This is a genomic window from Streptosporangium sp. NPDC048886 (assembly GCF_055586905.1).
The window spans coordinates 1-115,343 of record NZ_JBVJHH010000004.1 but is presented as its reverse complement, the minus strand read 5'-3'; the positions used below and the strand labels follow the sequence as shown (position 1 = coordinate 115,343).

General features: G+C 69.3%; 94 protein-coding genes and 2 pseudogenes (1 of these 96 running past the window's edge). 52 read left to right on the top strand and 44 right to left on the bottom strand.

Going from position 1 to position 115,343, the window contains the following annotated elements:
* Positions 1-861: the 3' portion of an LCP family protein gene (locus ACZ6R6_RS06260; protein ID WP_470090638.1), read on the top strand. The gene continues 141 nt to the left of window position 1, outside the view; 861 of the gene's 1,002 nt are visible here — the last part of the coding sequence; its start codon lies off the left edge, out of view; it ends in the stop codon at positions 859-861.
* A gap of 145 nt (positions 862-1,006) precedes the next feature.
* Here ACZ6R6_RS06260 and ACZ6R6_RS06255 read toward each other — a convergent pair whose 3' ends face one another.
* From ACZ6R6_RS06255 to ACZ6R6_RS06180, 16 genes are all read right to left on the bottom strand, one after another.
* The gene (locus ACZ6R6_RS06255; protein WP_470090636.1) at positions 1,007-1,897 is read right to left on the bottom strand and encodes a hypothetical protein; all 891 of its coding nucleotides are present in this window, start codon (positions 1,895-1,897) and stop codon (positions 1,007-1,009) included.
* Positions 1,898-1,901: 4 nt separating this feature from the next.
* On the bottom strand, positions 1,902-3,266 hold the full coding sequence (locus ACZ6R6_RS06250) for an MCE family protein (protein WP_470090634.1): 1,365 nt from the start codon (positions 3,264-3,266) through the stop codon (positions 1,902-1,904).
* Entirely contained in the window at positions 3,263-4,282 is a 1,020-nt protein-coding gene (locus ACZ6R6_RS06245; RefSeq protein ID WP_470090632.1) for an MCE family protein, read from the bottom strand. Before ACZ6R6_RS06245 ends, ACZ6R6_RS06250 begins: the two co-directional genes overlap by 4 nt.
* Before the next feature lie 70 nt (positions 4,283-4,352).
* Positions 4,353-5,435, bottom strand: a complete 1,083-nt coding sequence (locus ACZ6R6_RS06240; RefSeq protein WP_470090631.1) for an MCE family protein — start codon at positions 5,433-5,435, stop codon at positions 4,353-4,355.
* 62 nt (positions 5,436-5,497) lie between these two features.
* On the bottom strand, positions 5,498-6,523 hold the full coding sequence (locus ACZ6R6_RS06235; RefSeq protein WP_470090630.1) for an MlaD family protein: 1,026 nt from the start codon (positions 6,521-6,523) through the stop codon (positions 5,498-5,500).
* Positions 6,523-7,590 carry an MCE family protein gene (locus ACZ6R6_RS06230; protein ID WP_470090628.1) on the bottom strand — a complete coding sequence of 356 codons (1,068 nt, stop codon included), beginning with the start codon at positions 7,588-7,590 and terminating at the stop codon, positions 6,523-6,525. Before ACZ6R6_RS06230 ends, ACZ6R6_RS06235 begins: the two co-directional genes overlap by 1 nt.
* The gene (locus ACZ6R6_RS06225; RefSeq protein WP_470090627.1) at positions 7,587-8,603 is read right to left on the bottom strand and encodes an MlaD family protein; all 1,017 of its coding nucleotides are present in this window, start codon (positions 8,601-8,603) and stop codon (positions 7,587-7,589) included. Before ACZ6R6_RS06225 ends, ACZ6R6_RS06230 begins: the two co-directional genes overlap by 4 nt.
* Positions 8,604-8,609: 6 nt before the next feature.
* A complete protein-coding gene (locus tag ACZ6R6_RS06220; RefSeq protein WP_470090626.1) occupies positions 8,610-9,476 on the bottom strand; it encodes an ABC transporter permease in 867 nt (288 codons plus the stop codon).
* Positions 9,476-10,285, bottom strand: coding sequence for an MlaE family ABC transporter permease (locus tag ACZ6R6_RS06215; protein ID WP_470090624.1), 810 nt, complete (start codon positions 10,283-10,285; stop codon positions 9,476-9,478). The genes ACZ6R6_RS06220 and ACZ6R6_RS06215 overlap by 1 nt, the downstream gene beginning before the upstream one ends.
* Positions 10,286-10,521: 236 nt before the next feature.
* Complete coding sequence (locus tag ACZ6R6_RS06210) at positions 10,522-11,940, bottom strand: aminopeptidase P family protein (protein ID WP_470090622.1); 1,419 nt, start codon at positions 11,938-11,940, stop codon at positions 10,522-10,524.
* Positions 11,941-12,046: 106 nt separating this feature from the next.
* The gene (locus ACZ6R6_RS06205) at positions 12,047-13,336 is read right to left on the bottom strand and encodes an ABC transporter substrate-binding protein (protein WP_470090621.1); all 1,290 of its coding nucleotides are present in this window, start codon (positions 13,334-13,336) and stop codon (positions 12,047-12,049) included.
* A gap of 1 nt (position 13,337) precedes the next feature.
* Positions 13,338-14,462: a branched-chain amino acid ABC transporter permease gene (locus tag ACZ6R6_RS06200; RefSeq protein WP_470090619.1), complete on the bottom strand. Its 1,125-nt coding sequence runs from the start codon at positions 14,460-14,462 to the stop codon at positions 13,338-13,340.
* Complete coding sequence (locus ACZ6R6_RS06195; RefSeq protein WP_470090617.1) at positions 14,455-15,345, bottom strand: branched-chain amino acid ABC transporter permease; 891 nt, start codon at positions 15,343-15,345, stop codon at positions 14,455-14,457. The genes ACZ6R6_RS06200 and ACZ6R6_RS06195 overlap by 8 nt, the downstream gene beginning before the upstream one ends.
* Positions 15,342-16,166 (bottom strand): ABC transporter ATP-binding protein, encoded by an 825-nt coding sequence (locus tag ACZ6R6_RS06190; protein ID WP_470090616.1) that lies wholly within the window; start codon positions 16,164-16,166, stop codon positions 15,342-15,344. Before ACZ6R6_RS06190 ends, ACZ6R6_RS06195 begins: the two co-directional genes overlap by 4 nt.
* The gene (locus tag ACZ6R6_RS06185; protein WP_470090614.1) at positions 16,163-16,363 is read right to left on the bottom strand and encodes a hypothetical protein; all 201 of its coding nucleotides are present in this window, start codon (positions 16,361-16,363) and stop codon (positions 16,163-16,165) included. The genes ACZ6R6_RS06190 and ACZ6R6_RS06185 overlap by 4 nt, the downstream gene beginning before the upstream one ends.
* Entirely contained in the window at positions 16,360-17,145 is a 786-nt protein-coding gene (locus tag ACZ6R6_RS06180; protein ID WP_470090877.1) for an ABC transporter ATP-binding protein, read from the bottom strand. The genes ACZ6R6_RS06185 and ACZ6R6_RS06180 overlap by 4 nt, the downstream gene beginning before the upstream one ends.
* 372 nt (positions 17,146-17,517) lie before the next feature.
* Here ACZ6R6_RS06180 and ACZ6R6_RS06175 point away from each other — a divergent pair, with 372 nt between their 5' ends.
* Positions 17,518-18,717 (top strand): PucR family transcriptional regulator, encoded by a 1,200-nt coding sequence (locus ACZ6R6_RS06175; RefSeq protein ID WP_470090612.1) that lies wholly within the window; start codon positions 17,518-17,520, stop codon positions 18,715-18,717.
* A 94-nt stretch (positions 18,718-18,811) separates the two neighbouring features.
* Positions 18,812-19,240: a CBS domain-containing protein gene (locus ACZ6R6_RS06170; RefSeq protein ID WP_470090610.1), complete on the top strand. Its 429-nt coding sequence runs from the start codon at positions 18,812-18,814 to the stop codon at positions 19,238-19,240.
* 55 nt (positions 19,241-19,295) lie between these two features.
* Here the strand turns inward: ACZ6R6_RS06170 and ACZ6R6_RS06165 are convergent, their stop codons facing one another.
* Positions 19,296-22,601, bottom strand: a complete 3,306-nt coding sequence (locus tag ACZ6R6_RS06165; protein ID WP_470090609.1) for a S8 family serine peptidase — start codon at positions 22,599-22,601, stop codon at positions 19,296-19,298.
* A gap of 474 nt (positions 22,602-23,075) precedes the next feature.
* On the opposite strand from ACZ6R6_RS06165, the gene ACZ6R6_RS06160 reads away from it, so the two are divergent.
* Positions 23,076-23,330: a Smr/MutS family protein gene (locus ACZ6R6_RS06160; RefSeq protein WP_012889737.1), complete on the top strand. Its 255-nt coding sequence runs from the start codon at positions 23,076-23,078 to the stop codon at positions 23,328-23,330.
* A gap of 147 nt (positions 23,331-23,477) precedes the next feature.
* Here ACZ6R6_RS06160 and ACZ6R6_RS06155 read toward each other — a convergent pair whose 3' ends face one another.
* Together ACZ6R6_RS06155 and ACZ6R6_RS06150 are read right to left on the bottom strand one after the other, a co-directional pair.
* Positions 23,478-23,912, bottom strand: a complete 435-nt coding sequence (locus ACZ6R6_RS06155; RefSeq protein ID WP_470090607.1) for a tyrosine-type recombinase/integrase — start codon at positions 23,910-23,912, stop codon at positions 23,478-23,480.
* Positions 23,797-24,357 carry a tyrosine-type recombinase/integrase gene (locus ACZ6R6_RS06150; protein WP_470090875.1) on the bottom strand — a complete coding sequence of 187 codons (561 nt, stop codon included), beginning with the start codon at positions 24,355-24,357 and terminating at the stop codon, positions 23,797-23,799. The genes ACZ6R6_RS06155 and ACZ6R6_RS06150 overlap by 116 nt, the downstream gene beginning before the upstream one ends.
* A gap of 163 nt (positions 24,358-24,520) precedes the next feature.
* Between ACZ6R6_RS06150 and ACZ6R6_RS06145 the strand changes: the two are divergent.
* Positions 24,521-25,006 (top strand): annotated as a pseudogene (locus ACZ6R6_RS06145) (transposase); the annotation flags it as partial.
* Positions 25,007-25,075: 69 nt separating this feature from the next.
* Positions 25,076-25,201 (top strand): annotated as a pseudogene (locus tag ACZ6R6_RS06140) (IS630 family transposase); the annotation flags it as partial.
* A gap of 108 nt (positions 25,202-25,309) precedes the next feature.
* Here ACZ6R6_RS06140 and ACZ6R6_RS06135 read toward each other — a convergent pair.
* Positions 25,310-25,987, bottom strand: a complete 678-nt coding sequence (locus ACZ6R6_RS06135; RefSeq protein WP_470090606.1) for a GAP family protein — start codon at positions 25,985-25,987, stop codon at positions 25,310-25,312.
* Positions 25,988-26,430: 443 nt separating this feature from the next.
* On the opposite strand from ACZ6R6_RS06135, the gene ACZ6R6_RS06130 reads away from it, so the two are divergent.
* From ACZ6R6_RS06130 to ACZ6R6_RS06120, 3 genes are all read left to right on the top strand, one after another.
* Positions 26,431-27,552 carry a catalase family protein gene (locus ACZ6R6_RS06130; protein WP_470090604.1) on the top strand — a complete coding sequence of 374 codons (1,122 nt, stop codon included), beginning with the start codon at positions 26,431-26,433 and terminating at the stop codon, positions 27,550-27,552.
* The gene (locus tag ACZ6R6_RS06125) at positions 27,549-28,907 is read left to right on the top strand and encodes a Dyp-type peroxidase (protein WP_470090602.1); all 1,359 of its coding nucleotides are present in this window, start codon (positions 27,549-27,551) and stop codon (positions 28,905-28,907) included. The genes ACZ6R6_RS06130 and ACZ6R6_RS06125 overlap by 4 nt, the downstream gene beginning before the upstream one ends.
* 189 nt (positions 28,908-29,096) lie before the next feature.
* A complete protein-coding gene (locus tag ACZ6R6_RS06120; protein WP_470090600.1) occupies positions 29,097-29,576 on the top strand; it encodes a hypothetical protein in 480 nt (159 codons plus the stop codon).
* Positions 29,577-30,008: 432 nt separating this feature from the next.
* Here the strand turns inward: ACZ6R6_RS06120 and ACZ6R6_RS06115 are convergent, their stop codons facing one another.
* From ACZ6R6_RS06115 to ACZ6R6_RS06095, 5 genes are all read right to left on the bottom strand, one after another.
* Positions 30,009-30,755: a hypothetical protein gene (locus tag ACZ6R6_RS06115; RefSeq protein WP_470090598.1), complete on the bottom strand. Its 747-nt coding sequence runs from the start codon at positions 30,753-30,755 to the stop codon at positions 30,009-30,011.
* A 135-nt stretch (positions 30,756-30,890) separates the two neighbouring features.
* On the bottom strand, positions 30,891-31,271 hold the full coding sequence (locus ACZ6R6_RS06110; protein ID WP_470090596.1) for a PTS-dependent dihydroxyacetone kinase phosphotransferase subunit DhaM: 381 nt from the start codon (positions 31,269-31,271) through the stop codon (positions 30,891-30,893).
* A gap of 169 nt (positions 31,272-31,440) precedes the next feature.
* Positions 31,441-32,082 (bottom strand): dihydroxyacetone kinase subunit DhaL, encoded by a 642-nt coding sequence (dhaL, locus tag ACZ6R6_RS06105; RefSeq protein WP_470090594.1) that lies wholly within the window; start codon positions 32,080-32,082, stop codon positions 31,441-31,443.
* 1 nt (position 32,083) lies between these two features.
* The gene (gene dhaK / locus ACZ6R6_RS06100; protein ID WP_470090592.1) at positions 32,084-33,076 is read right to left on the bottom strand and encodes a dihydroxyacetone kinase subunit DhaK; all 993 of its coding nucleotides are present in this window, start codon (positions 33,074-33,076) and stop codon (positions 32,084-32,086) included.
* 147 nt (positions 33,077-33,223) lie between these two features.
* On the bottom strand, positions 33,224-39,787 hold the full coding sequence (locus ACZ6R6_RS06095) for a HEAT repeat domain-containing protein (RefSeq protein WP_470090590.1): 6,564 nt from the start codon (positions 39,785-39,787) through the stop codon (positions 33,224-33,226).
* Positions 39,788-39,938: 151 nt separating this feature from the next.
* Here ACZ6R6_RS06095 and ACZ6R6_RS06090 point away from each other — a divergent pair, with 151 nt between their 5' ends.
* From ACZ6R6_RS06090 to ACZ6R6_RS06075, 4 genes are all read left to right on the top strand, one after another.
* Positions 39,939-40,712 carry a cyclase family protein gene (locus tag ACZ6R6_RS06090; protein WP_470090589.1) on the top strand — a complete coding sequence of 258 codons (774 nt, stop codon included), beginning with the start codon at positions 39,939-39,941 and terminating at the stop codon, positions 40,710-40,712.
* Positions 40,709-42,364 carry a thiamine pyrophosphate-binding protein gene (locus ACZ6R6_RS06085; protein ID WP_470090587.1) on the top strand — a complete coding sequence of 552 codons (1,656 nt, stop codon included), beginning with the start codon at positions 40,709-40,711 and terminating at the stop codon, positions 42,362-42,364. The genes ACZ6R6_RS06090 and ACZ6R6_RS06085 overlap by 4 nt, the downstream gene beginning before the upstream one ends.
* Before the next feature lie 146 nt (positions 42,365-42,510).
* Positions 42,511-43,263 (top strand): lysophospholipid acyltransferase family protein, encoded by a 753-nt coding sequence (locus ACZ6R6_RS06080; protein ID WP_470090585.1) that lies wholly within the window; start codon positions 42,511-42,513, stop codon positions 43,261-43,263.
* A 109-nt stretch (positions 43,264-43,372) separates the two neighbouring features.
* Complete coding sequence (locus ACZ6R6_RS06075; protein ID WP_470090584.1) at positions 43,373-43,924, top strand: hypothetical protein; 552 nt, start codon at positions 43,373-43,375, stop codon at positions 43,922-43,924.
* Between the two features lie 26 nt (positions 43,925-43,950).
* Here ACZ6R6_RS06075 and ACZ6R6_RS06070 read toward each other — a convergent pair whose 3' ends face one another.
* Positions 43,951-44,481, bottom strand: a complete 531-nt coding sequence (locus tag ACZ6R6_RS06070) for a MarR family winged helix-turn-helix transcriptional regulator (RefSeq protein WP_470090582.1) — start codon at positions 44,479-44,481, stop codon at positions 43,951-43,953.
* A gap of 70 nt (positions 44,482-44,551) precedes the next feature.
* Here ACZ6R6_RS06070 and ACZ6R6_RS06065 point away from each other — a divergent pair, with 70 nt between their 5' ends.
* From ACZ6R6_RS06065 to ACZ6R6_RS06055, 3 genes are all read left to right on the top strand, one after another.
* On the top strand, positions 44,552-45,304 hold the full coding sequence (locus ACZ6R6_RS06065) for a dienelactone hydrolase family protein (RefSeq protein ID WP_470090580.1): 753 nt from the start codon (positions 44,552-44,554) through the stop codon (positions 45,302-45,304).
* Positions 45,305-45,472: 168 nt separating this feature from the next.
* Positions 45,473-46,468: a serine hydrolase domain-containing protein gene (locus ACZ6R6_RS06060; protein WP_470090579.1), complete on the top strand. Its 996-nt coding sequence runs from the start codon at positions 45,473-45,475 to the stop codon at positions 46,466-46,468.
* 297 nt (positions 46,469-46,765) lie between these two features.
* Positions 46,766-47,677 carry a hypothetical protein gene (locus ACZ6R6_RS06055; RefSeq protein WP_470090577.1) on the top strand — a complete coding sequence of 304 codons (912 nt, stop codon included), beginning with the start codon at positions 46,766-46,768 and terminating at the stop codon, positions 47,675-47,677.
* 275 nt (positions 47,678-47,952) lie between these two features.
* Here the strand turns inward: ACZ6R6_RS06055 and ACZ6R6_RS06050 are convergent, their stop codons facing one another.
* The 9 genes from ACZ6R6_RS06050 to ACZ6R6_RS06010 all read right to left on the bottom strand — a co-directional run bounded on the left by ACZ6R6_RS06050 (position 47,953) and on the right by ACZ6R6_RS06010 (position 57,070).
* A complete protein-coding gene (locus tag ACZ6R6_RS06050; protein WP_470090575.1) occupies positions 47,953-48,858 on the bottom strand; it encodes an AraC family transcriptional regulator in 906 nt (301 codons plus the stop codon).
* Between the two features lie 152 nt (positions 48,859-49,010).
* Complete coding sequence (locus tag ACZ6R6_RS06045) at positions 49,011-49,817, bottom strand: ABC transporter ATP-binding protein (protein WP_470090574.1); 807 nt, start codon at positions 49,815-49,817, stop codon at positions 49,011-49,013.
* Positions 49,814-50,866: a FecCD family ABC transporter permease gene (locus tag ACZ6R6_RS06040; protein ID WP_470090573.1), complete on the bottom strand. Its 1,053-nt coding sequence runs from the start codon at positions 50,864-50,866 to the stop codon at positions 49,814-49,816. Before ACZ6R6_RS06040 ends, ACZ6R6_RS06045 begins: the two co-directional genes overlap by 4 nt.
* Entirely contained in the window at positions 50,863-51,900 is a 1,038-nt protein-coding gene (locus ACZ6R6_RS06035) for a FecCD family ABC transporter permease (RefSeq protein ID WP_470090571.1), read from the bottom strand. The genes ACZ6R6_RS06040 and ACZ6R6_RS06035 overlap by 4 nt, the downstream gene beginning before the upstream one ends.
* A 16-nt stretch (positions 51,901-51,916) precedes the next feature.
* Positions 51,917-52,966 carry an iron-siderophore ABC transporter substrate-binding protein gene (locus ACZ6R6_RS06030; RefSeq protein ID WP_470090570.1) on the bottom strand — a complete coding sequence of 350 codons (1,050 nt, stop codon included), beginning with the start codon at positions 52,964-52,966 and terminating at the stop codon, positions 51,917-51,919.
* Positions 52,967-53,176: 210 nt separating this feature from the next.
* Complete coding sequence (locus ACZ6R6_RS06025; RefSeq protein ID WP_470090568.1) at positions 53,177-53,596, bottom strand: ester cyclase; 420 nt, start codon at positions 53,594-53,596, stop codon at positions 53,177-53,179.
* Between the two features lie 597 nt (positions 53,597-54,193).
* A complete protein-coding gene (locus ACZ6R6_RS06020) occupies positions 54,194-55,444 on the bottom strand; it encodes a PP2C family protein-serine/threonine phosphatase (RefSeq protein WP_470090566.1) in 1,251 nt (416 codons plus the stop codon).
* A 188-nt stretch (positions 55,445-55,632) separates the two neighbouring features.
* Positions 55,633-56,301 carry a YqjF family protein gene (locus ACZ6R6_RS06015; protein WP_470090565.1) on the bottom strand — a complete coding sequence of 223 codons (669 nt, stop codon included), beginning with the start codon at positions 56,299-56,301 and terminating at the stop codon, positions 55,633-55,635.
* Between the two features lie 184 nt (positions 56,302-56,485).
* Positions 56,486-57,070 carry a hemerythrin domain-containing protein gene (locus ACZ6R6_RS06010; RefSeq protein WP_470090563.1) on the bottom strand — a complete coding sequence of 195 codons (585 nt, stop codon included), beginning with the start codon at positions 57,068-57,070 and terminating at the stop codon, positions 56,486-56,488.
* A gap of 933 nt (positions 57,071-58,003) precedes the next feature.
* Between ACZ6R6_RS06010 and ACZ6R6_RS06005 the strand changes: the two genes are divergently transcribed.
* Together ACZ6R6_RS06005 and ACZ6R6_RS06000 are read left to right on the top strand one after the other, a co-directional pair.
* Positions 58,004-58,507 carry an OsmC family protein gene (locus ACZ6R6_RS06005; RefSeq protein ID WP_470090562.1) on the top strand — a complete coding sequence of 168 codons (504 nt, stop codon included), beginning with the start codon at positions 58,004-58,006 and terminating at the stop codon, positions 58,505-58,507.
* A 344-nt stretch (positions 58,508-58,851) separates the two neighbouring features.
* Positions 58,852-59,340: an NUDIX domain-containing protein gene (locus tag ACZ6R6_RS06000; RefSeq protein ID WP_470090560.1), complete on the top strand. Its 489-nt coding sequence runs from the start codon at positions 58,852-58,854 to the stop codon at positions 59,338-59,340.
* Between the two features lie 517 nt (positions 59,341-59,857).
* On the opposite strand, the gene ACZ6R6_RS05995 is transcribed toward ACZ6R6_RS06000, so the two are convergent.
* From ACZ6R6_RS05995 to ACZ6R6_RS05965, 7 genes are all read right to left on the bottom strand, one after another.
* Positions 59,858-60,943 (bottom strand): Wadjet anti-phage system protein JetD domain-containing protein, encoded by a 1,086-nt coding sequence (locus ACZ6R6_RS05995; protein WP_470090558.1) that lies wholly within the window; start codon positions 60,941-60,943, stop codon positions 59,858-59,860.
* The gene (locus ACZ6R6_RS05990) at positions 60,940-65,436 is read right to left on the bottom strand and encodes a coiled-coil domain-containing protein (protein WP_470090556.1); all 4,497 of its coding nucleotides are present in this window, start codon (positions 65,434-65,436) and stop codon (positions 60,940-60,942) included. The genes ACZ6R6_RS05995 and ACZ6R6_RS05990 overlap by 4 nt, the downstream gene beginning before the upstream one ends.
* A 6-nt stretch (positions 65,437-65,442) precedes the next feature.
* Entirely contained in the window at positions 65,443-66,267 is an 825-nt protein-coding gene (locus ACZ6R6_RS05985; protein ID WP_470090555.1) for a hypothetical protein, read from the bottom strand.
* Positions 66,264-67,754, bottom strand: a complete 1,491-nt coding sequence (locus ACZ6R6_RS05980) for a hypothetical protein (protein ID WP_470090553.1) — start codon at positions 67,752-67,754, stop codon at positions 66,264-66,266. The genes ACZ6R6_RS05985 and ACZ6R6_RS05980 overlap by 4 nt, the downstream gene beginning before the upstream one ends.
* An 88-nt stretch (positions 67,755-67,842) precedes the next feature.
* Positions 67,843-68,130: a hypothetical protein gene (locus ACZ6R6_RS05975; protein WP_470090552.1), complete on the bottom strand. Its 288-nt coding sequence runs from the start codon at positions 68,128-68,130 to the stop codon at positions 67,843-67,845.
* Between the two features lie 214 nt (positions 68,131-68,344).
* Complete coding sequence (locus tag ACZ6R6_RS05970; RefSeq protein WP_470090550.1) at positions 68,345-68,632, bottom strand: transposase; 288 nt, start codon at positions 68,630-68,632, stop codon at positions 68,345-68,347.
* Between the two features lie 161 nt (positions 68,633-68,793).
* The gene (locus ACZ6R6_RS05965; RefSeq protein WP_470090549.1) at positions 68,794-70,251 is read right to left on the bottom strand and encodes a restriction endonuclease; all 1,458 of its coding nucleotides are present in this window, start codon (positions 70,249-70,251) and stop codon (positions 68,794-68,796) included.
* A 320-nt stretch (positions 70,252-70,571) separates the two neighbouring features.
* Between ACZ6R6_RS05965 and ACZ6R6_RS05960 the strand changes: the two genes are divergently transcribed.
* Complete coding sequence (locus tag ACZ6R6_RS05960; RefSeq protein WP_470090547.1) at positions 70,572-71,084, top strand: hypothetical protein; 513 nt, start codon at positions 70,572-70,574, stop codon at positions 71,082-71,084.
* Here ACZ6R6_RS05960 and ACZ6R6_RS05955 read toward each other — a convergent pair.
* Complete coding sequence (locus ACZ6R6_RS05955; protein ID WP_470090543.1) at positions 71,060-71,236, bottom strand: hypothetical protein; 177 nt, start codon at positions 71,234-71,236, stop codon at positions 71,060-71,062. The two genes, ACZ6R6_RS05960 and ACZ6R6_RS05955, sit on opposite strands and share 25 nt — an antisense overlap.
* A 640-nt stretch (positions 71,237-71,876) precedes the next feature.
* On the opposite strand from ACZ6R6_RS05955, the gene ACZ6R6_RS05950 reads away from it, so the two are divergent.
* The 7 genes from ACZ6R6_RS05950 to ACZ6R6_RS05920 all read left to right on the top strand — a co-directional run bounded on the left by ACZ6R6_RS05950 (position 71,877) and on the right by ACZ6R6_RS05920 (position 77,616).
* Positions 71,877-72,362, top strand: a complete 486-nt coding sequence (locus tag ACZ6R6_RS05950) for a recombinase family protein (protein ID WP_470090542.1) — start codon at positions 71,877-71,879, stop codon at positions 72,360-72,362.
* Complete coding sequence (locus ACZ6R6_RS05945) at positions 72,359-72,823, top strand: recombinase family protein (RefSeq protein WP_470090540.1); 465 nt, start codon at positions 72,359-72,361, stop codon at positions 72,821-72,823. Before ACZ6R6_RS05950 ends, ACZ6R6_RS05945 begins: the two co-directional genes overlap by 4 nt.
* A gap of 51 nt (positions 72,824-72,874) precedes the next feature.
* Positions 72,875-73,816, top strand: a complete 942-nt coding sequence (locus tag ACZ6R6_RS05940) for a recombinase family protein (RefSeq protein ID WP_470090539.1) — start codon at positions 72,875-72,877, stop codon at positions 73,814-73,816.
* 146 nt (positions 73,817-73,962) lie between these two features.
* Complete coding sequence (locus ACZ6R6_RS05935) at positions 73,963-74,115, top strand: hypothetical protein (RefSeq protein ID WP_470090538.1); 153 nt, start codon at positions 73,963-73,965, stop codon at positions 74,113-74,115.
* Between the two features lie 680 nt (positions 74,116-74,795).
* Positions 74,796-75,607, top strand: a protein-coding gene (locus ACZ6R6_RS05930; RefSeq protein ID WP_470090873.1) for an IS5 family transposase whose coding sequence is annotated in 2 segments (ribosomal slippage) — positions 74,796-75,132 and positions 75,132-75,607 — 813 coding nt in all. Because the reading frame shifts where the segments join, the coding sequence is not laid out codon by codon here.
* 972 nt (positions 75,608-76,579) lie between these two features.
* Entirely contained in the window at positions 76,580-77,398 is an 819-nt protein-coding gene (locus ACZ6R6_RS05925) for a hypothetical protein (RefSeq protein ID WP_470090537.1), read from the top strand.
* Between the two features lie 17 nt (positions 77,399-77,415).
* Entirely contained in the window at positions 77,416-77,616 is a 201-nt protein-coding gene (locus tag ACZ6R6_RS05920; RefSeq protein WP_470090535.1) for a hypothetical protein, read from the top strand.
* Between the two features lie 342 nt (positions 77,617-77,958).
* On the opposite strand, the gene ACZ6R6_RS05915 is transcribed toward ACZ6R6_RS05920, so the two are convergent.
* Positions 77,959-79,050, bottom strand: a complete 1,092-nt coding sequence (locus ACZ6R6_RS05915) for an IS630 family transposase (protein WP_470090533.1) — start codon at positions 79,048-79,050, stop codon at positions 77,959-77,961.
* 633 nt (positions 79,051-79,683) lie between these two features.
* On the opposite strand from ACZ6R6_RS05915, the gene ACZ6R6_RS05910 reads away from it, so the two are divergent.
* The 26 genes from ACZ6R6_RS05910 (at position 79,684) to ACZ6R6_RS05785 (ending at position 115,069) form a co-directional block, all read left to right on the top strand.
* Complete coding sequence (locus ACZ6R6_RS05910) at positions 79,684-81,081, top strand: KamA family radical SAM protein (RefSeq protein WP_470090532.1); 1,398 nt, start codon at positions 79,684-79,686, stop codon at positions 81,079-81,081.
* A 30-nt stretch (positions 81,082-81,111) separates the two neighbouring features.
* The gene (locus tag ACZ6R6_RS05905; RefSeq protein WP_470090530.1) at positions 81,112-81,375 is read left to right on the top strand and encodes a phosphopantetheine-binding protein; all 264 of its coding nucleotides are present in this window, start codon (positions 81,112-81,114) and stop codon (positions 81,373-81,375) included.
* Positions 81,375-83,081, top strand: coding sequence for an AMP-binding protein (locus tag ACZ6R6_RS05900; RefSeq protein ID WP_470090528.1), 1,707 nt, complete (start codon positions 81,375-81,377; stop codon positions 83,079-83,081). The genes ACZ6R6_RS05905 and ACZ6R6_RS05900 overlap by 1 nt, the downstream gene beginning before the upstream one ends.
* Positions 83,082-83,120: 39 nt before the next feature.
* Positions 83,121-86,477, top strand: a complete 3,357-nt coding sequence (locus tag ACZ6R6_RS05895; RefSeq protein WP_470090527.1) for an AMP-binding protein — start codon at positions 83,121-83,123, stop codon at positions 86,475-86,477.
* Positions 86,474-87,280, top strand: a complete 807-nt coding sequence (locus ACZ6R6_RS05890; RefSeq protein ID WP_470090526.1) for a thioesterase II family protein — start codon at positions 86,474-86,476, stop codon at positions 87,278-87,280. The genes ACZ6R6_RS05895 and ACZ6R6_RS05890 overlap by 4 nt, the downstream gene beginning before the upstream one ends.
* Positions 87,277-89,421: a type I polyketide synthase gene (locus ACZ6R6_RS05885; RefSeq protein ID WP_470090524.1), complete on the top strand. Its 2,145-nt coding sequence runs from the start codon at positions 87,277-87,279 to the stop codon at positions 89,419-89,421. Before ACZ6R6_RS05890 ends, ACZ6R6_RS05885 begins: the two co-directional genes overlap by 4 nt.
* Before the next feature lie 33 nt (positions 89,422-89,454).
* Positions 89,455-93,213, top strand: a complete 3,759-nt coding sequence (locus tag ACZ6R6_RS05880; RefSeq protein ID WP_470090523.1) for a beta-ketoacyl synthase N-terminal-like domain-containing protein — start codon at positions 89,455-89,457, stop codon at positions 93,211-93,213.
* Positions 93,214-93,224: 11 nt separating this feature from the next.
* A complete protein-coding gene (locus tag ACZ6R6_RS05875) occupies positions 93,225-94,478 on the top strand; it encodes an ACP S-malonyltransferase (protein ID WP_470090872.1) in 1,254 nt (417 codons plus the stop codon).
* Between the two features lie 65 nt (positions 94,479-94,543).
* Positions 94,544-95,776 (top strand): MFS transporter, encoded by a 1,233-nt coding sequence (locus tag ACZ6R6_RS05870; protein WP_470090522.1) that lies wholly within the window; start codon positions 94,544-94,546, stop codon positions 95,774-95,776.
* Positions 95,773-96,519, top strand: a complete 747-nt coding sequence (locus ACZ6R6_RS05865; protein ID WP_470090520.1) for a thioesterase II family protein — start codon at positions 95,773-95,775, stop codon at positions 96,517-96,519. Before ACZ6R6_RS05870 ends, ACZ6R6_RS05865 begins: the two co-directional genes overlap by 4 nt.
* Positions 96,516-99,500 (top strand): condensation domain-containing protein, encoded by a 2,985-nt coding sequence (locus tag ACZ6R6_RS05860; RefSeq protein WP_470090518.1) that lies wholly within the window; start codon positions 96,516-96,518, stop codon positions 99,498-99,500. Before ACZ6R6_RS05865 ends, ACZ6R6_RS05860 begins: the two co-directional genes overlap by 4 nt.
* Positions 99,497-100,579, top strand: coding sequence for a class I SAM-dependent methyltransferase (locus tag ACZ6R6_RS05855; RefSeq protein WP_470090516.1), 1,083 nt, complete (start codon positions 99,497-99,499; stop codon positions 100,577-100,579). The genes ACZ6R6_RS05860 and ACZ6R6_RS05855 overlap by 4 nt, the downstream gene beginning before the upstream one ends.
* On the top strand, positions 100,572-100,817 hold the full coding sequence (locus tag ACZ6R6_RS05850) for a phosphopantetheine-binding protein (RefSeq protein WP_470090514.1): 246 nt from the start codon (positions 100,572-100,574) through the stop codon (positions 100,815-100,817). The genes ACZ6R6_RS05855 and ACZ6R6_RS05850 overlap by 8 nt, the downstream gene beginning before the upstream one ends.
* A complete protein-coding gene (locus ACZ6R6_RS05845) occupies positions 100,814-103,120 on the top strand; it encodes an amino acid adenylation domain-containing protein (protein WP_470090512.1) in 2,307 nt (768 codons plus the stop codon). The genes ACZ6R6_RS05850 and ACZ6R6_RS05845 overlap by 4 nt, the downstream gene beginning before the upstream one ends.
* On the top strand, positions 103,117-103,869 hold the full coding sequence (locus ACZ6R6_RS05840; RefSeq protein ID WP_470090510.1) for a thioesterase II family protein: 753 nt from the start codon (positions 103,117-103,119) through the stop codon (positions 103,867-103,869). The genes ACZ6R6_RS05845 and ACZ6R6_RS05840 overlap by 4 nt, the downstream gene beginning before the upstream one ends.
* Positions 103,860-105,026 (top strand): NAD(P)/FAD-dependent oxidoreductase, encoded by a 1,167-nt coding sequence (locus tag ACZ6R6_RS05835; protein WP_470090509.1) that lies wholly within the window; start codon positions 103,860-103,862, stop codon positions 105,024-105,026. The genes ACZ6R6_RS05840 and ACZ6R6_RS05835 overlap by 10 nt, the downstream gene beginning before the upstream one ends.
* Positions 105,023-106,960: a GTP-binding protein gene (locus tag ACZ6R6_RS05830; RefSeq protein ID WP_470090507.1), complete on the top strand. Its 1,938-nt coding sequence runs from the start codon at positions 105,023-105,025 to the stop codon at positions 106,958-106,960. The genes ACZ6R6_RS05835 and ACZ6R6_RS05830 overlap by 4 nt, the downstream gene beginning before the upstream one ends.
* Before the next feature lie 34 nt (positions 106,961-106,994).
* Positions 106,995-108,410 carry an AMP-binding protein gene (locus ACZ6R6_RS05825; protein WP_470090506.1) on the top strand — a complete coding sequence of 472 codons (1,416 nt, stop codon included), beginning with the start codon at positions 106,995-106,997 and terminating at the stop codon, positions 108,408-108,410.
* Positions 108,407-108,673: an acyl carrier protein gene (locus tag ACZ6R6_RS05820; RefSeq protein ID WP_470090505.1), complete on the top strand. Its 267-nt coding sequence runs from the start codon at positions 108,407-108,409 to the stop codon at positions 108,671-108,673. Before ACZ6R6_RS05825 ends, ACZ6R6_RS05820 begins: the two co-directional genes overlap by 4 nt.
* A complete protein-coding gene (locus ACZ6R6_RS05815; RefSeq protein ID WP_470090503.1) occupies positions 108,670-110,094 on the top strand; it encodes a condensation domain-containing protein in 1,425 nt (474 codons plus the stop codon). The genes ACZ6R6_RS05820 and ACZ6R6_RS05815 overlap by 4 nt, the downstream gene beginning before the upstream one ends.
* Positions 110,091-110,843, top strand: coding sequence for a glycosyltransferase family 25 protein (locus ACZ6R6_RS05810; protein WP_470090502.1), 753 nt, complete (start codon positions 110,091-110,093; stop codon positions 110,841-110,843). The genes ACZ6R6_RS05815 and ACZ6R6_RS05810 overlap by 4 nt, the downstream gene beginning before the upstream one ends.
* Positions 110,844-110,855: 12 nt before the next feature.
* Positions 110,856-111,923: a glycosyltransferase family 4 protein gene (locus tag ACZ6R6_RS05805; RefSeq protein ID WP_470090500.1), complete on the top strand. Its 1,068-nt coding sequence runs from the start codon at positions 110,856-110,858 to the stop codon at positions 111,921-111,923.
* A gap of 29 nt (positions 111,924-111,952) precedes the next feature.
* Positions 111,953-112,768 carry a 2OG-Fe(II) oxygenase family protein gene (locus tag ACZ6R6_RS05800; protein ID WP_470090498.1) on the top strand — a complete coding sequence of 272 codons (816 nt, stop codon included), beginning with the start codon at positions 111,953-111,955 and terminating at the stop codon, positions 112,766-112,768.
* A complete protein-coding gene (locus ACZ6R6_RS05795) occupies positions 112,752-113,819 on the top strand; it encodes a hypothetical protein (RefSeq protein ID WP_470090496.1) in 1,068 nt (355 codons plus the stop codon). The genes ACZ6R6_RS05800 and ACZ6R6_RS05795 overlap by 17 nt, the downstream gene beginning before the upstream one ends.
* Entirely contained in the window at positions 113,816-114,568 is a 753-nt protein-coding gene (locus tag ACZ6R6_RS05790; RefSeq protein WP_470090494.1) for a phytanoyl-CoA dioxygenase family protein, read from the top strand. Before ACZ6R6_RS05795 ends, ACZ6R6_RS05790 begins: the two co-directional genes overlap by 4 nt.
* Before the next feature lie 15 nt (positions 114,569-114,583).
* Positions 114,584-115,069 (top strand): low molecular weight protein-tyrosine-phosphatase, encoded by a 486-nt coding sequence (locus ACZ6R6_RS05785; protein ID WP_470090492.1) that lies wholly within the window; start codon positions 114,584-114,586, stop codon positions 115,067-115,069.
* The last annotated feature ends 274 nt before the right edge of the window (positions 115,070-115,343 follow it).

Sequence of the window (115,343 nt, the reverse complement as noted above, 5' to 3'; positions counted from 1 at the left end):
GGCTGGCCGGTCATGGGCCTGGCCGCCGCCGCCACCGTGGCCGCCGTGACCGTGCCCACGCTGGTGCTGAACGCCGGTGAGAGCGCCGCCCCGGCCGGAGCCAGGCCGGTCAAGGTGACCGAAGCGCTGAACATCCTCGTTGTCGGCACCGACAGCCAGGCCGGCACCCCCCGCTTCCGCAGGGGCGCGCGCAGCGACAGCATCCTGCTGGCGCATCTGCCGGCGGACCGGGAGCGGATCACGTTCGTCAGCCTGCCGCGCGACTCGATCGTCCAGATCCCCGCCTGCGGAGCGACGCCGGCCCGGAAGGACATGATCAACTCAGCGTTCGACAAGGGTGGCCTCGCCTGCACCGTCAAGACGGTCGAGACGCTGACCGACGTGCGGATCGACCACGCGATGGAGTTCAACTTCCAGGCGTTCAAGGAGGTGGTCGACGCCCTCGGCGGCGTCGAGGTCAGGCTGCCCGGACCCGTGAACGACCCCAAGGCCAAGCTGACGCTCCCCGCCGGCAGGAGCCTGCTCGACGGCGAGAAGGCGCTCGCCTACGCGCGACTGCGCTACTACGGCGACGGCTCGGACATCCAGCGGATCAAACGCCAGGTCGCGCTCATGCAGACGATGCTGAGGAAGGCCAGGCAGGGACTTACCGACCCCGTCCGGCTCCGGTCGTTCCTCTCCGCGGCGACCAGGAGCGTGAAGAGCGACATGGACCTGGAGACGATGGTCGCCGTCGCCGAAAGCGCCCGCGAGAGCCGGCCGACGTTCCTCGCGGTGCCCTGGCGGCCGGCTCCCGACGACCCTAACAGGATCGTCTGGAAACAGCCCGAGGCGAGCAAGCTGTTCGGCGGCCTGCGCTAGCTCGAACTTCACCCGGAGAGTCTCCGGAGTGACCTTCGCGTGATCGACGGGGCGGCCCCTGGCCGACGGGCCCCCGGGAGGGACCGCGCGGGTCCCTCCCGGTCCGCCACAGACCACAGCGGCGCCGCGGGCCGCGCCGGGAGCCCTATCCGTCCTTCTTACCGGTGCCCGGGGACGGGGTGGGGGTGGGGGTCGCGTCGACGGCCTTGCCGTTGGGGTCGGTGACCAGCTCGTCGGCCGCGCCCATCACGGTCGCATCGTTGACCTTCCACTCGCCGCCGGTCTTGATCAGGCCGAGCTCCATGTAGGTGCCGAGCATGCGCCGGGTGCCCGCGGTGCTCGTGACCTGGGAGTCGACGACCGTGATCGCCTTGGCCCGGCCCTCGGCGACCTCCGCGACGTAGACGCCCCGGACCGAGGCGGACGAGTTGGCCTTCATCGACGTGATCACGCCCTCCAGCGGGCTGAAGGCCTCGTCGTAGGTCTTCTCGAAGTCCTCACCCGAGATGGCGAAGACCTGGTCGCGGTAGGACTGGAGGTCGGAGTAGTCGTAGGTCTGCAGGGCCACGGCGAACTCGCCCGCCCGCGCGGACACCGCGCTGCGATCGGCCTTCTCCTCGGCCAGGCGGTCGGCGGCCATCCACTGGAGCACGGCGGTCGCCGCCGTCGCCGCGAACGCCATGGCCGCGACCGCGCCCACCAGCCTGCCGCGCCATCTCCCGGCCCCCGAGAGGCGGCCCCGCTCCCCGCCCCCGGCCGCCGTCTCTTCGGGCGCCGCCCCTTCCGGTGTCGCCGGGTCCGGGGCGACCCGATCCGGTGCCGCTCCGTCCGAGGCGGCCTTGTCCGAGGCGGCCTTGTCCGAGGCGGCCTTGTCCGAGGCGGCCTTGTCCGAGGCGGCCCGGTCCGGAACCGCGCCGGTGGCGGGCACGGCCGCGGGGTCCGGCTGGGTGGGCTCCCCGCCGTCCTCGGGGACCTCACCGCGGCCTGAACCCGTTTCCTGAGGAAGCTCTTCGGGCTGCTGAGGGACTGGGCTCATCTGCTTACTCCTGTTCACGGCGGCGAGACGCCCGGCCGACGGCGATCCAGCCGAGCACGCCGCCGGAGACGGCGACGGCGAAGAGGATCGCGGCGATGAAGGGGGTGAGGTCCTGGCCGGCGGAGTCCGAGGCCCGGCCGGCGCCCACCGAGGGAGTGGCGGCCGGGTCGGAGTCCTCGGCGCCGGGGACGCCGGACGGCCCGTCGCTCTCCTGCGGCGTCGGCGTCGTCTCACCGGCCGGGCCGTCGCCGGCCCAGGAGCCGTCGGTGGGGTGCGGACCGCGGTCCTCGTCGTCGTCGGTCCTGGTGGACGCCTTGACCGGGGCGCCCTTCGGGCAGGAGCGCAGCCCCTGCACCTTCGGCGGGGGCAGCGGGCCACGGTATTCCAGCGGCACCCGGGGGCCGCCGGGGACGCTCAGGACGAACGTGGTCCTGCCGTACGCCCCGTCGGCCCGCCTGTCGACCACGTCGGCCAGGAGCGCCTGGGCGGTGGGCACGGTCCGGAGCAGGTGGTTGACGTGCGCCCGGTTCCTGGGGGTGAACACCACGCCGGGGTTCATGCCCGCCGCGGTAAGCGCGCAGGACAGGCCGGGGCGGGCGGTGTTGAGCAGGTCGTCGACCTGGCGGAAGAAGCCGGGGCCGTGGTCGAGGGCGGCGTAGAGCTGCCTGCGGGACTCGCGGATCGATCGGGTCACCCCGGCCAGGTCGGTCACCCCCTGGGACAGCTTCTCGCGTCTGCCCGCCAGCGTGCCGGTCAGCCGGGTCAGCTCCACCGACAGATCGTCCAGCAGGTCGGTGTTGTCGGCCAGGGTCGCGGTGAGGCCGTGCGCGTTGTCCACGACCTCGCGGATCGAGGTCGTCCGGCCGTTCAGTCCCGTCGCCAGCTCGTGCACGATGGTCCGGGCGTCCTCCGGCGGCACCGCGTTCAGCAGCTTGCCGACCCCGTCGAACAGTTTCTTGTAGTCGAGCGGGACCGAGGTCCGGGCCAGCGGGATGGTGGCGCCCGCGGCCAGGGTGCCGCCGCCGGCCCCCGCGCCGGGCGGGGAGATCTCCACGTACGGCTCGCCGATGGCGGACTTGCGGCGTACCTCGGCGGTGACGCCCTGCGGCAGCCGTACGTCGCGGTTGATGCTCAGGCCCACCACGATCCTGCCCGGGGCCAGCGCCACGTCGTCGATCCGGCCGATCCGGACGCCGAGATAGGCCACGTCGAAGCCCCGCACCAGACCGGGGGAGGACAGGAACTCCGCGTTGACCCGGTACGGCCGCTCGATGACGTCGAGCTTGATGATGCTGGTGAAGGCCCACACGGTCATCACCACGCCGAGCACCGCGAAGAAACCGAGGTTGATCCAGATGCGGTTCCTCATCGTGGCGGCTCCAGCAGCAGGCGGAAGTCGTCCACCGGGTTGGGCGGACGCGGCCGGTCGCTGCTCTTCTTCGGCTTGGGCAGCAGCAGCCCCTTGAGCCAGACGAAGGTCAGCAGCTGGCCGTTCACCACGATCGGTGGCAGGTCGATGAACCGCTGTATGCGGCTGACCAGGACCTTCAGGTCTTCCTTACCGCGGACCATCGAGGTGGAAACCGCGTCGAGCTCATGTAACAGGGTGCGCAGCCGGGCGGCGTGTCTGGGGTAGACGGTGCGGTTGACCTCGCGGGCCAGCGCGGTCAGCTCCTGGAGGGTCTTCTTCACGTGCTTGCGGCCGTGGTTCAGCCGGGCGGTGGCGTCGGCGAGCGTGCCGGGCAGCCGGTCCAGCTCCCCGCTGCCCTTGGCGAGGTCGTCGCCGAGCTCGGCCAGGCCGTCTATGGTGCGGGCCAGGTCCTGGCGGGTCTCGGCGTAGGCGGTGGTGACCTCGGTGATCTGCCTGAGCAGCCGGTTGAGATCTTTCCCCTTGCCGCCGAGACCGGTGGCCGCCGCGTCCAGGACGGCGTTCACGTCCTGGGCGCCGAGCGCGTCGATCAGCGGCCCGGCCCGCTCGGTGACCTGCTCGATGTCCGGTTCGACCGATGTCTCGGCGATCGTCGAGCCGCTGCGCATGAACGGCCCGCCCGTCATGTCCTTGCCCGCGGGCAGCTTCAACTCGACGTAGTTCTCACCCAGGATCGAGGTCTTGGCCACGACGGCGCTCGTGCCCTCGGGCACCCGGATGCCGTCCTCGACGGACATGGTGACCTTCGCGCGGTATCCCTCCAGACGGATGTCGGTCACGCTGCCCACCCGCACGTCGGAGATCTGCACGCTGTGCCCGGCCACCAGGCTCTGCACGTCGTCGAAGGTCGCGGTCAGGGTCAGCCCGCCGGTCGGCGCCCCGACGGTCTGCAGCGTGCACGCCGCCGTCAGGCAGAGCCCGGTCAGCCCCGCGGTCAGCCGTGTCCACGTCCTCATCCGGCGTCCTCCCTTCCCGCAGGTCACCCGTCGCTCCCGTCCGCCCGGCGGCCGGCCCGCCGTACCGCGCTCACCGCCTCGCCCTCTCCCCGGCGCAGTTGCTCAGCTCTCCGGGCAGGCACGGCACCTTGCCCAGGCCCAGGGCCTCGAACAGCGGCCTCAGCCAGGCCCGGGTCATCGCGTTGAGCACCAGGCGGATCTTGATCACATGGTGTTCCCGGTCCCAGGACAGGACCAGGTTGTCGACGAACTCGCGGGCCCCGGCGATGGCCGCGGCCGCGGACTCGCTGTTGACCTTCATGGTCAGCACCAGCTCGGCCAGGTTGGCCACGCCCTTGGGCAGTCTCTCCTGGTAGGCCTCGATCAGCACGTCTCCCCGCTGCACGAACTCCGCCAGGCCGGTGATGAAGCGCTTCATGCGCCGGCGCTCGTCGGCGAGGGTGGCGCTGGCCTCGGCGAAGGCGTCGATGGCCGTCTTGACCTGGCCCTCGCGCCGGTTGAGGCTGGAGGCGAGCCGGTTGAGGCCGTCGGCCAGCTCGATGAGCTGCTGGTCCTGTCCGGAGAGGGTGCGGGTCAGCGAGGCCGCGTCGGCCAGCGCCCGGTTGATCTGCCCGCCCCGGCCCCTGACCGTGTCGGCCAGGTTCCCGGCCACGTCGCCCATCTTGTCGGTGTCGAGGGCGTCGGTGAGCTTGGTGAACGCCTCCAGGGCGTCGTCGATCTCCACCGGCAGGTCGGTCCGCTCCAGCGGGATCACCGCACCGGGGGCGATCCTGGCCTGGCCGGGCTTCCACGGCGGGTGGAGCACCACGTTCCGCTCGCCGAGCGTGTTCTGCGCGGCGACGACCGCCTTGACCCCGGCGGGCAGCGGCACCTCCCCGTCGATGATCAGGTCCGCCCGGACCCTGTCGCCCTCGACGGTGAGCTTGTCCACCGTCCCGGCGTCCAGGCCCAGCACCTTCACCTTGGCCTGCTCGTACAGGGAGGGCGCCGCGCTGAAGTAGGCCGTCAGCCGGTACGGCGACGCCCCGCCGGGCAGCAGCGAGCAGCCTCCTGCCGACAGCAGCAGCACCCCGGCCAGGAGCGCCGCGGCCGTCCTCCTCAGGGGGCGTCGGCTCCCGGGCGCGCGGCCCGTCCCCGCCGGTCCACGTGTCATCCGGGTCGCTCCGCTCCCGGGCGCGCGGCGTGCGCGGCCCGTCCCTCGCGGTCTGCGGCGTGTCATCGGCTGTTCCTGTCCTTGCGGATGGCGCCGAGCACCTCGGGGTTGATCGGGCCGAGCCCGGTGGCGATGGCCTCCACCCACGGGCCCTGGCCCCCGGTGGTGGCCAGCCCGGAGAAGGTGGGTCCGACCCAGGCGAGGACGGAGTTGAGCGCCTTGCCGCTGGTGGAGTCGAGCCGGTTGCCGATCGCGGTCATGTCGTCGACCACCGCGATCAGGTTCTTCTCGTGCTCGGTGACCAGTGTGGTGATGCTGTTGACCAGGTCGCTGCCGTCGCCGAGCAGAGCCTTCAGCTCGTCGCGGCGGCGCCGCAGCTCGTCGAGCATGATCTCGATCGAGTCGATCAGCCGGCCGAGCTGCGCGTCCTTCGTCTCCAGCACGTCCATGATCTTGTTGCCGTTGTCCAGCAGCCTCCGCAGCTGCGGCTCGCTCTCGCTGATGATCTCCGACAGCTCGCCGATGTTGTCCAGCAGCTTGCTGACCCTGCCCTTGCGGGCGGGTCTGAGCTCGGCCAGCTCCGTCAGGAGCTTGTCGACCGAGTCGGTGTCGAGCCGCTGCACCAGCCGGGTGGCGTCCTTGAGCGCGTCGGTGACCAGCACCGGGGTGCTGGTCCGCGACATCGGGATCCGCCGCCTCTCCTCGGGCAGCTCGTCCATGTAGGGGCGGGTGACCGGTCCGGTGAGCTTGACGTAGCGGCCGCCCAGCAGGTTCGACAGGGTGACCTCGGCCCGGGTCTGCGGGCCGAGCCTGATCCCGTCGTCCACCTTCCAGGTCACCACGACGTGTCCCTGGCCGTAGTCGGCGCGGACCTCGGTGACCTTGCCGACCGGGACGCCCGCCACGCGCACGTCGTTGCCGGAGCGCAGGCCGGCGGAGTCGGGCAGCACCGCCGACATCGTGTAGCCGCCCTCCAGCAGTCCGAGGTTGCCGACGAGGAAGGTGGCGACCAGGACGGCGGCGAGGACCGTCATCGACACCAGGCCGACGACGGTCTTGTTGCGGTCGCGGAACGACTTCAGCGCCATCAGGGCCCCACCAGCACTCGCCGCAGGTTCCCCGTGCTGGTGAGCTTGAGACTGCCGCGCAGCGGCGGGGGGCTGCTCATCGGATAGGGGCAGGGCAGGGGACCCAGCGCCAGGCAGGGCACCGCCGTGGTGACGAAGTGGCCCCGGCCGGTCACCTGGAACGAGCGCCGCAGCGGCGGGGTGATGGTGTTGAGCACCTTCTCCACGCTGCCGATGTTGCGCCGGATGCCGCCGGTGAGCCGGGTCATGCTGTCGACCATCCGGCCGAACTCCCGGGAGTTGCGGCCGAGCACCTGGTCGTTGACCCTGACCGTGGCCGACAGCTCCACCAGGGCGTCGTCGACCAGCTCGCGGTTCCGGGCGAACGCGCCGGTCAGCGCGACCAGGTTGTCCACCAGCCGGGAGATCTGCCGGTCCCTGCGGGCGACCACGCCGGTCACCGTGGCGTAGTCCTCCAGCAGCCCCTTGATGATCTTCTTGCGCTCGGCGACCGTGGTGGTCAGGTCGTTGAGGTTGTCGACCAGTTCGGGGATGTTCTCCTGGTTGCCGTCCAGCGCCTCGCCCGCCGCGGTCAGCAGCTGGTTGATCTGGTCGGGGTCCAGGCTCCGGGTGAGCGGGCCGAGGTCGCTGACCAGCTCGCCGATGTCCACCACCGAGCTGGTCAGCTTCACGCGGGCCCCGTCGCCCAGCATGTCCCGGGCGGCGCCCGGCTCCAGGTAGACCACCCGCTGGCCGATCGTGTTGCGCCACCGGACCGCCGCCGAGCTGTCGGAGGGCACCTTGACCGCCGCCTGCACGCCGAGCACGACCTCGGCCCGGCCGTCGACCACCTCGATCGACTCGACCTGGCCGACCGGCGCGCCCGCGATCTTCACCTGGTCGCCCTCGTGCAGCCCGGAGACGTCGTCGAAGGTGGCCACGAGGCGGTAGGTGTCGCCGAGGCTCACCCGGGCGATCTGGGCGCCGATCAGGACGGTCAGGGTGCCCGTCACGAGCAGGAAGAGGACGAACTTGGCGAGTGTCCAGCGGCGCTGGATCTGCTCTCTCGACCGGGCCAAAGGGCTCACCTGCCGTTCGTGGGGCCGCAGGCGCCGACGAACAGCTCGCAGATGTCGGTCGCGACGAAGGCCTCCATCTTGATCTGGTTGGCGCCGCCCGGACCCTCGCCCGAGACCAGGTCGTTCAGCACGGTGAGGATCTGGTTCAGCCCGCGCACGCCGTCGCCCGCGATGCCGAGCTGCGCGTAGAGCAGCGCGGCCGCGCGCTCCCCGGCGTTCACCGCGGCCTTGAGGTCCTTGCGGTGCTTGCGCAGGCCGTGCGCGCTCAGGTGCGAGATCTCGTCGAACTCCCGCAGCAGCGCGCGGACCTTGTCGGCCCGCTTCAGCAGGTCCGGGGTGATCACGTTGAGGTCGGAGGAGATCGCCACCAGCTCGTCGCCCTTGTCGGACAGCGCGGCGCTCAGCGCCCCGGCGTCGCCGATGAACCGCCGGAACTCCCCGCGGCGCCGGTGGGCCACCTCGACGATCTTCCCGGTGTCGTCGACGATCTCCGCGATCTGCGGGCCCTTGCCGTCCAGGCCGCGGCCCAGGGTGTGCACGATGGTCGTGATGTCCTTGGGGTCCACCGCGCCCAGCCCCTCGTAGGCGTCGGTGAGGGAGTCCGACAGGTCCTTGGGCGCCTCGGTCCTGGTGATGACGGCGCCGCTGTCCAGGTAGGGGCCGCCCGTCTCGCCGGAGCCGAGGATGAGGTTGACGAACTTGGGGCCGAAGACCGAGGTCGGCTCGATCGCGGCGGTGACGGTCTCGGGCACCTTGACCCCGGGCTCCACGTGCATGGCGACCACGGCCCGGCCCTCGGGGTCGAGGGTGACGGAGCTGACCCCGCCCACCGTGATGCCGCGGATCTTGACGGGGGAGTTGGGGTCCAGCCCCTGCCCGGCGTGGGTGAACACGGCGGTCACGCGCATGCCGCTCACCTCCGCCGCGGCCCGGATGACGAGGACGAGGGCCAGGAGGAGCGCGAGCACCACGCCGAGCGAGATCGCCAGCCGGACCGGCAGGGGGACTTCACCGCGCGCCATCGCCGCTCACCCCGTCAGCTTCACGCCGCTGCCGTTGCCCCAGAACAGGTAGGACAGCAGCAGGTTGAGGAGGATGACGGTGACGATCGACTGGCGGATCGCCCGCCCGGCCGCGGTCCCCACGCCGACCGGGCCCCCGGTGGCGTTGAACCCGTAGTAGCAGTGGATGCTGATGACGGCGAAGGCGAAGACGATCACCTTGATCACGCTGTAGACGATGTCGATCAACGGCAGGCCGAGGTAGAAGTAGTAGTCGTAGACGCCCGGCGACATGCCGAACAGGACCGTGCACATCAGCCGGGTGGCGAAGAAGCTGGCGAACAGGGCGATCAGGTAGACCGGGACCAGCGCGATCAGCGCGGCCACCACCCGGGTGCAGATCAGGTAGGTGAAGGCGTTGATGGCCATCACCTCCAGCGCGTCGATCTCCTCGGAGATCCGCATCGCGCCCAGCTCGGCGGTGAAGGACGAGCCGACCTGCGCCGCGAGCGCGACCGCCGCGATGATCGGGGTGATCTCCCGGACGTTGGCGAAGCTGCCCACCAGGCCGATGAAGGACTCGGCGCCGATCGCCTGCAGACCCTGGTAGCCCTGCAGGCCGACGGTGGCGCCGACCGCGAAGGCCATGGTGAAGGCCACGAAGACCATGCCGCCGCCGATGACGGTCGCGCCGACGCCCACCACCACGTCGCTGACCTGACGGAGCACGACCTTGGTGAACTTCATCCGGAAGACGATGTCCCGCAGCGAGTAGAAGACGACCTTCCACAGGAACAGCGGCCAGTCCGACAGCGAGGCCAGGCGGTCCACGAGGTCACGCAGCACGCCGTAGGCGCGGAATCCGGCGGTGCGCGCGCCCGGGATCGTCGCCATCACAGGGGCCTGGGCGGGTAGGCGAGGAAGTAGATCATGGTGACCACGTAGTTGACCGCGAACACCAGCATGAACGTGACGACCGTGGACTGGTTCACCGCGCGTCCCACGCCGACCGGGCTGGTCTGGCAGGTCATGCCGAAGTAACACGACATGATCGCCGCGATGAAGCCGAAGATCCACGCTTTGAACAGGGTGACCAGCAGGTCGCTGGTGACCAGCAGGGACACCGCGCCGTCGAAGTAGGCGCCGGGGGTGACGCCCTGGATGACGACGTTGAAGAAGTAGCCGCCGCCCGCCCCGGCCACGATGACCAGCGGCACGAGCAGCACGGCCACCGTGCTCGCCGCCCACAGCCGGGGGGTGACCAGGCGGTGGATCGGGTTGACCGCCATCACCTCCATGGCGGCCAGCTCGTCGCGGATGTTGCGGGCGCCGATGTCGGAGGTCATGGCCGAGCCTCCGGCGCCCGCGATGAGCAGGGCCGAGGCCATCGGGGCGACCTCGCGGACCAGGCCGACCACCACGGCGCCGCCGGTGGCCGAGGAGGCGCCCAGCTGCCAGGCCAGCTGGCCCACCTGGAGGGCGACGGTCGCGCCCAGGGGGAGGGAGACGAGCAGGACGGGCAGGCTGGTGACACGGGCGAGGAACCAGCACTGCTGGACGTATTCCCAGAACCAGGTCCGGACGTCCCAGGTGCGGCGGAAGCCCTCAAGCGCGATCACCGACATGTCGCCGACCCGGCCCAACACGTCCGTGCTCCTGCGGGCGAGGTAACCGGTGACCCCGTCCTGCCCGCCGACCGCCATCAGTGCGCCGTCCGTTGTGCCATGACCACCTCGGGGCTCGCGACTCCGACCATGGATCAGTCACCCTACTGACGGGTAGTCCAGTAAGTCGATGGCTCCTGGGTAATTTGATGAAAAGGGATGAGGCCCAGATCACATCTTGTCAGGGCCTCACACTTTCCGCAGGTGGTCGTGAGGATCGGGCGCGAGGTACGGCGCCGCCGCCGGGCGCGGCGGAGCGCGGCCGGGCGCCGCGCTCAGCTGGAGATCGCGCTCATCCAGCCCTCGATCTCGTCGGGGTGGCGGGGCAGCCCGGCCGACATCAGGCGGGCGCCGTCGGCGGTCACGACGAGGTCGTCCTCGATGCGCACGCCGATGCCGCGCAGCTCCGGCGGGAGCGTCAGATCGTCCGGCTGGAGGTAGAGGCCGGGCTCGACGGTCAGCACCTGACCCTCCTCCAGCACCCCGTCGAGATAGACCTCCGAGCGGGCCTTGGCGCAGTCGTGCACGTCCATGCCGAGCATGTGGCCGCTGCTGCACAGGGTGTAGCGGCGGTACAGGCCGCTGCCGGGCTCCATCGCCTCGTCCGCGCCGATCTTCAGCACACCCCAGTCGTGCAGTCCCTCGGCGATGACCCGCATGGCCGTCTGGTGGAAGTCGCGGAACCTCGCTCCGGGGCGCAGGACGGCGATGGCCGCGCTCTGGGCCTCGTAGACCAGCTCGTAGACCTGGCGCTGGATCGGGCTGAAGCGTCCCGACAGCGGCAGGGTCCTGGTGATGTCGGCGGTGTAGAGGTTGTCGGTCTCCACCCCCGCGTCCAGCAGCAGCAGATCGTTCTCGTTCAGCCGGCCGTCGTTGCGGATCCAGTGCAGCACGCACGCGTGGGCGCCGGAGGCCACGATGCTGTCGTAGCCGACCGCGTTGCCCTCCAGCCGGGAGCGCAGGCCGAAGACCCCCTCCAGGTAGCGCTCGCCGCGCCGGTGGGCCAGGGCCGCGGGCAGCGCCCGCACCACGTCCTCGAACCCGCGGGCGGTCGCGTCCACCGAGAACTGCAGCTCGGCGATCTCCCACTCGTCCTTGATCAGCCGCATCTCGGACAGGAACGTCTCCAGCTCGCCGTCCCCGTCGTGCGGGGCGACCCGGGCGTCCACCGAGGCGTCCACCCCGCGCAGCACCCGTGCGGGCCCGCCGAGCGCCTCGTCCAGCCTGTCCACGGCCGCGCAGTCGACCAGGTAGAGCGACTCGGCCTCGGCCAGGTCGGGGCGGCGGCCCACCCAGAACTCGCCGTAGCGGCGGTCCCGGTAGAACTCCTGCCCGGCCGTCCCCGGCGCCGAGCGCGGCGAGCGCGGCCGCAGGAACAGCGTCGCCGCCCCGGACGGCTCGATGACCAGCACGTTGCCCGGCTCCTGGTCGCCGGTGAGATAGGTGAACGCGCTGTGCGGCCGGAAGCGGTAGTCGCTGTCGTTGCTGCGGGCCTTGAGCGTGCCGGAGGGGATGACGAGCCGCTCGCCGGGGAAGCGCGCGGCGAGCGCGGCGCGCCGCTTGGCGGTGTAGGTGGCCAGCGGCAGCGCGACCAGGTCGTCGCGGTGGGTGTCGGCCCAGCCGGTCGCCATGAATGCGGCGAGGGCGTCGGAGATCGGCAGGTCGTGGCTGCCGGTGTTGAGCTTCTCGGTCATCGTGTCCCCGGGAGCGAAGGTGTGTGGTATTTCACACACTACTTGCCGCCGGTGAGGCCCGCACCCCCCAACTTTAGGGGGTGCGGGCCCTGCCGGGGACCGGTGCTCAGCCGACCGGCACCGGGTAGTCCCTGGCCAGGTCGGAGACCGCCGCCTCCTTGAAGACCACGGCGCCGCCGAGCGCGGCCTTGTCCGGTTTGACGACGAAGGACGCCCGGGCCGCGGGCCTGTCGAACATAGTGAAGTCCATGACCGTGCCGTAGTCGCCGCCCCAGGACGACTGGCTGCGGTGCGCAGCGACGATGGCGGCACGGCTCAGGTCCTTGCCCTGGCAGGCCTTCTTGAGGGCGTCGCCGACGATCGCCGCCGCCGCGTAGCCCGTGGCGACGCCGCTGTCGATGGTCTCGCCGGGATACTTCGCCGTGTAGTCGGCGGCCAGCTTCTTCATGGCCGGCAACGGCGAGCTGATCGGAGCGCCGCCGGTCATGACGTAGAAGTCCTTCAGCAGGGCGGGCCCCGCCGGGGTGGGCAGCAGCTGCGGGGAGTAGGCCGAGTTGCTGCCGACGAACGGCACGTCCATGCCCTTGGCCAGCGAGACGCTGACGAGCGAGGCCGACTGCTTGGGGCCGACCGAGACCAGCACGGCCTTGACCCCCTCGGCCTTGAAGGCGGCCACCTGGGCGCTCATGTCCTGGTCGGTCGCCTTGATCTTCTGCTCGACGACCGTCAGGCCGAGCTTCTCGGCGGCGTACTTGGAGCCGTTCAGCGCGCTCTCGCCGTAGTCTCCCTCGAAGTAGAGGTGGCCGATCTTGTCTCCGGACCTGACGTCCTTCTCCTTGACCAGGAAGTCGACCCCGTTGATCATGTCGATGTCGTAGGTGGTGGCGGTCACCTGGATGGCCTTGCCGCCGAGCAGCCCGGTGGCCCAGGCCATCGGGATGGTGAGCAGCTGGTCGGCCTCGATGCGCTGCTTGAGCGCCATCACCATGGGGGAGCCGATGAAGTGGGCGATCGCCGCGGACCTGGGGGCGATCTCGGTGTAGGCCGCCACGGCCTTCTGCGCGTCGTAGCCATGGTCGCGCACGACGGCCTCGATCTGCCGGCCGCACACCCCGCCGGCCGCGTTGACCTGCTCGAAGTAGAGCTGCTGCGCCTGGGTCAGGCTCTTGCCGAAGGAGGCGTAGGGACCGGTGAGATCGGTCATGGCGGCCACCGTGATCTTGTCGGCGGTGACGCCGGGCCCGGTCTTCACCCCGTCGCCGCCGACGGCCGGCGAGGCGCCGGCGCCCCCGGTGGCCTTCCCGCTGGCGCACGCGGCGACCGCCAGGGCCAGCAGGGCGAGCACCGCGATCCGCCGGAGTACCGCGCGGCGGCGCTTTTCGGGCAGTGAGGTCATGTCAGCTCCTCGATTCGGGGGACGGGCGCAGGGAGGTCTTCTCCGCCGCGGGGGCGGACGCGGTCCGGCGGCGGAGGCCGGACCGCAGGCGGCCGACCAGGCCGAGCAGGCCGCCCGGCAGGAACAGGACGATGACGACGACCGCCGCGCCGTACAGGATCCGGGCGGCCTCGGCGGGGGAGACCCCGCCGGAGCCGGGCTCGGCCACCAGCGGCAGGGCGTCGCTGTAGCGGGTCAGGAGCTGGGGCAGCAGCGAGATGAAGACGGCGCCGATCACCGCGCCCGCGACCGAGCCGAGCCCGCCGATGACGATCATGGCGAGGTAGTCGAGGGAGAGCAGGATGCCGAAGTAGTCCGGCACGGTCCGCTGGAAGACCAGCGCCAGCAGGACGCCGGCCAGCCCGCCGTACATCGACGACAGCACGAACACGCCGGCGCGGTAGCGGGCCACGGGGACCCCCATCACCCCGGCCGCGATCTCGTGGTCACGGATGGTGTTCATGGCCCGGCCGGGGCGGCCGCGCAGCACCCCGCGGGCGAACAGCGCCGCGCAGACCAGGACGGCCAGGCCGAGGAACCAGAGCCGCTCCAGCGCGCCGAACGGCACCTGGGCCACCACGAGCGCGGGGGAGTCGGCGAAGGCGAAGCCGAACAGCTCCATGGGCGGCACCGGGCGGCCGTTGTAGCCGCCCGTCACGGGCTCGGCGTTGAACAGCAGGTGCTGGCCGAGGAAGATCAGGGCGAGTGTGGCGATGCCGAGGTAGGCCCCCTTCAGCCGGCCGACGATCGGGCTGAACGCGCCCCCGGCGAGGCCCGCGGCGAGCACCGCGAGCACCGCCGCGACGGGGGTGGGCAGGCCCAGGCCGCCCAGGCCGTGCCCGGGGGCGGAGGCGAAGTAGACGTAGGCGTAGGCCCCGACCGCGAGGAAGAACGCGTGGCCCATGGAGAGCTGGCCGGTGGCGCCGGTCAGCAGGTTGATGCCGATCGCCCCGACGGCCGCCGACATCGCGAAGAGCCCGGCCTGCAGCCAGAAGCCCTCCAGGTAGAACGGCACGGCGACCGCCGCCGCGGTCAGGATCGCCGACCGGATGAGGATCCTCGCGGACCCGCCGGGTCTGTCAGACACGTGCCAGCTCCCTCGTCCCGAACAGCCCCGCGGGGCGGATGAGCAGGACCACGATCATCACGAGGAACGGCGCGACGTCGCCGACGCCCCTGCCGAGGAAGGCCAGGTCGTTCTGGTAGCCGCTCATCAGCGTCTCGGTGACCCCGATGATCAGGCCGCCGGCCAGCGCCCCCGTGGTGGAGTCCAGGCCGCCGAGGATCGCCGCGGGGAAGGCCTTCATCGCGGCGAACGTCGTGCTGCGGTCCAGGCCCGGTGTGGGGAACACGCACAGGAAGAGCGCGGCGACGGCGGCCAGGGCCCCGGCGACCGCCCAGGCCCCCATCGACACCCGCCCGCGCCGCACGCCCATCAGCGCGGCGGTCTCGGCGTCCTCCGCGGTGGCGCGCATGGCGACGCCCCAGCCGGTGTGCTTGAAGGCGAGCAGGAAGACGGTGATCAGGACCGCCGCGACGGCCAGCGCGACGACCCGGGTCTGGGCGATGCCGACGGCCCCCAGATGGAGCACCTGGTCGCGCCACGGATCACCGAGGGCGAGGACCTCGGTGCCGATCTGCCGGGTGAGCTCGGTGGTCAGCACGATGTCGACGCCGATCGTCACGATCGCCAGGACGCTGTGGGAGGAGACGTCCGCCCGACGGATGATCAGGAACTCGATCAGGACGCCCACGGCGGCCGCGCCGGCGACACCGGCCGGCAGGGCGGCCCAGAAACCGATCGCGGGGTGCAGCTTCGCGACGGCGAAACCGCCGGCCAGCAGCAGCGAGGCGTGGGCGAAGTTGACCACCTCGGTCGCCTTGAAGATGATGACGAACCCGAGGGCGATCAGCGCGTACACCGCGCCGACGGAGACCCCGTTCGCCAGAAGCTCCAGAAAAGTGATCACGAAGCGGCCTCCCCGGCCTCGTCGGCCGCGCCCAGGTAGGCGCGGATCACCTCGGGATCGTCCTGGACCTCGGCGGGAGGCCCGCCGGCGATCCGCCGGCCGAAGTCCAGGACCGTCACCGCGTCGGCGATCCGCATGACCATCCCCATGTCGTGTTCGACCAGCAGGATCGAGATGCCGAGGCTCTCCCGGACGGCGACGATCAGCTCGGCCATGTCGCGGCGCTCGCCGCCGTTCATGCCGGCCACCGGCTCGTCGAGCAGGAGCAGCCTGGGCTCCATGCACAGGGCCCGGGCCAGCTCGACCCGTTTCTGCACGCCGTACGGCAGGAGCCCGACGGGTGTCGGCAGCCGTCCGCTGAGCCCGACGAAGGCGGCGATCTCGGTCACCCGCTCGCCGTGCCGCCCGGCCTCCCGTCGCGCGGACGGCAGGCGCAGGCCGGCCGCGACGAACCCGGCGCGGGTCAGCCGGTGCCGGCCGAGCATCAGGTTCTCGCGCACCGACAGGCGGGGTGACAGGGCGATGTTCTGGAAGGTGCGCGCCACGCCCAGGGCGGCGATGCGGTGCGGGGGCAGGGCGGTCAGCTCCGCCCCGCCGAAGCGCACGCTGCCCGAGGTGGCCCGGTAGACCCCCGACAGCACGTTGAAGCAGGTCGACTTGCCCGCGCCGTTGGGGCCGATGACCGCGTGGACGCTGCCGGGCTCGACGGTGAAGCCGACCGCGTCCAGCGCGGTGAGCCCGGCGAAGCGCACGGTGACGTCCCGGACTTCGAGCCGGGGAGGGATGTTGTCCATACCGTCCGGTTGGTATGTGTCGCTCATGTGGACCGTCCGGATCCGCCGCCGCGCGCGCCGGCCGGGCCCGTCGCCACGGAGTCGACCGTCGCGGGACCGGCCGAGGGGCCCGCCGCCGTGGGGTCGGCCGTCGTGGGGCTCGCCTTGGTGAGGCTCACCACTGCGGGGCCCGTCGCCACGGAGTCGGCCGTCGCGGGGCTCGCCTTCACGGGGTCGCCGGTCATGCCGACCACCTCGCCAGGGTCGGGCGCCCGGCGGGCCCGCCGGGCGAGGGGGCGCCGGGGCCGTCCTCGACCCCCAAGTAACGGCGGCGCACCTCGTCGCTGCGGGCCAGGTCGGCGGCGGGGCCGGACAGGACCACCTCGCCGACCTCCAGCACGTAGGCATAGGAGGCCAGGGACAGGGCCGTCGCGGCGTTCTGCTCCACCAGGAGCACCGTCGTCCCCTGCGCGTTGATCTCGCGGACCGTGTCGGCGATCCGCGCCGCCACCATCGGCGCCAGGCCGAGGGTGGGCTCGTCGAGCAGGAGCATCCTCGGCCGGGCCATCAGCGCGCGGCCGATGGCGAGCATCTGCTGCTCGCCGCCCGACAGCAGTCCGGCGCGCTGCCGGGCGCGCTCGGCGAGCACCGGGAAGAGCGTCAGCACGCGCTCCCTGGCCTCGGCCGCGGCCCGGCGGTCACGCGCTCCCAGCGCGCCGGCCCGCAGGTTCTCCTCCACGGTCATCCGCGCGAAGACCCGGCGGCCCTCGGGCACCTGGACGACGCCGCGGGCGACCACGGCCGAGGCGGCGGTGCCGGACAGCCTCGCCCGGTCGAAGCCGATCTCGCCCGCCGTGATCGCGCCTCGGTGGAACCTGAGCGTGCCCGAGACGGCGCGCAGCAGGGTCGACTTCCCCGCGCCGTTGCCGCCCAGCACCGTGACGATCGAACCGCGCGGGACGCTCAGCGAGATCCCGCGCAGGGCCGTCACCGGGCCGTAGTTCACCGCCAGGTCCCGGACGGCCAGCCCGCGGTCCTCGGGCGGTGGAGGGACGTGGACGTCCGGCGTGTCCGGCGACGGGACCGCCGGCCTCGACCGGCGGAGGAAGCGCCCCCCGGTCACGGCCCGCCTGCTGGGACCGGTCGGGGTCCGGCCACCGCCTGCCTCGGCCGAGACGGGCGGGGAGCCGCTCTCTTCAGGGAGCGGAGGAGTCACATATGCCTCCTGACGATTGTTGAACGCATCCAACCCGGAGGGTTCACCGGAGTCCAGACGCGGGGGTGAAGTCGGGGCCGGCGCCCATGGGGGCCCGCTGCCGGTTGTGCGTCAGCACAGTGCGGGATCACGGAACAGAACAGAATCTTGTTCGGCAACGTGTGCGGCTGACACCATTGCCTGATGGGGCTCCGGACCACCGCCGACGACGAGGTGCGCAGGATCATGCGCATGGCCGCCGCCCGGCTGCTGCAGCGCCTCCCCGAGCTCACCGACGAACTGGTGACCAGGACCCGTGACACCGACGAGGCCTACCGCCGGATGGTGCCCACCGACGACCACTGGCAGAGCGTGTACGACGCCATGCAGGTCGGCATCGGCGCGATCCTCCTCCCTCTCGCCGAGCGGCGCGACCTGCAGCAGGCGGAGCGGACCGCCCGGCGCCGCGCCGAGCAGGGCCTCCCGATGGACTCGCTGCTGCGCAGCTACCGGATCTCCGCCCAGGTGATGTGGGACGGGCTGGTCGGCGTCGTCGCCGAGGAGGAGCCGGACAGCCTGCCGGTGCTGATCCGCAGCGCCACCAAGGTCTGGCACGCCGTCGACCGGCAGGCGGTCGCCGCCGCCGAGGCGTACCGCGACCGGGAGGCCGAGATGTTCGGCCGGACGGCCGAACGGGTCCAGGCCCTGCTCGACGCCCTCCTGGAGGACCGGGCCGACGCCGCCCTGGCCCGCAGTGCCGCCGCCGCGCTGGACCTGCCCGAACTCGGCCGCTACGCGGTCGTCATCACCCGGCTGCCGGGCCGTCACGACCACCGGGACGACGCCGTCCGCCCGGCGGCCCTGGGCGTCATGCGGCTGCTGTGGCGGATGCGCCCCGACTACGAGGTCGCGGTCGCCCTGCTCCGCGAGGCGGTGATGGAGGACCTGACCCGCGAACTGCGCCCCCACGTCACCGGCTGCGCCGGGATCAGCCCGGTGGTCGAGGGGCTGACCGAGCTGGGCCGGGCGCGCAGGCTCGCCGAGCTCGCCCTGCGGACCTGCGTGGGGGAGGGGCCGGAGATCGCGCTGCTGGAGGACCGGCTGCCCGCCGCGCTGGTGGTCAGCCAGCCCGAACTCGCCGGCCACCTCAGCGGCGCTGTGCTGCGGCCCGTCCTCGCCCTCGACCCGGCCGACCGGGAGGTGCTGCTCGGCACCCTGGAGGCGTGGCTGCGCTGCGAGGGCTCGGCGATGCGCACCGCCGGGCAGCTCTACTGCCACCGCAACACGGTCTTCAACCGCATCCGCCGCATCGAGCAGCTCACCGGGCGCTCCCTGGCCCGCCCGCTGGACATCGTGGAGCTCGCCCTGGCCCTCGACGCGGTGCGATTACTACCGGTGATGTGACAGTCACGGCCTTTGCCGCGAGGGGCGCTTAGACAGAGAGCGGGCGGGGCAATGGTTAGGGATACCCCAGCCAGGTTGAACCGAGGTGATGTCGATGCTGATCGGTACGATTCTGCAAGGCAAGGGAGCGGACGTGACGACCATCCGTCCCGAGGCGACGGTGACCGAGCTCCTGGCAGTCCTCGCCGCGCACAACATCGGCGCCGTGGTGGTCTCCGAGGACGGCTCGTCGATCGCGGGCATCGTCTCCGAACGCGACGTGGTGCGGCGGCTCGACGACCGCGGCGCCGGCGTGCTGACCGCCCCGGTGTCGTCCATCATGACGACCGACGTCCACACCTGCCCGCCCACCGCCAACGTCGACGACCTGCGCCAGACCATGACCACGCACCGCATCCGGCACGTGCCGGTCATGGACGACGGGCGGCTGGCCGGGATCGTGAGCATCGGTGACGTGGTCAAGAGCGCCATCGAGTCGCTGGAGACCGAGAAGGCCTACCTGGTCGACTACCTGCACCGCTGAGGCCCGGTGGGGCCCGGCACACCGGTGCCGGGCCCCACGGTCCCCTATCGCTTCCTTACTGCACGGTTATCCTGTCGACCTCGATCGTGATGCCCTTCACCTGCGGCGTCGACGTGCCCGTCGTCACCGTCCCGGTGCCCGTGCTGACTCCCTTGACCTTCATCGTGTAGGTCAGGGTGCCGCCGGGGGCGCCGGGGGTGCTGGTCACGCGGAGGTCCTGGGTCGGCGGCCCGGTGATCTGGCCGCCGGCCGTACCCTCGTCGTTCTCGGCGCCGACGGTCAGGCCGTAGCTCGCCGGCATGTCGCCGGGCAGGTTGTCCGGGTCGTAGGTGTAGGTGATGTCCTCGTCCCCGTTCAGCCCGATCCACTGCTGGAACACCTTGGCGTCCGTCGTGCCGTAGACGTTGAGGCGCCATTCGACGACGAGCCAGTCACTCACGCCGTCGGTCAGCGTCCCGACGTAGACGCCCGGCGCGCCGGCGCCGTCCAGGTCGGTCCAGTAGGGGGCGAGCACGTTGTTCGGGGTGGCCGGGTCCGGCAGCGACTGCGGCGCGGCCTCGATGTCGGCCGAGCCCGCGGTGCCTCCCGCGACCGTGTAGCCGTTGGAGACGACGCCGATCCGGGTGTAGGTCTTGCCCGCGTACTTGAACGGCGGGACGGTGAAGTTCAGCGCCTGCTCGTCGCCGATCGGCGTCGGCGTGATGCCGAAGTCGTCCAGCGGCAGGTAGGGCGCGGGCCCGGTGCCCGGAGCGATGCCGGGCCGGTCCGGCTGCCGGGCCGTGAGGGTGGTCTTCGCCGTCGCGATCTGCGAGCCGACCTTGGTGGCGCCGGTCACGGAGTTCAGCCGCAGCTTGCCGTCCAGCGTGCTGACCGCCGTCACCTCGGCGTCCTTGAGGGTGGTGTTCTGCACGCTCACGGTGCAGGTGGACTCGCCGCTGTCGCGGGCGATGGTGTCCGGCACGCAGGTCTGCTCGACCGGGACGGCGCCCTCCTTGCGGAAGAACGCGACCGGCAGGTGCAGGTCGCGGCTGCCGCCCGACTGCTTGAGGTTCACCTGGCCGAAGTACTGCCCCTCGGGCAGGTCCGGCGCGGTGACCACCACGGTGAGCTTGACGCTCTTGCCCGGCTTGACGCTGAAGCGGGGCGGCAGCACCGTGATGTTCGCCCCGCTCACGGTCGTGCCCGAGGCGTCGTAGGTGAGCGTCTTGTCGGTGACGTTGGTGAAGGTCCGCTTGGCGGTGATGAGACCCGGCATGGTCGGGGCGTTCACCGACGGCAGGTTGAGGTCGATGCGGTTGAGCTCGTCGGCGGCCGAGGCGGCGAAGTTCTCCGCGGTCTCGTTCAGGGTCAGGCCCGGATCACCGGCCTTGGTCAGGTCGATGCGGCCGCCGCCGAAGTCGAACGGGTCGGCGGGGGTGACGCGGTCCTGCTTGGTGACCGAGGTCTTGGCCGTGGTCTCCAGCGCGGACTTGACCTGACCCGGGGTCCAGTCCGGGTGCAGCGCGAACACCAGCGCCGAGGCGCCGGCGACGTGCGGCGACGACATCGAGGTGCCCGCGATGACCTGGTACAGGTTGCCCTGCGGGCCGCCCGCCGGGCCTTCCAGCGTCGGCGTGGTCCCGGCCAGGATGTGCAGGCCGGGGGCGGTGACGTCCGGCTTGAGGAAGTCGCCGCCCGGACCGCGGGAGGAGAACGTGGTGATCGCGTCGCCCTGCCAGGTGGTCTTGGTGCCCTGGGTGAACTTGCCGGTCGCACCCGGGTTGGCCGTCAGGAAGGCCAGCAGCGCGTCGCCCTCCGGCTTGTCGAGGTGGACCGTCGGGATCCAGTGGTTGTCGGTCATCACGTCGAGCGGCGTGGCGTTGTAGAGGATCATGCCGGCCGCGCCGCCCTGGAGCACGCTGTGGCTCTTGAGCACCCGGTTGGGGCCGCGCTGGCAGGCGACGATCTTGCCGGTGAACAGGCCCGGCGGGGCGGGCGCCGTGCACAGCGCGTTGGAGTACGGCGGGGCCGAGGCGAGCACCACCGGCAGCGGCGAGTTGACGCCGGCCGTGATGGAGGCGCCCTTGAGCGTGGCCGTCGCGCCGCCCGAGCCGGCCAGCGTGATCGTGGACTGGAACGTCCTGCTCTGCGTGGAGGCCGCCACGGTGGTCACCCACGGGCTGAGGTGGTTGGCGGTCGCCGCTCCGGGCCCCTCGTTGCCGGCCGAGGCCGACACGAGCACGCCCGCCGCGTAGGCGTCGAGGAAGGCCAGCTCCACCGGGTCGCTGTAGGGGGAGGTTCCGCCGGAGATCGAGAAGTTGATCACGCGGACGCCGTCGAGGATCGCCCGGCCCACCGCCTGGGCGGAGTCGGAGGGGAAGCAGCCCTGCGCCCCGCAGACCTTGTAGACCGACACGTGCGCCGCCGGGGCGATCCCGTGGATCGGGCCGCGGCTGATGCCGAGCGGGTTGGCGTCGGCCACCGGGCCGCCGGCCGAGGTGGTCGCGGTGTGGGTGCCGTGGCCGTTGGAGTCACGGGCGCTGTCGGGGTAGACCTCGCCGCCGAACACCGCGTTGTAGGTGTCGAGGAACGGCGCGCCGCCGATCAGCTTGCGGTTGCAGGCGAACGGGTCGGCCGCCGGGGTCAGCGGGTTGTCCCCGAAGTTGCAGACGCGCGGGGTGCCGTCCTTGGTGGGGGGCGCGGCGGGCAGGGTGCCGGGGTCGGCGAACTGGGGGTGCTCCGGCCAGGCGCCGGAGTCCAGGATGCCGACGACGACGCCCTTGCCCGAGGAGGCGCTGCCGCCCAGCTTGCTGTAGATCGTCGGAGCCCCGATGAAGGAGGCGCTGGAGTCGGTCAGGAGCTGCTCGGGCCTGTCCTCCTGGACGGCCGCGACGCCCGGCAGCTTCAGCACCTCGGCCGCCTGGTTGGCCGGGATCCGCAGTGCGATGCCGCCGTAGACCGTGCGCAGCTTCTGTCCGGCCTTGGCGCCGGGAACGTTCTTGGCGAGTCCGGCGAGGAAGGTGTTCTCGACGTCCTCGATGTGCTTTTCGTATTTCTTGGCGTCGGCGCTTTTGATATCGAGCGCCTTGCCGGTTTTTGCGGGGCTTGTGGCGGGAAGGCCTTCGAGTCCGCCCTGATAGGCGGCGTAGGAGTCGTAGTCGAGTTTGACCATCACGTTGACCGTGGCACCCGAGGTGGACTTCAGCAGCGCCTGGTCGCTCTCGGCGAGCTTGCCGGTCGCGGACTTGGCGCCCTGGACCGGTTCGCCCCCGGTCAGCGGGGTCGCCGTCCATTTCTTGCCGCTCGGGGTGGGGGTGGGAGCCGCGCTCGCCGGCGGCGCCATCGCCGCGACGAGTCCGACGGCGGCGGCGAGCACCGCCACGCGGCCGGTCCGTGATAGGTGGGACGTGCTTGGCAACGAGACCTCCCTGTAGGGACGCATGACCACGTCACGACGGTGGGAGGCGTCGGGTCACCCGGGCATGCCTGGATCAGGGCATGGCTGAGGAGGACTCGACCCTCCCCGTTGGGTGACGAGAGAACGGCCACCTGTAAAGGCGGCCGATCATGACAGGGAGCCTAACTAGTGATGATTTATTTGCCTAGATCGTGGAATTGCCACAATCACCGGCCGAATTGGTCAAATTTAAATACTCGGTCAGCCCAGCGGCCTGACGGGACGCCGGCACGGCTGACGGCCGGCACCCCGCCACCGGAGACGGCCCGTACGGCGGCGCCGGTATCCGCCGGGAACCCTCCCGGGCGGCGGCCCCGCCGTGGGTGAGGCGCGGCCGAGGCCGGTGCATGACGGTTCGCTGTGCGTAAACTGGTCCGAAGCGACCTGTGGGAGGCCCGGTTGAAGCTCAAGCTGGATCTGCACCCGATCTTCAACCGGGGCGGGGAGATCGACAAAGCACTGCGGGGCATCATCGACGAGGCCATCAGGAAGAAGGCCACCGAGGTCGAGATCATCCCCGGCAAGGGCTCGGGCCAGCTCAAGAAGAAGGTCCTGCGCTTCCTTGAGCAGAAGGAGATCAAGGCCCTCTACCACCGCATCGACAAGGACGCCAAGAACCACGGCCGCCTGTTCGTCTACTTCCGCTACAAGTAGGCCGGCGAGCGCGACGGCGACCGCTGCCAGACCGTCGGATCCGAGCTGAACCGCTGTCGCCTGATGCTGTAAGCCCAGGTCAACGGCATTTCCTCAATGTGGGAGGGGTAAGGGCCAGCGGCGATGAACCGCCGGCCCGAGACGCCCCTACCGGTCCTGGGCCGTCTGTGGGCCGTCAGACCGGGGTGCGGTGGTCTCGTAGACCTTGTCGACGGCCCTTCGGGTCCGTCCCTCGCTGGTTGGCATCAAGTGCGTGTAGACCCTGAGAGTGAATCCCGGATCGCTGTGGCCGAGGTACTGGCTGAGAGCCTTGATGCTCTCTCCGGCGTCCAGCAGGACCGAGGCGTAGAAGTGCCGCAGCGCATGCATGCCGTGCTCGCGTGCGGCCTCGTACCGCTGGCCGCGCTCCGGCTGGGGGATGACGCCGGCAGCCACGAGAGCGGGCTTCCAGACGTAGGTGTTGAAATCATTCCGCCTGACCGCGCCGCCGTCCTCGCGGGAGAAGAGCAGTACTTTCGTGACGGCCGGGCCGTCGGGGGCACGCCAGGGCAGCGTGACCGCGACGGGCGAAGACCGGTCCATCGCCGAGATCGGTCATGGCCCGGTAGCGCTCAGGCAGCCGGGCCCGGACGGCGAAGACACGCTCAGCCGCCCATGGCTGGACGCGGCCGCGGACGGGGGCGGGTATCCGTACTGATCGCGCTCTGCAAGGGTTCTTGGCCAGCAGGCGGTCGTCGACGGCCGCGGTGAAGACGGCGGACACGCTCGCGAAGATGAGGCGATGATAGGGCGACGCAGGAAGGGCGTTTTCCAACTCGCTCAGCCACTCGCGAATATGACCAGGCTGGAACGGGTCGAGGGGACGCGGGCCGAGGTAGGGAACGGCGTGGCGTCGTATCTGTACCTCCACCGTCAATCGTGTGCTCAGGTCCGTGGTCCGGGAAGCCGGCCATCGTTCTGCGTACTGCCCGAATCCGATTAGAGCTAGCTCTATTAGAGGGTGTCCGAAAAGTCGATTAATGGGCACGAAGGTGGCGTAGCGCCCCGTCAGGAAGCGCGGGAGGTCACCGATGCTGAGGAAGCGCGTCGCGTATCCGACGGACCGGTCTGATCCCGAATGGGAGGCCCTTGCCCCGCTGATTCCGCCGGCCAAGCCGGGCGGGCGTCCCGCGGTGCATGAGTGACGGGAGATCGTCAACGCTCTGGCCTATTGGCTGCGGGCCGGCTGCGCCTGGCGGCTGCTGCCCCGCGATCTGCCGCCCTGGCAGGCGGTCTACCACTACTGGCGGCTGTGGCGGATCGAGGACCGCTGGGAACAGATCACCGCGGTGCTGCGGGAACGCGAACGCGTCCGGCAGGGCCGGCACCCGCTGCCCAGCGCGGGCATCGTGGACAGCCAGAGCGTCAAGACCACCGAGAAAGGGGGGCTTCACGGCTACGACGGCGCCAAGAAGGTCAACGGCCGCAAGCGTCATCTGCTCGTCGACACGCTCGGGACCGTCTGCGAGACGCACGTGAGCGCGGCGAACATCGGCGACCGAGATGGGGCCGCGGTGCTGCTGACCGGCCTCGATGGTTCCTTCCCGCGCCTGGCCTACGGCTGGGTGGACCAGGGCTGTCGGGGCCCGTTCCTGCAATGGGTCAAGCAAGCCACCGGCATCACCTCGCAGGTGGTCGTCCGACGCGATGGTGGGATGCGGTCCACGTGGGCGCCCGTCGAGGCGCCGCCCCGGATCGTGCCCCGGCTCGCTGTGTGCAGCCTCGACCACCTGATCAGCGTCATCAAACACGGCCTGAAGAAGATCCAGTACCGCCCGTGTCTGATCGACGGCTGCCTGGCCGAGACGGGCCTGCTCCTCAAGCCACCATAACTTCACGCATTAAAGATCAGCAGGTGAACGGCGGCATCGCTCGACAAGGATCCGTCTTCAAGCGGTGGTGGACCGCGTGACGGGCACCGATCCGGGATCGCCTCGTCTTCAGGAAGTGAGGATGCCGATACCGTCCCCGAGCAGCTTCAGTCCGAGCACGAAGAACAGCGCCGCCATCACGGCGACGTTGTGCCGTGCGGCCCAGTCCTTCCAGCCGCCGAGCACGCTCCTGGCTTGATCTCCCATGAACAGGAAGACTCCGAGCGGTGCCAGGAGCCCGAGCGAGCCGATGATCACGAATACTGCCAGGGATGCGATCTGTTGTTCGGCGGGAAGCCCGGACGAGCTGATCGAGGCAGCCGCGGCGAGGGTCAGCGGGGCGTTCTTGAGATTGGCCGCCGACAGGGCGAGCCCGAGTCCGAGGACTTTGACCGGGGCGAAACAGTCGATCGCGGCCATCCACTTCGGTAGCTCGGCCTGCGAGGTGTCCGTGGGGCGGTGCCGCCACTGCCGGGCTCCGAACAGGACGAGCAGGACGCCCAGGAGGAGCTTGAGGACGCCTACCCAGGTGGCCGGCTGGGTGGGGGTGGAGGCACTCCCGCTTCCGCCGATCACCAGCATGACGCCACCCAAGGCCGACAGCCCTGCCACCCAGCCGAGGGTGAACAGCAGCCCGTTGAGACGCCCCTGCGGCGTGGCCAGGACAAGGATGATCGCGACGATGGGGAGTGGGCTGACTGCGACACCGGCCGCGAGTCCCAGTACGTCGCCAAGCGCTTCACCCATGGCGGCCTCCATGTGCTGGTCGGATGATCTGGCCGACAGAACGCCGCGGACCTGACCCGCTGACCTACCGAGCGCGCCGTGCGGTTGACCCGGGCATCCATGGAGTCCCTCCCGCCCATCATTTCATCAAGCGCATCTCGCCCCGGCGGTGCGGCGCCGTCCGCTCGTCCGTGAGCCGACGGCCACGGCGACGGCGCACTTTCCAATGGCCAGCCTGGCAGGCGTCGACGGGGCCAGTAGCCAGTCTGATGATCGCCTAGAGGAACGAATGAGTGATTTTTCGGCGATCTGCTGACAATCTGATACCAAAGGGCTGTCCGCCCGCCCTGTCGGCATGCCTACGCTGGGCTGATCTGGGTCGATACACGTGCGGTTGCCGCCGGGTCCGAAATCACGATGTCGTCCGGCAGCCGAGCGGCAGACGAGCGGAGATAGGCGCGCCCATGCCATCGCGGTTCATCCCTTACACCCCGGACGTCGAAGCCGCTGTTCCCGGGTTCGACGAGATGCTGCAGACGGTGATCGGGAAGACCGAGCGGTTCATCGCCGAATCGGTTGAAGGCGAGGGCACCGGCCTGGCGGTCCGGGACGCGCATGCCAAGGGCTACGGGATCGTCAGAGGAGAAGTCGAGATCCTCGACCGGCTCCCTGCCGAATATGCCCAAGGCATCTACGCCACGCCGGGACGGCATGACGCGCTCGTGCGCTTCTCCAACGGCTCACCCCACGCGGGCGCCGACGCGCGGCTCGGTCGCGCGACTGGCCTGGCATTGAAGATGTTCGGTATCCAGGGCCCGACTCTGCTGGAGGACGAGGCCGACACCGGCACCTTCGACTACGCCCTCATCAACGCGCCGGTCTTCTTCTGCAACACCGTGAAGCACTACCTGTTCATCCAGGAGCTGTTCCTGGAGGCACCGAAGTACTTCGCCCAGGGCGCGCCCGGCCGGCACCGCTTCTACCGCGAGTTCGTGACCGGCAAGGGGACCCTGGCCGAGGACGAGTGGGCGTGGGAAGAGTTCCTGGCCTTCCTGAAGGTAGCGGCGCGGCCCCTGGTGAACGTGCTGTTGTCGACCTACTGGACGATGGGTGCGGTCCGGCACGGTGACTACATCGCCAAGGTGCGCCTGGCTCCCGACCTCGCGGCCGCGGCGGCGGTGCTCCATCGCGCCATCGACGTGACCTCGGCGGAAGAGGTCTTCCGCCCGGCCTTGATGGCCGAGATGAGGGATCGTCCGTACGCGTTCGACATCCAGGTCCAACTGTGCGCCGATCTGGACCGGATGCCCGTGGAGGACGTCACCGTCGAGTGGCCCGAGCAGTTGTCGCCGTTCGTCACGGTGGCCAGGCTGCGCCTACCGCAGCAGGACATCGCAGATGAGGAAACCCTCAGGAAGATGGACGTGCTGTCCTTCAGCCCGTGGCGGGTGACGGCCGAACACGCACCGCTTGGCGAAATCATGCGGGCACGCAAGGAGGTCTACCGCCGCTCCTCCCTCCAGCGTCACCGGCTCAACCGGCAGGAGCGTCAGGAGCCGCGCAGCGCTGACGAGGTGGTCTCGTGACGCTGGAGCTGGACGACATCCAGGGCACCGTACTGAGGCAGCGCCCATCGCCCTATGTGGGCGCCTACTTCCTGCTGCGCATCGATGACCCCGCCGACGGCCGCCGGATGCTTGGGCACTTGGCGCCCCGCGTGGCCTCCGCCGCCCGCTGGTGGGAACCTCCGGATCAGGCATGGTTCAGTGTCGCGCTCAGCCATTCCGGACTGCGGGCCCTGGGCGTGCCGCAGACGTCGCTGGACAGCTTCCCGACCGAGTTCCAGCAGGGGATGGCCGCCCGTGCCGTACGGCTCGGCGACGTCGGTGAGAGCGGTCCCGAGCACTGGGACCCGCCGCTGGGCAGTACCGATGTCCATGTCGCGCTGTCGGTGTTCGCCCCGGACGAGACGGGGCTGCAGGCGGTGCTGGACGACGCCCGCGAGGTGCTGCGCGGTCTGCCGGGTGTCTCGGTGATCTATCGGCTGGAAGCTGAGCAGTTGCCGACCAAACGCACCCATCTGGGCTTCGTGGATGGCATCGGCGAGCCCGACATCGAGGGCGCCGGTGTGGCCAGCGTTCTCAACGCGGGCGGCGACCACTACGGCTACCTGCCCGGATTCGGCCCCACCATCAAGGCCGGAGAGTTCCTCCTCGGATACGCCAACGAGCTGGGCAGAGTCGCTGCCATGCCCCAGCCCGACGTCCTGGGCCGTAACGGCACCTACGTCGCCTTCCGCAAACTCCACGTCCGGGTGGCCGCCTTCCGCCGCTACCTGAGGGACAACGCCTCCTCGCCGGAGGAGGAGGAACTGCTCGCGGCGAAGATGGTCGGCCGCTGGCGCAGCGGAGCGCCCCTGGTGCTGGCCCCCGAGCACGACGACCCGGACCTCGCCGCCGATCCCCTACGGGCCAATGACTTCACCTACCGGCAGCAGGATCCGGGGGGACTGCGCTGCCCTCTCGGCTCGCACATCCGCCGCATGAACCCGCGTGACGCCCTGACCGACTCGATCGTGGATGTGAAGATCCATCGCGCCCTGCGCCGCGGCACCACCTACGGCCCCATGCTGCCCGAGGGAGAGCTGGAGGACGACGGCGCCGAGCGCGGCATCGTATTCGTCTTCATGGGCGCCGACCTGGTCCGGCAGTTCGAGTTCCTCAAGACCCAGTGGGCCAACGACGGCGACTTCGTCGGTCTCGGGACTGAGAAGGACCCGCTCATCGGGGACAACGACGCCACCGGGACCTTTACGATCCCCCAGCGTCCCATCCGCCGTCGGCTGCAGCAGCTACCACGCTTCACGATCACCAAGGGGGGCGAATACCTCTTCATGCCCGGTCTGCGGGCCTTGCACTGGCTGGCCGAACTCGAAGACTGAGCCACGACCAGCCCTCGACCAGCGGCCGCGGCCCACCTCGGAACGACCAAGTCGGCCGAGAGCGTGGGTCCGCCGGCGGTTACCGCCCCACACCGTCAACCGCCGGATCAGGCCGGGCCACATGCAAGGCACAGGCCGGGTCACGCGCAAGACAGGAGCCCCACCGGGCCTCAGCAAGGGAAACACGACATGACCACAGGCGCCGACCAGCAGAGCCGTCCGGGACTGAAGTCCGGCAGGACGAGCGAGTTCACCCTCTTCTTCAACGTCAAGCCGGGTGAGGGACAGCAGATCCGCGAGATCTTCCAACAGCCGGGATTCGAGGACAAACGCAAGGAGATGAGTGCACGCATCGGCACACTGCACGACGCACGATGGGTGCTCTTCGACAACGACACGCGGCTCATGTTCGCCACGAACTTCGACGGCGACTGGGACGCCTACATCGACGACTTCGCCGCCCAGATCCCAGAGGTCTTCGACACCGTCCTGCAGCACACCGAGGACTATCCGGGAATCCATGACCCCAACATCAAGGATGTCATCGTCGCCCACCAGGCCACGGCGTGCTCGTACTTCCGCACCATTCCGGACGCCACGGTGAAGGACCTCCAGAAGGCGCTGCGCGTGCAGGAGGCGTTCCAACGCCTGCTCGACGAAGCGAGCTGACCGGCTGCGGTATCGCTGAGCAGTGAATTTGAGCTGCCGCGGGGCTTCCGGTCCTCGGGCCCGGCGGCCCTGCGGTACGGGTTCCCTAATGGCCGCGTAGCGAGGATCGGTGGAGGCCTTCGGATGACGGGGTGGGCCGTCGGCCGGGGTGCTGTGTACAGCAGCGGGATACAGCAACACCGTCTTACACGATCACACGCCACCGGTCCGCATCTGCCATTTGACCAGGACGAGGAGCCCTCTACGTCGTGACCGGCTCCCGTTTGCAAAACGTGGCGGACCCGGACCGGGCCGTGCTCGTCACGCCGGACCAGCCGCCGCGGGGGCTGCCGCTCGGCCGGCCTCTGCCCGACTTGACCTGCGGCCACCCCGCCGTCGGCGGCCGGCCGGCCGGGTAACGTACATGATCATCGGATCCGCTGAACGCGGAGGTCAGGCGACCTTCGAGGACGGAGCCTTCCAGGTGTTGCACGCGGCCGGGCCTTGCGACCGGTAGCCCTGCTCGAACCAGTGAAGGCGGTTGGCGGGCTTGCCGTACCAGTTGAATCTGCCGTATTCCTTCGGCGTCTCGGCGGTGAGGAGGGGTCTCCAGTCCTTGGCCGAGCGCCCCAGGAGCTTCATGGACACCCCGCTCAGGCAGTCCGCCTGCAGGTAGAAGCGGTGCATCTGCTCCTCGCCGCCGTCCTCCTCGTCTCCGGCCGGCAACGCCCACCAGGCCTGGCTGATGCCCGCCTGCGCCTGGACGACTCCGGCGTACGCACGCGTGACCTCGACGAGAACGGCCTGGTCGGACTTGGCCTTGATCCAGTCGGAACCGAGCTGCACCTGGACGGAGCCGTGGCAACTGGTGGCGAAGGAGCCGGACACCTCCAGGCCGGTGAGGCACACGCCGCCTTCAACGTTGGCGTGGACACCCACTTCGGCCGGGGTGAAGTCCTTGATGGACTTGCGCCAGGCGGAGTTCAGGCAGCCGACGACCTTGTCGAGATATCTCGTCGTGGAGGCTTTGGTGGTGCCCTTGGTCGCCTTGCAGGAGATCGCGGGGAGAGGTCCCTGCTTGTAGAGCGGGTTATGGGTCAGCTCGGGAGCCCCGACGATGGGGTTGGCGGACGCGGTGACCGTACCGGCGAATAACAGGATGAAAGCCCCGGTAGTGGTCGCCAATGCGCGGATCATCATGAGGGATGATCATAGGGGTGGCGCAATGCGCGGGGCGTCGCATTCCGTCCGGCTCCCGCCCTGCTCCCGGCGGGGCTGGGCCGTCTGCGGGCCGTCCGGGACGAGGCGCGGGCCGCGCCGGTGCGAGGGGGCGGATCAGAGCTTGCGGAAGCTCCTGGACTCCTCGGCCGCCGCGAGCACGGCCTCCAGCGACGCGCCCGCGCCCGCGGTGACGACGGCCGCGATCGCGCCCTCCACGAACGGCACGTCGGCGATCACCACCCCCGGCCCCTCCGCCAGCCGGGCGGTCAGCACCGAACTGCCCAGATCGGGGATCAGGATCACCCCGTCACCCTGGTCCACCTTCTCCACCGCCGCCGCCACCAGGTCGGGGCTGGTGCCCAGGCGGCCGTCCTCGGTGCCCCCGGCCGCGGCCAGCGGGACGCCCGCACCGCCGATCTGCGCGGCCAGGGCCGCGACCTCGGCGGCCAGCGGGCCGCTGTGCGAGATGAGGACGACGCCTACCACCTGGAGCATCCTTCCGGTCCGGCCGGGGACGAGCCGTCCGCCGCGCGGGGAGCCGCCGCGGAGGCGCCGGGGAGCCCATGCCGGGCGGCATGACCGCTCACCGTCCGGCCGCGTGCGGCAGTGAGCGCCGCGCGGTCGCCGCGCGCGGGATCGGCCGCCCCGCCGGGCGGGCGGCCGGTCATCGGGCCGCCACCGTGCGCAGGGCGATGAGGATCAGCGCGGTGGAGGCGGCGCCGGGGTCCTCGTGGCCCACGCTGCGGGGGCCCAGATAGCTGGCCCGGCCCTTGCGGGCCTGCATCGGGACCGTGGCCTCCGCCCCGGCGAGAGCCGCCGACGCGGCCGCGTCGACCGCCTCCCGCGGATCCTTCCCCTCCTGTACGGCCTGCGCCAGCGCACGGACCGCCGGGGCGAGCGCGTCCACCATGGTCTTGTCGCCCTCGGCGGCCGAGCCGAGCTTCTGGACCCCGGCCAGCGCGGCCTCCAGGGCGCCCACCAGCTCGGCGGCCGACACCTCGGAGACGTCGGCCAGCGCCTTGCCCGCCTCGCGGAACGCGGTGCCGTACAGCGGCCCGGAAGCCCCGCCCACCTTGCGGATCAGCGTGCTGCCCACCAGGGTCAGCAGCGCGCCGGGGGTGTCCGGCTCCTTGTCGGCCAGTGCCTGCGCGATCGCGGTGAACCCCCGGTCGAGGTTGGCCCCGTGGTCGGCGTCGCCGATCGCGGCGTCCAGCCGGGTCAGCCGGTCCTTCTCGGCCCCGACGGACCGGGTGATCTCCTCGATCCACGCGGCGAAGAAGGCGGTGTCCAGGGTGGCGGCGCCCATGTCAGCGGCCCCAGCGCAGGCCGGGGGTCTCCACGGGGGCGTCCCAGAGGCGGGTGAGCTCGTCGTTCAGCAGGCAGACCGTGACCGAGAAGCCCTGCATGTCGAGGCTGGTGACGTAGTTGCCGACCAGGCTCCGCGCCGCTGTCGCGCCCTTGCCCGCCAGGTAGTCGGCCACCTCGGCGAAGACGACGTAGAGTTCGATCAGCGGGGTGCCGCCCATGCCGTTGACCATGACCAGGGTGTCGCCGGAGATCGGCATGTCCTCGTCGATGGCCTCCATCACGGTGCGGGCCAGCTCGCGGGCGCCGCGCATGGCCGAGCGGGTCCGGCCCGGCTCGCCGTGGATGCCGATGCCCAGCTCGATCTCGGTGTCCTTCAGCTCGAAGGTCGGCTTGCCGGCGGCCGGGGTGGTGCAGGCGCTCAGCGCGACGCCGAAGGACCGGCTGCGCGCGTTGACCTCCCCGGCCACCCGCACGACCTCCGGCAGGGGAGCGCCGGCCTCGGCCATGGCCCCGGCGATCTTCTCCACGAAGAGCGTGGCACCGGTGCCCCGGCGGCCCGCCGTGTAGAGGGAGTCCTGCACGGCCACGTCGTCGTCGACCAGCACGCTGGCGACCTCCACGCCCTCCTCGGCGCTGAGCTCGGCGGCCATCTCGAAGTTCAGGACGTCACCGGTGTAGTTCTTCACGATGTGCAGCACTCCCGCGCCGCCGTTCACCGCCTCGGCGGCCGCGATCATCTGGTCCGGCACCGGGGAGGTGAAGATCTCGCCGGGGCAGGCCGCGTCGAGCATGCCGTACCCGACGAAGCCGGCGTGCAGCGGCTCGTGGCCGGAACCCCCGCCTGAGACCAGGCCGACCTTGCCCGGACGCGGCCCCGAGGCGCGCACCACGATCTGGTTGTCCACGTCCACCCGCAGCCCCGGGTGCGCCGCCGCGAGCCCGCGCAGCGCGTCCGTGACGACCGAGTCGACACTGTTGATGAGCTTCTTCACATTTCGAAGCCCTTCCCCTCCGGGGGCGGCGGCAAGCGCGATCGGGAGAACCTCTTGCCCGGCGGGACCCGCCCGTCCCCGGCGGCGACCGCCCGGCGGTGACGTCCCGGCAGGTCCCCACCGCCCGTGCGACGGGCCCGCGCGCTCTCAGGGGGCGGGCCGCAGGTGGCGGAGCACGACCGTGGCCTCCTTGCGGACCGCCGGATGCGGGTCGTCCCGGGCGGAGGTCCCCAGCCAGGCGACGGTGCGCGGGTCCTCATGGGACAGGAGGCCGACGGCCCAGAGGGCGGCCCGCCGGACCTGCCACGCGCCGTCGGCGGCCACGTCCTCGCGCAGCCATGACAGCGTGGCGGGATCCGGCGTCCCGGAGAACTTCGTGATCTGCTCGACGGCCGTCATCCGGACGGCCCATCGCGGGTCGCCCGCGGCGCGCTCACGGAAGCAGTCCACCGCGCCGGCCGGATCAGCCCGCCACCACAGTCCGATCCCCTGCAGGGCGGCGCGGGCCACGGCCGCGCTGGAATCGCGCACGCTCCGCTCCCGTAGCCAGGAGAGTGTCCGCGCCGTTCCGCCTCCGGCCTTGGCGCTCTCCTCCACGGCCGCCTCCCGCACCCTCCAGTGGCCGTCGGCGGTGGCCCGGTCGCGCAGGAGCTCCAGGACGGCGGCGTCGTGGCACCAGCCCCGGGCGAGCTCGCGGATGGCCGCCAGCCGCACCTGGGCGTGCTCGTCATGCACGGCCCGCTCGCGCAGCAGGAGGACCGTGGCCGCGTCGTCGGCCCGCGCGGCCAGTCTCCGCATCATCGCCCGGCGCACCCGCCAGTGCCCGTCGGACCGGGATCGCCCGCGGACGAGGTGGAATGTGCCGACCTCCTCCGGCCAGGTGTCCGCCAGCGCCTTCAACGCGGCCAGCCTCACCTGCCAGTGCGGATCCTCACACGCCCGCCGCACCGCGGTGTGCGCCCGACCGTCGTCCGGCCAGCCCTCGGCCAGCGCGCGCACGGCCGCCCGGCGGGCCGTCCAATGAGGGCCGGCCTCCGCGCACTCGTGGAGTCTGACCGGTGTGTCGGGCTCGTCGGGCCAGCCCCAGCCCAGAAGGGTGATCGCGGTGGCCCGCACCTCCTCCGCGGCGTCCGTGGCGATCCAGGCGAGCACCCGGGACCGCATGCCCTCGCGGTCGCGCCAGAGGCGCACGGCCACGTCCACAGCGGCGGCGCGGACGTCGGGATCCGGGTCGGTGGAGATCCTGCCGTCCAGCCAGGACAGGGTGGCGTCGTCGGCGGCGGCGATCCGCGCCACCTCCCGGACGGCCGTGTCACGCACCTGCCAGTGAGGGTCGTGCTCGGCCAGGGCTCGCAGCCACGCTGTGGTGTCCGGTCCGTCCGGCCCGATCCGCGCCGTGGCCTCGGCAGCGGCCTGCCGTACCCTCCAGTGCCCGTCCTCCGAGGCCACCTCCCGCAGCCAGGGAAGCGTGGCCGGGTCGCCCGGCCAGATCCGCGCGACGATCTCCACGCCTGCCGCGCGGGCCTGCTCGTGATCATCGGCCAGCGCCCGGCCGCGCACCCAGGAGGAGAGGCCGGGCCGGTCCGGCCGGCCCAGGGCGAGCTGTTCGACGGCCGCGCTGCGGACGTCCTCGTCCGTGTCCAGCAGGGCGCGCCGCCGGAGCCAGGCAAGCGCGGCCGGCTCATCCGGCCAGGTCTCTCCCACGACCTTGACCGCGGCCTTGCGTACTTTCCAGTGGTCGTCCATGGCGGCGACGCCGGTGACCCAGGGCAGGGCCTCGGGGTCATGGGCCCAGGTCGCGGCCACCGCTTCGAGGGCCGCCGACCGGACGTCCTCGTCTCCTTCCAGAAGGAAGCGATCGCGGAGCCGGGCGGGAGTCTCGGGGTCGCCCCGATGCGTCGCGGCGACCCCCTGGACGGCGGTGCGGCGGACCTCCCAGTGGCCGTCGGCCGCCATGCGTTCGGGTAGCAGCGCCAGGTCCTCCGGTCCGAACCCCCGGGAGGAGAGTCGCTGGAGGGCGGTGCGGCGGACCTCCCAGTGGCCGTCGGCCACCGTGCGTTCGCGTAGCAGCGCCAGGTCCTCCGGCCGGCTGTGCCAGAGGGTTAGCCGCTGGAGGGCGGCGCGGCGGACCTCCCAGCGGTCGTCGGCCACCGTGCGTTCGCGTAGCAGCGCCAGGTCCTCCGGCCGGCTGTGCCAGATGTTGAGGCTCAGGAGGGCGGCGCGGCGGACCTCCCAGTGGCCGTCGGCCGCTGCGCGTTCGAAGACGAGCGCCACGATCCCAGGGTCACGCGACAGGGCCGGATCGAGTCTCTGGAGGGCGGCGCGGCGGACCTGCCAGTGGCTGTCCGTCATGGCCCGGCGCACGAGTCCGGCGGTGAGGAGATCCTTCGACCGCTCCACGGCGGTGCGACGGGTCTCCCAGCGGCCGGCCGCCATGCGTTCGCGCAGCAGCGCCGGAGTGGTGGGATCCTCGGGCAGGACGGTGGCCAGCGCCACCAGCGCGTTCCTGGAGACCGCGGTGTCGCCGGCCCCGGTGGCGGCCAGGTCTCGCAGCCATCGCGGGATCTCCGGGCGGTCGCGGAACGTCTCGGCGAGCGTGGTCAGCGCCGTGCGGCGCACCAGGCCGAAGCCGTGCAGCGCCTGCCGTCTCAGCCAGTCGAGGGTGTCGGGGTGGTCGCGCCAGCCCGCCGCGACGGCCTGCAGCGCGGCGGCGCGGACATCCTGGTCCGGATCGTGCAGTGCCTGCCGTCTCAGCCGGTCGAGGGTGTCGGGGTGGTCGCGCCAGCCGGCGGCGAGGGCCTGGAGGGCGGCCTTGCGGGTGTCCTCGTCGGGGTCGGTGACGGCGCGTCCGTACAGGAGGGGGAGGGTGTCGGGGTGGTCGCGCCAGCCGGCGGCGACGGTTTCCAGCGCGGTGGTCCTCGTGCCGTAGTGAGAGTCGGTGACGGCGCGCTCGCGCAGGAGGGGGAGGGTGTCGGGGTGGTCGCGCCAGCCGGCGGCGAGGGCCTGGAGGGCGGCCTTGCGGGTGTCTTCGTCGGGGTCGGCCAGGATGCGCTCGCGTAGGAGGGGGAGGGTGTCGGGGTGGTCGCGCCAGCTCGCGGCGAGGGCCTGGACGGATGTCTGGCGGACCCGCCAGTTCGGGTCGGTGACGGCGCGTCCGCGCAGGAGGGGGAGGGTGCCGGGGTCTTCCGGCCAGCCGGCGGCGAGGGCCTGCAGAGCCGCGGTCCGCACGTCATGTCCGGGGTCGGCCAGGGCGCGCTCGCGCAGGAGGGGGAGGGTGTCGGGGTGGTCGCGCCAGCCGGCGGCGAGGGCCTGGAGGGCGGCCTTGCGGGTGTCTTCGTCGGGGTCGGCCAGGATGCGCTCGCGTAGGAGGGGGAGGGTGTCGGGGTGGTCGCGCCAGCTCGCGGCGAGGGCCTGGACGGATGTCTGGCGGACCCGCCAGTTCGGGTCGGTGACGGCGCGTCCGCGCAGGAGGGGGAGGGTGCCGGGGTCTTCCGGCCAGCCGGCGGCGAGGGCCTGCAGCGTGGCCGAGCGGACCTGCCAGTCCGGGTCGGCCAGGGCGCGCTCGCGCAGGAACGGGAAGACGCCGGGATGACCGTGCCGGTCTGCGGAGACGGCCTGGATCGACGCCGTCCGCACATCCGGGTCCGGATCGGCCAGGGCGCGCTCGCGCAGGAAGGGGAGGGTCCCGGGGTCTTCCGGCCAGCCGGCGGCGAGGGCCTGCAGCGTGGCCGAGCGGACCTGCCAGTCCGGGTCGGCCAGGGCGCGCTCGCGTAGGAGGGGGAGGGTCCCGGGGTCTTCCGGCCAGCCGGAGGCGAGGGTCTGGAGGGCTGTCTGGCGGGCGTTCCAGTGCGGATCGGCGAGGGCGCGCTCGCGCAGCAGCGGCAGGAAGTCCGGACTGTCGCCCCAACTGTCGGCGAGTGCCTGGAGTGCGTCGGCCCGCACGTCACCGTGCGGGTCGCCGACGGCGCGTCCGCGCAGGAGGGGGAGGGTGCCGGGGTCTTCCGGCCAGCCGGCGGCGAGGGCCTGGAGGGCGGCCGAGCGGACCCGCCGGTGCGGGTCGCCGGCGGCGCGTCCGCGTAACGTCGGCAGGGCGTCGGGATGCTCCCGCCAGCTCTCGGCGATGGCCCGGACCGCCGTCGTGCGTACGTTCTCGTCGGGATCGACGAGAACGCGTCCGCACAGGAGGGGCAGGGTGTCGGGGTGGTCGCGCCAGCCCTGTGCCAGAGCCCGGACCGCCCCGTCGCGCATGCTCACGCCGGCCTCGCCCGTGGCCTGCCGGTGGAAACGCTCCCGGAGGCGGTCGTCGTCCGGGAACAGGGCGGCCGCGATCGCCGTCGCCGTCTCCCGGCCCGCGAACGACGTGATCGCCCGTTCCCGGCTGAGGAACCAGTCGAGGTAGCGGTCGCGTCCCGGCCACCGGGGCCGGACCGTCCGCAGGAGCGGGGCCAGCTTGCCGGTGAGGAATCCCTCGGAGCCGAAGGCATAGGTGCTCTCCGACTCCTCCAGCCAGGCGATGATCTTCTCGATGACCGCCGCCCCCTGCCGTTCCATCGCTCCCAGGTTGCGGGTCTCGGCGATGCACTCGGCGGCCAGGAGCAGGTGGTGCGGCGATTCGTCGATCTTCGCGAACGGCCACAGCGGGTCCGCCTCACGGGTGAGGTAGTCGACGATCCCGCCGGTGAAACGTTCGTCGATCATTCCGGCCACCAGCAGGAGGACCTCCCGCCACGCGGGATCGCGCCAGTGGCGGCCGAACATCTCCGAGACGAGCTCGGCGGGACTCCACTGACGCTTGTTCTGGAACCGCCGGACGATCTCGTCCGCGCAGAAGAACTCCAGGAACGCCCGGTGCACGAACCCGTAGACGCCTCCGCCGTACAGGCTGAGGATGAAGTTGCGCTCCCTGAACTGGCCGAGCATGCCGCGCGCGACGGGCTTGGCGGCGAGGGCGTCGAGCTGGTAGCGGCTGCCCAGGTAGTCGACGAACTCCTCCAGGAGGTCCTCGCCCCGGATGTGGTTGCCGGCGAGTCCCGACCTGCCGCTCTGCATGCGCCAGGCCACCCGGCGCAGCAGCTCCTTCTTGTCCTCGGCGTCGATGTAGCCGGCCGGTATGCGCGCGTCCTCCAGATGCCTGTTGACGTCCCAGTGCTCGACCAGCACGGAGGCCGCGTGGACGTACACCGCCCGCCGCTCACGCGGGAGCTCCTGGCGCCGCCCGATGATCGCCAGGATGGTCAGCAGCAGGGGGTTGCCGGCCAGCTCCCGTATGGACGGCGACTCGGTCATCGCGTGCATCAGCCGGTCCCGCAGATGCCGCGCCTCGTCCCTGCGGTCGTGTATGGCCAGCTCGTACCAGCGCGCGATGAACTCCTCGATCTGGGCGGTGTCCAGGTCCTGGAGCGTGTAGTGCCGGAACCCGGCGTCGCGCAGCTCGGCCCGCCGGTATCCGATGACCCGGCTGGTGACGAGGACCCGCACCTTCGGATAGCGCGTGGCGAATCCGGCGATCTGCCGGGTCACCGTCTCGCGCACCTTCGGGTCGAACAGCTCGTCCAGCCCGTCGAAGATGACGAGCGCCCGCCCGTCCTCGCGGAGATGGCGGTCCAGGGGCTGCGCGGGGAGGCCGGTGCCCTCGGTCCGGTACAGGTGCTCCAGGTATTCCAGGAAGGTCTCGCACCGTGACCGGAGATCGGCGTAGGAGCGCAGCTCCACCAGCAGGGGCAGCCACCCCCTCAGCCCGGCCGGGGCCGGCTCCGTCCCGTCGCCCGTCAGGCCCAGGAGCAGGTATCGCGCCAGCGTCGACTTGCCGGCGCCGGGATCGCCCAGCAGCGTGACCAGCCGGTTGCCCGGCTCACCCAGGACGTCCAGCACCGCGCGCCGGGGAGTCCTGTCGTAGGTGGTGCGCGCCTGCGCGATCCTGTCGAGGTCGAGCCCCTCCGGAAGGTCCTGCTCCGAGATCTCCTCGGCGCTCAGCAGCCGCCGCCACAGCTCCTTGGACAGTTCGACGGGAGGCGGATCGGCCCTGACGCTCTGCGGGACGAACATCGACCTGAGGAGGACGGGCAGGTGGGCGTCCTGCTCGGCCGGGGTCAGCACCTCCAGGTCGAGCCGCCGGTAGCGCTGTTCCACCCTGGTGAGGTAGGCCGCCCGCGCGATCGCGAACGACTCCTCCCCGGTGGCGGGGGGCCCGGCCGGCGCGGTCCGGGCGCCCAGGCATTCGACGAGCGCGTGGAGGACCCGGCCGCGCAGGTCCTCGGCCGAGGTGAACGTGTCGACCACGATGTCGGACTCCAGCAGGCGCGCCCGGAACGCCTCGACCGGCGCGCGGTCCCTGTCGACGAGCCGCAGGGGGATCGGGACCTCCTCGTCGAGGAGGAACAACAGCCTCGGCATGCCCCGGTCGGAGGCGGAGACGAACTCCAGCTCCGTATAGGAGACGTCGGTCCCGGGCACCCGGGAACCGTAGCGGAACCCGATTATCCCCAGGTAGAAATCACACTCTTGAACGCGATTGCGACAATACTCCGCCGGTGCGGTCTCCTGAGCGGAAAAATATCGCATGTCCACCGGTACCAGGCCGGCCCGCGCCACGGCGTCGACAGCCGACTGCACGAACGATCCTGTCGACGGATATTCCGCCATGTCCGATGTGTGGCTGATGAAGACGCTCGGCACATCACACAAAGTACCCTTTATAAAGTCTCTTTCCATACACATTCACGGGTCGTCCCGCGTTCGGCAAAATCGGTGCCGCCGCCGATCGGGTGCCTTTCCGCGTACGGCCCGGCCGCGGGTGGAGATGGCGTGGGTCGCGGGGGTGTAGGAGGATCCGACCAGGTCTTCTTCCGATGCTGGAGGCGTCATGTCGGTGTTGCGGAACCTGGTGGAGAGCGTCCGGAACGGCGGGATCGAGGTGATCGACCTGACCGCGCCGCTGTCGTCGGAGACGCCGATCCTGCGACTGCCCGAGCCGTTCGGGAACACCGTCCCGTTCACGCTGAAGGAGATCAGCCGCTACGACGACCGCGGTCCCGCCTGGTACTGGAACGACATCTCGACCGGCGAGCACACCGGCACGCACTTCGACGCCCCGGTCCACTGGGTCACCGCCCGGGACGGCGACGACGTCTCGCAGGTGCCGGTCGACCGGCTGATCGCCCCGGCCGCGGTGCTCGACCTGGCCGCCGAGGCCGCCGAGGACCCGGACTTCCTGCTGGAGATCGAGCACGTCAAGGCCTGGCAGGACGCCAACGGGCCGCTGCCCGAGGGCGGCTGGCTGCTCTACCGCACCGGCTGGGACGCCCGCTCGCACGACCAGGAGCGGTTCCTCAACGCCGACGAGACCGGCCCGCACACTCCCGGCATCTCGGTGGAGTGCGCCAGATGGCTGGCCGAGGAGACCCCGATCATCGGGCTCGGCGTGGAGACGGTGGGCACCGACGCGGGCGCCGCGCACGGCTTCGATCCGGCCTTCCCGTGCCACTCCTTCCTGCTCGGCGCGGGGAAGTACGGGCTGACCCAGCTCCGCAACCTCGACCGGCTCCCGGTCACCGGGGCGGTGGTCGTCGCGCCGCCGCTGCCCATCGTCGGCGGCTCGGGCAGCCCGGTGCGCGTGCTGGCCCTGGTCGAACGGTGAACGTCGCCGAGGCCGTGGGCGGTGCCCTCGCCTCATTCGGCGTGGACACCGTCTTCGGGGTCGTCGGCAGCGGTAACTTCCACGTGACCAACACGCTGGTCGAGCACGGCGTGCGGTTCGTCGCCGCGCGCCACGAGGGCGGCGCGGCGACCATGGCCGACGCCTACGCGCGCACCGGCGGCCGGGTCGGCGTGCTCAGCGTCCACCAGGGGCCGGGGCTCACCAACGCGATGACCGGTATCGCCGAGGCCGCCAAGAGCCGCACGCCGCTCGTCGTGCTGGCCGCCGAGGTGACCGCCCCCCGGTCCAACTTCTTCGTCGACCAGGCCGCCCTGGCCACGGCGGTCGGGGCAGTTCCGCTGCGGATCGACTCCGCCGGGACCGCCGTCGCGCGGACGGCCGAGGCCTTTCTCCTGGCCCGCGACGGGCGGCGCACGGTCCTGCTGAACCTCCCGCTGCAGGTGCAGGGGGAGCGCGTCCCGTCCCCGCCCGGTCAGGCGCTCCCGGCTCCCGGCCCGGCGGCCGGACCGGAGGCGGAGCAGGCCGCGCGGCTGGCGGAACTGCTCACGGCCGCGCGGCGGCCGGTGTTCGTGGCGGGCCGGGGGGCGCGTGCGGCCCGGCGGGAGTTGGAGGAGCTCGCCGAGCGGGCCGGGGCGCTGCTGGCCACCTCCGCCGTGGCCAAGGGGCTCTTCCGGGGCAGCCCGTGGGATCTGGACGTGAGCGGCGGCTTCGCCTCGCCCCTCACCGCCGAGCTCGTCCGCGACGCCGACGTGATCGTCGGCTGGGGCTGCGCGCTCAACATGTGGACCACGCGCCATGGCACGCTCATCGGCCCGGACGCCAAGGTCGTCCAGGTCGACCTCGACGCCGACGCCCTCGGCGCCCACCGCCCGATCCATCTCGGTGTGGTCGGCGACGTCGCCCGCACCGCGAGGGCGGTCACGGCCCTGCTCGCCGGGGGCGCGGACGGCCTCCGCCCGGCCCCCGGCGGCGCCGGATACCGATCGGCGGCGCTGGCCGGGCGGATCGCCCGCGAGAGCCGCTGGCGGGACGTGCCCTACGTGGACGAGGGCGGACAGGGCCGCATCGACCCCCGCACCCTCACGATCGGGCTGGACGACCTGCTCCCCGCCGAGCGCGTCGTCTCCGTCGATTCGGGAAATTTCATGGGATACCCGTCGATGTTCCTCGACGTTCCGGACGAGTGCGGTTTCGCCTTCACGCAGGCCTTCCAGTCCATCGGCCTCGGCCTGGCCACCGCGATCGGGGCCGCCCTGGCCCGGCCGGACCGGCTCGCGGTGGCCGCGCTCGGCGACGGGGGCGCGCTGATGGGCGTGGCCGAGCTGGAGACGGTCGTACGGCTCGGCCTTCCGATGGTGATCGTGGTCTACGACGACGAGGGTTACGGCGCCGAGGTGCACCACTTCGGTCCGGACGGGTACCGCCTGGACACCGTCGTCTTCCCGCCCGTCGACATCGCCGCCATCGCCCGGGGCTTCGGCTGCGAGGCGGTGACCGTACGGGACCGGGCGGACCTGGCCGCGGTGGCCGGGTGGCTGGACGGGCCGCGGGACCGGCCGCTGCTGGTCCACGCCAAGGTCAGTCGGGCACGGGGTTCGTGGTGGCTGGAGGAGGCGTTCCGGGGGCACTGAGCGGGCCCGGGCCGCCGGCCGGCTCCGCGTGCCTGAGGGGGAGCGCCGGAGACGGACCGGCGGCGCCCGCCGCGGCGGTGTCCACGGTGTGGACATGCCGTGACCGCCGGTCGAACACCGCCGGAGGGCTGGGGTACGGTTCAGCCATGGCTGAGATCGTGTACCCCCCGGTCATCGGGGCCGCGCGGACCCTGTTCCGCGCGCTGGACCTGAAGATCCGCGTTGAAGGCGCCGAGCGGATCCCGCGAACCGGCGGAGCGGTGCTGGTCAGCAACCACATCAGCTATCTCGACTTCATCTTCGCCGGCCTGGCCGCGCTGCCCGCCAAGCGCCTGGTCCGTTTCATGGCCAAGAAGGAGGTCTTCGACCACAAGATCTCCGGCCCGCTGATGCGCGGCATGCACCACATCCCGGTGGACCGCGCGGCGGGCGCCGCCGCGTTCGGCGCGGCGCTGAAGTCGCTCAAGTCCGGCGAGATCGTGGGGGTGTTCGCCGAGGCCACGATCAGCCAGTCCTTCACGGTCAAGGAGATCAAGAACGGCGCGGTCCGGATGGCCGTGGGCGCGAAGGTGCCGATGATCCCGGTCGCGCTGTGGGGCACCCAGCGGCTGTGGACCAAGGGGCACCCCAAGAAGCTGTTCCAGCGGCACGTGCCGATCACCATCCTCGTCGGCGAGCCGCTGCACGCCAAGCGGGGCGACGACTACGACGCCGTCACCGCCGACCTGCGCGGGCGCATGACCGCGCTGCTCGACCGGGCCCAGCGGACCTACCCGGAGATCCCCCCGGGCGTCTGGTGGCAGCCCCGCCACCTCGGCGGCACCGCCCCCACCCCGGAGGAGGCCGACAAGCTGGACGCGGCCGAGGCGGAGGCCAGGGCTGCCCGGCACAGGTCGTGACCACAGGTCGTGAGGGCCAGGGCGGCCTGCTGTGAGTCGTGAGCGTCAGGGTGGCCCGGCACAAGTCGTGAGCAGGTGAACCGCAAGTGGGACGGCCCATCCTGTCCTCATGAGTGACGCACTTGAGAACATCGTCGGCGCCTTCCAGCCCGGGCCCACCCCGGGCCCCGGCCGCACGCCGGGGCCGGTCGGCATGACGATCCTGCTCATCTGCTGGATCGGCCTGGGCCTGATGCCCTTCGTCTTCTCGGTGCGAGATCTCCAGCTCGCGACCGGAAGGATCGGCACCCCGGGCACCCTCACGGTCCTCTCGTGCGAGTCGCTGGGCGAGGGCCGCTACGACTGCAAGGGCAGGTTCGTGTCCGACCGCGGCGGTGAGGCGGTGATGGTGGACGCCTCGCCCGACTCCACCGCCGGAGACGTCAAGCGCGCCCAGCTCACGCCCCAGGGCGACCGCGCCGTCCCGACCGGCACCGCCGGTTTCGTGGCCGCCCTCACCATGCCCTTCCTCGGCGTGGGGGTCCTGGCCTTCCTGCCGTATGTGTTCCTGTACGTCTTCAGGGCGCGGCGGGGGCGCCGCGCCGCGGTGATCCTCGGGTCCGTCCTCACCACGGTCTCGCTCGCCGGGGTCGTCGCGGGCCTGGTCGCGGCCTCCTCCTGACGGCCCGGCCGCCCGGCGGCCGGCGGTCACAGCCGGTCGGCGAGCCGCTCCAGCAGGGGGAGCGCCCGGGCCAGCCGGCGCCGCTCCTCGGCGTCCATGGTGTCGCCGACCGCGCGTCCGATCTGCTCGGTGACGGCGTGGGTCCGGTCGCCGAGGGCGTGCCGCCCGGCCTCGGTGATCCGGGTGACGACCCTGCGCCCGTCGGCCGGGTCGGGGGCGCGGGAGACCAGGCCGCGCTGGGCGAGTGCCCCGAGGGCGGTGCCGATCGCCTGCGGGGTCACCTGCTCCGAGCTGGCGAGCGCCGCCGAGGTGGAGGGCCCCTGCCGCTCCAGCCGGGACAGCACGGTGAGTTCGGTGAAGGTGATGCCGCTGGCGTCGTCGACGGTGGCGTAGATCTGCCTGATCCGCCGGGCGAGGCGGCCGACGGCGATCCTGAGGTCGCGGGCGGTGTGGTCGTGGTCCGGGTGCGCGGGATCGGCGTGCGCCGGGTCCGGGTGCGCGGGGTCCGGGTGCGCGGGGTCCGTGTGGTCACGGCCCGTGGGATTGAGATCCGTCATAAAGCCAAGGTTAGCTTTATCAATTCAGATTTGCTATTTTCTCTCGCACCGACCCGAGAGGATCCCCGCCATGTGTTACGACGCCGACGCCACCCCGCCCGTCGCTCCCGTCGCCTCGCCCGTCACCTCCGGTCCGCTCACCCTGACCTCGGCCGACGGCACCCGCCTCGCGGCCTACCTGGCGGTTCCCGGGCGGCTCACGGGCCCCGGCGTCGTGGTGATCCCCGACAACCGGGGGCTGGCGCCGTTCTACGAGCGCCTCGCCGTACGGCTGGCCGAGCACGGTCACCCGGCGCTCGCCTACGACCACTTCGGCCGTACGGCGGGCGCCTCCACCGACGGCCGGGGCGAGGACTTCCCGACCATGGAGCACTTCGCCGGGCTCACCAGGACCGGCATGCAGGAGGACATGACCGCGGCGGTCGACCGGCTGCGTGAGTTCGGGGACACGCAGATGGCGCTGGGCTTCTGCATGGGCGGCCGGCTGGCCTTCTTCGCCGCCGAACCCCGCTTCGGCCTGGCCGGGGTGATCGGCTTCTACGGCCATCCGGGCATCGCCGGCCCCTACGGCCCGGGACCCGCCCAGCACGCGGGCGACCTGGCCGCCCCGGTCCTCGGCCTGTTCGGCGGCGCCGACGAGGGCATCCCGGCGAGCGAGGTGACGGCTTTCGGCGAGGCCCTGACCGCCCATGGCGTGGACCACGAGTTCGTCACCTATCCCGGCGCTCCGCACGGGTTCTTCGACGTCAGGAACGACGAGCACGCCGAGGCGTGCGCCGACGCCTGGCGGCGGGTCCTGGCCTTCCTCCGCCGCGAGGGCTGAGACCGCCGTCCGGGCGCGCGGGAGGCCGCACCGGACGGCGGCGGAGAGCCGGCGCGGACCAGCGGGAATCAGATGGGAATGGACCCTCTCCCTGTGTCAGGCTCTATACCTGGCGTGTCCCGGTAAGCACGGGATACGCGGCGTATCACGCAGACATGGAGGAAGCCCGTGTGGCAGCAGACCGAACCCGAGAAGGCCGGGTTCGCTCCCGACGTGGCCGAGCGGCTCGACGCTCTCATCCGGGAGGGGCGCGCACCGGGTCTGCACGGCGTCGTGGTCGCCCGCCACGGCGCTCTGGTCCTGGAGCGCTACGGCAGCGGCGCGGACTCCGCCTGGGGACGGCCGCTCGGCACGGTGGACTTCGGGCCGCAGACGCTGCACGACATCCGCTCGGTCACCAAGAGCGTCGTCGCGCTGCTGTACGGCGCCGCGCTCGCCGACGGACTGGTGCCCGAGCCTGACGAGCCGATCCTCCGGCACTTCCCCGAATACCCCGACCTGGCCGCCGATCCCCGGCGGGCCCGGCTGACCGTCGAGCACGCGCTGACGTTGACGCTCGGCCTGGAGTGGGACGAGAGCAAGCCGTACACCAGCCCGGAGAACAGCGAGATCGGGATGGAGCTGGCGGCGGACCGCTACCGGTACGTGCTGGAGCGCCCGATCGTCGGGGAGCCGGGGGCGCAGTGGCACTACAGCGGAGGCGCCGCGGCACTGGTCGGCGGGCTCATCGCCCGGGGCGCCGGACGCCCGCTGGAGGACTACGCGCGCACCGCGCTCTTCGAGCCGCTCGGCATCGAGTCCTTCGAGTGGACGGCGGGCGGCGACGGGGTGGTCTCGGCGGCCTCCGGACTGCGGCTGGCCCCGCGCGACCTCGCCGCGATCGGCCAGGCCGTACTGGAGCGCCAAGTGGTCCCGGCGGCCTGGGTCGAGGAGGTGCTGCGGCCGCGGGTGCCGACCTGGGACGGTTTCTCCTACGGCTACCTGTGGCACGTCGGTCCCGACGGGCGGGCCACGGCCACGGGCAACGGCGGTCAGCGGCTCTTCCTCGCCCCCGATCTCGGCCTCGTCGTGGCCGTCACCGCGGGCGGCTACAACAGGGACGACCAGGACACGGCGCCCAAGGCCGTCCTGGAAGAGGTGGTCCTGCCCGCGCTCAGGCCCTGACCGCCGTAGCGCGGGGCTCCGGCGTCCCCGCCCCTCCCCGGCCGGCGCCGCGCCGCCCGCACCGGATTTTCTGCGGGCGCCGATCGCCGGGATGAGCTGCTGGAAGGCGCCGGCGCGCGGGGACCGGCCGGCGGGCGGCCGCATGGACCGGGTGGGAGCGGGCAGGCTCCGAGGGCCCGCCGGAAGATCATCGCGGTGGAACCGCCGTGTCGTCATCCGTGACGGGGCGGGTGCGCGGTGATCTTGTATCGCCTCAGGCCGGCGGGCGTTCAACCGGAACACCGTAGACGGGAGGACATGGTGACACCGACCAACCATGACAGGCCGGACGGGCGGGAGCCGATCGGAGCGGGCGGGACACGCAGGAGCGTCCCGCGGCCGTTGATCGTCGCCACGACTGTGGCGTTGCTGGCGTCGGGTGGCCTCGGGGTGGCCACGGCGGCGTCGGCGACGCCCGCGCCGCCGCCGGCGGAGACGCCCACCGCGACGGCGACGGCCAGCCAGACGCCCACCGGGACGCCCACCGGGACGCCGACGGGAACGCCCACCGAGACACCGACCGCGACACCCACCGAGACGCCGACGGAGACCCCCGCTCCCACGCCCACCGCCACGGCGTCGCCCACCGCGCACCCCCTGGAGTTCATCGGCGCCGTGCACGGGGAGTTCCTGGCGGGGACGGAGGACCCGTGCGTGTTCGTCACGGTGTTCGCCCAGACGGGCGAGGCGACCACGGTGACCGAGGAGTCGATCACCGTACGGAGCCGCGACGGCTTCGAGCAGGCGTACACGGTCACCGACGACACCCGCGTCGTGGCGGGCAGGCGCGGCAACAGCGAGGTCAGGCAGGGTGACTGGGTGGCCCTGACCGCCACGCGCGAGGGAGAGGCGGCCACGGCCGCCTATGTCTACGACCTGTCACGGCCGAGCAGGAAGACCCGGCACGGCAACGGCTGGTGGTACCCCCGGCAGGGATGGCCCGGCACGGGCAAGTGGCGGCCCCCGGCGTCCTGCCCCACACCGCCGCAGACCCCGGTCCCGACCCCCACGGTGACCGACACCCCCACCGTGCCGCCGGTCCCCACCCCGACGGACCCGGTCCCCACCCCGACGGCTCCGGAGACGCCCGTCCCCACCCCGACGGCTCCGGAGACCCCGATCCCGACCCCGACCCCGACGGCCACCGCGACCCCGGCCCCCAACCCCTGAGCGTCCGCTCCTGACCGGACACCGGCGCGCCGGCCCGGGCACGGCCTCCCCGTGCCCGGGCCGGCTCGCTCGGCGTCACCCCCATGCGTGCCCGGGGCATCATGCTCGGCGTCACCCCCACACCGCCCGGGCCGTCGTGTCCGGTGTCACCCCCACACCGCCCGGGCCGTCGTGTCCGGTGTCACCCCCACACCGCCCGGGCCGTCGTGTCCGGTGTCACCCCCATGCGCGCCCGGCGGCGGACGGACGCCGCGCGGGCACCGAAGACCGCAGGGTCAGCGGAGCGCGGCCCGGCTCGGCGGGACGCCGCGGACCCGTTTGAACGCGGCGCTGAAGCCGAACGCGTCGGCGTAGCCGACCTCCCTGGCGGCGGCCGCCACCGTCACTCCCGGCCGCCGCAGCAGGTCGGCGGCCAGCTCCATCCGCCACTCGGTCAGGTAGGCCAGGGGCGGCCGGCCGACCAGGGCGGTGAACCGGCGGGCGAACGCCGCCCGCGACATGCCCACCGCCTCCGCCAGCGAGGCCACCGACCAGGAGGCGCCCGGCCGGTCGTGGACCAGCCGCAGGGCCCGGCCGATCTGCGGATCGGCCAGCGCCGCGTACCACGCCGGCGTCCCGGCCTCCGGACGGGCGAACCAGGCCCGCACCAGCAGCACCAGCAGCAGGTCGAGCAGCCGGTCCAGCGCCACCTGCGAGCCGGGCTCCGAGCCGGTGACCTCCGCGCTGATCAGGTCGAGCGCGGGCGCCGGCCGTACGTCGTCACCCGGGACGACCAGCAGCTCGGGCAGGGCCGACAGCAGTCGCGCCGACAGGTCGCCCGTCACCCGGTAGGCGCCCGTCACCAGCAGCGCCTCGCCGCCGGTGGCCCCGTAGGCGTCGGGGCCCGGCCCCACCACGTCGCCCTCGCCCTCCTCGCCGTACACGGTCACGGCCGGCGCCGTGGCGGGGGAGTCGGCGATCACGTACGGCCGGCCGCCCTTGGCCAGCGCGACATCGCCCGGCCGCAGCGGCCGGGCCCGGCCGTCGGCGTCCGTGACCCACGCCCGGCCGCGCACCATCGTCGCCACCGACAGCGGCGTCGACACGGCGAACTTGATCCCCCACGGAGGAGAGGCGATCGACTGGCAGAACGCCGCCCCCCGCGCCCGCACACCGGTGAGCAGGTCCCCGATCACGTCCATGGACGGACTCCTATGCGATGCACGTCATGCCCAGGGAAGCGTCTCACATCGGGGTGGCCGACTGGAGCACATGACGATCTCCATACCGGGCGGGACCGGTAGGACCGGACGCCGTGTCGCCACCCGCCCGCGCCCCCTCGGCCACGACGTCCTCAGGGCCGGCGAGAGTGGGGGACCACCATCGGGGTGGACGTCCGGGGATCGGGCACGATGTCGCACGCCAGCCGGAAGACGTCCTCGACCAGCCGCGGGGTCAGCACCTCCGACGGCGCCCCTTCGGCGAACACCCGCCCCTCGTTCATCACGATCAGGTGGGAGGCGAAGCGGGCGGCCTGGTTGAGGTCGTGCAGGACGGCGACGACGGTCTTGCCGTCCTCGTGCAGCTCGCGGCAGAGCTCCAGCAGCTCGTACTGGTGGGAGATGTCGAGGAAGGTGGTCGGCTCGTCGAGCAGCAGGAGGTCCGTCTGCTGCGCGAGCACCATGGCGATCCACGCGCGCTGGCGCTGACCGCCGGACAGCTCGCTCGCCCGCGCCTCGGAGAGCTCGTGCATGCCCGTCCGTTCGAGGGCGGAGCCGATCGCGGTGTCGTCGTCGGGCGACCACTGACGGAGCAGCGTGTGGTGCGGGTAGCGGCCACGCCGTACCAGGCCGCCCACGGTGATGCCGTCGGGCGCGATCGGGTTCTGCGGCAGCAGGGCCACGTGGCGGGCGGCCTCCTTCCCCCGGTAGGACCAGATGTCCCGGCCGTGGAGCAGGACGCGTCCGCGTCCGGGTCTCAGGGTGCGGGCGAGTGCCTTGAGCAGGGTCGACTTGCCGCACCCGTTCGGTCCGATGATCATGGTGAACCCGCCGTGCGGGATGTCGAGGCTGACGTCGCGCACGACAGGGGCGCCGCCGTAGGAGATCGTCACCTCCCGTGCGCCCAGTCCGGTCTCGCGTGGCACTGCCCGGCTGCTCATAGGCTTCCTTTTCTCCATTCGCGGGTCAGCAGGTATCCCAGGTAGAGCCCGCCGACGGCCAGCGTGTAGATGCCGACGGGCAGGTTGCCCGGGATCGGCGACTGCTGCGCGGCGAGGTCGGCGAGCACCAGCAGCAGCGCGCCGACCAGTGTGGACAGCGTCAGATGCGGGCCCGGCCCGCGGGTGAGCCGTCTGGCGATCTGCGGGGCGGTCAGGGCGACGAACGCGATGGGCCCGGCGACGGCGACGGCGCCGGCGGACAGGACGATCGACAGCGTGACGGCGACGGCCCGGGTCCGCTCCGGTTCGGCGCCGAGCCCGGCGGCGAGCCCGTCGCCCAGCTCGGAGATGTCGAGACGCCGTGCGATGAGCGCGACGAGCGGCGCCACGGCCAGGAGGATCACCCAGACCGTGGCGGCGTGCTCCCACGAGCGTGCCGCCAGGCTGCCGTTGACGTAGGCGGTGAGAACGGTGGCCTTGTCCCGCTCCACGGCGTAGACGACGTACTGGATGAACGCCGTGGAGATCGAGTGGACGCCGATGCCCGCGACGACGAGGCGGCCGGGGTTACGGAATCCGGTCCCGGTCGACACATACACCAGCGCCATGGCGATCACGGCGCCGGCCAGGGCGCCGGCGGGCGCCGGCAGCACGCCGGGCAGCAGCAGCACGGCGACCGCGGCGCCCGCCCCGGCGCCGGCGCTCAGCCCGATCACGTCCGGACTGCCGAGCGGATTGCGGGTGACCGTCTGGAACAGCGCTCCCGACAGGCCGAGCGCGGCTCCGGTGCCGACGGCCACGCTCAGGCGCGGGCCGCGCAGCCGCTCCAGCACGAACGCCTGTTTCCCCTCGGCGCCCCCGGTGAGAGCGCCCACCAGGTCGACGAGGGGGATGCCGAGCCGTCCGAGCGTCAGCGTGGCGACGGCGGCGGCGACGATGAGCGACACGGTGACGATCCCGGCGATGACGGGGACGCGCGCGGCGGGGATCGCCACCGCGCGCCCGATCGTGACGTAGCCGCGTGGGGGCGCGGGGCGGGTCCGTGTCATGCGGTGCCCCTCATCCTGCGCACGGCCAGCAGCAGCGCCGGCGCCCCGACGAGCGCGGTCACCACGCCGACCATCAGTTCCTGCGGGCGCAGGACCACGCGGCCCGCGACGTCCGCCAGCAGCAGCAGGGCGGGGCCGACGACGGCCGAGAACGCGATCTGCACGCGGATGTCGACGCCGACGAGCGCCCTGACGATGTGCGGGACGGCCAGGCCGACGAAGGCGATGGGACCGACCGCCGCGGTCGCCGCCGTGCTCAGCAGCGTCGCCGCCAGGAGCCCGCCGGAACGCGTCAGCGCGGGGTTGGCGCCGAGCGCCGAGGCGGACTCGTCGCCGAGCGCGAGCGTGTTGAGAGCCGGCCCCAGCAGTACGGCGAGCAGCAGGCCGAGGGCGGCCGGCGGCAGGACCGACACCAGGACCTCGAAGTCCCGTCCGCCCAGCGCGCCGACCACCCAGTAGCGGTAGCCGTCGAAGACCTGCGGCTTGCTCAGCGCCACCGCCTGGACGTAGGCCGTCAGGATCGCCGAGACGACCGCGCCGGCCAGGACGAGCCGCGCCGGCCCGGCGCCGGAGCCCGCCGAACCGATGACATGGACCAGGAGTCCCGCCAGGAGCGCCCCCGGCAGGGCCCACCACACGGCGGCCGACTGGCCGGACGCGCCGAGGAAGGCCAGGGCGGTGACGATGGCGGCGGACGCGCCCCCGGTGATGCCGAGGAGCCCGGGGTCGGCGAGGGGATTGCGGGTGACGCCCTGCATGAGCGTCCCCGCGACGGCCAGGCCGAGGCCGGCGAGCAGGCCGAGCGCGGTCCGCGGGTAGCGGCTCTCGACGACCGCGGCGGTGTTGGGGTCCGCGGTGCCGGCCAGGACGTCCAGGACGTCCGGGAGCGAGGTGGGATGACTGCCGAACGCGACGCTCGCGAGCATGGCGAGCGCGAGTACGGCGAGTCCGATGACCAGGGAACACGCCAGCCGGGCGGCGCCGGCGCGCGGGGCGCCGGCGCCGCCCGGCAGGGCACGGGTGGCGGTGCTCATCGAGGAGCCGGGGATCTCAGCGGTCGACGGTGGCGACGGCCTTGTCGATCAGCGGCAGGTAGCGGTCGATCACCCACGGCACGGTGAGCGGGTTGATGATCGACGACGCGGTGACGAACGGGGTGTCGTCGCTGGAGACGACGCCGCCGCGCTTGACCGCGGGGATCGCCGCGTACAGCTTCTGCGCCTCGATCTCCTTGCGGGTCTTCTCATCGGTGTAGAAGGTGAAGACCAGGTCGCTGCCGGCGAGCTTCTGCGCGTTCTCCAGGCCGATGAGGGCGGAGTCGGTGCCCTCGGTCTCCTTGAAGGAGTTCACGACGGGGTCGACGGTGAGCCCGAGCGAGGAGACCATCTCGACCCGCTGCTCCTCGGGCTTGAACACGCCGAGGGTGCCGGGGCCGGTGGTGTAGATGTAGGAGAAGGTGACGTCCTTGTACTGGGGCCGGGTCGCGGCCGCGTCGGCGAGCTGCTTCCTGACCTTCGAGATCAGCGGCTGGGCCTCGGCGGGCCTGCCCAGCGCCCTGGAGATGATCTCGATCTGCTGGTCCCAGTTCGTGCTCCACGGCAGGTCCGGGTAGGCCACGGTCGGCGCGATGCCCGACAGGACGGAGTACTGCTCCTTCGTGATGCCGGACCAGGGCGCCAGGATCACGTCCGGGTCGAGTTCGACGATCGTGTCGAAGTCGATGTCCTCGCCGCCGGCGAACTGCTTCGGCAGCGTGCCGCCGGCCTTGGTCACCGCCTCGTGGATCCACGGCAGGTAGCCGGTCTTGTCGCTGCCCCAGGCGTAGCTCTCGATCCCCACCGGCGTGAAGCCGAGCGCGATCGCGGTCTCGGCCGACCCCTGTCCGAGGGTGACGACGCGCTGGGGCTGCTGGGTGATCTTCGCCTGGCCCAGCGCGCTGTCGATCGTGACCGGGAACGCGGAGCCGCCGGTCTCCGCCGGCGCCGCGGCGGCGGGCTTCTCCTCGGCCGCGGAGCAACCGCCGAGGGCGAGGGCGGCCGCGGCGACGACTGCTGAGAGGGAGAGCGCATGGCGGCGCGCACGGGCGAACCTGAACGGCATCGGTGAATCCTTGTGCTTCATGGGCCGCGCGGCCACGCCCGGCCGCCGCGGGGGACGGCTGGATCGGGGGATCGGGCCGAGGCGGGAGGCCGCGCGGGTCGCAGCCCGAGCTTTCGAAGTTAGGTAAGACTAACCTATCTAATCTCCGCTCCTCAATCCGCCCCGATGTCGCGGGCCCGGCCCGGCCGTCCCCCGGGACCGCGGGGGAGGTCACCCGGAGGGGAGACCGAGCTGGGAGTGCAACTCCGACTGATCGAAGTAGAGGCGCAGGCTCACGATGAGCCCGTTCTCGACCACGCAGACATAGCAGCAGCGCAGCGACACCGAGCGGCCCGTCGCCGCGATCTCCCGGCCGTCGGGCAACACGTACGGTCCCTTGTGGGTGCCGACCATCAGCAGCTCGTCGATCGCCGCGTCGCCGACGTCGAACGACTCCATGACCACTGCGCGGACGTCCGGAAATGCCTCCCAGAACTGTTCCAGGTACGAGGCGAGCTCTTCGCGCCCCTGGGACAGGCCCTCCGGGCTGACGGTCACCCCGGTCGGGCTGACGGTGCGCAGCAGCGCGTCCAGGTCGTGATCGTTGAACGCGGCGGTGTATCCGTCGCGCACCTGCCGGGCGTCGGTCATGGCGTCGCCCTCCTCCCCGCGAGTGGATGCCCGCGACGCGGCTGCTCCCTCAGGCCGGCCGCCTCTCGAAGGAGGCCCGCTGCGCCGATCAGCACGACGGCTGATGCGAACACCTCACGGAACCCGCTAATCCCGAGCATATGACCAGGGTGGTCCGGTCGGCATCAGCGCGTCCGCCGGCCGCCGGCGGCGTTTTCAGTGTTCGGCGGGGTAGATGCCGGTTGTACGGACGCTCCGCTCGCCCTCCCGCGGCAGGCAGGTGCTCGCCGTCCGTAACGCGGTGCTCACCGCCGTCCTGCGGCGGCCGTGGCCGGTGGTCGCGCGCACGGCGTCTGCCGCCGCGCGCTGGCCCCACGGGGCGGCGGGGGCTGTGGGAGGCCGTCCCCAGGCTGCCCGCGGCGCTGGCGGGCCGCCGCAGGCTGCCGCCGCCGGTCGAGGCGGCCCGCAGGTCGCTGGATGTGCCCGGCGGCGGGCACGGCTCCGCGGGCCGGGCCGCCGCCGAGACGGTGAACGAGTGACCTTCCTCGGCCGCGGAAACCCGCCCCGGAAAGCGTGAAGACACAGGGCCGGCGCGCCGTGCCGGGGACGCCGGGCCCGTCACATGCGCAGCCGGCGTTGGGCGGTGCCGTGCCATTCGGTCAGCACGACGGTGGCGTCGTCCTGGAGCCGGCCGTCGTGGTAGTCGAGCACGCTGTGATTGAGACGGCGCAGGGTCTCGGGGACCGGCAGGCCGTCGGCGGTGCGGCGGATGATGAAGTCGACGAAGCGCTCCAGGCCGAACTCCTGCCCGGAGGCGTTGCGGGCCTCGGTGATGCCGTCGGTGTAGAGCAGCAGCCGGTCACCGGGCTCCAGCTGCTGGCGGCACAAGGTGACCGGGATGCCCAGGTCCAGGCCCAGGGGGTGGGCGGGCCGGCAGGCCAGCATGGTGATCCACCGGCCGCCCCGGATCACCACCGGCGGATGGTGGCCGCGGTTGACCCAGCTCAGCACTCCGGTGGAGGTGTCCAGGTCGGCCAGGATCGCGGTGACGAACCGGGTCGCCCGGCCGAACTCGGAGATCAGGACGGCCTCGATCATCTCGCTGTTCTCGGCCAGGCCGGCTCCCCGGCGCCGGTTGTTGCGGCAGGCGGCCACGGCCAGGCTCGCGGTCAGCCCGGCCGAGACGTCGTGGCCCATCGCGTCGAAGATCCCCAGATGCACGACGTCGCCGGCGATGGCGTAGTCGAAGGCGTCCCCACCGACCTCGTACGCCGGCTCCAGGGCCGCGCTGATCACCACCTCGGCGTTGGCGAAGGTCAGCGGCGGCATCAGGTTCCACTGCATCTCCGCGGCCACGTGCATCGGCCGGGTGCGCACCAGTCGGGCGTAGGAGTCGCTGTAGGGGCGTTTGCTGACCACCAGCAGCGCCACCAGCGAGGCCAGGGCCCGCATCGCCTCCCGGGTCGCCTCGTCGGCGTCGGAGGCGCTGACGCGCAGCACCCCGAGGCGCTCGGTGCCGTCCAGCAGCGGCACCCACCAGTGACCGGCCTCGCCGCCGGCGCCGGACCGGGCAAGCACCTCCATCTGCTGGAAAGCCCGTCCGGCCAGCGTCCCGTCGATCTGCAGCTCGTCGATCCGCCCGGCTGTCTCCTGGCCGCTCTCCCCACCCTGCCCGCCGGCGTCCTCACCACAGCCGGTCAGCAGACGCAGCACGTTCTGCTGCAGGTCGGCCAGGTAGATCAGCACCTCGTCCAGGCCGGCGTGGGCGGCGTGCTCGGCGACCAGGGACGGCAGCCGCTCCAGCGCGATCAGATGGCTGGCGTCCAGCAGTCCGCTCAGCATCCGTACCGTGCCACGTTGGGTGTTCACGACATCACCTCCGCCTGCACACGACCACCTGCGTCCGCCGACGGCCCCCGTACAAAGACGATTGTTCACCCCGGGTAAGTCTGGAACGCAGATCGCAAAACGACCGGAGGCGGCGCTTTACCGGCCCATGGGCCTCTGATCCCGCTCCGTGGCGATGGCCCGGCACTCCCGCCTCAAGAGGTCAGGCACTACGGCCGGCTCCTGCTCCACATTCCCACCCGTACCCGTACTCCGGGAGAGGCGTGCAGGATCGGATCGTGGTCCGGGGCCGTGAGCCCTCCCGCCTGGAGGAGCTCCTGGTCGAGGTGTGTCAGCCGGGCGCGGCGCAGCGGCCACGGCCGGTGCTCGACCTCGGCGTGGGCCAGTCCGCCGCCGATGACGGTGAACAGCCGGTAGCGTTCGGTGAGGAAGTCCGTCAGCTCGTCCCGTTCGGAGCCGGCCAGCGGCGCGCCCCACTCCACGCCGGCGTCGCACCGGGCACCGGCGGAGCCCCCGGGCCGGCGCCGCCGGCAGCGGTAGACGCGCCGTCCGCCCTCGACGCGCACTGACATGTCGGACCAGTGGTAGGGCAGCCGGTAGCCGGCCCGGGCGCCGACGACGGGCAGGAGGCGCCCGGCGTCCAGCGACAGGAACCACAGGCCGCTCCGCCCCCACGCGTCCTTCACGTACGTGCGCACGTTCGTCTCGGGAAACGTGGACAGCCACGGCAGCACCGGTGCTCCGGGCACTCGCACGTTCTCCATGAGGAAGGGCGTCAGGCCGACCCAGGCCGAGCCGTCGAACTCCTCCACCGTGAGCCCGTCGGGGAGCAACGGCTGGACCAGGGCGGAAGGGTAGCGCCAGTGAACGAAGGTCATCTGAGACCACTGGTGGTACATCACCGGCCGGATGCCCCGCGGGGACCGTGTCGCTCGCATCCCACGCCCCTACCCCGGGGAGAACGGTCCAGTGCGGTGCCCGGCGGGTTCACCACCCGGCGGCCGGCCCGCGCGCCCGACGTGGATCGGGGACGCGGGCCGTACCGCCCCGGAGAGGGGTCTGTCAGCTCTCCTTGCCCATGGCCTTGCGGATCACGTCGCGGGCCCGGTCCATGATCGCGACCGGCGTGCCGACCAGCAGGTTCATGGTCGCCGACTCGACACCCGGGTGCGGGTGGGTCGGCGCCAACGCCTCGGCGACCTTCACCGCGGCCGCCATCGCACGGCGCTCGGCCTCGGTGGTCTGCGCGCGCAGTTGGGCGAACTCGTAGCGCTCCTCGGCACGCGCGTGGGCCGTCACCGCCGCGCGCAGCGCGGTGAGATCGGCCAGGAACCGCGGGTCGTCCGCCCCCGCCCTGTCCATGCGGGCGAGGAGCCGCTTGGCCTCGTTCTCCTCGGCCAGCCGGTCCTCGACGACGGCGTCACCGCCGTCGATCTTATGGCGGGCGTAGGGGTGGACGATCTCCTCCTCGGCCGTCTCATGTACGGCCAGCAGCCGCACCAGCCGCTGGAACGGCTCCGCGCGCTCGCCCGCGGGCGCGTTCTCGACCTCGTCGAAAAGGTCCCGGATAAGTGCGTGCTGTCGCAGCAACAGGTCCACGACGTCGTTCTCGCCCATCAACTCAGGGGCGGTCCGGCGATCACTCATGGGGTTTTCCCTTCATGCGAGTCGCCCTACCCCGACCGGTCCCGCCTATCTGTCCGTGCGTCCCATCGTTCAGGTGAATCCGTCTTTACCCGTGGCCCGCAGAGGCCGCTTCCCGGTGGTCGGGGTCCGCCGCCGGCCTACCGCCCGGCCATCTCGACGAGGGCCTGGTCAAGTGGGGCCGGTCCGAAGCCTAAGGTCCGCTCGGTCAGGGATGAGTCCAGGACGAAGGGGCGCCGGTAGAGGTACTGCTTCTCGGAACCTCCGCCATGATCGGGTCGCTGAGGGCCAGGTGGTGGATCTCCTCCAGGGTCCAGGGGCAGGCTCGCCAGCTTCGGCTCCGGCGCCCCGGTCAGGGAGGCCAGGCGGGCCCCGAGCTCCCGTACGGTGATCACTGTGGACGGAACGTGCCAGGCTCTGCCCCACGAGTGGTCGTCTGCGCCGCCGAGCCGGGGGTCGTCACCGGCGCCTACAGCTTGGACGTGGTGGTCCGCCACGGCCTGGACGCGGTGGCCGGAGCGGACACCGTGATGGTCACCGGCTCGGGGGAGCGGCACGGCGGTCGCCGACGCGGTGGCCCGGCAGAGCGGCCTGGGCAGCGCCGACTCGCTGCGCCAGCACCTGCTGAGGCGCCTCGGCGTCAGCCCCGGCGCCTACCGCGCCAGCTTCACCCGCCGAGAGGCCGGCCGTGCGCTCCCGGGTGGACGTGCGGCCCGTTGACGTCGCGGACGGTTGGGACGCCGGGTCCGTTCACCAGGGTATGCCGGGCCTGTTCGCCGGGTATGGGGTCCGGACGGTACACGGTCCGGAGTCCCTGGCGAGAACAGCGCCGTGAGCTCTGGACAGGCTGGGACGGCAGGGCGAGGATCCGGGCGGACGCGGCGTCGTTGATGTCGGTGCGGGGTGACAGCGCAAGACCCGGCGATCGGAGGATTCATGGGACCCGGAGAGCTGCGGGCGCTGCAGGCGCCGCTGAAGGACAAGTATCGGGAGGATCCCGGATCCGCCGTGGTGACACTCCACGCCGAAGGCCGCCTGGAGGAGCAGGGCATCGCGTGCAAGGTCTCGACGGGACAGGCGATCACGGCCGCCGGACTGCATCCGGCGACCGGCGGCGACGGCACCCTCGCCTGCTCGGGCGACATGCTGCTCGAAGCCCTGGTGGCCTGCGCCGGAGTGACGCTGAGGGCGGTGGCCACCGCCCTGGACTATCCGGTCCGCGGGGGCTCCGTCCGGGCCGAGGGCGATCTGGACTTCCGTGGCACGCTCGGCGTCAGCAAGGACGCCCCGGTGGGTTTCGCGGGGATACGGCTCAGTTTCGAGCTCGAGGGCGACCTCACCCAGGAGCAGCGGACGCGGCTGATCGAGCTGACCGAACGGTACTGCGTCGTCGCGCAGTCCCTGCGCCTGCCCGTCCCGTGCGTCATGACCCTGGCCTGAGCCGTCCACGGCCCGGGAGCACCGGTGACGGACAAGACCCTCCGTCCCTTCCGCCTCAGTGGTCTCCCTGACCGGCCGGGCGCGATCCCGTATCGTCTCCCGCTTCCCGGCTCCCGTCCGGGCATCGCGAGATCAAGGATCCGTCAGGTCTGCGGAGGCTCCCGTATGGGACCCGTACCCATCCGCCGGTGAAAGGGGGGCGAGGGCGGCCGTGCGGCCGTACCCGCGCCAACCCCGTCCGCGACCCCTCTCAGGCAGGGCGGGCGACCCCTCTCGGGCCCGCAGGGCAACGGGAAAGGCGCCCGAAGCGTGGCAGGGCCGCGCTCTGGTCTAGTCTCACAGGCGTGACGGTCAGGAACTCGCACTGCTCCTTCTGTGGTGAGGCGTTCGCCTCCGGCCAGGCTTGGCCGCGGACCTGCTCCGCCTGCCGGAACACCGTCTACCTCAACCCGCTGCCGGTCGCGGTGATGGTGCTGCCGGTGGACGACAGCCTGCTCGTGGTCCGCCGTGACATCGAACCGCACCGTGGCGGGCTCGCCCTGCCCGGCGGCTTCATCGACATGGGCGAGTCCTGGCAGCAGGCGTCCGTCCGAGAGCTCCGGGAGGAGACGGGTGTCGTCGTCGACGCGGACGACGTCCGGCTGTTCGACGTGCTCAGCGCTCCCGACGGCACCGTGCTGATCTTCGCCGTGGGGCCGCGGATCGGCTCGGCAGCCCTCCCACCGGTCGCGCCCACGGCCGAGACGACGGAGTGGTTGCTGATCGACGGGCCGCGGGAGCTGGCGTTCCCGCTGCACACCCGGATCGTGGCGGAATACTTCAGCCCCCGGTGACCCGGCGCGGCCCCAGCCAGCAGACGGCCCAGGCCGCCGCAGTTCACGATGGGGTGCGGCCACCCGTTCCCGAGCCGGACATGCCGCTGCCAGACGACAGCTGCGAGGTCTGCCTGGCCACGATTGACCGGCTCGCCGGCGAAAGCCTCAAATAGGGATCTACAGCGTAAAGGCGGCTTTGCCGTACGGCTTGCGACATCATGCACAGATCGATTTTTGACCCGATTGGAAGCACTGACGGTCAAGGCCAGGAGTGCGAGCCGCGCTCCGCGCCACGGCTCGCTACGTTCTGGACCATGATCGGCAACTCCTGATCGTCCTGCGTGCCGGAAGGGTGGATCGAGCTCGCCGACAGGCTTGACCGTCGGCGACTCTCTCGGGTGGTAGACATGCGGCCGCCCCGCCCCGTTCAACTGGATTACATTTATTTCAGATGACCGGGGTGGACGTCACCCATGCGCTGGAGCGGATCAGAATCGTGATCGGCTCGCGTACTGCTTGTACGACCTACATGCGTTCATCGTAGATCGTCGCGCCATGAATCGTCGCATCGTAGCAGCACTGCTCCAGTGGCTTCCTGAGCCAGTCGCCCCCCGGCGGCAAGGATGTCAGCTGCCTGGCGCCGGACGGTAGTGGGCAGCCAAGAGACGCGTCGTTCGGCGACGAGCGGATCGACCCGTTTCGGAGCGGGCCCTCGGACGTCTTGTTGGATAAGAAGCCGGTAGAGGCCGGCGGCGGGACGGACTGGCGGGAGTTCCGAAGCTGTGGCGGACACGTTGGCCCGCTGCGGGATGGTCAGCCCATCATCGTCAAGATCGCCGTAGTAGGCGATGTCCGTCACACCGGCCAGTTTCCCAATGCGGGCAACGGACGCCTCGAAGGCGTGGCCGCCGCCGAACGCCACGTAACCAACCTGCCCGCAGTTGCTGGCCAGCAGTGAGCCGATGGTTTCGAAGGTGTCGCTGTTCTCGATCACCAGGACGATGCCGCCGTCGCCGACGCGTTCATAGGCCAGGGGCGGTGGGATCCGCTCGGCGAACAGGGTAGCCAGGGTAAGGCGGCCGGGCGCGAACAAGGTGGTGGCTGTAAGCGCATCGAGGCGCTTCTCATCACCGAAGATCTCCAGGGAGCGCTCGCGCATGGGTACGACAGTCCGCCGGTCGTCGTCCCCGTCGGTGTCGCGCAGCCACCGATTGATCGTCTTGAGGGCCTCGATCTGCGTAGTGGTCAGTTGGTCTGTCCCTGCCCAGGAAAGCTCGCGACGCCAAACGACAGGCGCTGTCGCGCGCATGGGGTGAGCCTTCGGCGGCGGCAGCGGCAGACGGAGCCAGCGTGGTAGCGGTGGCTGTGCGTCGTCCCATCCGTCACGACCGCGCGGTAGCTCCACCAGGTGATGGTCGGCGAGTTCATCGAGAAGTACGGACAGAACGGGGCGGCCTTGCGTAGTCCCGGCTGTACCTGGGCATGCCTGAACGAAAGCCGCGAGGATCGCGGCCTGCTCGGCGCGGCGTTCCGTCATCGAGTTCAGGAACGCTGACAGCGAAGCCGCCGATTCCGACAGCGGTTGCCGCTCGGCCTCCTCGTCACCGCGGCCGTCGCTCACCGGTCGTCGGCCATCTCGTCGTAGCTCCCCTGCCGTACCTTTCCGCCGGCATCGGGCGTGGCATCGGGCTCGCGCGGTTTCACCAATAACCGCGCGGCAGAGATTCGGCCGGTGACATCGTCCTCGTCCGGCAGTGTCTGGCCGACGACACGATCGGTGACGTGCAGATACCGCATCCCGGTGCGCTGATCGGCGTCGTTTCGCAGCCGGATGCACAGTGGGAACGTAGCCAGGACCCGGTCTTCCATGTTCCCGGTGGTGTAGATCAACTGGACACCGAGCGCGGCGGCCATGTTCATCTGCAAGCTCAGCAGGTAGTCGGCACTGGCCTTGCCGATCGGGTTGTCCAGGATCAGCATCCCGCCCAAGCGGCTGCTGCTGCGGGTTCCGGTTCGGGTGCTATTGCGCAGTGCGGCCAGTGTGCAATACAGCATGATCGCGCCAGTGAGCTCCTGGCCGCCGGAGAAAATCTTGCCCATCTCACTGATCGACGCGTATTCGGCGCGGCCTGTGGAGTCAGGCTTGAGGATCTCCACCTTGAATTCACGCGGTACCGCAGCCCCGACACATCGCAGCACCAGATCCCGCCCGGGCAGGTTCGGCTGGGTGCGGGCGTTCTCGTCCAGGGTCTCGGTGATCCGCACTGCTAGGACCTGCGGTTCCGGCTTGGCGAAGCCAATCTTCAGGACCCTGCGTCCGGCCCACACCTCGGCGCCCTCGGGAAGCCGGGAAAGCCGCTCGGCCTTCTCCAGCAGGGCTAGCGCCTCGCCGGTGTGGTGCTTAAGCTGGTCGATCAGCAGTTTCCGGTGGCGCTCAGAACTCTCCAGGTCGGTGGTTAGGCTCGCGGCTCGCCCTGTCAGCTGGACCGCCCACTGGTCGGCGCGCTCGACCAGCGATGCTTTATCGATCTCGGTAAGCTGCTTGTAGATCGGCGCCTTGAGCCTGCCGAACCGGGTCTGGTTGGCGGTTTCGCGGAAGGCGATGACAGCATCGTCCACGGCCTGGCTCGCTTCGCGCAGCTGGTCGGACGCCCTACCGTGTGCCTCAATCGCGTCATCGGCAGCCTGCTGCGCTTCCTCGGCGGTTCTCGCGAACGGTCCGCAGCCGGACGGAAGCTTCAGCTTGCGGACTGCGGAGGCAAGGCCGCGGTGGACGGCCATCATCTCGCGGGCCGCAGCTTCGGCATTGCGAAGCTTGCGCTCGGCGGCTTGTTCTGACTCAGAAGCTGCCTTAAGCAGGGCCTCAGCGTCGGTTAGCGCGGCAACTGCCTGCTCGATGAGCAGCACGCCTTTAGCAGGGTTCGATGGCGTCTGGTCCGCGTTCAGGTTGGTCCATGGCATCCCGTTTCGCTGGCTTGCTGAAGAGACTTCCGCTTGCAGTTGGCCGATCTGCTTGGTCAGCCTGTCATGTTCGGCCTCCACTGTCTCGACGGCCCGGCTAAGCCGCCGCTTCGTGGCATCGAGGGATTCGGAGCTGCCAGCGTCTGAGGAGCTTGCCAGCGTTCGAGCCTGGGCCACGACGTCAGCTGGTTCGCCGAGTAGTTCCGCATCGAGATCTGAAGCTTCCTTCTGTGCTTCGTCAACGCGCCGCCGTAGGTCCTCGCCGACTTCTACGGCCCGAAAGCCGTCTACGGCTTCTTGATAGGCGATCTCCAACGCGGCCAGGTCAGCTTCATCCGCGCCGGGGTTGAGCGGCTGATTCCCATAGACGACTTTCTTGAGCCGATCGGTGTACGAGGCGGCGTCACGGTGGAGCGACTCAGCTTGCACCGCGTACTCGGTGACTCGGTTGCGCAGCCGCTCGGCTTCTTCACGGAACTCTTGGGCTGCCGCACGATGCCTTTCGGCTTCCGCTTCGAGTTTGTCGATTTCGAGCCGATTCTTGTCGGTCTCGACGACATCTATAGCGAGCCGCTCGAAGGACTCAGCGATGCGGACATCGTCGGCGGCGGTCTCCTCGGCATCCGTGACCACAACGGAATGCTCGTCGAGGGCGTCAACGGCCTGCGTGTGCGCATCGCGGGCGGCATCGAGTATGGACTTGGCCTCGGCCGCGGCAGCCAACGCTCCTTCTGCCGTAGATCGCAGCCGCCCGGCGTCGTCCGCCGGGTGGTCCTGAAGCCAATTGTCGAGCTGGTAGCCCAGATGGAAGGCCGCTGTCCGGCGTTCGGTGAGTTCGCGGAGGGCATGACTGCGGCCTTCGATCCGCGCCTCGGCCTGTTCCCGCAGCTTGGCGGCGGCTTTCGGATCATGCAAGGCGGGTGTCGGCTCCACGACGAATCCAATTCCCGATTTCTCAGGTCCCCCCTCCAGCGCCTCGGGGGTGGCGACGAGCACCGCCGCCGGCGGCAGCAGGCGCGCCTCGGCCAGTACCGCCCGCGCCTTCTCCAAGGTGGCCTGGTCGGCCACCACGATGCCGTCGACCAGCGCGGGGTGGGTCTGGATGGCCTCGGCGTGCAGCCGGGGGTTCACCAGCTGTTCCAGCGCCCGCCAGCCTGCGGTCGCGATGACCCCGTAGTCTGCCAACAGCCCCAGCAGGTCCTCGACCGCCTGGCGCGGCGGCATGAGCGCTTCGTCTTCGATGGTGAGCGCCTCGATCAGCCGCTGATCCGCTCGGTTTTCGGCTGTCAGCGCGTCCAGCCTGTCCTCGGCCGATCCCTGCGCCGCGGCGGCCAGGTCACGCAGCGCGGGCGCGTTCGCCTCCAGCCACAGGGAGGGGTCGCCGTCAGGGACTTCCTCGTCGCCGTCGAGTTCGGCGAGTTCGCGCAACAGTGTCCCTGCGGTGAGCCTCCGTGCGGCGGTTTCCATGTCCTCGACCGCCCGTATCGCGGCCTCGGCTGCCTGTCGGGTCTTCACCTCGGGTTCGATCGACTGGTTCGCGGCCTCGTCGAGTCGGCGGGCCTTCAGCTTGAGTTGTTTGTTGATCTCACGTTCCTGTGTCGCTTTTGCCGTGCTTTTCTCGGCCTGGCTACGCAGCCGGGCGTTGGCTTCGGGGACGGATTCGCCTTCCTGAAGGATGCCTTGTTCCCGCATCGCCTCGACGCGGAAGTCCATGTCTTTGACCTGTTTGGCCAGCAGCTCGGCACGGACGGTGTTCGAGGTTGCTTGTCGTTCGTCCTCCCCGGCGCGGCGTTCGGCCTCGACCGCATCCGACTTGTCCTTCGCGCCTTTATGGGTGAGATTGTCCCCCCGTGTGGTGCAACGTTGCACAGCACTCTGAAGGGCGCTGGCGAACCGAGCCCCGGCCTGATCGCGACGTAGCCGGGCAGCTCCCGCGGCCTGTTCGGCGGCATCCAACAGCTCACTGGCGACCCGGTACCTCTCATGCGCGGCGGCGGTTTTCAGTACCTTGGGAACGAGCGTCCATGCAGCGAGTTCCGTGCGCCAGCCGGTGAGCCGCTGCCCAGCCTCCTTGGCTCTGGTGCGCGCTTCGTTGCAGCGGAGGAGCAGAGTTCTGCGGCGTATTTCCTTGTGGGTCAGGTCGGCCTCATTGCGTATCCGTTGTCGTCCTACAGCGTTACTTTTCGCGGTTGTCAGGTCCTCGCGGTACGTGCACAGCACCTCCTCCGAACACTGAACTGACTCCCGCACCTCAGCGGCGAATTGCGCCAAGGCTGCTGCGGCTGTCTGGGCGGCCTTGGTCGCCGCAACCTGCCCGGTGTGCCGGGATGCGAGGTCCTGAGCGGCTGCCGCCGTAGCAATGGAGAAGTCGCGGTCCAGTAGCAGCTGCTCGCGTCGCCCAATATTCTTGGCGTAGGCGCTGAAGGCGTTGCCCAGTTCGGTGAAGCTCTCGGTGTCCAGGGCCTTGCTCAGCAGCCACTCAACGAACTGCCGACCGGTGGCGATCTTGAATGCCTCGGCCGCGTCGCCCTCGTCGACGTTCATCGCTTGCTGCACCGCGAACAGGTCCGGCTCCAAGCCGAGCCGGCGCAGGTGGTTCTCCCACTCGCCCTGCCGTTTCTCGATCTCCACGTGCAGCGACTTGTCGGCGGCGTCCAGCCGTTTGAGCGCGTCGTGGAAAGCGTTCATTGGCAGCCGCCGTCGGCCCTCGGCGAACGGCAGCGTGGCCAGGGTCGTGACGCCGTTGGGAGTAAGGGAGTAGAACAGCCGCTCGACCTTGCCGTCTGCGGACGGTGACAGTACCTGGCCGGTCACCAGCGTCTCACCGGTGCGAACATTCACCCATTCCATGGCCACATGGGATGGGGCTGCCGCGGACACGACATATGCCCGCAACGCTTCGCGGCCTTTGCGGGACTGCCGATCAGGAAGCACCGTGGACAGCAGCATCCGAATGAACACGGACTTTCCGCCGCCATTCTCCAGCACCAGCAGCGTCGCCAGAGCCGGACGCCGGAACAGCTGGCCAGGTGAGGGCATCAGGGTGTTGGCCGGGATACGTGGGCCTCCGCCGGACAGGTCCAGCAGGACGTCGTCATAGCGGGCCCCGATCGGGCCGATGTTGTATAAGCGGACGCGGTTCAGCTCGTACATCGCGGATCAGGCTCTCGGCTCAGTCGGCGCAAGGACGGGGGACGCTACGGTGTCGGCCGCACCAGCGGATTCGATATCCGAGCTGTTGAACGCGGGCTTACCGTCCGGGCCGACGGTGACCCCGAGCGCGGCCAGCTCGCCAAGCATCTGCTGCCCGGCCAGTTCTCGCACCTGGATCTGGTACCGGGCCGTGGTGGTGTAGGTGCCGCCGTTCTCGTTGCCCGCGCGCCGGAGCATGCCGTTGTCCGCCAGGTACTCGGCGACCCGCTTGATGATCGCGTGTCTGCTCTTGGAGTGGGCTCGGGCGTCCCCGGTGGGAGCCACTGGGTTGCGTCGCTGGTAGTAGCGCCACAGTTGGACCAGATCCGGGTGGTCGATCGGAACACCGTCCTCCTCGTCGGCCTCGACCGCGCGGCGCTCCAGCTCCTTGGCCACCTGCTCGACCATCTCGTCGACGTGGCGGACTGTGACTCGGCCGACATGGGCTTCATCGTCCAGATCTTCAGGCCGGTGGTAGGCGAGCGCGGCTATGGCCAGGTGGGTCAGCGCCGCGATCGGCCGGTCGGCGGGCTGCCGGATGTGGTCGGCGATGCTGACTGCAAATTGCGTTTCTGCGGTCGCCCCGAGCACGAGCCCAGCCCGTGGGCTGATCGCGATGACGGTCAGGTCGAAGCCGCGCGCAGTGGCGTGTAGCAGCTGTGCGAACGCCGGATCGGTGCGGTAGCGACTCACCAATGCGGCGTACTCAGCGTTGCGCCGGGGCGTTAGCCCGGGCTGGAATCCGAATGCGAGCAGCCTGCTCACTGTGGCTATGTCCGCGAAGTCGATCATACGGCCCCGTTCAGACGGTCCTCGATTGGTGGGACAGCGAACGCCGGGCCACGTATCACCAGCAGGTCGTTCCCGGCGAACACCTCGTCGTACAGCTCACTTTCGTCTGCCAGTGCGGTCAGCATCAGGCGGTGCTCGGGGTCGTAACGTGGCGCCCCGAACAGCCCCAGCACGTGGAGGGCCAGCAGATGATCGAGTTCCTCTCGACCGGCCGTCGCGACATTATGGCGGCGCGCCGCCTTCAGAAGCTTGGATAGGCGAACGCCGTCGGCGTCTGCATGTGCCAGCAGTGATTCGACAGCTGCGTACTGCTCACTGGAGAACACCAAGACGTCTTTGGCATCGCCGAACTCGGGCTCGACGATCAGGTCGTCTTCGCCATCGTGCTCGGTCGGCAGCGTCATCAAGCCGGTGATCAAGTCCGGGAGGTAGACGATTGCAGGTCGGCGCGGCGGCGTAGCCGCCGTAGCGAACCTGTCCAACAGCGGAAGGGCCTGCCGTATCGGCAGCTCCAAGGCTGGCTCCAGTAGTTGGTGCTCGAGGTCGATGTAGGAGCGGCTTGGGGGCGGTACAAAGGTTTGCCGTTCTTGCTCGGCACGAAACCGTTCACCGACTTCCTGTAGGTTCGCCTGCAGTGTCGCGTGCCTGCGCAGACACTCACCAAGAATCGCGATCAGTTCGGCGGCCTGAGCCGGGGTGGCGTCCTCGGTGCTGTTATCCATCATCCGGACCAAGTTGTTCTTGATGGTGCTCTCGGCGTTGATGCGATCCTCGATGTGCTCCAGCGCCTCTGTCTGCATCCGCTGCACGTCACGGACCCAGTCCACCGAGCGGACATCCCGGCGCATCCCCTCCAGCCGCGTACGGATGTACTCGGCGTACTGCACCGTGCGGCGCAACGCCATCTCCGCAGCGCGATAGGCATCAGTCAGCCGCCCACGTCTCACCAGGGCTTCCAGCTTGGCGTCGGCGGCAACCTGTTCAGAAGCGATGTCGATGTCCACCGCGCCGACTAGCACTGCGATCGCCTCATTGGAGGCACGGAGTCGTGGCCGGCCATCATGCCCGGCGACTTCACGCAAAAGCTTGAAGGAGAAACTATGCGAGACATACCTGCCGTCTAAGGCGAGGCCATAGATGTGGCTGAAGTCGCGGTCGACTGTCCCGACGTTCACCAGGCTGTCCAGGACCCAGCGGGCTACATCGGCGTGTTCGTCGCTACTGCGGTCCGGCATCTGAAGCTCCGCGACGCGCGCCACCGCCGCCACAACATCGTCGTGACGAGCGCCGTCATCGAAGTCCATCTTCAAAGTGACGGTGTCAATAGCTGTGAGCGCCAGCTCCTCCATCTGGTAGCCGCCCCAGTCTCGCGACGTGAGCAATGGCTTCCGGCGCTCGAGGTCGAGGACCGGGTCAGCGACGGCGAGTGCCTTCACACGCGTGGCCAGCCCCAGTGTGTCGCGGCCACGAACTGCTGCTTCAAACATGTGAGTTCCTTCCCCCGCCAGCCAGCGCAGCCCACGATGATCAAGATCGTTCAGCGCCGTCGGGCCGGAATGCAAACATGTGTAGGTATCAGAGGACGGTTCGCGAGTTGATGTCCCTTGAGGATCTGCTGCTAGGCGGGGTGTTCGGGATTACGGGAGCCGGTGCTGGCGATTCGAGTGCCGGATCGGGCTCATCGGCGAGTTGGAGAAGGGTTCTGCGAGTGATCCGCAGGTGATCAATGGCCTCGTCGAGTTCACGTAGTTTGGCGGTCAGGTCGTCGATCTGGGCTCGTGTCTGTTCGATCTCGCAGGTCAAAGCCGTCTCGCGCGCGTCGACCCGGTCCAGCAGGTGCCGGTCGGGGTCCTGTCGGGTCATGCGGGACGCCCGGATGGGCGAAAGGCGCCGGTCAAGCGGCGGGCCATCACATCGGCCATCGCCCAGTACACGCGTGATTCGGATCTGGTGGGATGGTGTTCGCAGTCACGCACAAGGTGGCGGTGCAAGACCAGCGTGCCGTAGGTCTGCTCCACCACCCATCGCTTGGGCTGGGGGACGGACCCCTGGTCAGCGGGGTTACGCTCAACAATTTTCACGTCGATGCCGTGGATGGCGCCGTGGGTGACGACCGAACCCTTAAATCCCTGGTCGACCAGGGCCGTACGAACGCTGCCGGGCGGTGTGGCGGCCGCGACCCGGTCCGGCCCCGGTAGAGGGTCGCGTTGACGATCTCCCGCATCGCGTAGCCGCCCTGACGGCCACTAACCGAGGGGTGTGCGGCCTTCCACGCCGTGATGACCGGCTCGATCAAGGCCCACCGCTCGTCGGATAAGTCGCTCGGATACGGCGTGCGCCCGCTCACGCCGCCAGCCCAGCGCATCCAAGCCCACCAGCCCGGCATAACGCTCCAGATTCATTAGATCGCACTGCGATATAGGGACATCGACTCGCGAAGCGCCTCTTAGGCGCTGCAATGCCATGTGACCTACGGGAGCCGCGTTAGCGCTGATCCCTGTCTCACATCTCTTCGGTCTCTGTTTCTCATCGCCGTCGCGGAGGCGGCTTGGGAAGATCAACGCGTACGTCGAGGTCGAGGTGTTCCTTGAGGAGGTGCTTGAGCTCGGCGCCCTCGATAAGCTGGATACGCCCGTGTCGCGCCGCGAACTGGCGACCCGCGCTACCGATCCATGACGTCGTCACCAAGATCCCCTTATAGGCCCGCATGTCTTCGATCGATCCCGCCAGGGCGCGCACGTCGTTGGGGGGTACCGCACTCTTGTACCGTTTGGCCTGGATGATGCAGACCCCGCCCATGACGGGGTCCTCGTTGACCACCACGCCATCGACACCGTCGTCCCGGGACGACTGTGTCACCCAGGACTTCATGCCGCGCTTTTCGAACAGTTGCCGGATCAGGTGTTCGAACTTCAGCGGATCCATCTCGACGATGTTGGGCCGTCCGTCCAGCCCGGAAGCGGCGTCGATCTCGTCGATGAACTTGTAGCGGGACAGATCGAAGTCGACCACCGGTTCCACCGCGACAAGATCATAGGGATTGGGGGAGACGAGCGCGTTCAGATGTTTGAGGCATGCTGCGGGATCCAGGTGCTCCAGCTCCAGCTCGTTGAAGGTCTCGCGAGTGGTGCTCACGCTCACCAAGTGAGGGCGGATCCGTTTCCCGGTCGCCTTGTCGCGCGTGGTCATCCTGCCGTTGAACACCACGGTGCCGATGAGGTCGTTCGCGTTGACGGAGAAGCAGTCACGGATGACGCATAGCGCCAGCTGGGCGACCAAGTTGCCGTAGATCTGCTTGACCTCCTTCTCCTGCCGCGGCAAGGCCTCGATCTTCTGACGTGACTTCACATACCTGAACCCCCGTTCCGTCGGAATGACTAACTGATCGGGTAGCTCTATCTCGACCCACAGCTCCCTGGGTTCGCGCCGGTAAGCCAGCCGCCTTCGGTCGGGAACCTCGGCCGGGTAGACGGCACTGTCCAGGACGTGGGTGAAGTAGTCCTCAACGACTTTCTCCTCGCCCTTGAGGAAAGCCGCCTGCATGTTATCGACTGCCCGGTTATAGACCCTGACCCCTTCTTCCGCCGTGGCCAGTTCCTGCTCATACCGGGCGCGCTCGGCGGCCAGCCGGCGCAGCCGCTGCGCTTCCGCCTGCCGATACTGCTTCTCCGCTCTACGGAACAGCTCCTCCGCAGCCGTCTTCTCCCGCTCGTAGCGGGAGCGGCCGCCGAACAGGCTCACCAGCCCGGTCGGCTGCTCCGGCTCGTACTGTGATCGTGAGGGTGGGGTGATCTCGCGGGCGAGATCTCCGGGATCGAACGGGGGGATGTCGACCTGCCGCTTCAGTGCGTCGAAGGGAACCTCTGCCAATCTGTCCAGGGATGCGACCAGTGTCGTTTGGATCGCCATGAGCCGCTCGTGTGTCTCCCTGGTCAAGGAGTCCGCCGCGGCCGAGAGTTTTTCATGTAGCAACTGCTGCCGCATCCGGGCGTCTTCACCCGCCTGGCGATCAGCTTCTCTTTCTGCCTTTTCCTCCGCGCGCTTTATCCGCTGCTCGGCTGGCGGCCAGGGACGGCGTGCGCGTGCGTGTTCCGCTCGCTCTCGTCTGTGATCCCGCTGGAAGTTCTCCCATACCGACCGTTGTCCCATGCCGTCAACAGCATCAAATGGATGGACGTTTGGCAAGGTGAAAGTGAGGATGTGGCTGGTAGGACCTCCTGCGTCACCGGTTCACCAACCTCGCTTCGCCAGCGGAATGCGCTCCATAATGAATTTGTGGTTCGCCCGTAATATCTTCCAACGGTTTGACGTTCGTCCCGCCGGGCGAATTTTTTGCCGTTATGGCCATTTTCGATTATTTTTGGACGTCCGATCATTCGGTGTGCGGTACGGCGGCCAGCCGGGCGATAAGCTCCTCCAGCCGGGCCGCACGGGCCTCGGCCGGAGGCCAGCGCGGCGCGGAGCTCTTCAGCACGCGCCTGGGCGCCATTGCGGGCGGTCTCGGCCTCAGCCGCCTGGATCCCCAGACGAGCGATCTCCTGCTGCGCGCGGGCGAGCTGTCGATCCCGCTGCTCCAGCGCGTCGCACCCCCGGGTGGCAAACGCCTGGATCGGTGGGCCGTCACCAAGCTGATCCGCCGCATCACCCGCACCGCACAAATCCCTGCGGCCGGCAGGCGACCTCGCTCACGCCCATCCGACGTCGATGAAGGCGATCCCATGTTCCTCGAACCGGTTGATGAGCATCCGCTTGGGCGCCCTGATCCGCCGCCGAGACTCTCATCCCGTCGCACTCAGCCGCCGACTACCAGCGGCTGAAAGCCAAGCCCAAGCTCTTCCGCAACATCGAGGACTTTGCCGCCCGCGCGCAGATCGCACCGGGGCTCGTGGTCGGCCGCCTCCATCGCGAAGGCAATCTGAAGTGGAAGGAAGGCCACCGCTACATCACGACCGTCGACTTCCGTGCCCATCAGACGGCACCACGGCCATGATGCCGGATGTTGAGCTTCGGTCGCGGCCGGCAGCAAGGTGGGCCGAGGTGGCTGGGCTCGGGCGGGAACGCCAGCACCGAGGATCGATCCCTGGGCGTGGTCGGGCTCGGCCAGGGAGAAAACGGTGGTGCCCGGGACTCGGATTCGTGAGTCCCGAGCACCACCGTTTCGGTCGCCGTTATCCGTTGCTCGGGTAGCCGAGCTTCCTCAGGCCAGGCCGCTGACGGCCGGGTCGCGGGAGGTCAGCCCATGTGCGGGTAGCGGTGGTCGACCGGCGGCCCGATTATCACGCAGCCATATAGGAGTGAGCTGCGGGAACGCGGCCGGGGTCGCGAGGGTGTGGGCTGTTCGGCCGTGAGGGGACAGTTTGTGACTGGCCGAGGATTGGTTGGCGTCGTACTCTCAACGCCGTCGGAGAGGAATATCTCCCCTGTATGGTTCGGCTTCTCATCGGGTCCGCGATTATCGCGGAGCCATACAGGTGTTCGGATAGACGTGCCCGGCTGCGGCCGGGAGGCGTCGCACGGCGCAGGAGGAGGCGAGGAGCGCATGGGCGTCTTCGAGCCCGTCCTGCGCCGGTGCGCGCGCCTGGTCGCCGGACCGAGTGTCAGGGGGACAGATGACCGAGACTCCCAACAGGCTCCTCACGGCTCTCAGTGCGACGCAGAGTGCCGAAACCCGCCTGGCGGGCCCCGGGGGGCTCCACGACGGCGTCCGCTGGGCGCTCTACGCGCGTTCTGGAGGCGGCAGCGTGGAGCAGGTAGCGCAGCAGCTCGCGTTCCTGGAGGAGGCCGTCGCGCGACTCGGCGGAACGGTCGCCGGCCGCTTCAGCGACCTGGGCGTGGTCGGCGACGACATGGCCGAGCTGAAGCGGGCCGCGCACCGCGGCGACATCGACCGCGTCATAGCCTGGAACCTGGGCCGGCTCGGCGCCCGCCCCGCCGGCCTCACACAGACGCTGACGGTCCTGCGTGGCCTCGGCATCGGAGTCACGCTCGCCGACACCGGCGAGGACGTCGACGACGCGTTCGCCGCCTTGACCCTCAGCGTGGCCGCGGCCGAGCGGGCGCGCCGCCCGCGCCGTCGCCTGGGCGGCGGCTTGTGACCCTGCCGTACTGGTCGACGACGCTGAACTGCACAGGCCACCGCTGGGCGATCTACGTGCGGATCTCCCAGGACCGGATCGGCGCCGGACTGGGCGTGCAGCGGCAGGAGGTGGAGGTCCGCGAGATGATCGCGAACCTCGACCCGGAGGGTGTGATCGTCGGCGTCTACGACGACAACGACATGAGCGCCAGCAACACGCGGAAACGCCGCAAGAATTACGAGCGGATGATCGCCGATATTAAATCGCAGTTCGTCACCGCGGTCGGCTGCTGGCATTTGGACCGGGTGGCGCGCCGCAATGTGAAACTGGAGCACCTGTGCGAATACGCCGAGCAGCTCGGCACGTTGTTCGCGGCGGTCCACGGATATGTCGACCTGCGGACGCCGTCGGGCAGGATGTCGGCTCGTACGCACGCGGCAGTAGCTCGGCTGGAAGTCGAGACGAAAGCCGAGCGGTAGAAACCCGCTAATCGACAAAGGGCACTACAAGGTGAGAGTTGGTACGGCGGAATGCGCGCCTACGGATATGAGAAAGACGGCACGACCCTGATCGAGGCTGAGGCCGAGGTGTTGCGCGAGGTGGCCGAGCGCCTCATCAGGCGGGAGACGCTGCGTTCCATCGTGGTCGACTTGGACCGGCGGGAGATCCGCACGTCGACCGGCCGGCCCTGGCAGGCCGTCACGCTGCGCCGGGCGTTGCAGAACCCGCGGATCGCCGGCTGGCGGACGTCCAACGGCGAGAAGGTCGCCAAGGGCCAATGGGAAGCGATCATCGACGACGACACCCAGGCAAAAATCCTGGCGATCTTCGGTGATCCGGAACGGCACAAGGGCGGCGGAGGCGGCGCCTCGGCCCGCAAGTACCTGCTGTCGGGCGGGCTGCTGGTGTGTGGCCTGCCGGGCTGCGGCAAACCGCTGCAGTCTCAGCCCTCCAACTCCGGGGCGCGCGGCTACGTGTGCCGCAAGAGCCCGCCGGTCGGCGGGTGCGGTCGCATCCGGGTGGGGGCTGAGGCGCTGGAGCAGGAAGTGGCCGCCCGAGTCCTGTCGCGGTTCGCCTCGCCGGCTGTGGCGCGGCGCCTGCGCCAGGCGATGTCGTCCCAGAACGAGGAGCAGATCCTCGACCAGATCAGGGAGCACGAGGAGAGCATCGGCGCGCTCGCGGTGGACTTCGTCGGCAAGAAGATCTCCAAGACGGCGTTCCAGGCCGCTGACCGCCGCACCCAGCAGGAGATCGCCAAGCTGCGCGGGCGGATCGCCCAGTCCAACCGGCTGTCGACGCTGCCCGAGGGGCTCAATCCCCGCGAGCTCGCCGAGTGGTGGAGGGATGCGTCGCTGGACCGGCGCCGCGACCTGGTGGCCACGGTGCTCGACCACATCGCCGTCGGCCCGGTCACCAGGGTGGGCTACACCGGGCTGGACCTGGAGCGTCTGAACTGGGTGTGGCGAGACTGACCGAGAACGGGACGAACGCGAGCGGTTGCCGTGAATCCGCCGTTTCGGCTGCGCGGTGCGTGGTCATTCGCCTACGCTGGGCTACACCGATCCTGGGAGATCGCCCGTAGGGTTGCCCTCACCGCCATGCACCACCGGAGGGTCCTGTGGATGATGACGTCGACCGCCTCACCGCCCGAATCGCCGAACTTCTGTCCGACGAGCCGGGCGTGGAGATGAGCGACGAGCTGGTGGAAGCCGCGGCCCTGATCATCGGAGCCGATGGCGCTTCCGAAACGGTCTATCGCGCCGCGGCTTGAACCGGCGAGGAGACCGCTACGTTCAGTCCCCGCCTTTGCGGGGCGCGACGCGCGGAAGGCCGCGGAATCACGGACCAGATTCCGCGGCCTTTTCCATGTGCCGCTGACCGCCACGCGCCGTCACCCCCTCGCGGACGCCGATGCGGGTCACCCATCCGCTGGGCCGCGTGCTGGACGTCACCCGGCTCATCGACTCCGACGCCCCCGACAACAAGGACGCCACCATGCCCCGCCTCGCCTTCATCGCGATGACCACCACCGGCTCGTCCTCCGACACGCACGAAATCTGGGAGCTGCCGGCGCGGCTGCGCCCCGCCTCACCAGGAGCGCGTGACGCCGTCTACCACTGGCAGCTGCCCGTCCGGGACCTGCCGCGGGCCGAAGGAGGTCGCCTGCACAGCAGTGACTTCTACACCCGCTATCGAGGCTTCGACGGACCAGCCGCCTTGGACCTGGAGCTCAACAGCTACCGGCCGGTCCCGGTCGCCGAACTGGCTCGGATCCTGGCCGCGTTCCTGGTCAACGCCCACCCTGTAATGCTGCAGGCCGAGCATGACCAGCCGTTCCTGGCCGCGCTGCTGCGCCGCAACGGCCAGCCCGCCGCGTGGCAGCGCGCAGTTCCGCTCATCGCGTTCGCGGCCGACGCGGCCTACGGCTACGCCGCCGGATGGCACCGGTGCATCGACAGCGTCCAGTCCGACCTCTTCGGCGAGGAGGACGCCGCCACCCCGGCGTTGCTGCCGGCGCCCCGGGTGCGCCCGCAGGGCGGCGGGATCGTCGGTGTCGCTGATGAGGCGGTGTTCGCCGCGATCGTCTACGTGCTGGTCAGCGGATGCTCCTGGCGGGCGCTGCCGCCGTGTTTCGGAGCCTCGAAGTCCACTGTGCATCGCCGGTTTTTGATCTGGTCGTGTGCCGGGGTGTGGGAGCGGTTGCACCAGGCCGTCCTGGACCGGTTGGCCGGCGATGGCCTGCTGGATGTGTCGCGCGTGGTGCTCGACTCGGCGCATGTGCGCGCCAAAAAGGGGGCGAACACACAGGTCCTTCGCCCGTGGACCGGGGTAAGCCCGGTTCCAGGCTGCACGTCCTGTCGGACGCGGCCGGACTGCCTCTGGTTGTCGGCCTGTCGGCGGCCAACGTCCACGACAGCCGCTGGTTGAAGCCGATGGTGCTCGCCCTCCAATTGAGACACAGCCCTGTGCGGGGCCGGTATCGCAAGATCGGCAAGCTCCACGCCGACAAGGCCTGTGACCATCCTGAGCTGCGGCGATGGCTGCGCGGCAAGCGCATCGGGGTGCGTATCGCCCGCAAGGGCGTCGAGTCCAGCCAGCGACTGGGCCGCCATCGCTGGGTGATCGAACGAACTATCTCCTGGCTGTTCGGCTACCGGCGCCTGTCACCCCGTTACGAGCGTCACCCCTACGCCTACCTGGCCCTTCTCACCCTCGCTGCAGCCATGACCTGCCATAAGCGACATCTCAAACCCACCATGTAGGACACGGTCTAAACAAGATCGAGATTGACGAGTACGGATGCTGGATCTGGCAGGGGTCGAAGAGCGACAAGGGCTACGGCTTTTTTCGCGCGAATGGCAGGACGCAACTGGCCCACCGGTACGCGTACATCGCAGTCAAGGGCCCGATCGCTGGTCGAAAGCAGCTCGACCACACCTGCCACAGCGCAGCGGTCACCATCGGCGAGTGCGCGGGCGGCCCGACATGCCGCCATCGAGCATGCGTCAACCCCGATCACCTGGAGCTGGTCACCAGCCGTACCAACGTAATCCGTGGCGTCGGCCCGACCGCGAAGAACTACCAGAAGAACGAATGCCCGCACGGGCACCCCTATGACGAGGAGAACACTCAACGAACAGCCAAGGGCGCGAGGCAGTGCCGAGAGTGCAGGCGCATCCAGGGGATCAAGCGGAACGCTGCGAAACGGAAGCCACCCAGGGACATGACGAAGTGCTTGAAGGGCCTACACGAAATCACCCTGCCAAACGCACTGATCGAAAGCCCGGCAGGAAGGAAGCAGTGCCGAGAGTGCTACAACGCCGCCCAGCGAGCTCGGTATCGGGCCAAGACCCCGCCACGAGACGAGACGAAGTGCCGCAAGGGCCTGCACGACATCACGCTGTCTGGTGCGCTCATCCCGAAGACAGGCGGCGGCATGCAGTGTCATGAGTGCGAAAAGGCGCGTCAGGCCGCCTATGACGCCCGGCGGAAAGGACACGGATAACTATGGGTCCGCTCGGGTGCCCTGAGACGTACCCGGTCGCTATCGCCGACCGGACCGGCGGCCGCGAGTACGGCACCGTCGAGCCGTCGGCGCTGGACTGGTCACGCATCCTGGACGACACCTCCGAGGCGAACGTCACCGTCCCCTACCGGGGGAGGAGTGCTGCGAGCTGCTCGGCAACACCCGCACCCGGTGCCACTCGCTGACGATCTACCGCGATCAGAAACGGGTGTGGGAGGGGCCGGTCACGCGGATCGCGCACCGCGGCGACGACACGGTGATCGCCGCCCGCGACGTCACCCAGTGGCTGTTCAGGAGGAAGATCCGCGAGCTGCTCGACTACACCGGCACCAACACCGCCGACCTCGCCATGATCGCCCGGATTCTCGTCGAACACGGCTTCGAGCTGGACGACCCGAACGTCGTGGCCTACCTGTGGGCCACCGCGTCCGGCATCGTCGGCGAACGCAAGTACGCCGCCAATTCCGGCTACGTCCTCGACCATTTGCGTGAGCCCGCGAGGACCGGCGTCGACTTCACGGCGCTGGGCCGGCGCATCATCCTGACGGGGGAGGGCCCGCTGGGCCGGCTGCCCGGACTGACCGACGAGCATTTCGTGGGCCCGCTGTCGGTCATCGAGGACGGCCTGGCGGCGATCACGCACGCGACCGTCATCGGCAAGGGCGTCATGGCGGAGGCGGGCGGCACCGGCACGTGCGGGCTGCTGGAGTTCATCGCGACCGAGGAGGAGATCCAGGACAGCGCCTCCGCCAAGGCCGAGGCGAATGCCCCGGTCGCCTCAGGTGATCCGGCGCCGGTGTTCCTCGAAATCCCCGACGACTCCCAGCTCGCCCCTGAGGCGCCGATCGGCATCCAGGACCTGGTCCCCGGCGTGACCGTCCCGGTCACCTCGACCGCGACGTGCCGTACGATCGCCGCCGAGCTGCGGCTGCTGCGGGTGCTGGTGACGTTCACCGAAGCCGACGGCGAGAAGGTCGGTATCACGCTGGCGCCGCTCGGCGTCGACACCGCGGCGACCGTCGCCTGATCGAAGAGGGGGACGGCATGGCGAGGGTGAGGGTACGGCCGCGCACACCTGCGGAGATCCTGCGTGACCTGGACGACCGGCTCCGCATCTTGGAGCACCGCACCAGCGTGGTGGTCGGTGTCGCCCCCGACGCCTACGTGCTGGAGGTCGACGACACGGGCCGGCTCACCGCCCGCCACGCCACCACCGGCACCGTCACCGTGGTGGCGTTGCCGTAGCCAGGAGTTCCGGGCTCAGGGCAGGCTGTCACACCGGTTCGGTCGCCGTAACCAAGCGGACACAAAAGGTGATCTTGGTAGGTTGACGTGTGGAAACATGCGGCCTGAGCGTTGAAGGTTCCCGTAGCGTGCACCGCTCCGGCACGAGCCGGGATCGGTACGGCGTGGAACTGCCCGCCCCCGCGTGCCGCACCCCTATCTCCGGCTGGGACCCAGGGCGGCTGTATCCCTCTGAGCACCCGGTCAACTGCCGTCGCTGTCTGCGCCTGGGCGCCTGCGAGCGGGTAGCCGACCAGACCCTCGCGTTGTTCTAGTTTCCCGAGTCTCAGAAGAGCTGCATATTTAGGATTTGGGGTTCGGTAGGCGGTTCAGGTAGCCGGCGAGGCGCTCGAAGATCTCGTCGGCGGACTTGGTCCAGATAAACGGCTTGGGTTCCTCGTTCCAGTGGGCGATCCAGTTGCGGATGTCCCTTTCGAGCGCCTGGACGTTCTTGTGGATGCCGCGCCGTATCTGCTTGTCCGTTAGCAGCGCGAACCAGCGCTCGACCTGGTTGAGCCAGAAGGAACCGGTGGGCGTGAAGTGCATGTGGAAGCGCGGGTGTGCGAGCAGCCATTTCTGAATGGCGGGGGTCTGGTGGGTGGCGTAGTTGTCGCAGATCAAGTGGACGTCGAGCCCGGCGGGGACTTCCTCGTCGAGCTTGGTGAGGAACTTCTTGAACTCGGCGGCGCGGTGGCGGCGGTACAGGGAGCCGATGACCTCGCCGGTGGCGGTGTTGAGCGCTGCGAACAAGGTGGTGACGTCGCCGCGCAGGTAGTCGTGGATGCGGCGCTCGGGCATGCCCGGCATCATCGGCAGCACCGGGGCCGAGCGGTCCAACGCCTGGATCTGCGACTTCTCGTCAACGCAGAGCACTATGGCGCGCTCGGGCGGATCGAGGTACAGACCCACCACGTCGCGGACCTTCTCGACGAACTGCGGCTCCTTGCTCAGCTTGAACGTGTCGACCTGGTGTGGTTTGAGGCCGAAGGTGCGCCAGATCCGCGAGACCGTCGACTGGCTCAGCCCGCTCTGCTTGGCCATCTCCCGGGTGGTCCAGTGCGTGGCACCCTTCGGTGTCGTTTCCAGAGTCCGCACGATCACGTCTTCGACCTGCTCGTCGGTCACCGTGCGCGCAGGTCCCGGGCGTTTCTCGTCGGCCAGGCCCTCAAGCCGGTTGACGGCGAACCGCTTGCGCCACGTAGCCACCGTGGTCGGATGGATCCCGAGGTCCGCACCTACCGCAGTGTTCGACAACCCGTCGGCACAGGCGAGAACGATCCGGCATCGCAGCGCCAGAGCCTGCGTGGACGTCGCCCGCCGCGACCAGCGCAGCAACGTCTCGCGCTCGTCATCCGTCAGAACCACTTCGACCGTCGGCCGACCCATGCGCGCCATAAGCCAAGCTTACTTCTATAGCTCTCCTAAGACTCAGTCTATTAGTAGACACGCCGCAGTTCTGATCGCTGACAAATAATTCGCGCATCCAATCAGGCTTTGCGCGGATTGCAGGTCAGTGCCTAGGAAGGTGGGCCACCCCGTGCGCCCACCCGTCGCAGGGACGTGTTCTCCCGCTTGAGTCCCCCACGAGACTCACATACCGCTTGACCTGACGGATGGAATTCTCGGCAGGTGCAACCCTCGAAGGTGCCGGAGCCGGGGTTCGCACCCAGGCCATGCCGCGGACGGGGGTCATGGGGCAGGTCACCAGCGTCGTCCTGCTGGCCCGGCCCACACCGGACGACTTCGCGCAGGAACGATTCGCGCTCGTAGAGGAGATCGGCCACCGACTCAACGCGCGATAGATCACCATGCGCATCTATTGGGGCAAATGTGTAGATCAGAGGTCTAACGGCAGGCTGAGGGGGCGTCTCGCGGGGGAGCCGGAGCCGGCCTCGGTCGATTTGGATCTTGTCAGATTAGGGCCTTATGTGATGTCATATTCCACCTCGGCTCGTTTGAATACAAAATTCAGAATGTGGCTAGCGTCGATTTGGGGGTGTCGCTCGAACCGTGGACAGAGCAGCGATCGTGACGAATACCCTGGTCAGCCGCAGGCCACCAGCCCTGATCAAGCAGCCGTACCAGTACCGGCGCCGGTCCTTGGTCGAGCCCGACTGGACGCGCTTCCCTGGTTGGGCTGACGTCGCCCCCGAGCAGTGGGCCAGTGCGCAATGGCAGCGGGCGCACAGCGTTAAGAACATGAGGCAGTTGAACGCGGTCATGGGCGACCGGCTACACGACGACTTCTACATTGACCTCGCCAAGGACATCGAGCAGTCCGCCACCATGCCGATGTTGCTGCCGCCGCAAGTGCTCAACACGATGACCCCCGGTGTCACCGATACCGCCCCCAGTTCGTGGACCGATGAGTTCTATGCCGACCCCATCCGTCGCTGCATGCTCCCGGTTCACTCCGACAGGCGGACCGACTGGCCGTCTCACCCATTCGCTGCTCGCGACTCGCTGCACGAGTACGAGATGTGGGCGGTCGAGGGACTGACGCACCGCTATCCCACCAAGGTCCTCGCGGAGTTGCTGTCGACGTGCCCTCAGTACTGCGGGCACTGCACCCGGATGGACCTGGTCGGCACTTCTACCCCCGCTGTTGAGAAGCGACGGCTGACGCTCAAGCCGATCGACCGGCAAGGCGCGATCCTCGGCTACCTCGTAGACCACCCCGGTGTCCGTGACGTGGTCGTCTCGGGGGGCGATCTGGCGAATCTGCCTTGGGTTCACCTGGAGTACTTCCTGGTGCGCCTGCTGGAGATCGACACCGTTCGGGACATCCGGTTGGCCACCAAGGCGCTCATGGGGTTGCCGCAACACTGGCTGCAGGACGAGATCGTCGAGGGTATGGGCCGGGTGGCCGCGGTTGCTGCCGCACGCGGGGTCAACCTGGCCATCCACACCCACATCAATCACGTCAACTCGGTGACCCCCGCCGTCGCCAGAGTCGCTGCCGCGATGCTGGATGCGGGTGTACGGGATGTGCGCAATCAAGGCGTGCTCATGCGCGGAGTGAACGACACGTCTGCCGACTTGCTCGACCTGTGCTTTGCGCTGCAGGACGAGGCGGGCATCCTTCCGTACTACTTCTACATGTGCGACATGATCCCGGGCGCCGAACACTGGCGCACCTCGGTGGCCCGAACCCGGGAGCTTCAGGACGAGATCATGGGTTACCTGCCTGGATACGCCACCCCCAGAATCGTCTGCGATGTGCCGAAGGTGGGTAAGCGCTGGGTGCATCAGGTCGCCGAATACGACAGGGAGTTAGGGATCTCCTACTGGTCGAAGAACTATCGGACCAGTCTCGACGGCGATGATCCTGATGCCCTGAGCCAGCGCTACCCCTTCTATGACCCCATCGACACCCTGCCTAAGGGCGGCCGCGAGTGGTGGCGCACCGCGTTCCCCTCTCTTTAAGACTGGCCGACACCGCACTCTTGAGGAACTATGAACCAGGACGCGACTTTTCATGCCATTTTGTCCATTGCTCAGGATCTGTTTGAGCGGCCCATAACAGAGCAGGATGATTTCTTCTCGCTTGGGGGCGACTCTCTCAACGCCGTCGAGCTCGCGGCGAGGCTGGAAGATCTGCTCGGCCTAGAGCTGGACCTTCATACGCTCTGGGACGCCGAGACCTTCATGGGATTCGCCGCCAGGCTCGCTGAGGAATGCGGTGCTGGTCTCGCTCCCGATCGTGAATTGTCGCTGTGATGTCGATGACGCCGTACGAGCGGCTGCTCGAACACGCGGAGTTCCGCCCCGAGGCGCTCGCGCTAACGCTCTGGCGGGACGGCACCGCGTCCCGCTCGTGGACGTGGCGTGCACTGAACGAGAAGGTGGATCAAACACTGCGCGGGCTGAACGCCTACGGGGTTCAGCCTGGTGACAGGGTGGTTATTGTCCTCCCCAACGATGATTCGTTCATCTCGTCGATGCTCGCCTGCTCTGGCCGGGGCAGCGTCGCCGTACCGGCTCCCATCCCCATGTCCGGGCGTCCGGCGGCGTTCAAGGAGCGTCTGCTCAGCATTGTTGGCGCTTGTGATCCCGCCTTGATCGTCACAGCCGGCCACTGGCTGGAAGATGTGCGCGAGCTCATGGCGAAGGTGCGTCTGAGCTGTCCGGTGGTTTCCGAATCCGAACTCGCTAGAACGGGAACGGAACTGAGGATCTCCCCAGACCGCGATGGTCTGGTACTTCTGCAGTTCACATCCGGATCGACGAAACGCCCCAGAGGCGTCAAGGTGACGACCGCCTCCCTCACGGCGAACTGCGGGCAAACAGCTCTCGCCTATGGCGAGTCGTCTGACGACACAGCGGTGACCTGGGTGCCCTTGTTCCACGACATGGGCCTCGTGACCGGACTCATGCGCCCGCTGTTCCAGGGGTACCGGACAGTGTTGCTGAGCCCGGGGGACTTCGTCCGTGACCCCATGCAGTGGTTGTGTGCGATCGATCATTGCGGTGGCACACTTTCGAGTGCTCCGGACTTCGCCTACGAGCTGTGTGTGCGAAAGATTTCTTCCGAGAGAGTTCCGAGCCTGGATCTCAGCCGTTGGCGTGTGGCCAGGAACGCGGGTGAGGTGGTGAGGACGGCCACGATACGCCGGTTCGCTGAGCACTTCGCTCCAGCGGGCTTCCGCGAGTCCGCCTTTGCTCCCTCTTACGGGCTGGCCGAAGCCACCCTGACCGTGACCACCAGCGGACCCGGCGTTCCCGTTCTGCACCTGAGGGTCAGCGCGAGTGCGCTGGCACGAGGGGACATCACGGTTGCCGAGGCTCCGGATAACGATGTGCGGTGGCTGAGTTCGAGCGGAAAGCCAGTCAGCGGAACCTCGGTGAAGATTGCCGCCGCCGCCCCGGGGGGCATCGGGGAGATCCATGTCTCTGGCCCGCAGTTGGGCGGGGGTTACTGGATGGAGCCCGAGGGTGAAGCGAGTGCTGACCGATGGCATGCGACGGGAGATCTCGGGTTCATGAGGGATGGCCACCTATTCGTCCTCGGGCGGGCCGATGACACGCTGATCCTTCAAGGACGCAATATCTTCGCCGTCGATATTGCAGCCGTCTGCGACGAGTTCGCCGAATTACGCAAGGGGAGATGCGCGGCCTTCATCGTCGACGAGACCCCGGCTGCCTCCGCGGAGGTACGGCTGTGCGCCGAGGTTTCCGAGTCCGCCCCCGGGTCGGAACTCGAGCTCAACGCACTCGCCAAGCGTGTTCGTAGTGCGCTGGTGACGCAGCTGGACCTCTTCGTGCGCGGCGTGCATCTGCTCCCCAAGGGGGCTCTTCCAATGACGACCAGCGGAAAAGTGCGGGTGCGTGAGACCCGGAGGCGCTATGTCGAGCAGCAGCTCCAGGCTTTGTTCCTGAATCCTGAACAGTCGTTCGAGGGTGCGGCGGCACCCGTTGTCGCGTGAGCCGCGGGTGGAATCTTGAATTTTGAGCAAGCTCTCATAATGGCCTGGCGATCTCATCTTGACGTAGCCGGATTCGACGGAGACGACAATTTTTTCGAACTCGGCGGCGATTCGCTGGCCGCACTCAAGATCGTCAACCAGTTCACGGACACCGGCCTTTCCTTCTCCCTGTCGGATTTCTACGACCATCCGACGCTCAACGAGCAACTCGCGTTGTTGTCATCGGCGGTCCCGGCTGAAGCCGCGGGGAGCCTTCCTCCCGCCGGCGAGCGGAGACTGCCGCTGACCCCGATACAGCCGGTGCTCGTCCTCGACTCGCTGCGTCGTCCGGACAGCACCGCCTACTGGATGATCAGCGCGCATCGGTTCACCGCGCCCGTCTCCGTCGCGGCGGCCCAGCACGCCTGGGAGGCGATGGTGGCGAAGAACCCGGCGTTGCGAACCCGTATCCTCCGGGATTCCTCGGGGCTGTCCCAGGTGATCGACGTGGATTCTTCGGGAGCCGAGCTGCGATGCGTCGAGTCCTTGTCACTCGCCGGGATGTCGTTGGCCGACTGGTCCGCGGAGAAGACCTCACGGCTGCTCGACGGGGGCATGGACACGCTGGTGGCTGGATGGTTCATCGCCTCCTGTGACGAGCGGGCCGGTGTGGAGCCAGCCCCGGTGCTGGTGTTCGCCGCCCACCACGCTCTCTTGGACGGATGGTCGCTCGCACAGTGCCTTGAGGACTTTGTGGAGGCGCTGGCCGACCCACCGTCACAGCCAGTCGTCCCTCGCCTCTCGGTCGCCGCGTACTTCGACTGGCGGGATCAGAACGGCGCCGAGGAGGCGTCCTTTGAGTACTGGCGTCGGCGGCTGGCGGGCCAGCGCCCAGCCCAGACGCTCGACTTCGCGCGCACGGCCACCGATGAGGCCGACTCCGCAGTGGTCGACGCGCGGGCGCATGTATCCGAACTGTCTGCCTCCGACAGCGCCGCCGTCGCCGCCTACTGCACGGGACACGGGGTCACCCAGGCTGCCTTCCTGGCCTACGTATGGGGTCGGGTGCTGGCCAGATACCAGGAGGACGCGGATATCTGCGTCGGCCTGACGGTCAACATCCGGCCTGCGACGCTCCCCGGATCCACACGGCTCAGCGGCTGCCTGATCAACGTGGTGCCGCTCGTTTGCCCCGAGACCGAAGGGGAGGTCGTGGAGGGAGCCAGGTTGACGATGAACGCCATCGCCGCCGCCACCGAACACGGCCATGTGACCCACCCTCGGATCTGTGAGGCTGCCGGGCTGCCGCCGAGCACGCGGCTCTTCGCCTCCACCCTGGTGTTCCAGAATTTCGACGGCGACCTGGGAACGCTGGGAGCGGGCGCCCCGGTCGCGCGCCTGGTCCACTCCAGCGGCGGCACCTCCGATCCGTTGAGTCTGACCGTGAGCCTCGGCGAACGGATCCGGCTGCTGGCGGAATGGGATGACTCCCGCTACGACGGGAAGGTCGTCGAGTCGCTGCTGGAGGCAGTGGCCTACTTCGCGGTCCATCCGGAAGATCTGCGCACCTCGCTGACTCCGGCCGAGCAGGCCGGGGCCGTCCTCGGAACCGCGGCTCAGGCTCGTCCATGGACGATCGGCGACTACCTGCGCATGGCTGACGGCGATGCGATCGCCGTCGCCGACGAGGGCGACTCATGCACGTACGCCGAACTACTGGACCGGTCAAGGGCGATGGCCAGCTATCTGAGCCGCCGTCTGGGCCTGCGTCCCGGAAGCCGCGTCGCGTTCATCGGCAGGCGCGGCGTGGACGCCGCCGTCGCCATCTGCGGAGCTTGGCGGGCCGGGATCGCCTGGTCCGCGGTCGACTCGGGGCTGCCGCCGCGACGGCAGCGACAACTTCTCGACGCGCTCCACCCCAACCAGTGCGTCGTGCTGGACCAGGACGCGTGGCGTGAGCTCTCCGAAGCTCCCGACGACTTCGACGAGACATTACCGGCGGACAGTCCCGCCTACCTGGTGGCGACATCAGGCAGCACGGGGACCCCCAAAGTCGTCGTGCTCGCGGCCGGCGGCCTGGCGCCGCTGGTGGAGGCATGGCAGGAGGCCTACGTCCCCGGTCCCGGCGGCCACAGTGTGCTCCAGCTCGGAAGCTGGACCGCCGACGTGTTCCTGGGCGACCTCCTGAAGGCGTTGTGCACCGGTGGGCGCCTGGTGGTCTGCCCCGACGAGCGACGTGTCGACATGGCCCACCTGGAAACCTTGATCCGTGAGCACCGGATCACGCTCATGGAGTCCACTCCCGCGCTCGTATCGGCGCTGCTCCGCCACCTCGACAGGTCGGCGAAGCGCGGACGGTTGAGCCTGCGGACCCTCATCGTCGGCTCTGACATCTTCCGCTCCGCAGAACTGGAGCAGATGCGGCGTCTCCTGCCGCCGGCGGTCCGGCTGGTCAACGGCTACGGGCTCAGCGAATGCACAGTCGAATCAGTGATCTACGACAGTGCCCGTTCCTCCGGTGAGTCCCGCTCCGGCCTGTGCCCGATCGGAGAACCACTGCCTGGCACTGAGCTGGACATCGTGAACGGCGCGGGCCACCGGCTGCCGAGAGGGGCCCTGGGAGAGGTACGGATCACCGGCCCCGGAGTCGGTCTGGGCTACCTGACCGACGGCCGGCCGTCCATCCATGGCGGCTTCACCTCCCGTGACGGCGTCCGCTCCTACCGCACCGGAGATTTTGGCGTCATCGACATGGAAGGAACGATCCAGTTCTTCGGACGCCGTGACGCTCAGGTGAAGATCCGCGGCCACCGAGTCGAGCTCGGCGAGATCGAGAACCTGTTGCTCACGCACGACGGGGTCGACGAGGTCCACGTGCGGGCCGACGGTGACGCGAGCCTGCGAGCCTTCGTCGGCTCGTCCGGGAACCTCGACGCCGACCTCCTGCGTGACTGGTTGGGCGACCGGCTCTCGCCGTACGCGATCCCCCGATCGATCGATGTGATGTCCAGGCTGCCCCGGACCGAGAACGGCAAGATCGACCGCACGACGTTGGCGGCGCGGCCCGAACCGAAGCTGGCGGCCTCACCGGGAACCGGCTCCGGGACGACTCCGCTCACCGCCGAGATCACGCAGATCTGGGAGCAGCTGCTGAGCGTGAAGGTCGAGCCTGATCGCAGCTTCTTCGACTCAGGTGGTCATTCCATCTTGGTGATCACACTGTTCGAGCGGCTACGGGAGAGGCTCGCCGAATACGAATTCACCCTCGCTGACCTCTTCCGGTTTCCGACCGTCAACACGTTCGCACGTCACCTGCGGGGTGTTCCGAACGACAGGATGTCGATCCTCCGGGCGGTGGAACGCGGGGAGCTGACCGCGCGCGAGGGCTTCCAGATGATTGGGGAGCTGACCAGATGAACTCGGATCTGCGGATCGAGGTACGGGACGGTCACATCGCAGTCGGCCGAGGCCGAGACGAGGGAGCGCGGGTGATCTTCTTCCCGCACGCCGGCGGGTCCGCGATCTCAATGCTGCCCCTGGCGTCGGATCTTCACGACGGGGTCGAGGCGCTGTTGATCGACCTGCCGGGCCGGGGAGCTCGCGACAGGGAGCCTCGGGCCGCGACCTTCGACGAGGCGCGCCGTGTGCTCGCCCGCCAAGTGGAGCCGTTGCTGGACCGCCCAGCGATCATGTTCGGCCACAGCCTGGGCGGGCTGCTGTGCGATGCCGTGGTCCGGAGCCTATCGCCGCGGACACGGGCCTGGCTCCGGTGCGTGGTCGTTTCGTCCGCGCCCTCGCCGAGACGGACTGCCGCCTTGTCCGGGGACCTTCCCTCACCGCCCCCCCGGCGGTCCAGGGAGCGGCTCGTGGCGGGCCTGATCGGGTACGGCGGCACGCCGGCCCCGGTCTTCGACACCCCGGAGCTGCTGGAAGGAGCTGTCAAGGCCTTCGGTGACGACCTACTCCTCATGGACTCGTATCAGCTCCATCCATGCTCGCCGCTGCCCGAGACGGACTATGAGCTGTGGAACGGAGGGCAGGACGCCTCCGCCGCTTCGGACGAACCCGAAGCCTGGGCCGACGTGCTGGTCCGTCCCCCTCGCACGCGAATGTTCCCAGGCGGTCACTTCTATCTACTCGAACGCTCCGAGGCCCGCGAGTGCCTGCACCGCGTGGTGAAGGCCCGGCTTTGGCAGCACGACCAGGAGGCGTCCAGATGAGCGAACTCATGACCTCGATCTTGGGACTGCTCTCCCGAGGGCACATCGACCGCCATACGGCCCAGGCTCTGGTGGAGGCGGTCAGATCCGCGCAGACGGCCAAACCGGAAGCGGCCGAACAGCCGGAACACCCGGAAGCGATCGCGGTCATCGGCGTCGCTGCGCAGCTTCCCGGCGCCCCGGTCTACGAACGGTTCTGGGATGTGCTCATGTCCGGCGAGGACCGGGTGGAGGCCGCACCGCGGCGACGCCGCGAGTTGTGCGAGCCGATGCTGACCGAAGCGGACCACGACCCCGAATTCATCACCGCGGCCTGGCTCGACGACATCGACCGTTTCGACGCCGGGTTCTTCGGCATCACACCCGCCGATGCCCGCGCCATGGACCCGCAGCAGCGCCGCTTCCTCCAGGTCGCCTACCACTGTCTGGAGGACGCCGGCCAGGTGGGCCGCATCCGCGGTAGCCGTACCGGCGTCTATGTCTCGGCGGCGCCGGGAGACTACTCCGGAGCGCTCGGTGAGCTGACCCCGTCAGCCGTGCCGGGCGTGGTCCCCTCCTTCGTGGCGTCCCGGCTATCGTTCCACTTCGACCTGCGCGGTCCGGCCTTCGTCTCCAGCGCCACCTGCGCGTCGTCCCTGCTCGTCCTGCACGAGGCCTGTCTCGGGCTGCGCACCGGCGACTGCGGCATGGCGCTGGTAGGGGGCGTGAACCTGTTCTCTCTGCCGATCGCTTCGGGCCAGCTCATGGACGCTGCCGGGATCATGGCCGACGACCATCGATCCCGCCCCTTCGACCACGAAGGAGTCGGAATCGGGCGGGGCGAGGGAATCGTGGCGCTTCTCCTCAAGCCTCTGGACCGGGCGGTGCGTGACGGGGACCGCGTCCACGCGGTCATCCGCGGCTCAGCCGTCAACAACGACGGCGCCTCGGCGTCGCTGACCGCCCCGAACCCCGGGGCGCACACCGACCTTCTGCTCGAAGCGTGGCGCAGGGCGGAGGTGGGACCGGAGTCCCTGTCCTACATCGAGGCGCATGGGACCGGCACAGCGCTCGGCGATCCCATCGAGATCCGCGGCATCGCCGATGCCGTGGCCCGCCACACCGATCGGCGCCAGTTCATCGCGATCGGCTCGGTGAAGGGCAACATCGGGCATCTCATCGACGGCGCGGCCGGGCTCTCCGGCCTGGTCAAGACTATGCTGGTGCTCAAGCACGGCTATGTGCCGCCGACGGTGAACCTGCGCGAACCCAACCGGCACATAGATTTCCTGGACTCCCCGGTCTTCGTGCCCACCGAACCGTGGAACCTGCGCGCGGCCCGGACCGATGACGAGCCGCTCCGCGCCGGGGTGAGCTGTTTCGGATTCAACGGCACCAACGTGCACGTGGTCTTGGAGGAGGCGCCCCGGCGGATCGGCGTCGCCGTACCCGGTCAGCCGCTCCCCGATGCGAGGCCGTGGGTGTTCCCGATCTCCGCGCGGTCGCGCACCTCCCTGCGCGCGCTGGTCGCGGCACACGCACGTCACGGCACCGCCGCGCGCTCGCGTGACCTCGCCTTCAGCCTGTGGGCGGGACGCGAACACCACTCCTGCCGCGTGGCGATCATCGCCCCTGACCTGGCGACATTCGTCGACACGTGTCAGACGCTGGCCGGGATGGACGTCGACGACTGGCCGAAGGTCGCGGGCGTCTGGACGGCGGACGGATCACATCGCGACGCCACAGGTGCGGCCGAAGAGATCCTGGCGCGCGGGTACACGGCCGGGGAACACCTGCGCTGGCCGGACCTGTTCAAGGACGGCGAGCCTCCGCTACTGGTGGACCTCCCGCTGTATCCGTTCGACGAGGACTCCTTCTGGCTCAGCGACAGCGGCTCCGCCTCGTCCAGCTCCGCCGCCGGCACTCTGGCCGCGCTGCTCGACGCGGTGAGCCAGGCACTCGGCTACGAGGCGGTGAGCCCGGCCGACTCCTTCATCGGGCTGGGCGGAACCTCGCTCTCGGCCATGCAGGTGCAGGTCACACTCCGGCGCAAGCATGACTGGCAGGTGGACATGGCTGATCTCCTCGGCGCCGAGCACTTCGCAGAACTCGCCTCAATCATCGACTCCTCCCGCGTTGACCCCCAGCAAAGCCGACGGTGAGCCACCATGTCAGATACCCGCACCATGACCGTGATGACCTTGCTAGCCGAAGGGAAGATCACCGCCGCCGAGGCCTCGGAGCTGCTGGCCGACCAGCAGATCAGGCCGGAAAACGGAGCCATCGCCGCGCTCGGGGCAGCCGTCCGGATGCCGGGCGCGAGCGACCTGGACGAGCTGTGGCGCCGCCTAAGCGAGGCGAAGTCCCTGATCGGCCCCTTTCCCGCCCAGCGTTTCGACCTGATCACCGGGGCCCGTGAGGAACTGGCCGAGCAGCACGGTCACCATCGTGAGCACCTGGGCTCCGACAGCCGCTCGTTCGGCGGATGGCTCCGCGACATCGAGCAGTTCGATCATGACGCTTTCGGGCTGAGCGCCTTCGAAGCCGAGTTCATGGGTCCGGCTGAACGCCTCCTGCTCCAGGTGACCGAGGAGGCGATCACCCTGTCCGGCCTCAAATCCGCCGACCTGCGCGGCACCAGGACCGGAGTGTTCGGCGCCTACCAGCCCAATGCCAGCTTCGAATACCTCCAGCTCTTCGACGACCCCGATGAACGGGCGTTCGTCTCCAACATCCCGGCGAACGCCTTCTACCGGATCGCCTACACCCATGATCTGCGCGGTCCGGTCATGAGCGTCGACACCACCTGCTCATCTTCGCTGGTCGCCCTCCACCTGGCACGGAGGGCTCTTCAAGCGGGCGAATGCGATCTCGCCATCGTCGCGAGCGTCAGTCTCAGCCTGTTCCCCTTCTGGGGCGGTGAGTCTGACTATTTCGTCAAAAGTCCGCACCATCGCTGCGCCGCCTACGACGCGGCGGCGGACGGGGTGGCATGGGGCGAGGGCATCGTCGCCGTCGTCCTCAAACGGGCCGAGGACGCCGTGCGCGACCGCGACTATGTCAGTGCGCTTGTCACAGGATCGGCGGTCAACAGCGACGGCGCCTCCAACGGGATGCCCGTGCCCAATCCCGAGGCTCACCAGGATGTGGTCCGGGCCGCACTGGCCGAGGGCCGCGTCTCGGCTTCCGACATCGGCTACGTGGAGGGCCACGGCGCCGGCACGGCCCTGGGTGACGTCATCGAAGTGGATGCGCTGAGCAGGGCGTTCCGTGTCGACACCGCCGAGACCGGCTATTGCCGGCTTGGTTCGATCAAGGCGGTCATGGGCCACCTGGGCGATACGGCCGGCCTCGCCGGCTTCGTCGAAGCGATGCTCTGCCTGAGGCAGCGGCGTTTTCCCGGTCTCGCCGGACTGTCACGGCCCAACCCCGCCATCGACTGGGCACGTACCCCGTTCGTTGTCAGCGCCGAGGAATCGCCTTGGGCAGACCCACCCAACGGGGCGCCCCGTCGGGCGGGCGTCTCGTCGCTGGGTATCAGCGGCACCAACGTCCACGTGATTCTCGAAGAGCCGGGCTCGGTGGAGCCGACGCGTCCCACCTCGGCCATGACGCCGGTATTCATCTCGGCCAGGACCCGATGGGCACTGTGGGAACTGATCAGACGACTCGCCGAGGGGATCGACGAGGGCGCCGCCGTCCACGACATCGCCTACACGCTGGCGCGCCGCGGCGTTGGGCCCGCCCGCCTGGGCATCTTCGCCGCCGACACCGCCGACCTCCTGCACAAGCTCGGCCAGCTCCTGCCCGTGCGGGAATTCGACCGGATTCCTGACCACCTCGGCAGCCAGTACGTGTTCCTCTCCGACACCCCAGAGGCGGGCGAGCAATCGCTCAGCGAGTTGAGCGACAACATCGGGGACCGCGTCTCGCCCGGCGACGTCGCGCTGATGGCCCGCTACCTGAAGCACGTGGAAGCCGACGGCGAGTGCGTGGGCCGGCTCGAACCCGGCCGGGTTCTCCCGCTGGCGCTGGCCCCCATGACGACCAGACGCGTCTGGCCGGCCGTCACCGAGCGGTCGGTGGATGTGTCCAGCCTGTTCTTCCAGCCCGCATGGGTTCCGGTGAAGGCGGCCGTGGCGGGCGCCACGACCGGCGGGACCTGGGTGGTGTTCGCCCGGCCTGCTGATCCCGTCGCGGAAGCGGTCGTCAGGCGCCTGCGGGCCGGCGGCTCCAGGGCGGTCCTGGCGACAGCCGCGAGCGGATTCACCCGGTTCGGCCCCGATCACTTCGGCCTGACGCTCGACAACGTCGAGGACTACGGCATGCTGTGGAGATCCATCGGTCCGCTCAGCGAGTTCGCCGGAGTCGTTCACCTGCTCGGGTACGGCTCGGCGGAGCACCCGATGGCCAGCGTGAGAGCCCTGCACGACAGCCAGCGCGACGGGGTCTTCTCCCTCTTCCACCTCGCACAGAGCATGATCCAGCTCAGCCTCGAGCAGCCCATGGTGCTGGCGGTGGTGGCCTCGCTGGCGGAATCGGTGGTAGAAGGCGAGGACTACGCGCCACCCAGGGTGACAGGGTTCGGCTTCGCCAAGGTGTTGTCGCAGGAGGTGCCGCACCTCTCCGAGATCGCCATCGATCACGACCTCAGCTGCTCCCCGGCAGAGGCAGCCGACCAGATCGTTGCCGAGATCGATGCCGACCCCCGGGATCGGCTGCCTCTCGTCGCCTACCGTGCTGGCCGGCGCTACACCAAACACGTCAACCGAGCCGTGGAGGGTGGAGGCACCGCTCTGACGATCCGTGAGGGCGGCACGTATGTGATCGCGGGCGGCACTGGATACCTCGGCATGCAGGTGGGAACGTTTCTGGCGGAACACGGCGCGGGCTCCATCGTCCTGCTGTCGCGCAACGGGCTTCCCGATGGGCCCAACCTCGCCGACAAGGCCGAAGCGATCCGGAGGATGGAGGAGTGCGGCGCCTCGGTTCGCGTACTGCGCTGCGATGTCACGCGCGAGTCCGACGTGGCACGGGCCTTCGCTGAGATCCGCGATGAGCGCGGCCGGATCGACGGCGCCTTCATGCTGGCCAAGGAACTGTTCCATCTCTGGATCGGTGAGCTCGATTTCCCGCGTTTCCGCAGGGGGATCGAGAACCGGGTCCTCGGCACCTGGCTGCTGGCCGAACAGTTGCGCCAGGACGAGCCGGACTTCCTGGTGCTGTTCTCCTCCATCTCCTCGTTGTCGGGGACCAAGGGAGCGGCCGAGTGCGCCGCAGTCAACCAGTACCTGGACGCGCTCGCCCCTCACCTGACCCGCGGTGGTATCCCGACCTACACCCTCAACCTCACCCTGATCCTCGATGACCGATCGGACTTCGCGGCCAGGACCCCGATTCCCCCGATCGACTTCGCCGAGTTCCGAGCCGCCCTGGAGCGCTTCTTCAGAGACGCCCATCCCGTCGACATCGTGGCGCGGCTCGACCTGGACGAGGTGCACTATCTGCGCGACGTGCTACGCATCCCCTTCGGCCCGGAGGTGTGGGAGGAGGCCGCGCAGGGCAACGCGGGCCCCGAGGCCGTCCACGACGACGCGGTCGAGTGGGACGAGGACCTGATCCGAGACCTGCTGGCACAGGCGTGGCGGACCACGTTGGGACGGTTCGCGGCGGACGCCGCCGAGAACTTCTTCGCCGCCGGCGGGACGTCGCTCAGCGCTGTCAGGTTGGTCCACCTGGTCGGTAAGTCGATGCCGGGCGCGGCCTTCGACGTGGCAGCCCTCTACGGCAACCCGACGTTCGCCGCGCAGGTCGCCTACTGCGCCAGGCATCTCCAGCCGATCCCCGAGGTGGACGACGACCTCGGGTCGATTCTGGCGCGGGTCGAGAGCGGCGAGCTGTCCGAATCCGAAGCGGTCGCGCGCCTGTCCGGGATTCCGGGTGGTCTCCTGTGAGAATCGGCGTGATGTTCCCCGGCCAGGGTTCTCAGGTGCCCGGCATGGGGCAGGACCTGTACCACGAGGACGAACAGGCGCGCGGCCTCTACGACACGGCGTCCGAGATCCTCGGCTACGACCTACTGCGGGCCTGTGAGGACCGCAACGGGGAGCTGTCCGACACCACGATCCTTCAACCGGCGATCCTCGTTCACAGCGTGGCGGCCTGGACGTTGCTGTCCAGATCGTTGCCCGAGCGGCCGGTCGTCATGGCGGGCCACAGTCTCGGCGAGCTGTCGGCCCTGGTCTGCGCCGGGGCCCTCGACTTCGGCGCCGCTGTCGCCCTGGCCAGGCACCGAGGTCAGCTCATGGCCGCGTGCCCGCCCGGCGCGATGGCCGTCGTGTTCGGCCCGCCAGCGGATGAGGTCGGTCGCGTGCTCGCCGAAAGCGCCGGTGGCGCCGTAGTCGTGGCCAACCGGAACGCTCACGACCAGTGCGTCATCAGCGGGGAGATCCAGGCGGTCGCGGCGGCACGGACGGCGCTGTCCGCCCGTGGGGCGGTGACCAGACCACTCAAGGTCGCGGTTGCTGCTCACAGCCCCCTGATGCGGCAGGCCATCGAGCCGTTCGCGCACGCGGTCGCGCGGGCGGCGATCCGTGACGCGGCCGTCCCGGTCGTCTCCGCCTGCGTCGGAGCGGTCCTCAGCACGGCCGAGGACCTGGCCGGCAGCGTGCGTGGGCAGCTGACGGGGTGCGTCGACTGGCCTGGCGCCGTCGTGCTCATGCGCGCCCAAGGCGTTGACGTGCTGATCGAAGCGGGGCCCAAGTCAGTGCTGCGAGACCTGACCCGCACGGTGGCCCCCGAGATCGCCGCCTGGTCGTGCGACAGTGTGCGCGCGGCACAGGAGGTGGCTGCGGCCTTGTCGGGCGGCGCCGTACAGGCCGAAGCGGACAGCTTCGAGGAGTTCCTGTTGGCGGCTCTCCGTCTGATCGTCGGCACTCCCGCCCTCGCGCGGCTGTCCGCCGAAGCGTTCGAAACGGAGATCCGAGCGCCCTACGCACGCCTGGTGGACCAGCTTGACGCGGTACGCGCCGACCGCGTGCCCGACAGCCACCCAGCGATGGAACAGGCCGTCCGCGATGTCGGCGGCGTGCTGCGAGCCAAGGGGTTCACAGATCAGCAAAGCCACGCCGCGATCGAGCGGGCCCTGGCGTCGGCCACTGCCCCAGCTCGCCGCCGTGCCGTACATGATCAGGCGGGTCCGGCCGCCGAGGAGTTCTGAAAATGGCCTTCCCCGATCGTTCACGTGTCAATCCGTACCGCCTGTACCTGGGAATTCAGGTTGCTATGTCCTTCCTGGTCACGATGGCGTTCACCACCTCAGTGGTGTATTACGTCGACGAGGCCGGGCTGAATCCGTTCCAGCTCGTGATGCTCGGAACCGTGCTGGAGGGCGCCTACTTCCTGTTGCAACTCCCGACGGGGATGCTGGCGGACCTGGTCAGCAGGCGGGTATGCGTCGTGGCCGGCGTGCTCATCTACGCCGGGGGCATGGTGATGCAGGGCGTGGCTCCGGTCTTCGTCAACCTGCTCATCGCCCAAGGGGTGCTCGCCCTGGGCGCCGCATTGATGAGTGGCGCGCAGGAGTCATGGGTCGCCGACGAGACCCGCGAGGCGGAGATGACTGGGGTCTACCTCAGAGCCTCCCAGCTCGGCTCCGTGGGGACGATCGTGGGCAGCCTGCTCAGCGGCCTCGTCGCGATGCTGGCGCTGAACATGCCCCTGCTCATCGCCGGCGGGCTCATGGCCGTCGGCGGCGTGGCGCTGGCCCTCTTCATGCCGGAGAACAATTTCCACCGGCCGGAACAGGTGTCCGGGTTCGGAACGATGATGCGGCAGGTCGGCTCGGAGCTGGGCGGTCAGGTGCGGGACTCCTACCGCATCGGCCGCGCCGTCCCCGGCCTGCTGTTCCTGCTTGGTATGACCTTCTGCTTCGGGCTGTGGAGCGAGAGTTTCGACCGGCTCTTCGGCGCCTTCCTACTGGAGGACATCACCTTCCCCGATGTCATGGGCCTGGAGCCCGCCATGTGGTTCAGCATCCTCACCTGTGCAACGGGACTGGCGAGCATGGTAGCCGCGGGCTGGACCGCCCGCCGTACCGAGCGGCTCGGGTCCGGCGCGATCATCGGGATGCTCCTGCTGTCCACCCTCGTGACGGCGGCGGGAGCGTTGGCCATGGGGCTGTCCCAGAACTTCGCGATGGCGGTGGTCTTCCTGATGGTGGTCTCGGCCGCGCGGCAGCTTTACGGGCCGCTCGTCGACGGCTGGCTGGTCACCCGAGTGGACTCCAAGGCGCGGGCGACCGCGCTGTCGGCCAGAGACATGTTCGACAGCGGCGGGCAGATCATCGGCGGACCGTTGGTGGGCGCGATCGGCAGCGTGGTCTCGATCAGGGCCGCTCTCACGGCCGGCGCCGCGCTGCTGGTCCCGGCGGTGCTCTTCCTGGCCGGGGCCGATCGCCGGATCAAGGCCGCTCTCGCGGACGCGGCTCCGGTGAACGGCGACAGGGGGGCGCGGTGAGCACGGGATCGAAATTCCACGGCACGGGCACCGAGCCGGACTCGCCTGCGGTGGTGTACGCCTTCGGCGAGGCCGGATCGGGAGCGGCGGCCTGGAAAAGCTACCGGACGATGCTGGCGGGCCTGGCCGAAGTCCGCGCCGCCCGGCTTCCGGGCCGCGAGAGCCGTCACTGCGAGTCCCCGCTCGGGTCGGTGCGCGAACAGCTCGACGATCTCGCGGACGAGGTCGCCACGCTCGTTGACCAGGACGAGCGGCCCTTCATCGTGGTCGGTCTGTGCGCGGGCGCCCTGTCCGCCTTCGAGCTCGCCCGCCATCTGTCCAGCCGTACCGGGCATGGCCCGGCCGGGCTGGTCGTGGGAGGCCAGCACGCTCCTTCGCTGGTGCCGGGCGACTCCAGCCCGGTTCACACCTACTCCCGAGAAGAGTTCCGCGCCTGGTGCGAAACGAATCTCAGCGACCGTCCCGAACTCGGGGACCAAGCCGCGTTCGAGTTCTTCGCCCCGATGCTCCAGGCGGACTTCTCCGTCGTGTCCTCCTACCGTTTCGAGCCGCTGCCACTGCTGGCCTGCACTGTGACCGCGGTGTGCGAGGAAGCGGACGAGGAGCGGACACGTGGTTGGGCCCAGACCACCGCAGGCGCGTTCACCTTGTGCTGCGTCGCCGAGCCCGTCACGACGGGCAGCCTGGTGCCGCCGACCGCCAGCCAACTCGCCGCACTCACTCGTTCACGGCGGCCCGTATGAACGTTCGTGCCTACCGAGAGATGCCCATGGAACGCGCCTATCCGCTGACCCGTGCCCAGGAACGCCTGTTCTTCCTGCATCGCCTGGACGCCGACGCCGGGACCTACGCCTTCCCCGTCCATCTGAGATTGCTGGGACCGCTGGAGGTCGGCACGCTGGAATCGGCGCTTGCCGACGTCGTAGAACGCCACGAAGTCCTGAGATCGACCATCGACATCCGGGACGGGCGGCCCGTCCAGATCGTCGGCGACCGTGGCTGCGCGCTGCGGCACCTCGACCTGCGCGGCTATCCCGAGGCGGCGCGCGAGCGGCTGGAGAGCGAGGCCGTCGACCGGGAGTGCAACGCCCCCTTCGACTTCCGCGACTGTTTCATGCGCGCCCTGCTGGTACGGCGGGCGGACGAGGAATTCCTCCTGCTGCTGACCTTTCACCACATCGTGTTCGACGGCTGGTCGGTCGGTGTGCTGATGGACGAGCTCAGCGATGGCTACCGGAGGCACCGGGGCCTGGCGACAGCCCCCGTCGAGCCGCTTTCTCTGCAGTACGGCGAGTATGCCGCCCGTGAGGCGCTGACGGAGAGCATCGCCGCGATGGGCACCCAGGCGGCCTTCTGGAAACAGAGACTGACCCCGGTCCCGCCCTACCTGCGTCTGCCGACGGATCACCCCAGGCCGGAGGTACTGAGCGGCAAGGCGCACCGCGTGTGGACGTACGTCGACGCCGAGCTGACCGCCGCGCTCGAACAGCGCGCACGGCAGCAGCGGGCCACCCTCTACATGTTGCTGTTGACCGCCTATCAGGCGCTTCTGGGACGGCTCGCCGGGCAGAACGATTTCTGCGTCGGCGGAGCGACATCGGGCCGCCACGATCCCGCCACGCACCCGATGATCGGAACGCTGGTCAATGAGCTGGTCTATCGCTCGGAGTACGAGCCTGGTCTCACCTACGAGCAACTGATCGCACGGGTGCGGCGCGGTGCCTTGGATGTCTATCGGCACGACAGGCTGCCTTTCGAACGGCTGGTGGAGCTCGTGACTCCCGTCCGGAGCCTGTCCCACCACCCGTTGTTCCAGCACGCAGTGACATTGCAGCCCGACCTAGGCGGACCCGGCCTCGAGCTGGACGGCATCGTGGTCAGCGGCTTCGACTCGGGAGCCGAGGGCAGCGCGCTGGACCTCACCGTCTCCTTCCATTACGAGGGGGAGCGCCTGGCCTGCGTGGTGGACTACTCGACTGACCTGTGGGACGCCCCGTGGGGAGAATCCTTCGCCGCCGACCTGGTGGCCGTCCTGCGGGCCCTGGCCGACGATTCGGGGCAGTCAGTGGATTCGCTACGGCTGAGCAGCGCTGTTCAGAGCTCCACGCCCGAGCTCCGGCCTGCGGCCGTCGCGCCTTCCAACGACGCGCCGGCAGAGGCCGTGAGCCATGCGATATCGGTGCTGAGCGAGGTCTGGAAGGAGGTTCTCGGGCTTCCGTCCCTGGCCCCCGACCAGAACTTCTTCGACATCGGCGGCGACTCCCTCATCGGGCTGCGTGTGGTCGCCTCTGTGCGCAAGCTCGGTTATCCGATGCGTCTTCGCCACATCTTCCTCGGGCAGACGGTGGCGGAGCTAGCCGTGCTGCTGGTCCAGGAGGCGGGCAGCGCGCCGGCTGAGGAAGAGGCCGACGGCTCGCAGGCCACGGGCACCGCCCCCCTGCTGCCCATCCAGTCGTGGTTCCTGGCCGCCGATGACGCGGATGCCGGGCACTACAACTACAGCAACGTGTTCGAACTGGCCCCCGAGGTCAGCGCGGAACACCTGAGCGAGGCCATCGACGCGGCGCTGGCTCACCACGACGCGTTCCGGCTGAGGTTCAGCAGATCAGCCGCCGGCGACTGGGAGCAGTCGTACGTGACGGCTCCGCCGTCCGGTGTCATGCGGATGTTCGACCTGTCCCGGATCGGGACGGCCCAGGCCGAAGCGGCTTTCGACCGTGCCGTGAAGACCTGCCAGTCCTCGATCGGGCTCGCGCACTGGCCACTGGTGTCCTGCGCGTTGTTCAAACTGCCGGACGGCGGCAGACGGCTGCTGCTGACGGCCCACCACCTCATCATGGAACCGGCGTCCATGAGTATTGTCGCCGACGACATCGCCACGGCTTGTCGGCAGATGGCCCGAGGGGACCGGATCGACCTGCTTCCGCAGCGCTCGTCGTACCAGGACTGGGGGCGGGCGCTCGAAAAGCTCGCATTCTCCGACGAGACGCGCTCGGAGATCGGCTATTGGCTCGACGTCGCCGATTCGGCTCCCGGCCGGTTGCACGTCGACTTTCTGGGCGGCAGAAACGACGTCGCCGCGCAGGTGACCCTGATCGAAACGCTGAGCGAGGAGGAAACCGGCGCTCTTCGGCGTGCCGTCGCCATGGTGCCGGGCGCCGGACTCACCGAGGCCGTGCTCGCCGGATCCGCGGCGGCACTGCGCCCGATCATCGACGGGGAGTCTCTGCTGGTCGACTTCGAGACCCATGGCCGGGAAGACATCGTCGACTCGATCGACCTCACGCGGACCGTGGGCTGGTTCGCCGCCCTGTTCCCCATCGGGCTGCGCGCCGATGTCCCGGAGCCGCGCCGCGCGCTGGAAGAGGCCACGCGGGACCTGCGGGGCGTGCCCCGAGGCGGGCTCGGTCATGGGCTTCTGACGTTCATTTCCAAGGAGCTGCCCTACCGGCGTCAGCGTGTGGGCGTGACGTACCTCGGCGCTGTCGCCGCGGGCGACGCTGAAGACGCGGTGCTGACGTTCGCCGGGTTCCCCGAGCATGACAGGGCGGCTCGGATGACCCGCCCCCACGAGCTGGAGATCACCGCGGTCGTCGCCGACGGAGAGCTCTCATACTCCATCACCTACAGCGGCAACCGCTATCCCGAGCAAAGGATCAAGGAGCTGCTGGCAGGTATGCGGACGTACTTCCAACAGCTGATCGCCACGGAGGACATGCGATGACTTCGGCGTGGTCGGCGGAACGACTGGACGCCTGGGTAAGGCTCATCGAAGGACACCCCGAGGTGTTGTCGGCCCGCCTCCTGCCGGGGCCGGAGCCGCGGATCGATGTGGTGCCCCGAAGCCTGGTCACCGAGACGGTCGAGGGGTGGCAGTACGTCTTCGACGATCTCTATGAGTCGGTGGCGGAGGCCTCGGGAGGCCGGGACCCCCGCTACGCCGGCTGGATCGACGGTCTCACCGGGCAAGCGGTCCCGGACGCGGAGATGAAGGAGTGGGCCGACGCCGTCGTGGGCCGCATCCGCGCGCTGCGCCCGCGCAGGATTCTCGAGATCGGCGCGGGCACCGGCATGGTGATGAGCCGGCTCCTCACCGACCCCGGTCTTGAGGAGTACGTCGCCACCGACTTCGCCCCCTCGTCACTCGCGATGTTGCGAGCGACGAGGGACGCCCGGGTCCGGGTGCTCCAAGCGGCCGCGCACGACGAACTCCCGGCTTCGGAGGGCGGCGCCTACGACACCGTCGTCCTGAACTCCGTGATCCAGTACTTCCCGAGCATCGACTATCTGGAGGATGTGATCGCTTCAGCCGTCGCGCTGACCGCTGAGGGGGGCCACGTCTTCCTTGGCGACCTTCGCGACACGACGCTGCTGGAGACGTACTACCGCCAATGCGCGGCCCGTTCTGGCACCGATTTCGACCTTGAGTTCCACCAACGCAGGGACTACGAGCTCAGCATGTCGCCGGACTACGTCAGGTCTCTGGGGCGGCGCTTCGAGGCCGTGACGGCTGTCGAGGCGGCCCCCAAACAGGGCCGGTTCCGCAACGAGATGACGCTCTTCCGGTTCGACGCGGTGCTTCATCTGGGCTGTCAGCCACCTGACGACCATTTCCAGCTGCCCTCTCCGAGCGGGACCGATTCGCCCACTCCAAAGCAGGCGCCGCTGCCACCGGGGCGCGCGTGGTCACTTCTGGACTCCTTGACGGCGCTGGCCGGGTCTACCGGCGGTGACCTGCCGGCCATCAGATTCCGGCAGCGCCCCATCGGCGATATCGAAGGGAAAGAGGCCGAACATGGATGAGCTGTCCGAAGAGCTGGCGCCGCTGGTGCTGGCCTCCTGGAAGGCGGTTCTCGGGCACGAGGAATTCGGCCTCGAGTCCGACTTCTTTGCGATCGGAGGCAACTCCTTCTTGGTGGCGCAGGTGATGGCCAGCCTGTCCAAGCAGATCGGGGCCAGACTGCCGTTGCGGTTGTTCTTCGCCAATCCGACGGTTCGCGGGATCGAGCGGGCCATCGCCGCGCATCAGGGCCGCCCATGAGCGTCTACCCCGACCCGGCCTGGAACGAGACGCATGTGGCGTTTCCCGAGAACGCCACCATCCTCGATCTGATCAAGGATGCGGTGGCACTGTCCGCGGAGGCGCCTGCCGTCGGCGACTCCACCGGAACGACCATGAGCTACGGCGAACTGGACGCGGCCTCCGACCGCCTGGCGCGGTTGCTGTCCGAGATCGGCGTTGGAGCAGGCAGCCATGTGGCCTTGTACAGCCAGCGGGACACCTGGGCTGTGGTCTCCCTCGTCGCCATTCTCAAGGTGGGTGCGACCTATGTGCCCATCGACCCCGCCTGGCCCACCGCGCGAGCCGAACTGCTGCTCAACGAGCTCGGCGTCGACGTCGTCATCGCCGGAGCCGGGCAACACCGGCAGGCGCAGCGCCTTGCGGCCGCCGCCTCCGCTCGCGGAGTGATCTGCCCGGGACTACGGGAGCGGTATTCGGCCGGAGCGGCACTCGACACGGAATCCCTGGTCAGCTTGTTCGACTACGTCGTCGCCGACGAGGACCGCCTCGGCGCGGCGGGGTTCAACATCCGCGGTACCGCCGAGTTCGGCCTTGACGACCTGGAGACTTACCGGCAGCACGTGGCGGGCCACGCGCTCGCCGGGACGCAGGGGCCTTTGGCGATCCTGGAGATCGGCTGTGGTTCCGGCGAGCTGGTCGACGAGCTGCTGTCCGAAGCGGACAGATACGTGGCCGTGGATATCTCCCCGGTCGCGGTCGGCAGAGTGCTCGACCGGCATCCGAGCGTGGAGGGCGTGGTCTGCCCGGCCCACCTCGTCCGCGACCACGTGCGCGGTCCGTTCGACCTCGTGGTCATGTCGAGCGTCGTGCAGTTCTTCCCCGATATCGAGTACCTGTACGCCGCTCTGGAAGCTGCGGCCGGACTGCTGCGGCCGGGCGGCCGGATCCTCCTGGGCGACCTGATCGACCCGGAACGGGAGGACCACGCGGGACTCGCGTTGCCGAGGGTGGCGTTCGAGGCGATCGCCGGGGTGCTGCCTTCGATATCGGGCGTGAAGGTGCGCGAGCGGGCCGGTGCGGGACTGCGCGGTGTTCTGGGGCGGCGATTCGATGTGGAGCTCGAGATCGGAGCGAAGCCGCTAGCCGTACGGGTGCCGACATTCTGGTCCGGAGCCGACATCGACGATCGGCCCGCCTCTCCTCCCGAATCGGGACCGGACGCGGACTCCATCGCTTACATCATCTTCACCTCAGGTTCCACCGGGGCGCCCAAGGGCGTCACCGTCCAGCACCGTTCCGTGGTGAATCTCATCTCCTGGCTGCGGCGCGCGTACGGGGTCGGGCCGGGCGACCGGCTGCTCGGGGTCGCTTCCTTCTGCTTCGACCTCTCCGTGTTCGACGTTTTCGGGACGTTGGCCTGTGGCGGATATCTGCGCGTGGCCGATGCCGAGGAGATCAGCGAACCGGAAACGCTGATCGACCTGCTGGTCCAGGAACAGATCACGATCTGGGATTCGGCCCCGGCGCTGCTCGGCATGGTGACGCCGTTCCTTGAGCTGCGTGACGATCTCGCGGGGGCGCCGCTGAGGCTGGTGCTCCTGAGCGGGGACTGGATTCCGCTGACGCTGCCGGGCGAGGTCAGGGCGGCGTTTCCGGGAGCGGACGTCGTGGCCATGGGAGGAGCCACGGAATGCACGGTGTGGTCCAACCACTTCCTGGCCAACGAGATAGACCCGGCCTGGCCGAGCGTGCCGTACGGCGTGCCCATCGACAACACGCGGTACTACATCCTCGATGAGGAGCTGTCTCCGTGCCCGGTGGGGGTCGCTGGAGACCTCTACATCGCGGGCGTGTGCGTGGCAGTCGGCTACGCCGCCGCCCCGGCGTTGACCGCTGCCAAATTCCTGCCGGACCCCTGGGCGGTGGCCGCTTCGGACCGGATGTACCGAACCGGCGACCGGGCCAGATGGTGGCCGGACGGGGTGATCGAGTTCCTCGGACGCCTGGACGATCAAGTCAAGATCCGCGGCTACCGCGTCGAACTTGGGGAGGTGCGGAGCATTCTGGCGCAGGCCGAAGGCATACGGGCCGCGCAGGTGCTGCCGGTGGCCGGTGTGGGCGGTAAACAGCTCGCCGCGTTCTACATCGCCGATGACGTCACTGAGCTGGACATACGAGACTTCGCCGCCCGCCGGCTGCCGGCCTACATGGTGCCTGCCAGCTTCATCAGGGTGGCCTCCTTCCCGATCAACTCGGTGGGGAAGGTGGACCGGGACGCTCTCACGGCGATGGTCGCGAGGCAGCGAAGCGTGAGCGCATGAGCGACGCCGTACGGGACCCCTGGCTGGTGGAGATCGTCCCTGGTTCGGATGCCGGGAAGGACGAGGTGTTCTACGCCGTGCCCCACGCCGGTGCGGGCGCGGCTGCGGTCCGTGATCTGTGCCGGGTGGTCGGCCGGTACGCGACCACGGTCGCGGTGAGGCTCCCGGCACGGGAGGCCAGGCTCGAAGAGCCCCCGCTGCGGGAGGTCGCTCCGATCGCGGACGCCGTGGCCGAAGCGATCATCGGGCATGCCCGGGGCAGGAAGATCACGATGTACGGCCACTGCTCTGGAGCGATCGTGGCCTTCGAGACCGCGCTCCGCCTCCAGACCGCCGGAGTCCGGGCGCTGTTCCTCTCGGCTCACCAGCCGCCTGACCGGATCGTTCGCGACGACGTGTGGCGCTGGCCCGGCGAACCGTTCATCCAGCGGGTCGCGGCCGACGGCTACATGCCCCCCTACATCCTTGAGGACCCTGAGCTCCTGGCCTTGATCGAGCCAGCTCTACGTGCCGACTACGAGGCGATCGAGACCTACCGGCCGTCGGCTGACGCCCGGTTGGACGCGCCCATTCTCGGTATTCTCGGCACGGCTGACGATGCCGTCGACGAGCGAGACTTCGCGGCCTGGTCCGGTTTCACCTCGTGCGGCTTCGAGCTGTACAAGGTCCGGGGCGGTGGCCACAACCTCCTGTTGAGCTGGACCGCGGAGGTCGCCGAGGTCATCACCGGGTGGTCGCGATGGCACTGATCCATGACGCGATCGTCGTCGGCGCACGCTGCGCGGGGGCGGCCACAGCCATGGTCCTGGCCGGATCCGGGCACCGAGTCCTGATGGTGGATCAGGCGTCCTTTCCCTCCGACATCATGTCGACGTGCTACATCCACCAACCCGGCGTCGCTCAGTTGTCGGAGTGGGGGATCCTGCCCGCGCTTCTTGAGACTGGTTGCCCTCGGTTGACCCGTCTGACGCACACCATCGGGCCGGTGTCGGTCTCCGGCCGCATGCCGGAGTATGAGGGCGTCGATTTCGCCGTCGCTCCGCGACGCCATCTGCTCGATCAGGTGCTGGTAGATGCCGCGCAGGCGGTGGGCGCCGAGTTCAGGCCCCGCACGAAACTGATCGACCTCATTCACCGTGAGGGGCGGGTCGTTGGTGTGCGGCTGCGCGGTCACGACGGAGCGGTTTCGGAGGAGTACGGCAGGGCCGTCATCGGAGCCGACGGGATGCGATCTGCGGTCGCCAGGTTGAGCCGCGCTGCCCAAACCGTGGATGACGGGCGCCGTACGTGCGTCTACTACACGGGCTGGCGTCTCGGCGGCGACGAGGTGCGCATCGTCGAGTCCCACCACCGGTCCCTGTCGGTCATTCCGACTCACCACGGGGTTTCGTTGATCGCGACCTACGCGCCCCAGCGTGAATTCCGGCGAATCCGCACCGATCCCCTGCGGTTCCATCTGGAAACGATCCGTGAGCTAGCGCCAGACCTCGATGACCTGCTGCAGGACACCGAGCCGGTGATGCGGTTGACCGGAACTGGGGACCAGCGGAACTACTTCAGGGAGCCCGCCGGCCGAGGCTGGGCTCTGGTCGGTGACGCCGGGCACCACAAGGACAGCATCACCGCGAGGGGGATCACCGACGCGTTCGCGCAAGCCGAGCTCCTGGGGCAGTCGCTGGCGGGCAGGTGCGGGTCGGATCAGGCCGTGGACGCCGCGCTGGCGGAGTTCGCCCGGAGACGGGACGCGTCGGTCGCCGAGTCGTACGCCGCGACTCTCACGACGACCGAACTTGAGCTGTCAGCCCGCCGGCTGGAGACCCACCGGAGAGTCAGCACGTCAGCGGTGCTGACCGAGATCTATCTCGCCGCTCTGGCAGGAATTCGTCCGGCAGGAGTGAGCGGATGAGCTTCCTATGCGCCGACGTGCTCAATCTCGCCATCATCGCGCACGTCGATGCTGGCAAGACGAGTCTAACCGAGCGGCTGCTGTTCGAATGCGGTGCCATCAGCGAGATCGGCAGCGTCGACGACGGCACCACCCGGACGGATTCGAACGAGATCGAGCGGGCTAGAGGCATCACCATCCGCTCGGGAGTGGTGTCCTTCCAGGACGGTGACCGGCAGTACAACCTCGTTGACACCCCGGGGCACGCCGACTTCGTGGCCGAGGTGGAACGGGCCCTGATGGCGGTCGACGCGGTGATTCTCGTGATCGCGGCGCCTGAGGGCGTGCAGCCGCAGACTCGGGCACTTCACCGGGTCGTCGCCCGTCTCCGCCTTCCGACCGTGGTGTTCGTGAACAAAATCGACAGTGTCGGCGCGGCCGGGTTCGAACTGATGAAAGAGCTTTCCGCGAAGCTCGGCCTCACCCCGGTGGCGATGGGGACGCTGGCGAATCAGGGCACCCGTGAGGCCGAGTTCACGGAGATCAGGGACGCCGGGTTGAGGCGGCATTGGGCCGAACGTCTGGCCGAACATGACGAAGTGATCTTGGAGCACTTCGTCGGCGACCGGCAGCCCAGCGACGAGCAACTGCTCAAGGCGCTCCGCGAGCAGGTCGGCGCTGGTTCGGTACAACCGGTGGTGTTCGGGTCGTCCCTGACCGGCGCGGGAATAGATGCGCTGCGATCGGTTCTGAGGCGAGTGCTGGAACCGTCGCCAGGCTCAGCTGAGCTGTCCGCCCGCGTGTTCGCCATCGAACTCGACGAGCGGAGGGAAGCGACCGCGCTGGTCCGCTGCTACGGCGGGTCGCTGGCCGATCGCCAGCAAGTGACGGTTCAGCGGCTCGATGGCACCTCCTTTCGCGCCAGGGCCCGGGGCCTCACCGTGGTGGCTCCGCGATCGGATACGCACAGGAACCTCACCGCAGGCCATATCGCGAGACTTCGGGGTGTGCCGCTGGGAGTGGGCGACCGGCTGGGAACGGGCGAGATCCCGGCGCGGCATGGGCAGTTTCCCGCACCGGCGCTCCAGGTCGCGGTGCGGCCTGACGACCCCCTCAAGGCTCCGGCGTTACGCGCCGCGCTGCTCAAGCTCGCGGACCAGGACCCGCTGCTCAGAGCGGAGTTGGGGCCTGACGGTGAGTCGATCGTTCATCTGTACGGCGACGTGCAGCAGGAAGTCCTTCAGGAGACCCTGTCGCAGGACTTCGGCCTGGAAGCGCGATTCGACGAGCCGGAGATCGTCCACGTGGAAAGGCCCGTCGGCGTCGGGAGCGCGGTCGAGATGATCGGCAACGGCTTCCTGGCGACCGTGGGACTGCGCGTGGCCCCGGGTGTCGGCTTCACCTACCGGCGAGAGGTCGAGCTGGGCGCCATGCCTGTCTCCTTCCACGACGCGGTTGAGGAGAGCGCCGAATCAGCCCTGCGCCAGGGGCGTCACGGCTGGCGAGTGATCGACATTGAGGTCACCCTGACACACTGCGGGTACTGGGCGCGCCCGTACTCGGCCGCAGCCGACTTCCGCGACGCCACTCCGCATGTGCTGATGCGCGCGCTGGCGGGGGCGGAGACGAGGGTCTACGAGCCGATGCACCGCTTCTGGATCGAGCTGGAGGAGGAGTACCTCGGCACAGTGACCCAACATCTTCGACGGCACGAGGGCGAGGTCGAGCAGTACGGGCAGGCGGTTGACCTGTGGCTGATCGAGGGCCGGATCCCGCTGCGCACCCTGGCCACCGTCCGCCGCCAGCTCATGTCACTGACCAACGGCAGGGTGTTGCTGACATCACTCGCGGACGGTGACAAGGAAGCCCGGCGTGAGCCCCCGCCCATGCGTCCCCGCACCGACGGCAATCCCTTCGACAGGGACGAGTACATGAGATTTCTGGCTCATCGATGATCGCGGCTATCGGAAGACACAGATCGGGCGTCGAGTGAAGAACACACCATCCCAAAGCGTCGGCCTGCTGAGCCGGATTCGCCACATCGCCGCGTCCCGTGGCGACGCGCAGGCGTTCGTCTTCGTCGATCACCGAGGTGAGGCAGCGGAGCTGCGATGGAAGGACCTTCTGGCCGCGGTGGAGGCCGAGGTCCAGCGCATCGCGTTCCACGCGCGGCCTGGCTCTCTGCTCACGGCCCCCGCAGTCAGCTCCCAGCACGGCATTTCCCAGTTGCTGGCGGTGCTCGCGTCAGGGCACACCCTGCTTCCTCTCGACCCCCGAAGCCCGCACGAGACCAAGTATCGGCTCATCGAACAACTCACGAGCCAAGGCGCGGTGGTCGATGAGGTGGAAGCCTTGCTGGGTCCGGGCGGGCTGGCGTCGGCCGCCTTCATCGAAGGCGGCTATGTGCTGGCCACAGGCGGCACCACCGGAGACCCCAAGCTGGTGTACTACCCGAAGGAGCCAACCTACCGCGCGCCGTCGGCATTGCTGAAGCGCACCGGGTGGCGTGAGTTCCAGACGCAACTGCTGGCGGGGCCGCTTCATCACGCCGCTCCGTTCTCCCGGCTGATCGACGGCGTGCTCAGCGGCAACACCATAGTCGTTCCCCGGGTCTTCAAGGCTGAGGCCGTCCTCGGCGCCGTCGAGCGGTTCGGGGTCGAATGGGCGCAGCTAACGCCGAGCAACATGCTGGTCCTCGACGATCCACTACGGCGGCGTCCCGAAGCGTTCCGCTCCCTTCGCGGAATCCTGCACACTGCGGCGCCCTGTCCCGCCGACACCAAACGCAACTGGATCAAGCATCTCGGCGCCGACCGGGTCTTCGAGATGTACACCTCGACCGAAGGTATTGGCGCGACGTTGTGCGACGGCCATGAGTGGCTCGCCCGCCCCGGCACGGTGGGGCGCGGTTTCTTCACCAGGGTCAGGATCTTCGACGATCAGGGGCTTCCCCTGCCGCCCGGTGGCACGGGCACCGTCCACATGAGAAGTGTGCTGAGGAATCAGCCCGCCGGCACCATGGGCGGCTATCAGTCAGTGGGGGACCGGGGGCACCTCGACGAGAATGGATATCTGTTTCTCTCGGGGCGTCGTGAAGACCTGATAATCGTCGGCGGCGAGAATGTTTATGTCTCGGAAGTGACATCGGCGATTCTTTCCTGCGTGGGCGTCGCCGATGCGGCCGTCGGCGAGCTTCCGGACCATCAGCTCGGATCCAGGCTGTGCGCTTTGGTGGTGCGCCGGCCGTCCGCTCCGTTGACCGTAGCCGACCTGCTCGGACACTGCCTGTCCCGGCTGGAGCCCTACAAAGTCCCGTCGGAGTTTCGCTTTGTCGACGCGCTGCCACGAACGCCGGCAGGCAAATTGGAGCACATCTCGTTTTCTCGACTCATGGAGGCGTTGTGAGCCAGGCAGTTCCGGGGCCCGGTGAAGCGGTGACGGCAATCAATCGCATTTGGAATCAGGTGCTCGGCGTGAATTGTCTGGACAGCACCGATGACTTCTTCGATCTCGGCGGGTCGTCGGTCGACGCGCTCGTCATGCTGCGAATGCTCGAAGCCGAGCTGGCGATGGAGTTCCCGCTGGCCGAGTTCTACGACACGCCAACGATCGAGGCTCTCGCCGAGCGTGTCCGGAGAATCAGAGTGATGTCCGAGGGCGGCGTATGAGGGCGCTGACCGTGGAGTTCGCAGGACTTGACGAGGCTTCCGGCCCGCTCACCTGGGCGCAGAGCTACATGTTGAAGATGATTTACCTGGCCTCCCCGGGGACGCGAGGTCAGTTCAACGTGGCGTCATACATCAGAATTCCCAAGGGTGTGACGTTCCAGCATGTCGTCAGGGCTTTCCGTGCGCTGGCCGAACGGCACCAGAGCTTCAGGACCGTTTATCGGGCCGTCGGCGGCGCATTCGAGCAGCGTGTTCTCGGCGACGGGACGATCGAGATCGACATCATCCACCGGTCGGAGCCGTTCGCTCCTGATTCGAGCGAAGCCGGCGAGCTGTTTCGCGGGCTGCAATCCGAGGAGTTCGACCTGGGGAAGGCGTGGCCGTATCGGCCGACTCTGATCTGCCGGTCCGGGGTTCCCGTGTTCCTGGTGATCGTCTTCTCTCATCTCACCTCGGACGCCGCCGCCAGTGCGCTGCTGCAACGGGAGTTCACGAGTCTCCTGCTGAAGTGCAGGTCCGAGGCCGAGATCGACAGCGGCAGCCCGGTGGCCCAGCAACTGGAGGTAGCTGCCTATCAGCAGTCGGCCGAGGGAGTGTCCAGGGGCGAGCGCTCGATAAGGCACTGGGAACGTGTGCTGTCGCGGTACTACCGTTCCGGGCAGGAGCGTCCGCGGCATGCGGGATCGGTCCGGCGGGTGCAGACCATATCGATGACCTCGCACAGGCTGGCGTCCTCCGCGGCGACGACGGCACGGCGGTACAACACGACGCCCTCGATGGTGTTCGTCTCCGCTGCGGCATTCGCTTACGCGACCATCTCGGAGCGGCCCGGTCTCATCATGGAGATCGCATGCTCGAATCGGACGAGGACCTGGGCCGAGACCCAGGGCACCTTGTTCCAGTTCGGGATCGCGGAATTCTCGGCCATGGGCGTCGACTTCGCCGAAGTGCTGAAGAACTCGGCGGCGACGGCGTTGTCGGCATATGCCCATAGTCAATATGACGACGCCGTTCTAGACGACCTCAGGCGGCGCTTGTCTGGTGGAGCGGGCCCGTACTCGCAGCTTCCCGCCATCTCGTTCGTCGTCAACGACCTCGTGGGCTGGCGCCTGTCGGCGGCGGAGTTGAATATTCCATTGGATCGCCCCGACCTTGTGCGGCCGACCTTCGGCGAGTTCGGCGACGGCGACATGGGGACGGGAGGCTACGCCTTCTATCTGGGTTACCACCGGGCCGACGGCGGGGGATTGCGGCTTGGCCTGGAATTCGACACGAGCATGCTCTCCCGCCGAGAGGCTGCCGGCTGCCTGGCGGCGATCGACTGCCTGATCTTGGAGGCCGGCCGTACGGACCTCTCATTGTCCGAAGCGAAGAACGTTGTTCGTGAATGCGTTACTGAACGGCCGGAACACGCAATATGAGAACGCTGGGAGATGCGGCGATGTCCTCTGTTGATGAAATTCGAACATATGTCATCAATTTGCGCCGCCGTCCTGACCGGCGACGACATATGCAGCAGATCCTGCCCGATGAGCTGAAAGCCAGCTATACCTCGGACTGGGACGGGCCGTTCGACGGGACCAAGCTCGACCTGGCTGAGCTGAACCGCCATGGCTATGGTCTTTTCCCCTGGGAGATGGACATCGATCACCGCTGGTGGGGCCGCCCCCTGCGGTTCGGTGAGGTCGGCTGCATGGTCAGCCATATCCACTGCTGGCGGGATGCCCTGACGAGCACCGCCTCCGTTTTCCTGATCCTTGAGGACGACGTCGACCTCGTCCCTGATTTCCGCGAACAACTCCTCCCTGGGATCAGGGCGATCAGGGGGAGTGACGGGCCGGCGCTCATTTATCTCGGCCGGGATCCGCAGGAGCCGGACACCGAGTGGCGAGACGGGATCGTGTCACCTGGATTCAGCTACGGCACCTACGGTTACATGGTGAACCGGGCAGGCGTCCAGGCGTTCCTCGCCACCGATCCGCATCGGGACATCATCCCGGCCGATGAATTCCTCCCCGCCATGTACCTCGACCACCCTCGGCCCGACGTGAGAAAGCGCTATCCGAAGCAGATCAGCGCCCTGGCGTTCGTTCCTCCTCTCCTGGTGCAGCTGCCCAAGCGTGAAGCAGGCAGCGACACCGAGCTGTCGGCCTTCGTTTCACCTCACTAACCGGAAGGCATCATGCCGGGCTCCGAAACCCCCTTGCGAATCGCAATCATCTCTCCCGTCTGGCTCCCGACACCCCCGCCCATGTACGGGGCCATCGAGCAGATAGCGAGCATCTTGGCCGACGGCCTCGTAGAACGAGGTCATCGGGTGACGCTCTACGCAGCGGGCGACTCCGTCACCTCCGCCGAGCTGCGCAGCTACTACCACGAGGCGCCAGGCTGGGGCAGCTCCGTTCAATCACCGTTCTATGAGCTCAACCACGTCCTCGCGGCCTATCGGGACATCGAGCAGTACGACATCGTCCACGATCACACGGATCCGATAGGTCCGGCTCTGGGCGCTGTCGCGGCGGCAACCGTGCCAGTGGCGCACACGATTCACACCACACCCGGAGACGATGAGAACCGCGCCATCTACGAACTGATCCACGACCGGGTCGACCTGGTCGCGGTCAGCCAGGCCCAGCGCGCCACGATCGCGGACCTCCGGGTACGTAACGTCATTCATCACGGGCTGCCCATCGACAAGTTCGAGTACTCGGAAGCCAAGGGCGACTATCTCTTCTTCATCGGGCGGATGAAGTATGGCAAGGGGCTTCATCTGGCGATCCGTGCCGCGAAAGAAGCAGGCCTGCCGCTGCTTGTCGCGACGAAGCCCATCGAGTTTCCAAAAGAGGAGGCATATTTCAGGACAGAGATCCAGCCCCTTCTCGACGATCAGGTGCAGATTCTGGGCGAGGTCGGTTTCGCCGAGAAGGTGGAGCTTTACAAGGGCGCCCGTTGCACGGTCCTCCCCACATTGTGGGATGAGCCGTTTGGGCTCACCGCCGCCGAGTCGCTGGCCTGTGGCACCCCGGTCGTCGCTCTGGGCAGGGGTGCGACGCCTGAGATCGTCGAACACGGGGTTACCGGTTTTGTCGCCGACCAGCCCGGCGAGCTGGCTGGCTACATCGATCGAGTGGCTACTGAGCTCAGCCCCCGAGAATGCCGACTGGCCGCTGAGAAGCGTTTCTCGGCAGCCCAGATGATCGATTCCTACGAACGGTTGTACCGCCGGCTGATCAGCGAGCGTCATTCCTAGTTCAGCAAAAGCGAGTAATGGAGATCTTGATGACTGATTTACTGGCCACCAGTGTCAGCCGCGGGCTGCTTGCCGGCGGTTTCGCCGAAGTCAAGCTTCCTACGGAGGCAAGTGCCCTGCTCCAGCGCTCCGTCGAGCGCAGCCGTGAATTCTTCGGCCTTCAGGACGAGGCCAAGAGAAGGCACACGAGCAATGACCGTAACTTCGGCTACCGCCCCATGGGTGTCGAATACTCGATCTCTCCCGATCGGCCCGATCTCAATGAGTGCTTCACGCTCTGGGCCGATCGCCTTGATCTCATCCCCGAAGCGGGTGAGTTGGCGCCGCTGACAGATGCTCTGCTCGGCTGGCGCGACTTTCTCGTCCCCTTCGTGAGCGACGTCATCGAGCACCTCGCCGGCGCATTCGGTGAGATGCCGCCCCCTGCCTTCGCCAAGGCGTCCTACCTGCAGGTGAACTTCTACCCGGAGTCCTCCTCCACGAGCCGTGACCTCCTTCAGGACCGGCACGAGGACGGCCATCTGCTGACCGTCATCCACACGACCGACCGTGGGCTGGAGATCTGGGATGGCGACGATGGGCCGAGGCCCATCGCGACGGGCTCCGATGAGGTGATTGTCATGGCAGGGTCGGTCCTCACTGCGCTCACGGGCGGGAAGGTCGCTCCGCTTGACCACCAGGTCCGAAATCACAACCTGGCCCACCGTATTTCAATCATGTATTTCGTGAACCCGGAACTCGCAGAGCCGCTCCATGCGTGGAACGGCGACCGCGACAGCGACCTTCGCGACCAGGTGAGGAACAAGCCGTCTATGTTCGGGTTGCCCGATGTCCCGGTCCTCTGAAAAGACGATTCTCGTCATCAACTCCGGTGACGGGACCGGCCTCAACTTCACCCGATCCCTTGAGTTGGCCGGCGGGTACCGGACTGTGGGTATCGACACCACGGTGGAGGACTTCCACACGAGCGAGGCTCACAGCAAGCACTTCCTCGTGTGGGAGGATCCGGCCGAGCTTGTCGAGGCGGTCAACACCATCGCGGACAAGGAGGGCGCAGACCTCATCTACGCGGCGGACACCAGCCCACAGCTCATGGCCATCTGCGAGCGCAGGGAGGATCTCATCCGCCCTACGCTCCTGCCGGACAAGAGTGACCACTGGCTCATGGAAGACAAGTGGGCGACCTGGGTGGCCTTGGAAGGTGCAGGCCTGCCTGTTCCTGCCACCATCCTTGCCACGGACAGAGAATCCGTCGCCAGGTTCATGCGTGAGCACGCTGACATCTGGCTCCGGCGCCGGCGCGGCAGCGGGGGATCAGGCGCGTTGGCGACAGCCTCGCTCCCACTGGCGCAGGCGTGGCTGGATGAGCACAGGGGCTGGCATGAGTTCACGGTGGCGGAGAGACTCACCACGAGAACCGCCACTTTCAGCGGGCTCTGGTACGAGGGCGACCTCGTCTGCTCCCAACTCCGGGAGAGGTTGTCCTGGAAGTACCCCTCAGCCACAGCATCCGGCGTCACCGGCGTCACCGGCGCTCAGCACACGTTGTGGGACGAATACCTGCATGATCTGGCGATCAGGTGCGTCCGCGCGACGTGTGTGAGACCGCACGGCATCATCGGCGTCGATTTCACCTTCGACCGCGAAGGAAACCCGCTGCCTACAGAGGTGCAGCCGGCGCGTTTCTATTCGTCGATCTTCTTCCTCGCGCGGGTTGGCGTGAACTTCCCCGATCTGTACTGCCGGCTCGCGCTCAACGAACTCGACAAGCCGCTGAAGCCGTCGGTCAACCCGATTCGCGACCGCCACTACTGGGTCAAGGCGGTCGACAGGCTCCCTCAGCTGTTGTCGGCGGAGGACTTCCACCGGGCCACTCCCGGAAAGACAGGCGCATGATGACACACGCTTCACTCGACGAGGTATGCGGTCAGATCGCCGACGTGGGCTACGCCGTCCTGCCTGCGTTTCTGACACCTGAGCTGCTCGGCCGGGTCCAGTTTGAATACGCGGAGCTCTATCGCCGGATGCGGGAAGCGCACGACGGCAAGCCTTTCGAAACCAGTCACAGCGGGAAGGGGCACTTCCAGATACAACCGCCCCTGAACGGCGTGTTCGCTGATCCGGAAGTCTTTGCCAACCCCTTCGTCATCGACTGCGTGCGGTCGATCCTGGGGGCCGAGGCACGATTGGCCTACTACAACTCGAACATCAGCGAGCCCGGTTCTGGCTTCCAGGACATCCATCGCGATGTGCGGTTGCTGTTCGGGTCGGAGATCTCCCTACCGACCCCGTCGTTCATGCTCGTGGTGAACATCCTCCTGTGCGACTTCACCGAAGCCAATGGCAGTACTGAGATCTGGCCGGGAACCCATGTGCTCCCCGATCGAGGCAAAGGAGAGGACCTCGTCGCCCGCTCGGCCTCAGTGGCCTCGCGCAGGCTCAACGCTCCCGCCGGCTCTGTCATCGTCCGTGACGCCAGACTTTGGCATCGGGGTACCCCGAACGAGTCACTCGAGTCCAGGTCGATGATCTCGCTGGTATACAAGCGCAAGTGGTTCGGGTTTCGCCATGACAAGTCGCTTGAGGTGTCCCAGCAAATCCTTCAGAGCTGGCCGGAAGACGTCCAGTCCCTGTTCCTCAGATAGGGGTCCAAGCGACATATGCATATTTCGTTCATCTGTAAGGGGAACATCTGCCGGTCACCGATGGCCGCCAGCGTCGCGCGGACGTACCTCAGGCAGGCGGGGCTGGACGACCGGGTGATGGTCAGCAGCGGGGGCATAGAAGGCTGGAATGCTGGAAAGCCCGCCGACCAGCGGGCGATCGCTGCGCTCTCCCGGCATGGTTACCAGACTGAGCATTCCGCGTCGCAGGTCAATCCGACTCATCTGGGTGCCGACCTTTTGGTGGCCATGGACGAAAGCCACAGGGAGGCGCTTCTCAGAGAGGTCGATCCGTCGCGGGTACGGCTGCTGCGGGAGTTCACCTCACCGAGTGTGGCGAGCCTGGACGTGCCGGATCCTTACGAAGGGGAGGCGTCGGACTTCGAATCCACTCTTCACATGATCGAGGCCGCCATGCCCGGTCTGATCGCCTGGATCCGGGAGGGCATCTCCGACCCAGTCGCGGCGGACAGGCTCAACTGATTTTCAGGCTGCCTCAGCGAGATAGGCGTTCACCCCCAGTGGACGCCTACGCTCGTCTTCTGGTGGACAGCCGAAATATGCCGCGAGCTCAGACCGGCCATCGGCGGTCTGGCTCGCGGCGTTCCACCGGACTAGGGCCTGTACGAGGTTGAGATCAGCGGGATTTGCCTGCGCGGTGCTTGCCGTCCTGGTAGGCCGGGGTCATGGCGCGCGGAGAGCTCACCGATGACGAATGGTCCTTGATCGATCCTCATCTGCCCTTGGGCGAGCGCGG

Excerpts from the sequence above, each read along its gene's own strand:
- ACZ6R6_RS05785 (WP_470090492.1), top strand. The coding sequence starts at position 114,584 with ATGCATATTTCGTTCATCTGTAAGGGGAACATCTGCCGGTCACCGATG.
- ACZ6R6_RS06190 (WP_470090616.1), bottom strand. The coding sequence starts at position 16,166 with ATGAGCGACACATACCAACCGGACGGTATGGACAACATCCCTCCCCGG.
- ACZ6R6_RS05940 (WP_470090539.1), top strand. The coding sequence starts at position 72,875 with ATGCGCGCCTACGGATATGAGAAAGACGGCACGACCCTGATCGAGGCT.
- ACZ6R6_RS06210 (WP_470090622.1), bottom strand. The coding sequence starts at position 11,940 with ATGACCGAGAAGCTCAACACCGGCAGCCACGACCTGCCGATCTCCGAC.
- ACZ6R6_RS05875 (WP_470090872.1), top strand. The coding sequence starts at position 93,225 with ATGTTCCCCGGCCAGGGTTCTCAGGTGCCCGGCATGGGGCAGGACCTG.
- ACZ6R6_RS06115 (WP_470090598.1), bottom strand. The coding sequence starts at position 30,755 with ATGATGATCCGCGCATTGGCGACCACTACCGGGGCTTTCATCCTGTTA.
- ACZ6R6_RS05815 (WP_470090503.1), top strand. The coding sequence starts at position 108,670 with ATGAGGGCGCTGACCGTGGAGTTCGCAGGACTTGACGAGGCTTCCGGC.
- ACZ6R6_RS06050 (WP_470090575.1), bottom strand. The coding sequence starts at position 48,858 with ATGGACGTGATCGGGGACCTGCTCACCGGTGTGCGGGCGCGGGGGGCG.
- ACZ6R6_RS06170 (WP_470090610.1), top strand. The coding sequence starts at position 18,812 with ATGCTGATCGGTACGATTCTGCAAGGCAAGGGAGCGGACGTGACGACC.
- ACZ6R6_RS05965 (WP_470090549.1), bottom strand. The coding sequence starts at position 70,251 with ATGCGGCAGCAGTTGCTACATGAAAAACTCTCGGCCGCGGCGGACTCC.
- ACZ6R6_RS06010 (WP_470090563.1), bottom strand. The coding sequence starts at position 57,070 with ATGAGTGATCGCCGGACCGCCCCTGAGTTGATGGGCGAGAACGACGTC.
- ACZ6R6_RS05795 (WP_470090496.1), top strand. The coding sequence starts at position 112,752 with ATGTCCCGGTCCTCTGAAAAGACGATTCTCGTCATCAACTCCGGTGAC.
- ACZ6R6_RS05805 (WP_470090500.1), top strand. The coding sequence starts at position 110,856 with ATGCCGGGCTCCGAAACCCCCTTGCGAATCGCAATCATCTCTCCCGTC.
- ACZ6R6_RS05980 (WP_470090553.1), bottom strand. The coding sequence starts at position 67,754 with ATGTTTGAAGCAGCAGTTCGTGGCCGCGACACACTGGGGCTGGCCACG.
- ACZ6R6_RS06045 (WP_470090574.1), bottom strand. The coding sequence starts at position 49,817 with ATGAGCAGCCGGGCAGTGCCACGCGAGACCGGACTGGGCGCACGGGAG.
- ACZ6R6_RS06240 (WP_470090631.1), bottom strand. The coding sequence starts at position 5,435 with ATGACACGTGGACCGGCGGGGACGGGCCGCGCGCCCGGGAGCCGACGC.
- ACZ6R6_RS06075 (WP_470090584.1), top strand. The coding sequence starts at position 43,373 with ATGAGTGACGCACTTGAGAACATCGTCGGCGCCTTCCAGCCCGGGCCC.
- ACZ6R6_RS06090 (WP_470090589.1), top strand. The coding sequence starts at position 39,939 with ATGTCGGTGTTGCGGAACCTGGTGGAGAGCGTCCGGAACGGCGGGATC.
- ACZ6R6_RS06080 (WP_470090585.1), top strand. The coding sequence starts at position 42,511 with ATGGCTGAGATCGTGTACCCCCCGGTCATCGGGGCCGCGCGGACCCTG.
- ACZ6R6_RS05855 (WP_470090516.1), top strand. The coding sequence starts at position 99,497 with ATGACTTCGGCGTGGTCGGCGGAACGACTGGACGCCTGGGTAAGGCTC.
- ACZ6R6_RS06235 (WP_470090630.1), bottom strand. The coding sequence starts at position 6,523 with ATGGCGCTGAAGTCGTTCCGCGACCGCAACAAGACCGTCGTCGGCCTG.
- ACZ6R6_RS05975 (WP_470090552.1), bottom strand. The coding sequence starts at position 68,130 with ATGACCCGACAGGACCCCGACCGGCACCTGCTGGACCGGGTCGACGCG.
- ACZ6R6_RS06120 (WP_470090600.1), top strand. The coding sequence starts at position 29,097 with ATGACCACAGGCGCCGACCAGCAGAGCCGTCCGGGACTGAAGTCCGGC.
- ACZ6R6_RS05955 (WP_470090543.1), bottom strand. The coding sequence starts at position 71,236 with ATGGGCACGGAAGTCGACGGTCGTGATGTAGCGGTGGCCTTCCTTCCA.
- ACZ6R6_RS05900 (WP_470090528.1), top strand. The coding sequence starts at position 81,375 with ATGTCGATGACGCCGTACGAGCGGCTGCTCGAACACGCGGAGTTCCGC.
- ACZ6R6_RS05810 (WP_470090502.1), top strand. The coding sequence starts at position 110,091 with ATGAGAACGCTGGGAGATGCGGCGATGTCCTCTGTTGATGAAATTCGA.
- ACZ6R6_RS05870 (WP_470090522.1), top strand. The coding sequence starts at position 94,544 with ATGTCCTTCCTGGTCACGATGGCGTTCACCACCTCAGTGGTGTATTAC.
- ACZ6R6_RS06225 (WP_470090627.1), bottom strand. The coding sequence starts at position 8,603 with ATGGCGCGCGGTGAAGTCCCCCTGCCGGTCCGGCTGGCGATCTCGCTC.
- ACZ6R6_RS05895 (WP_470090527.1), top strand. The coding sequence starts at position 83,121 with ATGGCCTGGCGATCTCATCTTGACGTAGCCGGATTCGACGGAGACGAC.
- ACZ6R6_RS05890 (WP_470090526.1), top strand. The coding sequence starts at position 86,474 with ATGAACTCGGATCTGCGGATCGAGGTACGGGACGGTCACATCGCAGTC.
- ACZ6R6_RS06215 (WP_470090624.1), bottom strand. The coding sequence starts at position 10,285 with ATGGCGGTCGGCGGGCAGGACGGGGTCACCGGTTACCTCGCCCGCAGG.
- ACZ6R6_RS06255 (WP_470090636.1), bottom strand. The coding sequence starts at position 1,897 with ATGAGCCCAGTCCCTCAGCAGCCCGAAGAGCTTCCTCAGGAAACGGGT.
- ACZ6R6_RS05845 (WP_470090512.1), top strand. The coding sequence starts at position 100,814 with ATGAGCGTCTACCCCGACCCGGCCTGGAACGAGACGCATGTGGCGTTT.
- ACZ6R6_RS06095 (WP_470090590.1), bottom strand. The coding sequence starts at position 39,787 with ATGGAAAGAGACTTTATAAAGGGTACTTTGTGTGATGTGCCGAGCGTC.
- ACZ6R6_RS05905 (WP_470090530.1), top strand. The coding sequence starts at position 81,112 with ATGAACCAGGACGCGACTTTTCATGCCATTTTGTCCATTGCTCAGGAT.
- ACZ6R6_RS06040 (WP_470090573.1), bottom strand. The coding sequence starts at position 50,866 with ATGACACGGACCCGCCCCGCGCCCCCACGCGGCTACGTCACGATCGGG.
- ACZ6R6_RS06130 (WP_470090604.1), top strand. The coding sequence starts at position 26,431 with ATGCCATCGCGGTTCATCCCTTACACCCCGGACGTCGAAGCCGCTGTT.
- ACZ6R6_RS06070 (WP_470090582.1), bottom strand. The coding sequence starts at position 44,481 with ATGACGGATCTCAATCCCACGGGCCGTGACCACACGGACCCCGCGCAC.
- ACZ6R6_RS06175 (WP_470090612.1), top strand. The coding sequence starts at position 17,518 with ATGGGGCTCCGGACCACCGCCGACGACGAGGTGCGCAGGATCATGCGC.
- ACZ6R6_RS05990 (WP_470090556.1), bottom strand. The coding sequence starts at position 65,436 with ATGTACGAGCTGAACCGCGTCCGCTTATACAACATCGGCCCGATCGGG.
- ACZ6R6_RS05800 (WP_470090498.1), top strand. The coding sequence starts at position 111,953 with ATGACTGATTTACTGGCCACCAGTGTCAGCCGCGGGCTGCTTGCCGGC.
- ACZ6R6_RS06015 (WP_470090565.1), bottom strand. The coding sequence starts at position 56,301 with ATGACCTTCGTTCACTGGCGCTACCCTTCCGCCCTGGTCCAGCCGTTG.
- ACZ6R6_RS06005 (WP_470090562.1), top strand. The coding sequence starts at position 58,004 with ATGGGACCCGGAGAGCTGCGGGCGCTGCAGGCGCCGCTGAAGGACAAG.
- ACZ6R6_RS06205 (WP_470090621.1), bottom strand. The coding sequence starts at position 13,336 with ATGACCTCACTGCCCGAAAAGCGCCGCCGCGCGGTACTCCGGCGGATC.
- dhaL (WP_470090594.1), bottom strand. The coding sequence starts at position 32,082 with ATGGGCGCCGCCACCCTGGACACCGCCTTCTTCGCCGCGTGGATCGAG.
- ACZ6R6_RS05885 (WP_470090524.1), top strand. The coding sequence starts at position 87,277 with ATGAGCGAACTCATGACCTCGATCTTGGGACTGCTCTCCCGAGGGCAC.
- ACZ6R6_RS06110 (WP_470090596.1), bottom strand. The coding sequence starts at position 31,271 with ATGCTCCAGGTGGTAGGCGTCGTCCTCATCTCGCACAGCGGCCCGCTG.
- ACZ6R6_RS05985 (WP_470090555.1), bottom strand. The coding sequence starts at position 66,267 with ATGATCGACTTCGCGGACATAGCCACAGTGAGCAGGCTGCTCGCATTC.
- ACZ6R6_RS05835 (WP_470090509.1), top strand. The coding sequence starts at position 103,860 with ATGGCACTGATCCATGACGCGATCGTCGTCGGCGCACGCTGCGCGGGG.
- ACZ6R6_RS05830 (WP_470090507.1), top strand. The coding sequence starts at position 105,023 with ATGAGCTTCCTATGCGCCGACGTGCTCAATCTCGCCATCATCGCGCAC.
- ACZ6R6_RS05970 (WP_470090550.1), bottom strand. The coding sequence starts at position 68,632 with ATGCGCTGGGCTGGCGGCGTGAGCGGGCGCACGCCGTATCCGAGCGAC.
- ACZ6R6_RS06155 (WP_470090607.1), bottom strand. The coding sequence starts at position 23,912 with ATGGACCGGTCTTCGCCCGTCGCGGTCACGCTGCCCTGGCGTGCCCCC.
- ACZ6R6_RS05950 (WP_470090542.1), top strand. The coding sequence starts at position 71,877 with ATGACCGAGACTCCCAACAGGCTCCTCACGGCTCTCAGTGCGACGCAG.
- ACZ6R6_RS05850 (WP_470090514.1), top strand. The coding sequence starts at position 100,572 with ATGGATGAGCTGTCCGAAGAGCTGGCGCCGCTGGTGCTGGCCTCCTGG.
- ACZ6R6_RS05915 (WP_470090533.1), bottom strand. The coding sequence starts at position 79,050 with ATGGCGCGCATGGGTCGGCCGACGGTCGAAGTGGTTCTGACGGATGAC.
- ACZ6R6_RS06055 (WP_470090577.1), top strand. The coding sequence starts at position 46,766 with ATGGTGACACCGACCAACCATGACAGGCCGGACGGGCGGGAGCCGATC.
- ACZ6R6_RS06220 (WP_470090626.1), bottom strand. The coding sequence starts at position 9,476 with ATGGCGACGATCCCGGGCGCGCGCACCGCCGGATTCCGCGCCTACGGC.
- ACZ6R6_RS05920 (WP_470090535.1), top strand. The coding sequence starts at position 77,416 with ATGGCGAGGGTGAGGGTACGGCCGCGCACACCTGCGGAGATCCTGCGT.
- ACZ6R6_RS05840 (WP_470090510.1), top strand. The coding sequence starts at position 103,117 with ATGAGCGACGCCGTACGGGACCCCTGGCTGGTGGAGATCGTCCCTGGT.
- ACZ6R6_RS06250 (WP_470090634.1), bottom strand. The coding sequence starts at position 3,266 with ATGAGGAACCGCATCTGGATCAACCTCGGTTTCTTCGCGGTGCTCGGC.
- ACZ6R6_RS05790 (WP_470090494.1), top strand. The coding sequence starts at position 113,816 with ATGATGACACACGCTTCACTCGACGAGGTATGCGGTCAGATCGCCGAC.
- ACZ6R6_RS05860 (WP_470090518.1), top strand. The coding sequence starts at position 96,516 with ATGAACGTTCGTGCCTACCGAGAGATGCCCATGGAACGCGCCTATCCG.
- ACZ6R6_RS06135 (WP_470090606.1), bottom strand. The coding sequence starts at position 25,987 with ATGGGTGAAGCGCTTGGCGACGTACTGGGACTCGCGGCCGGTGTCGCA.
- ACZ6R6_RS05880 (WP_470090523.1), top strand. The coding sequence starts at position 89,455 with ATGACCTTGCTAGCCGAAGGGAAGATCACCGCCGCCGAGGCCTCGGAG.
- ACZ6R6_RS06025 (WP_470090568.1), bottom strand. The coding sequence starts at position 53,596 with ATGACCGACGCCCGGCAGGTGCGCGACGGATACACCGCCGCGTTCAAC.
- ACZ6R6_RS06245 (WP_470090632.1), bottom strand. The coding sequence starts at position 4,282 with ATGAGGACGTGGACACGGCTGACCGCGGGGCTGACCGGGCTCTGCCTG.
- ACZ6R6_RS06030 (WP_470090570.1), bottom strand. The coding sequence starts at position 52,966 with ATGCCGTTCAGGTTCGCCCGTGCGCGCCGCCATGCGCTCTCCCTCTCA.
- ACZ6R6_RS06035 (WP_470090571.1), bottom strand. The coding sequence starts at position 51,900 with ATGAGCACCGCCACCCGTGCCCTGCCGGGCGGCGCCGGCGCCCCGCGC.
- ACZ6R6_RS06065 (WP_470090580.1), top strand. The coding sequence starts at position 44,552 with ATGTGTTACGACGCCGACGCCACCCCGCCCGTCGCTCCCGTCGCCTCG.
- ACZ6R6_RS06185 (WP_470090614.1), bottom strand. The coding sequence starts at position 16,363 with ATGACCGGCGACCCCGTGAAGGCGAGCCCCGCGACGGCCGACTCCGTG.